This window comes from Chitinophaga sp. YR573 (assembly GCF_900110995.1).
In the GTDB taxonomy this organism is placed as follows: Bacteria; Bacteroidota; Bacteroidia; order Chitinophagales; family Chitinophagaceae; genus Chitinophaga.
Window position 1 is genome coordinate 1499457 of the sequence record NZ_FOJF01000002.1, and the last position, 115343, is coordinate 1614799.

The window sequence follows — 115343 nt, forward strand, 5'->3', positions numbered from 1 at the left end:
TTTGTATTGTTTTACTGATCATCTTTGAGAATACAAAAGTGGGTTAGTTTATGAGCCCAGGTAAGAGGAGAAATGTGTGTTTTTTAAAACGGGTATAAATACCTGGTTTTTAGAAAACGGGGATTTGTACCTGTTAACGGTAATTGGTTCTGGAGAATGTTCGGAGAGTGTTTGAGGAGAGTTAAAGTATATATCGCTCTTTGGGCACTCATTAACCAGGGTTTGACCAGGGTTTGTTCGGTTCCAGCCGATCAAACCCTTGTTAAACCCTGGTCTGCTACCGGCCTACCAGAGATCTACCTATAGAGACTTATACAACTTACTATAAACAGTCATTATTCAAGCTAAAAACTATGTTAAATCCCGGATCTGTATTGATAAATTACAGGCAATAATTTATCTTTGCAATACAAACTGAAGGAAGGGAAGGAACCTTACCAGTTGTTGAAAAACACCTCCACTTTGTCTCAATTAGCTACGGTTAACCTTGATTTAACGTATGTAGCCCATTTACCCGAAAAATTTAAAAAACAAAAAATATGGCGCGTTTAGATAACGGCATCTTAGGAGGCATGTATGGAGTTATCGGCAATCTGGAAATATATATGCTCAATGGCAAATATATTGCCCGTAGCCGTCGCTGTAAGAGTACAAAACCGCCCTCTGAAAAGCAACTGGCATGCTGGAAAAGAATGGCAGTAGTAATTAAATTTTTAAGTGGTTTTGTCCCATATGTGCAGGTTGGTTTTGCTTATACTGCTGAAAAAAAAGGCTGGAACGGACATAATGCGGCAACCTCATACCAGATTAAACACACACTTACAGGGCAGTATCCCGACTATACCATAGATTATTCAAAAGTACGGCTCACAGAGGGGGCTATGAGTACTGAGAATATTAATGCTGCTGTTATCCAACAGAATAACTCTCTGGTATTTACCTGGACAGCAGATCTGAGTTATAAACATAGCAGTGATCGCGTGATGCTACTCGCATATGCACCCGCATTAAATGAAGCAGTTTATACAGTAGGTGGTGCAAGAAGAATGGATGGTCGCGACGTATTATTATTACCTGATAGTAGCTGGCAGGAAAAAGTGATAGAAATCTACTTCTCATTTGTGAGCGAAAACCGTAAGCAATGTACTAACAGTATATATCTTGGTCAGATATTTACCAGCGTTTACTAAATTAAAAATATGCACTATTCTGATGGCTATGAAAGATCAAATTGTTCTTAGACGATGGTGAATTTTTTCATGTATACCGGATTGTGGTGTTAATGATGGGTCCCCTTGGGAATCCGGTTCCGCTAATGTCCCGAATAGACCTTAGGCGTATGCAAAAAAGCAGCCCGGTTCTGCCGCATATGCAGGATAGCCTTTATCATGGAAAACGCCAGTATAGGAACAGTAAAAAAGGCAAAAAAAGTAGATTTGTTATAGAAGGAGGAAGGAATGGCCAGTATCATTGTTGCTGTGTAAAGCCCCATTACACTCAGCCAGTAACCATATCCAGGGTAAATGAGATCACCATCCAGCCATGTATCTGCAATCATAAAAAGAGACAGGACAAGGAATATCATCATCAATAATAACCGGGGTAAGAGCAGGCATTGAAATACTTTATGCAGATACATGCGCTGCCCGGATAACCGGAGCATGTCTTTACGTAAGAAACTTTTTAGATGCATTACCTGGGTAGCTATCCAACGGGTACGCTGCTTCTCAAATACCTGGGAGCTTTGTACTTTCTCATCGTAAATGTAGGCGTCTTCTATGTATTCTACTACAATGTTTCTTTTTACCAGCTGTACATCTACTTCTTTATCTTCTCCCGGATTATTTTGAATAACAGGGAAGGCAAAGATCGTTTTGATAATATCGAATTCAAATGCCATACCGGAACCTATCAGTGCAGACGAAAGCCCTATCACCCTTTGTCCTTTTCTGAAAATAGTGTTATTCATTTCCTCACTTAGCGAATCGAGAATAGCCACAGGAATATTTTTATTCTTGGCTGTTCTATGGCATTGCACTGCTTTCCAGCCACTATGAAAAGCATGATTGATCTTTTCCAGGCAGTCTTCTGACATAAGATTATCTGCATCGAGGATCAATGCGATATCATGTGTTGGTAGTTCATTAAATGCGGCATTTAATGATTTTGCCTTCATACTTTTATCCAGTACTACTTCAATTATATTAACCGGTAAGGATTTTAGCCGGTTAATTGTTTCTGGTGATAATGAATCTGCAATGACGGTTACGCTGTATTTATCCAAAGGATAAGATTGTAATAGCGCATGTTGAGCCGTATGAACGATTATATTATCTTCTTTGTAAGAAGGAATTAAAACAGCAATGTGTAGCTTTTCAGGATAAGAGGTATACTTGTTTAAAGTACCCCATCTTCCGGCTGCAGCCAGTATGAAAAGATAGCTGATGCTAGTCAGCAGATAGATGAAAAGAGCGATGAATAAAATGTGAAGTGTCATCATGGTGATCTAGTTAACAAATGGGTGTAACAATAAAAGCATAAGGAAGCAAAAAGGATAATATTATCAGCCCCGCAGAGCGATTTTAGAGAATAGAGATTGAACTGTTCATGATAAGGATTTTACGTAATGTAAATGGGCCTTGTCTGATAGGGATGGTGAGAATTATTACGGAAAGCTTAAAACTTAAAACAGATTACTACGGGTTAAATTTCTAACTCTAAAATACAACAAAAACAACTCCCTGAAATTTTATTTATAGTCCGGTTTAGCTCTCCGGAGATTCAATTATCCCGGAAAATAATTATTTTCACGCCTGAGCCGGGGCAAATCCCCGTAACTTTAAAAGAATGACAAAGGAAGAATACAAGGCGGCTTTTGACGAGGAAGATGCAGTAGGGTGGCTTTCTATAGATAAGAAACTGGAGGAAATCTATGGAGATGCAGAGCCAAGGCATTATGCTCCCCCTCTCCATTATGCAGCAGGAGGGGAAGACCCTATTGACGGTTCCAGTATCTACGACAGCGAAAAACAGTCGTTTCACAGGCATATTATCAGTTATGGGATGTCCGAATTATATTATGATCTGGAGAAGATAGATGAGCCTTTCAGTAAATGGGGCTTTGAGTTTACTTTCAGGATCAAGCCTTTTGAAGGGGATAAAGAAGATCCTTTATGGGTGATACAGATGATGAATAACCTGGCTAAATATGTCTATAGCAGCGGTAAATGGTTTGAACCTTATCATTTTATCCCTGCCAATGGCCCTATAAGACTGGATACGGATACAGACATCGTAGGATTGGCATTCGTCCCTGATCCTGAGTTGGGTGTAATACAAACGCCAAATGGAGAGGTTTCTTTCCTGCAAATGGTAGGATTAACATCCAAAGAAACAGAAAGGTTGTTAGCGAGCCCTAAAATAGCCGATGTAGAGAAGCTGATTAATGAGATGAGAGAAACAAATCCACTACTGATTACAGATCTTACAAGAAAGAGTTAAAATACAGACAGTCTCAAAAGTAACTAATACATCTTCGATATGTTTGGGGCAAAACATAAAAGGCTCCGCTAGGAGCCCCGTGTTTGTAGCAAACAAATAAAACAACAAACACAGACTCCGTTAGGAGTCCCCTAAATTTGCTAGTATCAGGGGACTCCTAACGGAGTCAATTATGTAGAAGATAAATTGTTGCTACAAACACGGGGCTCCTAGCGGAGCCTTTTTAGTGTCTGCAAATACTTTTGAGACAGCCTGCAATTATTAGTAGTGCCCAAGTTTAATTACATAATCTTCGCGCCAGATGTTATTGATCGATAAATACACCTTATCTGACGTGAATATTAGGTGAAGTTAAATTGAAAAATAAATTCTGCGCCCATATTCCAAAGCTAAATCAGAGAACTAAACAGTCAGATGCAGTGTATTTATGATCAATAACATCTATTATATATTGCTCTCATTCTGAGGTAAAGGATACCTTGGCCACACATCATCATCAGGTCTGTCCTTTGGCAATGTTCCCAGCAAGCCATAACGTCTTGCATCTATCCACCAATGCCCTTCCATAAACAAAGAATAACGCCTGTTATAGAGTAGTTCTGTCAGCAATGCCGCAGTAGTAATAGCACCCGCATAAGAAGGCAGATTATGTGCCGTACGGATACGGTTTAAGGCTACAATAGCATCCGGAAATGCACCGGTTTGAATCTTAGCTTCCGCATAGATCAGGATCAATTCTTCATTACGGATAATACTGACAGAAGAGTTGAGGGAATTCCAGATAGTAAGGTCCCGGTTGCCGGTTAAACCACTCTGACTGGCAGAGGAAGTACGCAACGCAGTTTTATTGATACGGTCATCACCCGCTATAATATCATTGACAAAAGAAGGATTCGCTACCCTTACTTCACCATTCCCATTGGGGGCCAGGTACATCGTATTGGCAAGATCACCACCATTCGTAGAGAAAGCATGATATACACCCGTAGCAAACGCACCATTCAGGTCGAAGAAGGACTCGTTAAGAGCTGTTAAAGCAGCAGCCCAGTTCTTCCGGTAAGTATATACCCTGGCAGCTAATGCACGGTTAAATTTGATCAACCCGGCAGCATCTTTGAATCCCAAAAAACCATCAGACAAAGGGAACATCACCTCTGATCCGGTAAGGTCCGCTTTACCATCATCCAGGAATTTAAGCACAGAGTCCATCACTACACCAGGATCGGTAATTACCGGGCCTAATGTTGCTCCGGTAGCAACAGGGATACGGGCACCGTTGGAATCCGTCATATTGATGTTGAGTAACAACTGGTAGCCGATCAGCGTTTTTGCAAAGCCGGTAAAGGCTTTCTTTTGCGCATCAGAAGCAATAGCTGTCTGGGTATTCTTGATAGCATCCAGGAGAATGAAACACTGCCTGATTACCTGGTAACGGGACCCCCAGGGATTGGTAATATAGAAAGTGTTATTGTCCAGTCTTTTAGTACCACCGCCTAAAAGATCTGTAGTATAACGGGGTTCTGCACCGGAAAAACGGTAAATCTCTCTGCCGATAACACCGGTACCATCCAGGTAAACAGCCAGGTTATTACGCATCCCGGATTCCGCACCTGTTACCAGGTTAAACAAATCACTCCGGGTAGGATTAGCAGTGATCCCATCAACAACAGGAGTATTCAAACTGTTGATCTCTCCTTTCTGACAGGCACTGAATGATAGCAGTATAATAAAAGCTGCAAAATACTTATTCATATATAATGATTTTAAATTGATCATAAATCTATACCCACATGAAAACTGGCTCTTTTGGATGCAGGGAACGGCGTAACATCCACACCCGTTGATAACCCGTTACTACCACGACTCTGAGCCGTTGTAATCGTATTACTTCCGAAATTGGAAACTTCAGGGTCATAACCAACGTATTTTGTCCAGGTGAAGAAGTTATTGGCAGAAATACCCACCCGTATGCCCTTGATGACATTCGTGTTTTTCAATGGTACATTATAGTATAATCCTATCTCACGGATACGCAGATACGAGGCATCCTGTACATAAATAGAAGCATCTCCTGCACTTGGACGATAAGCACCTGCCTTAGTACCGTTGATAAGATCATCGTAGTCGAAAGAAGTAGCACCAGCATCCGTTAACAACTGTGTAAGGTTGATATTATCACCACCTTTTTTCCAGTGCATCAGGAAACGTAAAGAGAAGTTTTTGTAGATAGTTAATTCATTGAAGAAACTCATCTGGAACTTTGGTTCTGAATTGCCTATTAATTTCAATGCACTGCCAACAGTTCCCTTGATCTGTGTTGCTGGCTGTCCTTCTTCCAGGTAAAAAGTACCCAGTGAGTTACCAAATGCACCAATCGCATATGGAGGGATCAACAGCTTCGTTACTTTGGAACGGTTCTTCCACCAGTTGATAGTAGAACTCCATTTGAAATTGGCGGAGTTAACAGGGATCAGCGTAAGTCCCAGTTCAATACCCTGGTTTTTCAGGTTACCACTGTTCTTCCATTCAGATGCATAACCGGTAGAACCTGGCAATGAATGACGCAACAATACATCATAGATGTTCTTATTGTAATAACTCGCTTCCAGGCTTACCCTTCCACTCAGAATACTTACATCCAACCCCGTTTCAAACTCTGCCTGACGTTCTGGTTTGATGGCAGGATTACCCTGCAGGTTATCTACGAGTATACCGGGATAACCGCCGATATTACTACCCAGCATACCAGTGAATTTACTGCTGTAAGGCGGTACGTTCCCTGATTGTCCATAGGCAGCTCTTATCTTCAGATTTTCTATACCCGCCAGATTCCAGAACTTCATTTTAGCGATGTTCCAGGAGATGGATCCTTTAGGAAATACGTAGTATTTTTTATAATCCCCGTTGTTGGTCGATCTGTCGAAACGTACACCGCCACTTAATGTAATCGCATCTATCAGGGAGAGATCTTCCTGGATGAAGAGACCATTATCACGGTATTTCTGGCGGAACTGATGAGTGGTAGTATTTGCACTGGCATCCAGGTTACTCTGTCCGTAAACCAGGTTGGTGGCTACTGTCAGGATATTATCCATGAAACCTGTTTCCAGGGTAGCACCCGCAGTACTGGTTAAACTGATCTTATCATTAGGTGTAAATGTATTAGCCAGGAAACCACCGATATTGGTATTGAGGTTATTGGTATTACCCTGTATGGAATGTCCCTGCTGACCGTTCTCTTCGAATTGAAGGTCGCGGGGGAATAAAGCCGCTGTTTTGTAGTTGTAATAATCCACGCCACCCCGGCCAATAAACCGGGTAGTTGAACGATCATTCTGCTGTATACGGATATCGAGGTTAGCACCACCCACAAAGCGGTTGGTCTGTTCATTGTTGCGCATCTTATCACGTGTTTCCAGTGGATTGGAAGCAGCGAAAGGGTTACGAGGATATTCTCCCAATGCATTAGGATGCAGTTCCACAAAATCCGGAGTGGAAGATAAGGCCACCCCGTAAGTAACACCGTTGTTATCGTTATTGGTAAGACCCCTGTCGGAAGAGGAGTTGATATAATTGGTAGTAACGCCAAGGGAAATACGATCACTGATTTTATGATCTATATTCAGGCGGACAGAGTTGTTGAAATAACCGGTGTTTTTAACAATGCCTTCTTCCTGACGACGATTGCCGGAAAGATAGAAGGTTGTTTTATCACCACCACCGCTGATGGATAAGCCGGTGTTTAATACCTGCCCGGTTTCCCCGTACATTTCTTTTTCATAGTCGTAGATCTTGCCGGCGCTTTGGGCAGCATTAAACTGTGCTTTATAAGCATCACGTTTTGCCTGTACCGCCGGATCAGGATTGTCGGCAGCACCCGCCAGATCAGCCGCTGTCTCGGCTGTAAACTTGCGTACGCCCATCAGGTGTCTTACTTTTACAAAGCCCAGTTCCTGGTTTACACTCACTTTCGTTTTACCTGATTTTCCTTTTTTAGTGGTGATGATGATTACACCTGCAGCTGCTTTGGCACCATACATGGCCGCTGCTGAAGCACCTTTCAGGATCTCGATGTTTTCAATGTCTTCGGGATTGAGGTCTGCAATACGACTGGAAGGGTTATCCTGGTTATTGGGGTTACCGGCCGTAGCGGCGCCGGAGACATCATTTAAACCGGCAGGAATACTGCTGTTGTTGAAGAAGATCCCATCTACCACATACAAGGGCTGGGAGTTCCCGAATATGGAAGTGATACCCCTCATCTTTACAGAGAAACCACCACCCGGAGCACCGGAGTTCGCAGTAATGAGGGCACCCGGTACTTTACCGCTAAGTGCAGCGTCGAAAGTCTGTGCAGGGGCAACACCATTGAGTTCCCGTCCGGAGATGGTAGCCACGGCATTGGCGAGGTTACTTCGTTTTACATTCGTAGCAAGCCCCGTTACTACTACTTCGTCTAAACGGGCAAAATCTTCTTCTAAAGAAATATTCAGTACAGAAGTCGCTGGAGTCAGCTTTAAGATCACGGTTTTGTACCCGGTATAACTCACCTGAATGGAAGGTGTACCGGCGGGGACGGCCAGTGTATAAGCGCCTGAGGCATCAGAGATAGTACCCTTATTGGTGTTGGGTATCCTGATGGTCACTCCGGGGATAGGTCTGCCATTCACGGCATCCTTGATGTTACCGGAAAGGTTTTGCTGCGCAAATAATGCGAGTGTGCTGCACAGGCAAAGCAGCACCAGCAAGCTGGATTTGGGTAGAAACATAGCTTGTTCGATTTAGAAAAATGATGAATGATAATAAATGCTTACAGCAGCATGATCTTGGTTTTTTGTGGAATATTACTTTGTTGTGGTGTCCTGCAGGTACGGGCAACTTCTGGGTTTCAACAAAAACTCCTGCCAGGATTATTTTTCATTAAGCCGGTCTTGTCATAACGATTTAGCAGATTACGAAAATTTACAAGTATTTCCCTCTTTTTTGTTTGGTTTTAATAAGTTATATTTTCAACTCGATAACTTCTATATAGGCGCAGATTAAATCGGGAAAATAAATTATTTTCACCCCTTGATAATATGAAAGAAGAGGGGATAATAAGCGAAGATACATATGCAGTACGCCTGCAACAGGGCGATGAACTGGCCTTTCGCTATGTCATGGACCGCTACTTCGCCATTATCACCAGCTTTACCAAAAGAATCCTCTCAGACAGAGCAGCTGCCGAAGACATTGCCGAAGAGGCATTCATCAAGTTATGGCAGCATCACGTAAACGTCAGTACTTTCCAGTCGATCAAAGCATTCCTCTACATTACCGCAAAGAATGGCTGTTTAAATCAGCTACGCCAGGAAAAGAATCTGGAACGCCGTCACCAGGACTATACCACCCGTATGGACCAGGAGATGAACTTCATAGAAAATGAGATCATCCGGGCGGAAGTAAAGGCGGAAATCTACAAAGCAGTGTCGCTTTTACCTGAAAAGATGCAGCAGGTATTCCGTTTAGGCTTCATTGAAGGGCTTCCTAACCGCGAAATAGCCCGTTTACTGGGTATCTCTGTCAATACCATCAAAGCACAGAAATCACGTGCTATGGAGCTTGTTAAAGAGAAATTACAGGGAAGAGATATCTACCCCGTTGCTATTATCCTCCTGTCCCTCTTAAATAAATAAAAAAAAGTTGACCCCTGACTAACCCAAAAGGCGTTGGGCTGTGTTTGTATTATATCAGCCATTCGTTTTTATGAAAGAAACAGAGATCGACCAATTACTTTATGTTGCCGCATTGATCAGCAAACAGCGCGCTGGTACTACCCTCAAAGACAGGGATCAGCAGGTACTTAACAACTGGCTGGCAGAGAACCCTGCCAATGTAGAGCTGTTGCATGAAGTGATACAGGTGCTGGACACTCCTGTGGAAGATGAGGCGCTGAAAGCATCTGCCAACCGGGTATATGAAGCGATCGGGTTCATAACACCCCAGGCAAGACCCGTTCACAGGGTACATTTCCTGAGAAACAGGTGGTGGTGGGCTGCTGCCTTACTCATTGGTATTACAACCGTTACTTATCTGACCTATACTCCTGCACCAAAACAACCTATCGCTTTAAAAATCAAGCCGGGCAAAGACGTGGCTATACTCACCCTGGCCGATGGTACTACCATCACGCTGGACAGCGCTTCTAACGGCATTATCAGCCAGCAGGGCAATGTGAGGATCACAAAACTGCCTACAGGGGAACTGGTATACACTCCGGAAGGCAGTAACGTACAGGAAACACTGTACAACACCATGACCACCCCCAAGGGAGGACAGTATAAACTGACCTTGCCGGATGGCTCAAAAGTATGGCTCAATGCCGCCTCTTCCATTACTTACCCGGCAGCATTCGCGGGTAAAGAACGAACCGTAACTATTAAAGGAGAGGTCTATTTTGAAGTAGCAAAGAATGAAAACATGCCTTTTCATGTGAAGGCGAACAATATAACAGTAGACGTATTAGGGACAAGTTTTAATATAATGGCATATGAAGATGAACCAGCCATTAAAACAACACTGATTACCGGTGCCATCAAAGTAAACGGGCATCTGCTTAAACCAGGTCAGCAGGCAGTAAACGAACGGATAACAGATAACGCAGACATAGAAGAGGCCATAGCGTGGAAAAATGGTCTTTTCGAATTCAATCAGCAGTCTATTGTATCTATCATGCAGCAAATCAGCCGCTGGTACGACGTAGATATTCAATACCAGGGGACTATAAAGAGCAAAACATTTACCGGGCAGATTTCGAGATATGCGGACATCACAACGGTATTAAAGATGATGGAGCTAACAGGTGGCATCCATTTTAAAGTATCAGACAGAACAGTAACAGCTATGCCGTAATAATTTATTCTGCCAACAAACCAAAATCAGAACAAAACGATGAAGCCAACGTTTCTTAAGAGGGGGCGGGAAATCCGTATGCTCCTGCCAACCAAAATCAGACTGATCATGAAATTAACATTTCTGATCTTATTCGCAGCCTGTTTACAGGTAAGTGCCAACAGCTATGCGCAAAAGATCACTTTGTCAGAAAAGAATGCATCACTCGAGAAAATCTTCCGTGTCATTAAAGCACAGACAGGGTATTTATTCCTGTTTGACGACCAGCAATTACAATCTGCCAGGAAAGTGACCATTGATGTGAAAGAGGCTTCTATCCAGGCTGTACTGGACCAATGCTTCCAGGACCAGCCGCTTGGTTACCACATCGTAGACAAAACGATCATCGTACAACCTAAAATAGTAGTTAAGCATGGCCCGCGTTTCGTCATTCGTGGTGTCGTGACTGATGAAAGTGGTCTTCCGCTTGAACATGTTACCGTACAGGTGGAAGGGAAAGGCATTGGTATGACAACCACCGAAAAAGGAGAATATGACCTTACAGACCCTAATGTTGATGAAGAAACAATACTGATCTTTTCTTTCATAGGCTATGTTCCTCAAAAAATAAGAATTGGTAACCGCCATACTTTAAACGTAAGGTTGGTACGCGAGAGGAAAGTGCTGGATGAAACCGTGATCATCGGTTATGGTACTACTACCCAGCGTAAAAGCACCGGGGCTATCAGCAGCATTACTTCCAAAGATATCGCTACTCAAACGATAGATAACCCTCTTACCGCCTTACAGGGCCGCGTTTCCGGTGTACAGATCACACAGGATAATGGTTTGCCCGGCGCTGGTGTAAGAGTACAGATACGTGGTCAAAACACGGCTGCGGCAGGTTTCATTCCTTTATACGTGATAGACGGTGTGCCTTTTACCTTATTTAATGGCGGACAACCTACTACTGATGCGCTGAATGCTTATGGTACCAGTGGTGCCAATGGTAATATCAGTCCATTCAGTATGATCGCCCCTGAAGATATTGAGCGCATAGATATCCTCAAAGATGCTGATGCTACTGCTATCTATGGTTCCAGAGGAGCTAACGGTGTAATCCTGATTACTACCAAAAAAGGACGCAAAGGCAAAACATCTCTCAACATTAATGTATCCAATGGAATAGCTAATGTGAATCATTATATACCTATGATGAACACACCCGAATACCTTCAGATGCGTAAGGAAGCATTTGCTCATTCCAATGTTACACCTACTGTTACCAATGCAAAAGATCTGCTGGTATGGGACCAGAATGCTTATACCGACTGGCAGAAATGGGCTGTTGGTGGTACTGCACATTATACGAATGCAGCGGTATCTGTATCCGGTGGAGATGCACAGAACACTTTCCTGTTCAGCTCTGACTACCGTAAACAAGGTACTGTATTCCCTGGCGATTTTGATAACAGCTCTCTTTCCGGCAGACTGAATGCAGGACATAGAAGTCTGGATCAGAAATTCAACATGAACGTAGGCGTGAACTACTCTTTCGCCAAGAACAATCTGCCTCAGACGGATTTAAGTTCACTGTATGATCTGCCACCAAATTATCCTCTCTATAATGCGGATAATTCATTGAACTGGACACGTACCAATCCTTTGGCTCTTCTAAAGAGAAAGTATGATGGCCAAACCACTAACTTTATCAGCTCTGCAGATATCTCTTATAAAATATTATCAAATCTTACCGTCAAAGCAAACCTTGGCTTTACGCAGACTATATTAAAACAAACCGTAGCTGTTCCAGCCAGCTCTCAGAATATTGCGTCTACTGCAACACCTGCTACGATTGCAGCTGCCAATAACCTTACTTCTGCCAATAACGGTAATGATAATTATATCATAGAACCACAGGTAGAATATAGTACTGGTATTAAAGGTGGAAAATTACAGTTACTGGCCGGAACAACTTTCCAGCAAAGTAAAGCGACAGGTATCACCTTATATGGTTCAAATTTCAGCAGTGAATCATTGCTGAATTCCATATCAAGTGCAGGTACTGTTACGGTGAGGTATAATAACTACTCCATCTATAAATACAATGCAGTATTTGCCAGGGCTAATTATAACTGGCACGATAAATACATCGTGGATGGAACTTTCCGCAGAGACGGGTCTTCCCGTTTTGGTCCTAACCACCGCTTCGGGAACTTTGGTGCAGTAGGTGCTGCCTGGTTATTCTCCAAAGAAAAGTTCATGGAGAATATACCTGTCATCAGCTTTGGTAAATTACGCGGTAGCTATGGTTTAACCGGTAATGACCAGATCCCTAATTACCTGTATAGTCCTTTGTATACTTCGGCATGGACAGGATACAATTATCTTGGCACCAATACACTGGTACAAAACAATATTTCCAATCCTGATCTGCACTGGGAAACTACCAAAAAGCTGGACTTTGCACTGGAACTGGGATTATGGGATGATCGTATCCTGTTCAAAACCGACTTTTACCGCAACCGGTCTTCAGACCAGTTAGTGAGTATTGCTTTACCAACTCAGGGTGGGTTCGTTTCTTATACCGGTAACTTCCCTGCAGTGATTCAGAATAAGGGGTGGGAGTTTGAACTGACGACTACCAATATCCAGTCTAAAAATGTGAAATGGACTACTTACCTGAACTTAACCATTAACAGGAATAAGCTGGTATCGTATCCTGGTCTGGCTACCTCCAGTTATAGCACTACGTATGTTGTTGGTCAGCCTATTGATGTACAGTTGTTATATCATTATACTGGAGTAGATCCAACTACAGGTTCACCTACCTTTACTTCCAAAGGTGCCACTCCGCAGTATGCTACCGACAGGATTCCAATGAATGTAGGTCATCCATATTATGGTGGTATTACCAACAATATCTCTTATAAGAATTTTACGCTTGATTTTACATTCCAGTTCAATCATCGCAATGGATTCAGGAATAGTACCCTGACATCGAATTTCTATCCATACGGTTATACGTATACGAACCAGAGTACAGCCATTCTGGACAGATGGAAAACAACAGGGGATAAGGCTTTCTTCCCATCTGCCGGTGTGAATTATGATCAGGCTTATTCTAATCTGGCCAGTTCTGATTATAACTGGGGAGATGCTTCTTTCATCAAATTCAAAACGCTGAGTCTTACTTACAACCTGCCAAAAACATGGTTACAGCATGTACATATGTCTGGTGCTTCTTTGTATGCACAGGGACAGAATCTGTATACCTGGGCTAAACAAAAGTATGTGTATGATCCGGAAACCACCTTGCCTGGAACTGGTTCTGCTTTAGGTGCAGGAAGGTATTCTGCTTTCCCGCAATTACGTACGATGGTAGTAGGTTTGAATCTCTCATTCTAAAAATTAATGAACATGAAGAACTTTGTATATCTGATAATGGCGACGGTAGTATTCTCTTCCTGTGAGAGTTACGTGGATATTGATAAAGCGCCTAATCAGTTACTGATTGCGGATGCTTACAAACAGGATGCTACAGCTACCAGTGCTGTACTGAATATCTATTCTGATGATGTAACGACTTATAGCCTTGCCAACTTTACTTACCTGGGCGGAGTGGAGTCTGATGAAATGTTATACACGCAGGCTACCACTCCTGCAATTACAGAATTTGCACAGGCTGCGGTTTCTATTACCAATGCAAACCTGGTAAATTATCTCTGGTCCTATCCCTATTCCATCATTGCGAAAGCCAACGTGGCTATTAATGGCTTAACAGCTTCCACTACGTTAACGACTACTATTAAAAGTCAGCTGTTGGGTGAAAGTAAGTTCTTCAGAGCATTCACCTATTTCAACCTGGTGAATTATTTTGGAGCTGTACCGTTAGCACTTACAGGAGATCCGTTGAAGGATGGCTATTTGCCAAGAGCTTCAGCGGATTCTGTATGGGCGCAGATCATCAGCGATTTAAAAGATGCTGAAAACCTGTTACCTGCTGCTTATACCGGTACATTAAGGACAAGGGTAAATAAGTATGCAGCGTCTGCCTTACTGGCGCGTGCCTATTTGTATACAAAGGACTATGCGAATGCAGAAGCAGAAGCGTCTAAAGTGATTGGAGCTACTGATATCTCATATACATTGTCTGATGTAAGTACTGCGTTTTTAAATACCAGTAATGAGACGATTTTCCAGATAGCGCCAACCACTTCCTGGAGCAGTTTTCCTTTCATGGGTACTTATTACATTACTTATGGCCAGTTTGTATTGTCTCCTTCTTTAACAGCATCATTTGAAACCGGAGATAAACGTAAAACTTCCTGGACAAGAGACAGCGTAATCACTAAATATAAAATGGCGGGTGGTGAATACAATGTTGTTTTACGCCTGGCAGAACAATACCTTATCAGGGCAGAAGCAAGAGCACAGCTGAATACCAATCTTACCGGAGCACAGACGGACCTTGATTCGGTAAGGGCAAGGGCTGGATTACCAGCTACTACGGCTGCTACACAAACTACCTTACTAACAGCTGTTGCGCAGGAACGTAAAGTAGAATTATTCGGAGAGTATAGTCACCGCTGGTTTGATCTGAAACGTACGAACGAGGCAAATACGGTTATCGGCACATTAAAGCCAACTACCTGGAAGTCCACAGCGGTACTGGCACCTATTCCATCTGCAGAAAGAATAAAAAATGCAGCTTTGACTCAGAACGACGGTTATCCTAAATAAATAAACATATGTCAACGATTAAAATAACCAGCTTTCTATTTGTTAACCTGTCCTTAGCCTTAGCAGGTATGGCGCAGGGCACTTATCAGCTGTCAGGTAAAGTAGATGGTTTAGCCAACGAAAAGATTTACCTGAACAATGATGGAGATAAGATAGATTCCACTTTTGCTAAAAACGGTGTTTTCAGTTTTAAGGGAAAGATCAGTCAGGCTTCGTATTATTCACTGCGTCTGGAAGGAAAAGAATACAGGGCAGTCGGATTCTTTATGGCTCCCGGTAAAACCACTGTAACGGGCCGTGCAGACTCTTTAGGCAAAGCGGTGATCACTGGCAACCCTTACAATAAACAATGGCAGGAATGGCTTGTAACCTGGGGACAGATCACAGCACAGGCAAGACCTATGTACATGCGTCTGGATTCTGCTTCTAAAGGTGGTAAGGTGAAAGAATCTCCGGAAGAAAGGAAGATTTTTGAAGATGGGATGAAATCGCTGGAAGCGCAGACAGCGGTAGCCGTTACTGCTTTCGCTACAAAATATCCGCAGTCTCCGGTATCCCCGTTCATCATCATGGACCGTTTTGTCAGCTATCCTAATCCTGAGATGGAAGCTAAGACCTGGGCATTATTAGGTAAAGAAGCGAAGGGGTCTTTTTATGGGAAGAAGATTGCTGAACATCAGAAAATTGCTTTAAAAACAGCGATTGGTGCAACGCCTGATTTTGCAGTAGCAGATACGTCCGGAAAGACAGTGAAATTATCTTCTTTAAGAGGTAAATATGTACTGGTAGATTTCTGGGCCAGCTGGTGCGGACCTTGTCGTAAAGAGAATCCAAATGTGGTAAAAGCATATCAGCAATATCATGATAAAGGATTTGATATTATGAGTGTATCACTGGATACTAATAAAGATGCCTGGATGAAAGCAGTTGCAAAAGATAATCTTACATGGAATCATGTGAGTGATCTGAAAGGCTGGAAAAGCCCGATTGTAACAGAGTACGGGATACATGCAGTACCTACCAGTTTTTTATTGGATAAAGACGGGAAAGTGATTGCGAAAGATCTTCGTGGAGAGAAACTGGAAGAGAAGTTGAAGGAGTTAATGCAATAAAGTAGTGAATGTTCATAATTAATATTGAGGGTGTATCAAGAGTAACTGATACACCCTCAATATGTTCGCGACAAAACATAAAAGGCTCCGTCAGAAGCCCCGTGTTTGTAGCAAACATATTAAATAACAAAACACAGACTCCGTTAGGAGTCCCCTAAAGTTGCTAATATCAGGGGACTCCTAACGGAGTCTATTATGTAGAATATAGATTTTTACTACAAACACGGGGCTCCTGACGGAGCCTTTTATGTGTTTATTAATATTCTGAGACAGTGTGTTTTCACTTTTATGCCAAGTTTAATTCCCTGGAGCAGAATGATATAATGTGCCACTGAAATTACCTGTTACTATTTTACCACTGACTGTGATTGTATAATTAATTGTGTAGTTATCTCCTGAATGAGAAACATTTACAGTACCGGCAGTAACCCCCGTGATTTCCGTTCCAGCACCAGCTACGTTAGTAACATTGTATCTTACCACAGCACTGGAGAAATTCTTCTTCACATCATAGGCTCCGTTATTCCTTGAAAGGAAATCATACTTAGGATAATTCAGTGTATCAACAAAAATCTGAACAAAGTTTTCTATATAGTCCGGAGCCACACCGATATTGGTGATCTTTAGTCCATCAGTACTATTCCAGTAAGCATAATCCGCAGTATAGACTTTACCATCCAGGGTAAATGAACCACCGTTAACAGTTGATTTATTCTCGTCTTTTTTACAGGAAATAGCAAATAAGCTTACTGCCAGCATAAACAGGGTAATTCTCTTCATAGGTTATTTTTTATTTATTGAAAATCAAAAGGTTTTCCACCCGTAATCAGGTTTTATGTAGGTTTAAATGCAACAGTTCACTCACAGGATATTCCTGTAAGATATGAATAAATATTAATATATCTATAGGTGGTACATAATCTTCGTGTCAGATGTTATTGGTCAATAAATACACCTTATCTGACGTGAATATTAGGTGAAGTTAAATTGAAAAACAAATCCTGCACCCATATTCCAAAGCTAAATAAGAGAGCTAAACAGTCAGATGCAGTGTATTTATGATCAATAACATCTGACATCTTACAGGTTATTGTAGAAGGACTGCATATCGCCAGCCAGCTGATCGTAAATAGGTTTAGTGAATAACATAAAGAGGTCCTGAGGAGGAGGGGGGGGAATATCGGAGCCACCTATCTGGCGTTTGTCTTCTTCGCTGAGCGCTCTTTTATCACCTTTATAAGTACCGAATTCATTCAGCCAGGTATAACTACCCGGAAGACGGTTACTGCGGATGATTTTATTGCTGGCAACATCTACCAGCTGGTAATCCAGGGAGCCTTGTGAAACAACGCTGGTTCTTGTAACGTAGATCGTTGCTCTTACTGTTTCGTATCTGTCGATGAATTTACCGCTGGTATCTTTGTAACTGCCTGTAACGATCTCTTTGGATACATCACGCTTACTTCTGTCCACATAAGTTTGTCCGACTACGAAATCGTAGAAACGCAGTTGCAGGTATTCGTCGGGCTGCAGGTTATTGCTGCGGGCGATACGTTCATCTGTAAACTGAACAAAGCGATTGATGTTGCGTTGTTGCAGGTTGCGGATCAGGATATCTCTGAACTGGTCTGCACTGAACTGAAAGTAGCCAGAGTTGATTTCCAGTTCACTTACTACTACATTAACAACACCTCTGTTGAAAGATTCGTCTCTTAATTCAGCTGAGTTGCGGTAGTTGTTAATTAATTTAAGGGCAGCGACGAATTCATCATAAGCTCTTCTGGCGCTGGCTTTATCTTCCTTTTTTAATAAGGCAACACCTCTGTCGTAGCGTACTTCTGCTGCATTCTCCTGAGCGCCGGTAATGGCGTTACGGTAATCTTTAGGCTTCACCACAGCCAGTGCAGCAGGAGAGGTGTGAATAATATCATAGAGGCTTTGGAGCGAGCGGTATTCCTGTCGTACATATTCCCATTTCAGGGGATTATCTGAGGTCAGGTAACCAGTCACCTTATCTTCGTGCTGGCGTTGGGATTGTGCATATGCCTGGGGAAGCAGTTGCAGGGATGTGGCATGCTCGGGATGCTTTTGTAATTTCTTTACAAATGCCTGTACGGCCTGATCGTAACGGCCTTTATTGTACAGTTTTTCCCCTGACTTACATGACAGAATGAATAGGATAGGTGCTATCAGCAACCAGTAACGGTTTTGCATATATTTCTCGATGTGTGTATAATCGGGCTACTTTATGTATCGTCTCATCTCTCTGTCGTTTTCACGTTCTCTGATACTATCACGTTTATCATGCAGCTTCTTACCTTTACCCAGTCCTATTTCCATTTTCGCATATCCTTTTTCTGAGATAAATATGCGTAATGGGATGATGCTATAGCCTTTCTCTTTTATCTTCATTTCCAGTTTACGTAACTCCCGTTTTGTGAGCAGTAATTTACGTTCCCTGAGTGGATCATGATTATAGAAGGTACCGTGCGTATAAGCCGAGACGTGGAGGCTTTTTACGTACAGTTCTCCATGTGAGAAATAGCAGAAAGCATCATTGAAACTCACCCTGCTGGCGCGGATAGATTTTATCTCTGTACCGGACAATACAAGGCCTGCAATGAATTTATCTTCAATTGCGTATTCAAAGAATGCTGATCTATTTCTTAATTCTGCCATTTTTGGGGACTCCTAACGGAGTCAATTATATTTTATTGAAATTTTTCTACAAACACGGGGCTCCTAAGGGAGCCAAATAATGTTTGTTATAAGTACGGGCTCCCTTAGGAGCCAGTTACTATTAATCAGGTTTCGTTAAGAAACCAGATAATATTTCCTACAAATATGGGCTCCGTTAGGAGCCCCGTGTTTGTAGCAATAACATCATCTATCAAACTCAGACTCCGTTAGGAGTCCCCTGTTTGTAGTATTTTAATTTTTAAACAACACAAGCAGCTCTGCTAACTTGGGTTTCAGTTCTTTACGATCAATGATCAGATCCAGGAAACCGTGTTCCAGTACAAACTCTGCACTCTGGAAACCTTCCGGAAGATCTTTCTTGATGGTTTCCTTGATGATACGCGGACCGGCAAAGCCTATCAGCGCTTTAGGTTCTGATACGTTGAGGTCACCCAGCATCGCGAAAGACGCGGTAACACCACCCGTAGTAGGATCTGTCATCATGGAAATGTACGGTAATTTAGCGTCTGCCAGTTGCGTTAATTTAGCGGATGTTTTAGCCATCTGCATCAATGAGAACGCACTTTCCATCATACGTGCACCACCCGATTTTGAAATGATCATCAGCGGCATTTTGTGCGCGATACAATAATCAATAGAACGGGCGATTTTTTCACCTACCACAGAACCCATAGAACCACCAATGAAGGCAAAGTCCATACAGGCTACCACGAGGTCATTATCCATCACTTTTCCAACACCCACTCTCATGGCATCTTTCAATCCTGATTTCTTCTGGGCTTCAACTAACCTTGCACCATATGGTTTCAGGTCTTTAAAGCCGAGGAAGTCCTTCGGATAGATATTGTCAAAAAGTTCTTCGAATCCATTTTCATCAAAAATGATATCGAAATATTCTGCAGAATTAATACGGTTGTGATAATTACATTTATCACACACATAAAAGTGCTCTTTCAGGTCTCTTACCGTGACGGTTTTTTTGCAGTTAGGACATTTGTGCCACAACCCATCCGGCGCTTCCTTCTTCTCACTTGTAGACGTTTGAATGCCTTGTTTAATGCGCTTAAACCAGCTTGACATATTGTACTATTAGGTTACAAAATAGTTGTGCAAGATACAAATTAAATTAACTTCCAAAGTATCTCATTAGCAATATTATGCTTAAAGTACCTGGGAACCAGTATTTTGTCGGGGAAAGATATATATTTAATTCAAGTAATAGGAGATTTGGCTGATATGAAATAAAGTAAAGCCCTCCGTTTGGGGGAGGGCTTTACTTTAATATTGATTGATAACGAATTACGCGTTTCTGTTGATGCAGTTCAGATCAGCAAATGCTTCTTCCAAACGTTTTACAAAGGTTTCTTCACCTTTGCGCAGCCACACACGTGGATCGTAATATTTCTTGTTTGGTTTTTCAGGTCCTTCAGGATTACCCAGCTGACCCTGCAGGTATGCTTTCTTAGACTCGTAGAAGTCGTGAACGCCTTCCCAGTAAGCCCACTGCATATCTGTATCCAGGTTCATTTTGATTACGCCATAACCCAGTGCTTCAGCGATCTGGTGTTTTGGAGAACCTGAACCACCATGGAATACATAAAACACTGGTTTAGCAGCAGTCTTGAATTTTTCCTGGATGAATTCCTGGCTGTTCTGTAAAATTACAGGGCGTAATTCTACGTTACCCGGAGTATATACACCATGTACGTTACCGAAAGCAGCTGCTACGGTGAAACGGGTACCGATTTTAGACAGTTCTTCGTAAGCGTAAGCTACTTCTTCAGGCTGAGTATACAGCTTGGAGTTGTCGATACCGGAGTTGTCAACACCATCTTCCTCACCACCGGTTACACCCAGTTCGATTTCGATAGACATACCCAGCTTGTTCATGCGCTCGAAGTATTTCAGAGAAGTTTCAATGTTCTCATGGATAGGCTCTTCGGAGAGGTCCAGCATATGGGAACTGTACAGTGGCTGACCGGTTTGCTTTTTGAAAGCTTCACCTGCGTCCAGCAGACCGTCGATCCATGGCAACCATTTCTTGGCAGCATGGTCTGTATGTAATACTACAGGTACACCATAGTATTTAGCTACCTCATGTACGTGTTTTGCACCTGATACACCACCAGCAATATTGGCCTGCAGCTTATCGTTAGGCATTCCTTTACCGGCAAAGAACTGCGCACCGCCGTTAGAAAACTGTATAATTACAGGTGAGTTAACTTTTGCAGCGGTTTCCAGTACTGCGTTAACAGTGTTTGTTCCTACCACATTCACGGCAGGCATTGCGAACGCATTGTTCTTAGCATCATTGTACAGCGCATCCAGCTCTTCGCCGAATAACACGCCAGCTCTGTATTTTCCCATAGCTTACGAATTGTTTTACATTTAAGGACAGCAAATATAAGTACTTAATAGTACTTATTATAGCGTTTAAATAGACTTTTAGAGGAAGGATGATATTATTTCCCTGAAATACGCGGGGGCCTGTAATAATCTGCTTCCATACCAGGAATACATTTCACCATCTACCAGCAGGACCTTAGCCTCCGGTAATATAACCCGTAATTCTGCGATATGTTTATCTTTAAAGGGGTAGGGTTCTGAGGAGAGGAGGATTAAGCGGCAGCCTGTTCCCTGTAGCTGTTCTGGTGTTATAACAGGATACCTGGGCATATCTCCGAAGATATTCTCCAGGCCGCAGGCCCTCATCATTTCATTAATAAAGGTATCTCCACCCGCTACCATCCAGGGATCTTTCCAGATAAAGTAAGCCGCTTTCACAGCCGGTAAAACGGGTAAGGCCCTGAAACCGGCCATTATTTGTATGACTAAATCAACTGCTTTGGGGCTACGCCCTGTAATCACTCCCAGCCAGCGGATCATCTCCGTCGCGTCCCGCAGGTTATGGATATCACTCACCCATACCGGGAATTCTTCCATTAAGGCTTTCACCTGTTCCGGTTCGTTCTCTTCTTTATTAGCGATGATCAGATCCGGTTGCAGGGCACGTATCTTATCTATATGGAATTGTTTAGTGCCACCTATACGGGGTTTTGTCCGGAACCATTCGTCCGGGTGAACACAGAATTTAGTGATACCGGCAACGTCGGCACCAAGATGATATAGTAATTCCGTCTGAGAGGGTACAAGCGATATGATCCGGCGCGGCGGGAAAGGAATAGCTACCCGCCGGCCCAACTGATCAATGTGAATAGGATTAATTTCCAAGAGCCTGTATAATGTCGTATTTGGTAACAATATGATAGTTGCCGCTATCGTCTTTGGTTAAGACTGCACCATTTTCTTTATTAATATAGACAGATAATTTTTCTATTGGCGTATCCATGCGTACTTCCGGGAAGGCGGACTGCATCACCTGTTTCACCTGTGCATCTTTTAAATTGGCATCATCTATCAACCTGATAAACAAACCGTTTTCAGAGATAGCGCCTACTATTTCGTTGTTATGTAATACAGGGATCTGCTCAATATCATATTTCTTCATTTTCAGGATCACATCACTCACTTTGTCTTCCGGCCCAACTGTTACCAGTGGCTGGTTACGGCGGGCATTCACCACATCTTTCACCGTTTTAACATCCAGGAATCCACGTTCCATCATCCACTGGTCATTATATACCTTACCTACATAACGGCTGCCATGATCATGGAAAATCACCACTACCAGGTCGGTAGGTTTCAGTCTGCTTTTCAGCTGCTGTAAACCAGCAATAGCGGAACCAGCGGAGTAACCCACGAAAATGCCTTCTTCTTTGGAGATACGGCGGGCCATGACAGCGCCATCCTTATCCGTTACTTTTTCGAAGTGGTCGATAAGGGCCATGTCGTAGTTCTGGGGAACGAAATCTTCCCCTATACCTTCTGTAATATAAGGATATACCTCACTCATGTCCAGTTCACCGGTTTCATGGAACTTTTTCAGCAGGGAACCGTAACTGTCTATCGCCCAGAGTTGTATATCAGGATTTTTCTCCTTGAGATATTTACCGGTACCGGTAATAGTACCGCCTGTACCTGTTGCCACTACCAGGTGAGTGATCTTTCCATCTGTCTGTTTCCAGATTTCCGGGCCGGTTTGCTCATAATGAGCATCACGGTTAGCCAGGTTATCATACTGGTTCATATAGAAGGAGTTAGGTATTTCCTTTGCCAGCCTGGCTGCTACTGAATAGTAAGAGCGGGGATCTTCCGGTTCCACATTGGTAGGGCAAACGATCACTTCGGCGCCTACGGCTTTCAGTATATCTACCTTTTCTTTGGATTGTTTATCTGTAGTTGCGAAAATACATTTGTAACCTTTGATCACGGCAGCCAGTGCCAGTCCCATACCGGTGTTACCTGAAGTACCTTCTATAATGGTACCGCCTGGTTTTAACTGCCCTTTTTCTTCTGCCACTTCCACCATCTTCAGTGCCATACGGTCTTTAATTGAGTTACCGGGGTTAAAGAATTCTACTTTTGCCAGCACAGGGCAGGGTAATCCGGCAGTAACGCGGTGTAATTTCACTAACGGGGTATTTCCTATTGTTTCAAGGATACTATTGCAAAAATCCATATGATGAGATGTTGAATCCCAGCGAAAATAAGGAAATAAGTTAACTTGAAATAGCTTCGGAACAGTAACAGAACAGGAATAAAACAGGTATTGAAGAGGTTCATCCTCCGTTCATCCTACGTTAAGTAACGTAGGATGAACGGAGGATGAACCTCTTCAATACCTGATCAATAGCCGTATTCTCCTATTTCAATATATAGTCATAAGCCGTATTCTCCTATATTTGCAATATGAGTCAGCGGATTTTTATAACCGGCATAGGGACCGGAGTGGGGAAAACACTAACAGCAGCCTGTATAACAGAGGCGCTGCAGGCTGACTATTGGAAACCCGTGCAAACCGGCCTGAAAGAAGGGACAGATACCGATACCGTACGTGGATTATTATCCAACCCGATATCAGTATGCCACCGCGAAGCGTATTGCCTGGAAGAACCTGCCTCACCACATCTGGCTGCCCGTCTGGAAGAAGTGACCATCAATGTAAAACGTATTATTGAAGTGGCTGAAAGCCTGCAACCTGCTAACCGCCCGCTGGTGATAGAAGGAGCAGGTGGACTGATGGTTCCCCTGAATGAACAAACATTTACGATCGATTTTATACAACAATTACACGCAAAGGTGATCATCGTTGCCCAGAACTACCTGGGTAGTATCAATCACGCACTGTTAACTGCCCGCGTGCTGAAACATAGTGGTATCCCGGTAATGGGATGGGTTTTCAGCGGCGATTATCATAGTAATGAGGAAGAAGTGGTTTCATGGAGCGGGTTCCCGCACCTGGGCCGTATCCCCAGAACGACCCTGGTAGATAAGGCATTTGTGAAAGAACAGGGAGATAAGTTATCTTTGCGGACAATAACATACTTTTAACCTACTTGTTAACAAAAAAGGATATACGAAAACAATACCTGGAAAAACGGCTCAATCTTCCGGATGACCTCTCTACCACGCTAAACAGGCAACTGCTGGAACAATGCAGGCAGCTCGACTTCAGCTCTTTTACCCTGGTTCACATTTTTTTGCCTATTACGGAAAAAAAGGAAGTGGATACCTATGCCCTGGTTGACTGGGCCAGGATTACATGGCCTGATATACAATGGGTATTGTCCAAGTCGGACCTTAGCACCGGCCTGATGGTACACTACCTCTGGGAGCCCGACACCCTGCTGGTAAGCAATAAATATGGTATCCCTGAACCGGAAAACGGTACCCTGATCCCCCCTGCGATGCTTGACCTTATCTTTGTTCCCCTGCTGGCATTTGACCGGAAAGGACATCGTGTAGGATACGGAAAAGGGATGTACGACCGTTTTCTACAGGAATGCAGACCGGATGTCACCACCATCGGGTTGTCCCTGTTTGACCCGGTTGATTCAATTACTGATACAGATACCCTGGACGTGCCACTGGATATGGTGATCACCCCAGGTCTTATCTATCAATTCAAGAAAAAATGATACAATACCTGAAAGTTTTATTATACCCTTTTTCCCTGTTATATGGCCTGGTGATGTGGATCCGGAACCGCTTTTACGATACCAATGTGCTCACGGCGGTGGAGTTTGACCTGCCTGTGATTGCGGTAGGTAACCTTTCCGTAGGTGGTACCGGTAAAACCCCCCATGTGGAACACCTGATCCGGCTGTTGAAAGACAAATACCGTACTGCCACCCTTAGCCGGGGCTATAACCGTCGTACCAACGGTTACCTGCTGGCAGATGCACAAAGTACGGCCGCCCAGCTGGGAGATGAACCGATGCAGTTTCATCAGAAATTCCCTGATATCAGCGTTTGTGTAGGAGAGGAGCGTATGCTGGCCATACCCCAGTTATTGGGAGAACGCCCGGAAACACAGGTGATACTGCTGGATGATGCTTTCCAGCACCGCTCTATCAAACCGGGCATGAATATCCTGATAACGGATTACAGCCGCCGTTTTACAAAAGACCATGTAGTACCCTTTGGCTATCTGCGGGAAGGCCGCAAAGGATATGAAAGGGCTGATTGTATTATTGTTTCGAAATGTCCGCCGGCTTTATCGGAAGCAGAAAAAGCCGCTATCCGCAAGGAGATAAAACCGATGTCCGGTCAGCATCTGTACTTTACCTCTTTGCAGTATGGCACATTATATGACATGTTCAGCGGAGAACCGGTAGATGTGCCGGCAGATACCACCCTGATGCTGGTATGTGGTATTGCCCGCCCTGAACCACTGTTACAGCAGTTAAAAAGTACACACGAACAGGTGTACCTGCTGTCTTTCCCCGATCATTATTACTACGCCGGTCATGATCTGGAAAAGATTAAAAAAGAACTGGGAGACTTACCAGGAGACAAAAAAATGGTGATTACCACCGAAAAAGATGCCGTACGCCTTCATCTGCTCGAAGAACGCCTGAAGGAGTTAGACATACGCATTGCCGTTATGCCGGTAGAAATATCTTTCCTGTTCGGGGAAGCATATTCATTTAATAATTATATTTTTGATTACGTGGAGCAGTTTGGAAGTAACCATGATTAAATGTTACGAGAATGACAAAAAGTAAAAAACCTCAAAAAAGCAGTAGCCCCCAGCATACATTTAAGGGCACTGTACAAATAACCCGTTCGGGTATGTCCTTTGTAATTATAGAAGGACAGGATAAAGATGTAATGGTAAGACAGCAAAACCTGAATACTGCGCTGGATGGAGACGAAGTGACCGTCTCTGTTATTAAACAGGGTAAGAACCAGGGCCGCATGGAAGGTGTGGTAACGGAGATCATTACACGTAAGAAAACAGAATTTACAGGTACACTACAGGTGAATAAAGGCTTTGCCTTCCTGATACTGGATAAATCCCTGTTCATGCCGGACATATATATCCCGGCCAATGTACTGAAGGATGGTAAAACCGGTGATAAAGCACTGGTACATATCGTAAGCTGGGGAGATAAAACCCGCAAACCTGTGGGAGAGATCATTGAATTACTGGATGCCACTAATACCAATGACCTGGCCATGAAGGAGATCCTGATAGAAACAGGGTTCCCGCTCAGCTTTCCGGAAGAAGTGATCAAAGAACTGGCGCTGGTAAAAGAAGATATCAATACAGATGAAATAAAGAAGCGTAAAGACTTCCGTAAAACATTAACATTTACGATAGATCCTGTTGATGCAAAAGATTTTGATGATGCGATATCTATCAAGAAAATGCGCGGTGGATGGTATGAAATCGGTGTACATATTGCAGATGTAAGTCATTATGTATTGCCTGAAACATCCCTGGATAAAGAGGCGTACAAACGTGCCACTTCTGTATATCTGCCGGATCGTGTATCTCCCATGTTACCGGAGAAAATCTCTAATGAACTGTGTTCTCTTCGTCCGCATGAAGATAAACTCACCTTCTCTGCTGTTTTTAAAATGAATGAGAAAGGAGAGATCAAAGAACACTGGATAGGCAGGACCATCATTCACTCTGATCATCGTTTTACTTATGAAGATGTACAGGAAGTGATTGAGAATAAAGCCGGGCAGTATGAAGAAGAAGTGCTGTTGTTAAATACGATTGCACAAACTCTCCGTGCAGAAAGGTTTAAAAATGGTGCTATCAATTTCTCTTCACAGGAAGTGCGCTTTCAACTGGATGAAAATGCGAAGCCAATAGGCATCGTGATCAAAGAAAGTAAAGAAGCACATCAACTGATTGAAGAGTTCATGCTGCTGGCTAACCGCACAGTGGCCGAGTACGTGTTTAACATCAAGATAGGTACTAATCAGCATGTACCTTTCCCATACAGGATCCATGATGCACCTGATGAAGAAAAGCTGAAGGTGTTTGCAGTGTTTGCAAAGAAATTTGGGCATTCGCTGGATGTGAGCGACCTTGATAAATTAGCGTCTTCTTTTAATGAAATGCTGAACTTAGCCAAGGGGAAACCAGAGCAGCATGTACTGGAAACCTTAGGGATCCGTACGATGGCCAAGGCGGTGTATACCACCGATGATATTGGTCACTATGGCCTGGGATTTGAACATTACTGTCACTTCACCTCACCTATACGCCGTTATCCTGATGTGCTGGTACATCGTGTACTGGCAGAATGCCTGGCTCATGATGTACATCCGGACAAGAACATGGAGAGCAAGTGCAAGCATTCTTCTGAAATGGAACGTAAGGCCATGGAAGCAGAAAGAGCGGCTAACAAATACAAGCAGGTGGAATACATGCAGCAGTTCCTCGGTGAGGAATTTGATGGTGTGGTAAGTGGTGTGGCTCACTTTGGTTTCTGGGTAGAGACCGTGGATACCAAATGTGAAGGTTTGGTGAGCATACACAATATGACAGCCAAAGATGAGTTTGTATATGATGAAACGGAGTATGCACTGATTGGACAATATACCGGTAAGAAAATCCGTATCGGGGATAGAGTGAAGATCCGTGTGGTGGCTGCCAACTTAGTGAAGCGCCAGCTGGATTATGATCTGATTGAAGACTGGGGAGATGGGCCTGATGTATCGTCAAGGCCACAGTACCGCCGTAAACCTGCAGATGATACCAGGAGAGGTACCAGCAGGAAACAGTCCGGTGCTAAGAAAGCTTCCGGCGACAGAAGATCTTCAACAGGGGATAGAAAACCATCCGGCGATAGAAGATCATCATCAGGAGAGAGAAAATCATCTTCCGGAGAAAAGAAATCTTCCGGTGGAAGATCAAAACCATCTTCAGGAAAACCTAAAAGAAAAAATGATTAGAAGCTTATGCATTCATTTCAGGAATTAACCGTACAGTTTGGAGAACATTTTGACAAGGAACATTTCCCTGAGCAGCCTAAAAAGCTGTATGAATCTGTAAACCATATTCTTAAAATAGGAGGAAAGCGTATTCGCCCGGTCCTGAGTATCATGGGGAATGAACTCTTTGATAATATACATCCGGATGTATTCCAGGTGGGTATTGCCGTAGAAATGTTCCATAATTTCACCCTGGTACATGACGATATTATGGATAAAGCGCCCCTGCGCCGCAACCATCCTACCGTTCATACCCTGTATGGGGAGTCCACTGCTATACTGGCCGGAGATGTGATGATCATCAATGTTTATGAATACCTGAACAGGGTCCAGCCTCATTATAAACAGAAACTCCTGTCGGCCTTTAACAAGGCTGCCAAGGAAGTTTGCGAAGGCCAGCAGATTGATATGGACTTTGAAGACATGGCGCCTGAGCAGGTGCATTACAATGACTATGTAAATATGATTGCCCTTAAAACGTCTGTACTGCTGGCTGCCAGCTTACAGATGGGCGCCATCATAGGCGGGGGAAGTGAATATAACCAGCAACATATCTATGAGTTCGGGAAGAACATAGGTATTGCCTTCCAGATCCAGGACGATTACCTGGATGCTTTTGGAGATCCTGAAAAGTTCGGTAAACAACAGGGGGGAGATATCCTGGTGAATAAAAAGACTTTCCTGCTGCTGAAAGCCCTGGAAATGTGTAATCCTGCCCAGAAGACCAGACTGAAGGAGTTATTATCTTCTAATCCGGAAGATAAGGTAGCGCAGGTATTACAGCTTTTCCACGACTGTAAAGTAGATGAGTGGGCTGAAAAGGAAAAGGAACGTTTCCAGCAGATTGCTTTTGAGCACCTGGAAGGGATTGCTGTATTATCGGCCCGTAAGAAACCATTAATGGAACTGGCTGGTTATTTACTGAAGAGAGAGCATTAATTTTAATATATTCGCGCATCGCTAAACCTGGAAACGTCATTCACAACTAATTGATATCACCCAATGTCTAAATCGCTTTTTAGAAAAAAATCTATTGCTGTAATATTACAAGATGCACATGATGGTTTAACGGAAGGCCATGGTGGTGGTAGCAAATTACAAAAAGTATTGGGGGTGAAAGATCTCACTGCAATGGGTATTGCAGCGGTGATTGGCGCCGGTATCTTTTCTACGATCGGTGAGGCGTCTTTCCATGGTGGGCCCGGTGTTTCCTTACTCTTCATTATCACCGCAGTTACCTGTGGTTTCTCTGCACTCTGTTATGCCGAATTCGCGTCCCGCGTCCCGGTGTCCGGCAGTGCTTATACTTATTCTTATGTAACATTCGGCGAATTGGCCGCCTGGGTCATTGGCTGGGCGCTGATCCTGGAATATGCCATCGGGAATATTGCCGTGGCGATCTCCTGGAGTGGCTATTTCAATAACCTGCTGGCAGGGATAGGGCTGTCATTGCCTAGCTGGCTGGCCAGCAACTATGATAGCGCCACTGCCGAAATTGTAGCAGCTGCCCCGCATATAGCGGGTGTTCCGGTGATCCTTAATCTGCCTGCTTTTATCATTGTGGTGCTGGTTACTTACCTGGCCTATGTGGGGATACAGGAGAGTAAGCGCAGTGCTAACTTCATGGTAGGGTTGAAGATCCTGGTGATCCTGTTCGTGATTGCGGTAGGTAGTTTTTATGTGAATACCAATAACTGGCACCCTTTTATGCCCAACGGATTCTCCGGGGTGATGAAGGGTGTTTCTGCTGTATTCTTTGCCTATATCGGTTTTGATGCTATCAGTACAACGGCGGAAGAATGTTCTAATCCTCAGCGGGATCTGCCTAAGGGGATGATCTATTCTCTCATTATCTGTACGGTATTATATATTCTCATTGCGCTGGTACTGACAGGGATGGTGTCTTACTCCCAGTTAAAAGTGAATGATCCGCTGGCATTTGTGTTCCAGGCGGTACACCAGAACTGGATAGGGTACATTATCTCTGTAAGTGCAGTGGTAGCAACCACCAGCGTATTGCTGGTATTCCAGATCGGGCAGCCGAGAATCTGGATGAGTATGAGCCGGGATGGTTTATTACCTAAGCGTTTCAGCAAGATCCATCCGCGTTTTAGAACGCCTTCTTTTGCCACTATTATTACCGGTTTCCTGGTAGGTGTTCCGGCTTTGTTCCTGAACCTGACGGTAGTAACAGACCTTACCAGTATCGGTACTTTATTTGCCTTTATACTGGTATGTGGTGGTGTATTGCTGCTGCCTCCCCAGGAGAAAGCAGATCCTAACAACAAGCGTTTTCGTCTCCCTTATATTAATGGCCGGTGGATTGTCCCCGTGATCATTATTGTATTTGCTTACCTGTTCCGTGAACAGCTGCCTCAGAAGTTTTCTTTTGACGGGGGCTGGGAAGTATGGAAGCATAATATTCCCTTCTTTTTCTTTGCCGTTGCGGCAGTTGTATTTTCTGTATTGTCTTTTACACGTAAGCTGTCAATGATCCCGGTGCTGGGGCTGTTAAGCTGTTTTTACCTCATGACTGAGATTGGTTTCAGGAACTGGGTAGTATTCTCTATCTGGCTGATAATGGGTCTGGTCATTTATTTCGGCTATAGTTACCGGAACAGCAAACTGAACCATGTGAAGCGTATCACCATTTGATTTCGGGTGCAGGGCGAAGCCCTGCAAAACCCCTTCATTTTAAAGACTGATTTTGTGTTATGCATTTTTTAATGTATATTCATATTAGCTCTTTAAAATCAAATTTTATGAACCTGCTACAACGAATTGACCGTTGGGGCGAATCACATCATCCTAAGTGGGTCGATGGCATTCGTGTCCTGTTAGGAATTTTTCTGTTCTGGAAAGGGGTAGTTTTCATACAAAATATTGATGTTCTTAAAGCGGTGATCATCCAGAGTCCCGTAATCACGGTACTATCTTTCTGGCTGGCTCATTACATTGTCTTTGCTCATCTGGCAGGTGGTGTTCTCATCACATTCGGTTTATTAACACGAGTTGCCATCATAGCTCAGATCCCCATTCTAATAGGCGCACTTATTTTTGTACATACCCCAACGGGGTTATTTAACGTACATGGAGAAGCCGGCCTTTCTATCCTTGTTCTGCTGTTACTGGTCTTCTTCTTAGTAGAGGGCAGCGGCCCCATTTCTTATGATGGATATATGCGCCGCCACGCGGCATGATGATCTTTACTGGTGGTCAGGATGGCTGGTCTGATGGTCGTCCGGCCACTGGTATTTGTGTATCGTCGCTCATTTTTCATAGATTTGCCAATTCACATTGGGAAATGTTAGTATGAAATACGAGATCGGCGATAAAATTCTATTATTACATTCTAAGGAAGAAGGCACTGTAGTGGATATTATCAATACGGAAATGGTAATGGTAGAAGTTGGTAAGGTGACCTTCCCCGTGTATCTCGACCAGATAGATTTCCCCTATTTTCATCGCTTTACGGCTCCCAAAGCGATAGAACCCACCCGCATCGTCCCGGGATGGGATATTAAACCAGAGAAAAAACAAGAAGTTTTCAAAGAAAGTAAAGGCGTATTCCTGTCTGTTTTACCTGTATTCCAGGTAGAAGGGTATGAGGAGAATGTGCAGGTATTGAAGTTTCACCTGCTGAATGAAACGAATATGGCCTATCGTTTCCTGTTCCAGGTATGGCTGCGCAATAAACTGGAGCTGGAGATCCGTAATGATATTGACCCTTTTAAACACTTTTACCTCTCCGACCTTTTATTTGAATCCCTGAATGATAGTCCGCGACTGGAGTTTACTTTTTATCCGAAGGAAAAGGACGCTACACTGGCACCTGCTTATCAGAAGACCTGGAAGATCAAGCCGAAGCAAATGTTTCAGCAACTGAGTGAATTACAGGCCCGCAGGGACGCTACCCTCAGTTATCCTTTATTTGAGAAATATCCGTTGAAGGAGAAGTCGGCCATCAGTGAATTTGAAACGGGTAATATCGGTTCCCTGGCGGCTACAGGTGTTACTCCCCCTGTACCTGTTGAAGCTCCTTTACAACCAAAATACGAACTGGACCTGCATATAGAAAACCTGTTGACTGAATGGAGAGGATTGAAGAACATTGCGATCCTGGCTATACAGTTGAATGAGTTTCAGCGTTATCTGGACCTTGCCATTTCACATCATCAGCATAGTATGATTGTGATCCACGGATTGGGAAGGGGGAAGCTGAAGGAAGAAATCCATGAAGTACTGAAACAGACGGCGGAAGTAGAACGTTTCGTCAATGAATATCACCCTCGCTACGGCTATGGAGCCACTGAGATATTTTTCAGACATTAGCATCTTAATTCTCTTACTTTTGCACAAACTACAGACCGTGCTATCGCTTTGGGAGTAATCCCGACGAGGAAAGTCCGGACAGCATAGGGCAACGCACCACCTAACGGGTGGGGCCTGGCAACAGGTACAGAAAGTGCCACAGAAAATAACCGCTCTGCAAAGAGTAAGGGTGAAAATGTGGGGTAAGAGCCCACGTTCCGTAATGGTAACATTATAGAAGGGTAAACCTTGCGTGCTGAAACGCCATGTATACGGTCGATTGAGGGCGGCTCGCCCGATGACCGAGGGTAGGCAGATACAGAGGGCGTGTGAACGTCATCGCAGATAAATGATAGCATCACGGGCTTGCCCGTGAACAGAATCCGGCTTACAGGTTTGTAGTTTTATTTTTGTATTATCAGAAAATCAGGTAGTTACTACAGGGTAAATTGGCAGAAGTTGTTGCTTATAAATACACTGCATCTGACTGTTTAGTTCTCTGATTTAGCTTTGGAATATGGGTTCATGATTTGTTTTTCAATTTAACTTCACCTAATATTCACGTCAGATAAGGTGTATTTATAAGCAACAACTTCTGGCGCGAAGATTATGTAATCAAACAGAATCACTACTGGAAATCAGGTTAGTAAACCTGTTCCGGAATCAAGTAATATCTTCGTTAACTAGCTATTAAGCAGCAAATAAAAATGAGGTTAACAGAATTATCATATAAAACAACTGATTGGGAGATTAAGAATCTCGAATTTGATAACGTTAGTTTAATCGTTGGTAAAAATTCGACGGGTAAATCGAAAACATTAAGTGTTGTTGATCTATTGGGCAAAATTATTACCCAAAAGGTAAGTCTGCTGGGTAGGGGTGCCTGGAATGTAACTTTCCTCTCTGAAAAATTCGGAGTTATTAATTACAAGTTTGAAACAGGTTCAACTATCGGAGATCCGCAGGTTGAATATGAAAAAATAACAATAGGTGGTAAGATCTGTCTGGAAAGAAATTCAGAACGAGCAACACTTTTTAGTGAATTAGATAAAACTTTGCAGGAAATCTATCCCCCTGAAGGTAAATTGACAATTCATACTACCCGTGATATAAAGAAATATCCTTACCTGGAAGAAATCGTCAATTGGGCAGAACATTCATACGGGTTTAAATTTGGAATTATAGGGCCTGAATTTCCTCATAATTTAAACTATAACCTGCTGAATGTAATTGATGATATACCTTCTTTATATAAAACATTAAGTGAGGAAAGTCAAGAACGGGTCAGGTGTAACTTAGACAAAATCGGATATAAGATTGATGAGATTGTTTTCGCAGAAGGCAGCCCTATAAACTTCCTGTTTATTAAGGAATCTGATTTAGCAAAAACGCTTGGACACTATCAGCTATCCCAAGGGATGTTTCGTAGCCTCTATATATTGATTTTTATAGAATACCTGCTTTCCCAAAAACAACCTGCCACTATCATTATTGATGATTTGTGTGAAGGACTGGATTATGACAGAGCTACTAAATTAGGCAAACTACTGTTTGATAATTGTATGCAAAATAATATCCAGCTAATTGCAACTTCCAATGATATGTTCCTGATGGATGTAGTCGATTTGAAATATTGGAATCTGTTACAAAGGGAAGGAGGAATTGTTACTGCATTAAATCCTAAAAATCAACCAGATCTGTTTGAAAATTTTCAATTCACGGGTCTGTCTAATTTCGATTTTCTGGCTTCTGATTATATAGCCCAAAAAATTAAGAAATGACGAAAACGGCTATATTTGTTGAAGGACAAACAGAATTGATCTTCGTTAGGGAGCTATTATTGAAAGTATTTGAATATCAGAATATATCACTGGAATGTTTTACACTCTTTACAGATGTAAATTTTCATGCTACAGAATACGCTTTTCCTAATGAACATGCAGATCATTATTTTCAGATAATCAATGTAGGAAGTGATCAAAGTGTTCTTACCAGAATTCTGAAGAGAGAGCCGCAAATGAAAAATGCCGGTTTTGAACGGATCATAGGATTGAGAGATATGTATTCGGGAGAATATAGGAATTTGGTTAAAAATCAGAAGATAGATGACAAGATTAATCAAAAATTCATTGAAGGGCATAGATCACAAATAAAATCAGACAATATCTTCTTTTCTTTTGCCATTATGGAAATAGAAACCTGGCTGTTGGGGTTAAGGAAATCTTTCGAACGGATGGACAACCGGTTAACACCAGCATTTATTCATCAACATTTAGGATTTGATTTAAATGTTGATGATCCGGAGAATATCTTTTTTCATCCGGCGGACAATGTAGAAGAGATATTTAAACTTGTGGGACAAAAATACAGTAAAAGTAAAGGTGATATTAACGCGTTGGTTAGCCACATTGAAAAAGATGATTATTTGGAATTGTTAGGGAGCGATAAGTGTCAGTCTTTTAAGGAGTTTTACGAATATCTGCAAATACCAACCACGTAATAATTTATTTTTCTAACCTATAATAAATCCCTTATGCAACAAAAAGAAGAAAGAACCTGGGGAACACTTGTACATCTTGGTGGGATTATTGGTTCGCTTATTTGGCCCTCAGTTGGTAATATTTTAGGCGCTTTGATTATCTGGCTGGTTAAACGTAATGAGTATACATTCGTTGATGATCAGGGTAAAGAAGCGTTGAACTTCCAGATTACACTTGGTATAGCGAATGCAGTATTAGGTATTATCAGCGCTATCAGTTTAGGCTTCTGGTCGTTTAGTACGATGTTCTTCCACAGAGGAGATTTCGACTTTGCTGATATCACTATTTTCTCTGGTGGGCATGGTTTGCTATTTCTGCTCAATCTTATCTTTTCTATTATTGGCGCAGTGACTGCGAATAAGGGAGAAGCATACAGATATCCGTTGAGCTGGAGAATTGTAAAGTAAGTTTCTTATATAAAAAAAGCTCCTGCAGGTATTCGCTTGCAGGAGCTTTTTTTTGGGTGCAGGGCGAAGCCCTGCAAAACCCCTTTAATCTTTTAGTGGTTATCCTTTTTTAATAGGACTTACCTTAGCTTTTCCTTTTTTAGGAGCCAGGTCGCCTTTAACAGTAGCTGCCAGTTTTAATGCTTCATAAGCATTTACCACGCCACCGGTGATGGACAAATCAGAGAAAGCTACTTTCTCATCTGTATTTGGTTTGATCACTTCTTTGGTACCGTCCGGTAAAGGTGTAGCAGATTTCTCAAGCACATACTTTAACTGTCTGGCACTCAGATCAGGATAATAGGAGAGGACCAGTGCAGCAACACCTGCTACTACAGGAGAGGCCATACTTGTACCACTGGCGCTGCCATATTTATTACCACCAGGAACGGTAGAATAGATCTGTACACCAGGGGCGAACAGGTCTACGCTTTTCTTTCCATAGTTGGAGAAACCGGCAATCTTAGGACCTACTTTACCATTGCTGCTGGCACCTACAGTGATGAAGTTAGCAGGGTGGGTATGGTCTGCGAAATCAGGATTCGGGAAGTTATCCGTAGAGTCGTTGTTGTTACCGTCGTTACCGGCAGCATGCACGAGCAATACTCCTTTTTCATCTGCATATTTAATAGCGGCATCTACCCAGTCTTTATGCGGGGAGAAACCTTTACCAAAACTCATATTGATTACACGGGCGCCGTTGTCTACTGCGTAGCGGATAGCCAGGGCGATGTCTTTATCACGTTCATCTCCGTCCGGTACTGCTTTTACCAGCATAATCTTCACATTATCAGCAATGCCGTCCATGCCAACGCCATTATTCCTTACGGCAGCGATGATACCGGAAACGTGTGTGCCGTGGAAGCCAAACTGGCCCATTACATCGTTATTACCATAGTAACGGTCGTTGATATCATTGATATTATCTCCGATAATCTCAGCGCGTTTATCGGCGGGTTCGCCATCTACCTGGTCTGCTTTACGTTTCAGATCATCTACGTATTCTCCGAGTTCTGACTTGAAATCGGCGTAGGTAATGTCCTGTTCTCCAGTGCTTTTCATCAACCGGGACATAAAGTTCTTCGCCATCATTACACCCTCGTCGGTACTCTGGATACTATCCAGTTTAGCTGTGGTGAAATCTGTTGTATGTAAGTAGCCGGTGAGAAGGTCTTCACATTTCCTCATGTTCTCCTGCAGGGTCAGCATCTTCCTGTAGTTGATCTTGTTTTCCCCTGTAGGTTTTACGTATTTGCCTTTCAGTTTCTGCCAGTAGGCGTATTCTTTGGATTGTTTATCTAAAACGGAATCCGGATTGATATACAGTCTTTTATAACGGTAGTATTCACGGGTCCCTTCATCTGTATCTTCTTTTACACTTTTACCGTCTTTGCCACCCAGGAAGTTCCATCCGTGGATATCATCCACATAACCGTTATTATCGTCATCAATTCCATTACCTGGAATTTCTCCGGGGTTTGTCCATAAAATGGATTTGAGGTCTTCATGGGTAGTATCTATACCTGAGTCTATTACTGCCACTATGACCGGGGTGCTTTTTTTGCCTTTCAGCAGGTCTTTGTAGGCTTTTTCAACACCGGTACCGAAAACACTGTCTGTAGCATAGTTCAGTAACTGCCAGTTTTTGGGAAGAGCTGTTGTACCCTGTCCATAGGATTTGCTAGTTGTAAGTACAGTCACCATCGCAACACCACCTGCCATGACTGCCAGCGCTCTGCTAAATTTCATTAGATTATTTTTTTCTCAATAAGCTGTTTGCAATACGAATACCATATTTGGTTAAAGATATGTAAAATGTAATGTTTGGAGAGGGGCTTTAGTGATAAGCGAGTTAAAACATGGATAATTGAACAAAGTGGGGAGGGTACAGGTTATTAAAGTAGCACAAAAGTTGAATATGAAATTCCAGAAAAAAGTATAATATTTAGTTTTTTGAAGAATACCCGGTAGTCTAGGCTATCAGGCTATTTTTCTCATAAGCATGGTTTCCGTTTAACGAAAAAGCGAGGTTCTCTAGCCTCGCTATTTTTTTGCAAGTATATAACGGAGTAATGTTTAGGTTATTGTGTGAAGAGAAAATTAAAGGGGACTCCTAACGGAGTCAATTAGTGAAGATTGTATGTATTTCTACAAACACGGGACTCCTAACGGAGTCAATTGTGGAGGATAAGGAGACAATGTTTCTACAGACACAAAGCTCCTGATAAAGCTTATCGAATTTTAGCTCCGTTAGGAGCTTCGTGTTTGTAGAAAAACATAATAATCAAACCAGACTCCGTTAGGAGTCCCCTGAAGAAATATTTCTATAGATCAAACTTAATCCCCTGAGCAAGAGGGAGATGTGTTGAGTAATTGATAGTATTGGTTTGCCTGCGCATATAAGCCCTCCAGGCATCAGAACCGCTTTCCCGTCCGCCGCCGGTTTCTTTTTCACCACCAAAAGCACCACCGATTTCTGCACCGGAAGTACCGATGTTTACATTGGCAATACCGCAATCTGAACCTGATTGTGAGAGGAAGAGTTCTGCTTCCCTGAGATTCAGTGTCATAATGGCGGAGGACAAGCCTTGTGGAACATTGTTCTGCATGGCGATCGCCTCTTCCAGTGTTTTGTATTTCATTACGTAGAGGATGGGAGCGAAGGTCTCATGCTGTACGATTTTGAAGTTGTTTTCAACTGCTGCGATACAAGGCTTTACATAACAGCCGGATGTGTAGTTGCTGCCTTCCAGTACACCACCTTCCACCAGGAAGCTGCCGCCCTCGGCCTTTACTTCGGTGATTGCCTGCTGGTACATCTGTACTGCCGCTTTATCAATCAATGGGCCTACGTGGTTGTTTTCATCCAGCGGGTTGCCGATACGCAGCTGCTGGTAAGCTTTTACCAGTTTCTGGGTGAAGGCCTCGTACACACTTTCGTGGATGATTAAACGGCGGGTGCTGGTACAACGCTGACCGGCAGTACCTACGGCGCCAAATACACAACCAATGAGGGACATGTCCAGATCGGCGTTCTCGGAAATGATGATAGCGTTGTTGCCACCCAATTCCAGCAGGGAACGTCCCAGACGGGTACCTACTGCAGCACCAACCGCTTTACCCATGCGGGTAGAACCAGTAGCGGATACTAAAGGAACACGGGTATCGGCCGCCATCCATTCGCCTAATTCACGGCCACCGGTCACGAGGTTACAAACCCCTTCCGGAACGTTGTTATCGCGGAGTACGTCCTGTATAATCAGCTGACATGCAATTGCAGACAGCGGTGTTTTCTCTGATGGTTTCCATACACATACGTTACCGCATACCATAGCCAGCATCGAGTTCCAGCTCCAGACAGCTACGGGGAAGTTAAAGGCAGAGATGATGCCTGTAATGCCCAATGGATGCCATTGCTCGTACATACGATGACCTGGTCTTTCGGAATGCATGGTTAAACCGTATAACTGACGGGATAGTCCTACGGCAAAGTCGCAGATGTCTATCATCTCCTGCACTTCACCATACCCTTCCTGCAGGCTTTTTCCCATTTCATAGGAAACCAGGCGTCCCAGGGCTTCTTTGTTCTTTCTCAGCGCTTCACCTGCCTGTCTTACTACTTCACCACGACGGGGAGCGGGCCATAAGCGCCATTCCTTAAAAGCAGCAGTGGCTTTTTCTATTACGGCATCATAGTCTTTACGACTGGCTGTCTTCACTTTGGAAATCACCTGACCATCTACCGGAGAATCTGCCTGCAGGTAGTCGCCTGTTGCTTCCAACCATACTCTTCCGGTGCTTACGCCGCTGTTTTCCGGCTTTATATTGAGTTGCTGTAAAATATCGTTAATCATTGTAAATCAGAATTAAAGAGCAAATTTAAGAAAGGTTTTGGTGTTATATTGAATATGCTGTTGCTGGTAGTGACTCAATTTGATTACATAATCTTCGCACAAGATGTTGTTTATCGATAAATACACCTTATCTGACGTGAATTTTAGGTGAAGTTAAATTGAAAAACAGATCCTGATCCCATATTCTAAAGCTAAATCAGAGAACTAAGCAGTCAGATGTAGTGTATTTATGATAAACAACATCTGTCAATCAAAGTTGTCATAACTACTATCCCTTCTGAGTAGTCTGTGAGCTGTAAGTGCTTTCGAAGATCTTATCAGCATTGCCTGCTTCAAAGCCTTCACGGCGTTGCTCCCGGGTAATGGAAGATGCAGGCAGGTGTGCGAACTGAGGCAACACCTTACGTTCTGCAAACTCTACATAAGAGCCAGCTATCTGAATTGTTTCATTATTGGCAAAGGTGGCCGGGATCATTCTCGCAACGGTACTGCTTTGTAATAACAGGCCATCAGGGCTGGTTTTTATTTTACCACCTGCATTGTTCAGCACAAAACCCTTCTTTTCCAGAAAGGCATTAAAATCCGCTACGGTATTATATCCTTCGGGGAGATTTTGCAGGCTGATGGTAAAATGGTTCAGGTAATACCGGTTATAGATTACCCAGGCAGCATATTCACTTTCTGCAGCAAGGGTCTGATAATCCTGAATAGTAGGTGTACGCCATAAAGCACTGTGCAGGAAGTTGTCTACTATTACACCGCTGTTCAGGTCCAGCTGATTGGCCGGGTCTGTGATTACTTCGCTGGTGTAACTCGTGATGATAGCCTGTGCCTGTTTACTGAGATCTTTCACCCTTAACTCACTCAGGAAAATACGTGGGTAATGAGGTTCAGGGGGCGCATACCAGAAGGCATCCAGTTTCTTTTCCTTAAAATGGTAGGCGTCTCTTTTAGTGTAACCGTAATGCAGGAAGATCTTCTCGAACGATTGAATACCCAGCTGCGGAACGCCTATTGTCCTAAAGGCAATATGGTCGTTTTCAATGTCTTCTGCGCGCTGAATAATGTTTTCGTGGATCATTGCCTTGATGATGGCAGCTACATCAGGTACACGTTCCTGATAGCGGTGCATCAGGCCGTTCAGAACAAAATCTAACATACAATAATTTTAATATTGTTCATTATCATTGGGGAAATCCTTCGCTTTTACATCGTGGATATATGCCTGAGAGGCTTTTTTGATCTCCTCATATAAATTGAGATATCTGCGAAGAAAACGAGGTTTAAAATCTTTATTGATCCCTAACATATCGTGCATCACCAGTACCTGTCCGTCTACATGTTTACCTGCACCAATACCGATAATCGGGATACGGACGCTTTCTGCTACCTGTTTGGCCAGTGCAGCCGGTATTTTTTCCAGTACGATGGCAAAGCAGCCGGCATCCTGTAATAAGCGGGCATCGTTCAGTAACTTCTGAGCTTCAGCATCTTCTGTGGCACGTACTGCATAGGTTCCGAATTTATTGATGGACTGTGGCGTTAATCCCAGGTGTCCCATAACAGGTACCCCTGCTGAAATGATCCGTTTTACTGATTCCAGGATTTCTTCCCCACCTTCTATTTTCACGCTGTGAGCGCTGGTTTCCTTCATGATACGGATGGCAGAGGCAAGGGCTTCCTTGGAATTACCCTGGTAAGTACCGAAGGGAAGGTCTACCGTTACAAATGCTCTCTTGATAGCTCTTACCACAGAGGCGGCATGATAAATCATGTTATCAAGTGTGATAGGGAGCGTGGTTTCGAATCCTGCCATTACGTTGGCAGCAGAATCTCCTACCAGTAATATATCCATCCCGGCATCGTCAAAAATACGGGCCATGGAGTAATCGTAAGCTGTTATCATGGAGATTTTCTCTCCATCGTCCTTCATTTTCTGCAGAATATGCGTGGTGATCCTCTTAACTTCCTTGTGCGTAGACATCGTATATAATGATTAAAAGCGCGTTAAGGTAGGCATAATCATTAAATCGGGCAAATCAGTCTATTTATTATGGCTAACCTCAGCATAGAGGGACTGGATGAGGCCATCAGCCAGACCTATCTTAGGTACATAGATTTCTGCAGCATCTGCCCAGCGCATTACGTTCACATAGATCTGTAAGGCAGGGACGATCACATCTGCACGGTCTTCCCGCAGGTTGTACAGGTGGATCCTTTCTTCTACGGTAAAACTGCTGAATTCTTTGTAGTAGTCCTTTAATGTTTCCAGCGTAAGTGGCTTACCTTCTTTGCGTTTGGAGAGAGAAAAGACTTTATTGATATTACCGCCGGAACCGATGACAGTAACAGCGTTTAATCCTTTGATCTGTTGTTTGATGGTATCTTTCATGTATTGCCACTGCTCATCGGTGACCTGTTTCTGTAACAGGCGGATGGTGCCGATATTGAAAGATTCTTTGTGTACGAGTGCGTTATTGTTGAACAGGGTTACTTCTGTGCTACCACCGCCTACATCCACATACATGTAGGAACGGCTTTTATCCAGATTTTCTGCCACATGACTTTCGAACAGGAAAGAAGCCTCTTCCTGTCCGGAAATCACTTGAATATCAATGCCTGTCTGTGCTTTTACCTGTTGAAGGATAGCAGCGGAATTGGAAGCATCACGCATGGCTGAGGTAGCACATGCCTTGAGGTGTTTTACCTCATATACTTCCAGTAACAGTTTGTATGCCTGTATAGTTTTAAGCAGGTGATCTGCTCTTTTTTGGGTGATTGTGCCATTGGAGAATACGTCAACTCCCAATCGTAACGGTACTCTCAGAAAGTTGACTTTGGTAAAATCCATTCGTCCCTGACTGTTCGGTGATGCTTCTGAAATAAGCAGTCGGGCAGCGTTGGAACCTATATCAATGGCGGCTAGCTTCATATTTGGTGTTTATTCGGAGTGCAAAAGTAACTAAAAATTACTTGTACTGCTTTTCATGAAGATAGCGGAATATCTCAATCTGAGAGCGTACTTTCTTACTGCCTTCCCGTTTGTATTCGTTGTTCTGATCGTTATCGAGGATACGTGCTTTCACGTTACCGCTCAGCTGGATATCCAGGATATCTTTCAGTTCCTGACGGATATTAGGGTCCAGGATGGGTACGGCTACTTCCACACGGTGATCGAGGTTACGCAGCATCCAGTCGCAGGAAGAAATGTAAATCTTTTCCTGTCCGCCCTGGTGGAAGACGAACACACGTGCATGTTCCAGGTATTCATCTACGATACTGATGGCATGCATATCTTTCTTCCACTTTTTGCTTTCCGTGTAGGCACAACAGATGCCCCTTATTATCAGTTTGATATTCACGCCACTACGGGCGCCTTCATATAAACGGTTAATGAGGTCGGGATCGGAGAGGGAATTCATTTTGAGGATCATGCTGCCACCGTTCTTTTTGTGTTGGGCATTCTTGATCTCTTTATCTACCATGCGGGTAAAGAAGGAGCGCATGCTGTAAGGGCTTACGGGAAGGGTTTTGCAGGCTTCCAGTATTTTTACGTCATGTTTGGGATTTTCCAGGTAACTGAATACCCGGTTAATGTCCGCCATGATGTTACGGTTGGCTGTGAGCAGGCAATGATCGCCGTAAACGCGGGCGGTTTTCTCATTGAGATTACCGGTGCTGACGAATCCGCATTGCACCGTTTTGATACCGATGCGTTTTTTGATAACGCATAGTTTGGCGTGCATTTTCAATCCGGGTATACCGATCAGTACTTTTACGCCTTCATCTTCCAGTCGGGTTTTCCATTCCAGGTTCTCTGCTTCGTTAAAGCGGGCCCTTAATTCCAATGCCACAGTTACCTGTTTTCCATTACGTACGGCATTGGTGAGGGCGTTTACGATGCGGGAGTTTTTGGCCAGTCGGTACGCCGTTATTTTGATACTGATTACGTTTGGATCTATGGCGGCTTCCCTTAAAAGGTCGATGATGGTATCGAAGGAGTGATAGGGCAGGTGCAGCATAACATCCTGTCCCTGAATCACGTGCATTACGCTGGTAGCTTCTGCAAACAGCGGATGGATGAAGCTCTTCCGGGCAGGGTTGATCCTGTCTGTAAATACGGATGAGGGGAAGTCCATGAAATCCTTGAAGTTATGGATCCTGGCACCGGGAATAAGGTTGTCTTTCCTTGACAGGCCCAGGCGGCGCATGAGGTATTCCAGTAACAGGGGATCGATGTCTTTATCGTATACGAAGCGTACGGGTTTTCCCTTGCGCCTCTCTTTAATGCCTTTTTCCAGCTGGTGGATAAGGCTGGTGGAGATATCGTTGTCTATATCCAGTTCTGCATCCCTGGTCACTTTGATGATATGTGAGAGGAATTTATCATAACCGAAGAAGGAGAAGATATGCGGGAGACAGAAGCGCACGAGGTCTTCCATCAGAATGATATCCTGTTCACCTTCTTTAGCCGGTGGTAATATGATAAAACGGGGCAGTACGGAGGTGGGTATTTCTATCAGAGCGAATTTCTGTCTTACGGAATTGTCCTGCCGGGCCAGTACTACGGCCAGGTAGATGGATTTATCGCGTAAGAAGGGGAAGTGCTGGATACTTTCTATCATCAGGGGGATGATATTGGTACGTACTTCCTCGTTGAAGTAGTTCAGTACGAACTTCTGTTGTTCTTTATTGAGATGTTTTTCTGTACGGATGAAGATCCTGTGTTCTTTCAGTTCATCTTCTATACCTTCCCAGATGCGGTCGAATTCACGTTGCTGGTCTATTACCATGCTCTGGATTTCTTCCAGGATCTGTTCCGGGTTTTCTTCCAGGTGCATGCGGGCTGATTTGCCTACGGTCTGCATCCTTTTGAGGGTAGCTACGCGTACGCGGAAGAATTCGTCCAGATTATTGGAGAATATACCGAGGAAGCGGATACGTTCATGCAGGGGTACGCTGGCGTCTGCAGCTTCCTGTAATACTCTTGCGTTGAATGCCAGCCAGCTGATATCCCTTGGGATCATTTTCCTTTTAGCCGGAAGGTGTTTTTTATCTTTCTTTTCCATTGCCTGTTCTTGAGTTATAGCATCAAACGGCTCACTATTTGACAATCGCATGTTATTGGCAATTAACGGTTGTGGTTATACTCTAACTACAACAATACAGATTTTGGATAACATCCAATGTTAAATTTATGATATGTACTAAAGATAAGATAATCTGTTGATAGAGAAGATATAATAGCAGTCTCTTTAAGCAGATATTAAGAATATTGTTATTAAGAAGGTGTATGCTATATTAGGAGATACTAAAAAGGCTCCGTTAGCCCCGTGTTTAGGGGATACTAAAAAGGCTCCGTCAGGAGCCCCGTGTTTGTAGAAATCTAATAAACAACAAAACACAGACTCCGTAGGAGTCCCCTGATATTCGCGACTTAGGGGACTCCTACGGAGTCTATTAAAGGGAAGATTAATGTTTGCTACAAACACGGGGCTCCGTCAGGAGCCTTTTATGTTTTGTCGCAAACATATTGAGAGGGTATCAAAAGTAACTGATACCCCCTCAATATTATGTCCTGTTACAGCATCAAAGTTTAACAACCCTGAATGTGCTTATTTTACTGCCTCCTTCCAGTTTTAGTATGTAAATGCCACCGGGCAGGAAACTGAGATCTTTACTGATCCTTGTTTCATTCTGCCTGATATTCCACTGCCTGAGTACATTACCCTGCAGGTCTAATAGGGTAAGCTGTTTGTAAGACTGGTTATGCAGGTCTATTGTAACAGGGCCGGTAGTGGGATTCGGATATACTGTATTCACGGTAGGTTTACTATCAATTTTCGCTGCAACACCTGTTGTAAGCAGGGTAGTTGTATCGTGCGCACAATTATCTATACTGAACCAGTTGATTTTATAGGTACCGGATATTACATGCAGGCCGGTATAAGTTAATGCCGGTAAAGTAATGGTATCACTGATCGTTTTCCAAACCCCGCCTGTGGACGGCAGACTGATAGTACCGAAGGTCATACCGCTATGCCCCACACTTAAGACTGCCGGTGCCGTTGTTAATACCCGGAAACTGATGGTATAACGACCTGCAACAGGTACATTGAGATTGCTGTATGCAAACCAGTTACCGGCATAGAGATTCGTGAAGTTCTGTCCACCGCCAACATCTGTGCAGGTCTGTAAGTAAGGGCCGGAGGCATAGGAAGAGGCGGTTTCGGCTTCAGTTTTATTATTGACCGTACAGGTATAGGCGGTTACAGCAACAGCCGTTCCGGATACAGTACCTGCGGTAGCGGTAATGGTATAAGTGCCTGGTGCACTACCGGCAGTGAAGATGCCTGTATTGCTGATCACATTACCCGTGCCGGTGACAGTCCAGGTGGGGGTAATGGTGATCACACTATCATACTGGTCGTATCCCTTTGCGGTAAACTGCTGAGCAGCGCCTAGAGGTACGGTAACGGTATCCGCCGGTGTGATGCGGATAGTGGTTAATACAGGCGCCTGTTTCACCTGAACAACGGAACTATCGCTTATACCATCAGCAGTAGCTTTTACTACATAAGTACCGGCAGTCGTACTGCTGAACAGGCCATTTGTACTGATATTAGCTCCAGAGACACTCCATACGGGGGAGATGACCATCTGATTATTGTTGGCATCATACCCTGTAGCGCTGAACTGTTTTGTTTGTCCTGTGTTCAGCATCGCCGTATCCGGTGTAACATTGATGCGGGATAAAGTCACTGAATCTGCATATACAATATTAAGCCAGTTAAAGTTCCAGCCGGACGCATTGGAATATATGCGGATGGTTTTATGCCCGGGTGTAAAGGTGATGGGCAAGCTAGTAACCGTTATCCAGTTCTGCCATCCGCCGCTGGGGGGCAGGGCTACTGTTTGCAGCGTAGTAGTATCATTCATGATTCTGATACTGGTAGCAGTACTAACAGCTACTCTGAATTGTATGCGGTAGCTGGCGGAATCTGGTACGGTAAGGTCATAATCAAACCAGGTACCAGTCCCTATATAACTAACATCTACACCACCGCCTGTATCAGCCGTTGGTTCTGTGCAACATGAGTTGGAGTTATCAAAGTTTTCTGCCTCTATCTTAACGGGTATGGGTTTATAGTTGGTAGCCCGCACAGTTACATTCGCGCTGCCAGAAACGGTTACACCATTTACCGTGGCAGTAGCTGTAACTGTACCAGTTGTATCCAGTGTAGCCAGCCCATTGCTTGTAATCGTATTGCCGTTACCGGTAATGTTCCATATGGGAGTGATGGCCATAACACGACCGTTCTGATCCAGTGCTTTTGCCGTATACTGCTGCGTTTTCCCGGGTACAAAGGAGAGGGTGGCAGGAGAGACGATGATGGTATCAAGCACGGGTGTGCCCAATCCTTTCTGGTAGATGCGCACATAGTCTACTGTCATACTATCCGGCCAGTTAGATTCTGTAATAGCACCACCCATACCGCCGCCGATGGCAACGTTCAGGATTACATGGAACTGCTGATCAAAGGGCCAGTCTTTCCAGTCTGTTTGTGGATTAGCATAAGTATAACATTTAGTGCTGTCGTACGTGAACCGCAAAGAATCGGGTGTCCATTCCAGAGAGTATACATGGAATACGGTATCAACATCAGGAAGGAGAAGGGAAGCTGAAAGATGACCGCCATTCGTCCAGTTATTGTTCTGGGTATGTACAGTGGAGAGTACAGTACCGAAATTATTACCTACATGTTCCATGATATCCAGTTCTCCGCTTTTAGGCCAGGCACCATAAGCACTGGTAGTCGGCATCAGCCAGATAGCGGGCCAGGAGCCACGGGCACGTGGTAACTTTGCTTTTACTTCCACCTTGCCATACAGAAAGTCCATTTTACCCTGTGAAATCAATCGCCCGGACGACCATGGTTCATTGGCATTACCTGTAGGGAAATCCTTTTTGCCTTTAATAATAAGGTTACCATTCTTCACGCGTATGTTATCATGTGTTGTGTCAGTGTATACCTGTTGTTCACCATTGATCCAGCCTTTTGGGCGTGGATCAACCGTCCATTTTGTAGCATCGGGTAAACCATCCGTATTAAATTCATCGTTATAGATCATGGTCCAGTTGGGATTGCCTTCAAATATTACATTGCCCTTTGCGGGGTAAGTGCTGGCATTGGAGTTGACGAGTTCTTGTCCGGATACGGATAATTTAAGTGTAGTACGTGAATAGTTGATGGGTGAGTTACCATGTAATTTAATGTTGGCCATGGTATCGTTTACACGTTGTACATCACAGATAGTAACGCCGGGAGGAAGGTTAGTGCTTGTCCAGTTGGCTTTTGTAAGTGTGGGTTTGAAGACATCGCCATGCACTTTTGCAGGGATGATGGTACCATTTTCCTGCCCCATCAGAATGCGGGTATTGGTTAACGTAATGCCGGTAGGATTAGGTGCCTGTACGAGATCGAAATATAAGATACCAGCCGCCTTTTTCCCATCAATATAATGTACTTCCACCCGGTTGAAATCCGTTCTTTGCTGTACACTCTGGAAATTGAAGGTGGCTTCTTCCCAGTGGTTGATCTGGCTTACCTTATAAGTAAAGTAAACAGCTTTACCGTAATCATTACCCGGTTGCAGCTTAAACATGATCTCATCTTTTGTGCTACAGTACACCAGCATTTTAAATACGCTGCCATTGGAGAGATCAAACGAATCTGTCATGTTACAGCCAGCGCTCATGTACTCAAAACAGCTGGTGTCTTTTGTAAATTTTGCTACATGTGCGCTGGTGTTAAGACCGGTAGGGTCCGGGTTAGGTACGGCAAACTCCACCTTACCGGTAGTGGTTGTTCCGGCGTAGTAGGTCCACCTGCCGGAGCAGGGACCGTTGCCTTCCATATCATCCAGTAAAAGAAATTGTGCGTTGAGTTGATTGCATAGCAATACACCCAGCAACACGAGAAGTGTTGAGATCTTTTTCATAACGGTTTATTTTACAGTGATAGATCAAGGGGAAGTGCCCCTTGTTTTTCATACGTGGTTTAAAAGATTATCGTGGAATAAAAAGTATTGCATCTGCTACCACAACTCCATCCGCACCATCAGTTGAAATCTGCACATAGGAACTCTCCCCGGCAGGTAATGTATAACTGCCCAACTTCACCCATTCTCCGGAGGTTTGCCCTACTACCTGTATGGCAGCGCTTGAGATGGTGACCGGCGTATGCTGTTTACCATCAAACACATCGATGATTGTCTGACTGGTTAAATGCGCCGGTTTGGGAAAGTAAGCATACACATCGTATTGACCCCCTTTGGTAATGGACGGCGTAAATTGTACCGCAGCATTTTTTTCCGCTGTGAGATAGGAGGGGCCGTAACCACCCCAGGTAACGGATTGCCATTTACCAGTGATCTTCACATGCGCTGTATCATCGTTGTCCACCAGTATCTCAGGAGTGCTGCCATCGGCCAGCGGATTGGTACGCAGGGTAGTTTGTAATGCTTTTACATTTATCTGCTGTACACTGCAACCAGCATCAATAGCCATACCTGCTGCAACTGCAGCAGATTGTGCCAGTACCATGAATACGGGTTCCATACGGATAGAACCATAAGCGATATGTGTAGCTGAGAGGCAAACCGGAACAAACAGATTAGCTGCTTCATTTTCTTTAGGAATAATAGCACGGTAAGAAACAGGGTAGGGACCAAAACCGCCCTCTTCTACATTTCCTTCATTCTTTACCATCCCGTTTACTACCTGCCGGTCGCAGTTATGCGAATCCATGGTGTATGCTGCCATTCCTATTCCATCGGCTACTTTTTCCTTTCCCTGGCAATGATGTTGTGTCATTACCAATGCTCCTGTCATCCTGCGTGCTTCACGGATATACAGCTGGTGTGTCCAGTTTCCGTTATCAGTATATTCATCTTTCGGATAACCCCATGCCAGCATCTCTCTGCGGATATTTTCCGGTACGCGGGGATCATGACCAACAAAATACAACAGCCCTTTTGTGTAGTCCGTATGTGCCTGCCAGATAGCCGCGCGTTTTTTATAATCTGCATCCGGATAATCCCAGCTGGCGCCAATCATATCTGTGGAAAAACCGTGTTTATTATTGATGTCGGTTTTGTTATTCGGCATCCTGCTCCAGGCAAAACCATCGTTCAATGATTTCCAGGGTTGTTGCTGCATCAGTCTTATGAGCAGTTCATACTTTGCAGGATCATAGCGGAGAGGTTTTGTAATGGGCACCCTGTTAGCCGGGTTATTGGTAAGGCAGATCCGGAAATTATATGCCTGCACTTTTTTATCGCCACTACCGGCAGGCTGTAAACTACTATGGCTGATTCCCCATAACAGGCCGCTGCTGCTGTCACCCGGTATTTTATAAGGATCAATACCATCCGGGAACTGATGTCCGTCTTTCAGTTGTACGCCATTGAATGTTTCCCCATATTCACTGTTGTCTTCCCGTCCAACCCTGTAAGAAACACCCGCTTTGGCCATCAGGTCTCCTTCATAGGAACAGTCGATGAACATCTTTGCCTGGATGGTACCATTTTCCAATACAATGCTTTTGATCCGGTTACCTGTTTTTAGTACATTAAGCAGGCGATGGCCATACATCACCGTAACGTGTGCCCGTTTGAGGTAGTCCTGAAAAAGAGCTTCCGCTACTTTCGGCTCAAAGGTCCATTGTTCAAATTTGCCGTAGTGACGGCCTATCCTGCGGTAAAAGTCGAGTGCCAGTCCGGAGATAGCATATTTATTCCCAATGTCGGTATATCCCAGTCCACCGCTGCTCATGCCACCAACATGCCGACCCGGTTCTATCAGCAATACTGTTTTTCCCTGTTTACTGGCTGTATAGGCAGCTATTACACCGGCAGAAGTGCCGCCGTAAATGCAGATATCATATTCCGCTGGCAAGGGCGTTTGCGCCTTGCCAGTGAGGAATGTGATCAACAACAACAACAGAATTTTATACCTCATAAATTCGGATTAACTAAAGCGTCGGCACCAGGTATTGGCATCCAGTAATTAGCTTTGGTGATCGGTTGGGCAGGTTGTAAATCTGCAGGATCTTTATCAGCATTGGCAGCCTCCACTTTTTCCAGCCTTACGAGATCAAACCAGCGATTCCATTCTCCTGCAAATTCCCAGGCTCTTTCATTCACGATTGCATCGGCAAAATCAGTACCGGATAAACCAGCTGGAAGGTCTGCCAGTACGGCCCTTGCACGAACCGCATTCACGGCCGCATACGCTTCACCGGAAGGTGTGCCGGTGGCCCTTGCCTGTGCTTCGGCATAGATCAGTAATACATGTGCATAACGGACCATGATAACGGGATTGTTAGACATGTAGGTGGCTTTTGTACCGGATTGTATCGTGAATTTTTTATAATACGGATGTTTTGTAGTGGTTTCCTGCCAGGGGATCGTTACTCCGTTAACAACAAATTCGGTAGAGAAAGTGGCATCTTTCCTGGTACCGGCGGGGAAGTTATTAAAGAAGCGCAGCTCTGAGAAGAAATCACTCCAGCCTCCCTCATTCTCCGGCATGGTTGACAATCCGTAGAATGAGTTGTAGGTAGACCACTGTCCTCTTGTAAAGAGGGTGAACACATCTTCTGTTGTACCTCCTGCAAAGATTTTCAGATAGCCGCCCTGGTAGAGGTCAAAACCATAGGTTGTTTTATTATCGATCACCTCTTTAGCCTTTGCTGCCGCCAGTGCATATTTCGACTGGTCCTTCAGCGGCCATCCGGCTTCTGTAAGGTATACATCTGCCAGTAAAGCTTTCACGGAACCTTTGTTGGGTCTTCCCGGATCACGTTTGGTATTGGGTACCATTTCCTCTGCTTTTGCCAGATCAGCTTCTATCAGTTTGTATACATCAGCAGGTGGACTCTTCGATAATGTAAGATAATCCGGTGAGTAAATCTCAGATGGAATAATAGGAACTTCTCCCCATAACCTGGTGAGCCAGTAATAACAAAGTGCCCGCAGAAAATAGGCTTCACCTGCAATCGTATTGATGGTAGTCTGATTACCATCCAGCACTCCAGTATAGTTATTGATGATGTTAGTGGTCGACTGGATGGTTTTATAACAACCTAACCAGATGGGATTCATTCTGCTATTCAGGGAGGATACATTGAAGCGGTCAAATTCCCTGAATTCTTCTTTGTTAGAACCCGGATGCGTGGTGAGATCATCGCCTCCCATGGTCATAGCAATCTGCGACACCGTGGTAAAACCACTTGTCCAGGGTACCATTAAACTACCGTACGCCCCTGTCAGCGCTGATTCCAGACCAGCCATACTGCTGAGAGCAGCAGCGCCGCCCACCAGACCTTTAGGTTCTTCTGTTAGTTCTTTGCTGCAACCGGCAACTAAGAACAGGCAAACAACTAAGTATATTCTCTTCATGTTCATAGTAATTATCATTAAAAACTAAGTGTTAATCCTCCTGTGATGGTTTTTGCATTAGGATAAGAACCATAATCAATACCCTGACGAATATCACCTGCGGAAGAATTGGCTTCGGGATCTATCCCACTGTAACCGGTGATGGTGAAGAGATTGGTCGCACTGACAAACAATTTTATACCTGCGGTATTCTTCAGCAGAGACTTGGGTATATCATAAGAAAGACTCAGGTTTTTCAGACGAAGGAAATCTGCTTTTTCCAGGAAGCGGGTGCTTTGCGTAAAGTTCCTGTTGGTGGAACTGAATGCAGGAATATTGGATGTTTCATTCACACCAGGAATATACCGGTCCTTTATATCTACCAGTGTAGCTTCCCTGGCATCACCACCATAATACATGGCCGCGGCTTTGTTATAGTTTAATTTATCGAACCCGAAAAGCCCCTGTAAAAGGATGTTCAGAGAGAATGCTTTATAACTGAATGTATTGTTCCAGCCAATGGATGTTTTTGGAATCCCGGTACCGATCACTGCATAATCATCTGCATCTATCACACCATCGTTATCCACATCCTTGTACCTGGAATCACCTGCTTTTGCGCCATATGTAGTAGCCTTATCCTCTCCCGGTTTCCAGGTACCGAGGTAAGTTAAACCCCAGATGGCTCCCAGTGGCTGACCTGGCATGATCACAAACTCTGATTGCGGAGACATACCTCCACCTATTTTACGGTCGTTCGGATCGAAGATCAGTTTTTTACCAGCACCTATAGAAGTGACATTGTTTTTAATAAACGAAACATTGAACCAGCTATTCCAGCGGAAATTACGCTGATCGATCACTGTACCTTCAAGAGAAAATTCCCATCCTTTATTTTGTACAGAGCCAACATTTCTGGTAATGGTATTGCCACCCAGGTATAAAGGCAGCGTTTCATTCAGCAGCAGATCGCGTGTATCCTTAATAAAATAATCAGCTGTAAGTGCAATCCTGCCGTTAAACAATCCCAGATCCAATCCCACATTTTTTTGTTCTGTGGTCTCCCATTTGAGATCGGGATTACCGATATTACCCAGTACGATCCCGGTAAGAAAAGTAGAGTTGGTAAACGATGCGATCCTGTTGGAGTAAGAAGAAAAAGTACTGTAAGGATTGGCACCCTGGCTGCCTGTAAGTCCCCAGCTACCACGCAGTTTCAAATTACTGAGTACGGATATATCCTGCAGGAACGATTCTTTAGACAAGATCCATCCCGCAGAAACAGAAGGGAAATAACTGTATTTATTATTGCCCAGGAATTTGGAAGCACCATCACGTCTTAATGCAGCAGATACCAGGTATTTATCTTTAAATCCATAGTTGACACGGCCTACTAAAGAAAATAAAGCCCATTTGGTATACCCGGAAGAAGGACTGCCAGGGGTACCAAGTGCGAGGTTATTCCATTGAAAAGATTCATAGGTAAGATTGGATGCACCGGCACTGAAGTAGTTGTAGACAGATTGCTGGTATTCTGCTACAGCAGTAATATCCAGCCGGTGTGTATTATTAAACAATCTGCTATAGTTCAGCGTGTTGGTATTCTGTAACCTGATCTCTTTATTGGAACGCAGGCTAGTGGTAGCCGTACCGGAATTGGTCACCTTGCCGGCAAAACTTTTATTCTGATATTCCAGGTAGTTCGCGCCATACTGCAGGTTAAAAGTAAGCCCTGGCAGAATGTCAAACTTAAAGCCACCTATCATGTTAGCAAGCATTCTGTCAGTCACAGCCAGCCTGTCTATTGTGAGTGCAACAGGATTAAAGAAAACGGAGCCGACAGGATCGGAAACAGTATACGTACCATCAGCTTTCCTTACCGGAACGGTTGGAGACCAGGTGATAGCCTGTGCTAAAGGACTACTGGGACCATCAGCGGGGATATCAACATTCTGCGCTGTACTGTAAGAACCGGTAATATTCAGGAAAGCGGATACTCTATTTGAAAGAGCAGCATTAATGTTGGAACGAAGGGTGTAACGTTTGTAACCGGAATTAATGATCACACCATCCTGGTTCAGGTAGTTACCGGAAATAAAATAACCGGACTTGTCATTTCCTCCTGCCAGGCTGAGAAGATATTCCTGACTGGGAGCACGTTTGAAGATCTCATTCTGCCAGTTGGTACCGCCTTTAGCGTAGTAGTCGGCTATCTGCTGATCTGTAAAGGGTTTGGTCGTACCCACCGCTGTTGCATGTGCATTGGCTGTGGTGGCGAAATCACCGGCATTCAGCAGGTCCAGCTTTTTTATCACAGTGGAAGATGATAACCGGGTAGTGAAGTTCACCTTTAATCCACTCTTGCCACCTTTCTTGGTAGTAATGATGATAACGCCGTTAGAACCACGACTCCCGTAAATAGCAGTAGCAGCAGCATCTTTCAGTACCTGTATAGATTCTATATCATCCGGATTAATAGCGAAGAATTCCGCTCCTACAAAACCGTCTACTACATACAATGGGCCATTATCACCATTGATAGAGTTGGCGCCACGGATCCGGATCCTTACACTGCCACCCGGAGAGCCGGCTGCATTGGTAACCTGTACACCTGATGCCCGTCCCTGTAGTACCTGGTCCAGTCTGTTTACCGGTTGGTCCTCAAACTCCCTGGAAGAGATAGATGTGAGGGAACTGGTAATGCTACCTTTCTTTTGTTCGCCATAACCTACTACTACCAGTTCATTGATATTAGAAGTGGATAACTGTAATGTTGCAGCTATTTCAGTTTTACCCTTTACCGGAATCTCTTCTTTATTATAACCCAGGGATGAAATAATCAGTACTGCATTTTCGTCCGGTACACTGATCGTGTATTCCCCTTTGTCATTGGTCACTACTCCTTTAACAGTACCTTTTATCTGTATAGTAACACCGGGAAGTGGTTCTCCTTTGGCATTTGTAATTTTCCCTTTAATCTCTCTTTCGGTTTCAGCTATCAGGGGTGCTGCATCATCCGCTTGTTTACGTTTAACAATGATGATCTTTTCTGTGATGGTATAGGTGAGTGGCTGATTTCGAAAACATGCATCCAGTGCATGTTTCAGGGGAACTTCTTTTAATTGCAATGTTACTTCATGGCCGTGGAATAATTGTTCATCGGTATACAGGAATGAATAACCTGTTTGTTCCCTTATCTCTTTAAAAATTTTATCCAGAGAAGTATTACGTTGAGAAAGGGTAACTGTTTGTGAAAACCCTGCTGCATGTACCTGCATCAAAGCGATAGTCATCAAAAGCACCGTTAGTTTCATAATCAGTAACGTTTTTGCTGATAAGCGTGGAATATTCCCGGCATAACGAATTCGCCTGCTTTGGGAAAAAAGCATCAATTGCATACATTTGTATGGTTTGGGTAAATAATGAAATAATTGCGCTAAACGATTGTAATTTATTAACCTGAATTTTCCGGGAGCGGTACGAACGCTTCCGGTTTTTTTTGCTGAAAACTCAACGTGGAATACAGGGTATAAGGATATTAAGGACTCATTTAAGTATTTTATGGTGATACGATGATTTGTTTTCCGCGTATTTCAAAATGAACTTCACCGGTAAGTTCCAGCGTATGCAGGAGTTGTGATACCTCTGCGTTCCTTGGTATTATACCCCGGAAGTGAGCAGGAACAGGCGCTTTGTATACAACATCCACATCATACCAGCGGGCTATTTGTCTCATGGCAGACTGGATATCATTTCCTTCAAACTGGAATGAACCGTTCTTCCAGGCAACCGCTTCTTCCATATTTACATGATCCAGTATTTCCATTGTACCGTTGCGCTTGTTTAAACTGGCACCCTGACCGGGTTGCAGACGCTTATCATTTACTTTTACGGCACCTTCCAGCAAAGTTGTTTTCACCAGTTCTTCTTCTTCATAAGCCATAATATTGAACCTGGTACCCAACACATCTACTTTCATCAGGCCAGTATTTATGTTCACGCGAAAGGGTAGGGAGGAAGAGTGTGCTACTTCAAAATAGGCTTCCCCGCTAAGTTCTACGTTCCTTTCTTTACCCGTAAAGGCTGTCGGATATTTTAATGAGCTGGCAGCATTCAGCCATACTTTGGTGCCATCCGGCAATTGAAGCTGAAACTGGCCGCCGCGTGGCGTACGCAGCGTATTGTACTGTACCTCAGCATTTGGTGTTCCACCATTATGCGTATACGTGAGGAGGCCGCTGTCTGGTTTAATGATCTGTGTATTGCCCTGTTGTGCGAGTGTGCCGTTTACAGCACTATCCAGCGGAATTTGTGTACCGTCTGCCAGTACGAGTACGGCCCGGTTCCCACCGGGAGTAATAACAGGTTGTGCAGCAGCTATGGGAAGTGGTTGTTTGTGTGGTTGCAACAGCAGATATGCTCCGGCGGAAATGATTAATAAGGCGATGGCGGCCGCAACAGCCATCCATTTGTAAAGTTTCACAGGTCTGCGGGCTGTGACATGATCAGCAGCCAGTATTTTATCAGCAACCTTGTCCCAGTAGGTGGTATCATAAGCGGTATCATCCGGTGGCATTCCCTCCAGTAGTTTTGTTTCTATCTGTTGGGAAATGTTGCCCGCCTGGTCTGCTTTGATCAGGTCTGACAATTCCTGCAATTCATCAGCGGTAGCCGTATGAGCGGCCACCTGCTGAATCAGGTACGCTAAGCGATCTTGGACTTGCAATTGTTATCTTTTTAAACGTGGAACGTATTTTTATCCCCCCCAAATAGTATATCCCTTATTATAACAGACGCGCAAGAATACATTTAGGACCTATCAACCGGAAAATATTTTTTTATAGCTTCAGCAGCCATATTAAAAAGGCCGGTATCAGGTGCCCGGATGCTTCCAGGTATTTGCGGATGGATTGAAGGGACCTCACCAGGGAGTTTTTTACTGTACTGGGAGAAATGAATAGTTTGGCAGCAATCTCCGGAATTTTCAATCCCTGTTCCCGGCTGAGCAGGTAGATCCGTTTAGCCTGTGGAGGTAATTGCTGCACTGCATTACCTATCAGTTGCACCATAGCAGTGTATGCCAGGGTTTCTTCTGTGCTGTTGTCGCTTTCACTATCTGTAGCCATGGTATCCATTGCTTTGTGATGGATTGCCTGGCGGCGCAGATAGGAGAACGACTGGTGAAAAACAATGCGTAAGATCCAGGAGCGCGGGTTCTCTATATCAATCAGCTTGTCGCGGCTGATCCACAATCGTAAAAATGTTTCCTGTATAATATCTTCTGTGATGGAGGCAGTTTTGGTGACATGCATTACAAGCGGGCGCAGTTGGGGAACATATGCATGAAAGAGTTTCCGGAAAGCCGTTTCGTCTCCTTCCGATATCAATTGGAATAGTTCTTTGTCAGTATATATAGGCGCATGCATTCACGGCTAAAATAACAAAAATGAAAGAAGCCGTTCCAAAAATATTGGAAACGGCTTCTTTCATTATATTTTGTAAAACGATCTTACAGACCAAATGCAGCTTTTACTTTATCAACGTAGTCCAGTTTCTCCCATGTAAAGAGTTCCACTTCTACGCTCTTTTCGAGCTTTTTACCTTTGTTAAAAGTTTTGGTAACGATCTTGCTTTCACGACCCATATGACCGTAAGCAGCAGTTTCGCTGTAGATAGGATTGCGGAGTTTCAGGCGTTGTTCGATAGCGTAAGGACGCAGGTCGAAGATCTCTTCAACTTTCTTAGCGATTTCACCGTCTGTCATTTTCACTTTGGCGGTACCGTGAGTATCGATGAACAGGCCGCAAGGCTTGGCAACACCGATAGCGTAGGATACCTGTACCAGTACTTCGTCTGCTAAACCGGCAGCTACCAGGTTTTTAGCGATGTGACGGGTAGCGTATGCAGCGGAGCGGTCTACTTTGGAAGGATCTTTACCGGAGAAAGCACCACCACCGTGAGCGCCTTTACCACCGTAGGTATCTACGATGATCTTACGGCCGGTTAAGCCGGTATCACCGTGAGGACCACCAATTACGAATTTACCGGTAGGGTTGATATGATAGATGATCTTATCACTGAAGAGTTTCTGTAACTCTGGTTTCAGCTGTGCTTTCACACGTGGGATCAGGATCTTGATCATATCGTCCTTGATTTTTGCCAGCATCTTTCCTTCCTCATCGAAATCATCGTGTTGAGTAGAGATAACGATAGCATCAATTCTTATAGGCTGATTATCATCAGAATATTCGATAGTTACCTGTGATTTAGCATCCGGGCGGAGATAGGTGATCTCTTTATTTTCGCGACGGATAGCAGCTAATTCGATCAGCAGTTTGTGTGCGAGATCGAGAGCCAGCGGCATGTAGTTATCCGTTTCACGGGTAGCATAACCAAACATCATACCCTGGTCGCCGGCGCCTTGTTCTTCCGGATTTTTACGTTCAACACCCTGGTTGATATCCGGAGACTGCTCATGAATAGCAGAGAAGATACCGCAGGAGTTGGCTTCAAACATATATTCGCTCTTTGTGTAACCTATCTTACGGATTACCTCACGCGCAATCTCCTGCACATCCAGGTAAGCTTCAGATTTTACTTCTCCGGCTAATACTACCTGACCGGTAGTTACCAGTGTTTCACAAGCAACCTTAGAGGTGGCATCGTAAGCAAGAAAATTATCTATCAGTGCATCGGAGATCTGATCGGCCAACTTATCCGGATGTCCTTCGGATACTGATTCTGAGGTAAATAAATAAGGCATAAAATGATTTACGGCTTTAAGAGTTAGTATGATTTTGCAGTATAATTTACCATTATTTTGCATTTTGGTGGTATGCTTACTGGTAAACCGGCACAAAAATAAGTAATCTAACTATATTCCATCGCTTCTCTAGGGAAAATATTCAGTTTTAACAATTTAAGCATAAAAAAGCGTCCCGGGAAAGTTCCAGGGACGCTGTTATAAAGAAGTTGTGAATTATTACGGATCGTTGATGAGCGTTACTTTCCGAGTAACTGTGCATATAATTGCAGGTAATCTGCGAGATCTTCATTGTTCTCTTTGAAGGGAACGACGATCTTGCCTTTCTCTGCATTTAACTCTTCTGTTAGTTTTGGATCTACTTTGTCGCTGGCAAATACCACGGCATCAGCATATTTAGCGGCGCCTTTATTGAGGGCACTGTTAGTACCTTCTTTATAAGGTTCCAGGTCTTTCTCCTTGATCTGTGTGCTGATGATGGCTTTTTTAATGAAGCCTGCGCCAAGATTTTCTGTAAACGAGTTCTCTTCCATGGAGTACACCACTTTGGAGTGAGCGAATACAGGTTCCTTTTTGTAGGCTGTTTTCAGATATACAGGAATGAGGGAGGTCATCCAGCCGCTGCAATGGATAATGTCTGGCGGCCAGCCAAACTTTTTCACTGTTTCTAAAGCTCCTTTACAGAAGAATACCGCACGTGCTGCATTATCATCGTAGAACTGTCCGCTCTCGTCAGTGAATAAAGCTTTGCGTTTGAAGTAATCTTCATTGTCCAGGAAATAAACCTGCAAGCGGGCGTTTGGCAATGAAGCCACCTTGATAATCAAGGGGTAATCATCTCCTTCAATCACAATGTTAATGCCAGACAGTCTTACCACTTCGTGAAGCCTATGCCTTCTTTCGTTGATAATACCAAACCGCGGCATGATCACCCGCACTTCCAGACCAGACTCATTGGATTTAATTGCCATCTTATTGATCATATTCGCATAATCTGTTAATTCCAGATAAGGCGACATCTCCTGAGCAATAAAAAGAATTCGTTTCTTTGTGGACATCTAATGCTGATATTAATGCAGAAAATTTTAATTTGGTTTGCAAAATTACGGATTTTTAACCGAATAAAGGACAATTTGGCACTTTTAACATCCTTTTAAGCAATTAATTATGTATTTGTTTAAGCAGAAAGATACACTGGACAGGCATTTATCAACAGCACGTAAGAATGGCAAACGCATTGGTTTTGTGCCAACTATGGGAGCTTTACACCAGGGACACCTGTCATTAATTGCAAAGGCAAAAGAAAACTGCGATGTGGTGGTATGTAGTATTTTTGTAAATCCTACACAATTTAATGATCCCGCCGATTTTGAGAAATACCCCATAACAATAGATAATGATATACTACAGTTGACAGACGCCGGTACCGATGTACTATTTCTGCCATCTGTGCAGGAAATGTACCCCGATGGGCTGACTGTGAAAACGCATTATGACTTTGGCCAGCTGGAAACGGTCCTTGAAGGCGCTCACCGTCCCGGACATTTCCAGGGTGTAGGTCAGATCGTACATAAACTCCTTGACCTTGTGAAGCCGGACCAGCTGTTTATGGGACAAAAGGATTTTCAGCAGTGCCTGATCGTGAACCGCTTATTAAAGCTGATTCATTCAAAGGCTGAGTTAGTGATTTGTCCTACTCTCCGTGAACCTGATGGCCTTGCAATGAGTAGCAGGAACATGCGATTGAATCCTGCAGAAAGGCAAAATGCGCTTAACATTTACAAGGCACTTATCTATGTTAAAGATAAGATTCATATTGCATCTTTCTCTGAAATTTTAGGTAATGCGGTTAATCAATTGACAATGAACAAGTTCGATGTTGATTATGTGTCCCTGGTTAGTGTGGAAGAGGACGGTACGGTTACTTTCCCCGGGGAAATGAGTACCAGGCCTTTATACCTGGTTGTTGCAGCTAAGGAAATAAGCAGTGGCGTGAGGTTGATTGACAACATGCAGATGTAATTAATTATTCCGTACCTTTGCGAACGCTTAAAATCCAGCAGGATTACGTTATGCAGATCGAAATATTAAAGTCTAAAATACACCGGGCAGTCATTACAGAAGCTAACCTCCAATATGTAGGAAGCATTACAATCGATGAGGATCTGATGGATGCTGCGAACATGATTGAGTACGAAAAGGTACAGGTAGTAAATGTAAATAATGGCGAACGCCTGGAAACCTATATTATTAAAGGTAAACGTGGTTCAGGAGTTGTTTGTATGAACGGTCCGGCTGCGCGTTTATGTGCTGTAGGTGATATTGTTATCATCATCTCTTACGCTACCATAGACTTTGAAGAAGGCAAAAAGCATACTCCCATTGCCGTTTTTCCAAAAGAAAACAATAAATTGTAAGAACATTAACCCCGTTTAAATCAGACGACTATGCCCAAATTGCTTAAGACAGTTATTAAGTTCATATGCTTTTTGGCCATTGGGCTGGGGTTAATATGGCTGGTGACCAGAAACCAGACTGAAAAGGATAAACTGGACATCATTAACTCCCTGCACAGGGCTAACTACTGGCTGATCATCCCTGTGATGGTGGTTGGTGTTGCCAGTCACTGGTACCGTGCTGTAAGATGGAAGCTCCTGATGGTACCTATCGGTTATAAACCCACTACTCTTAATACATTCTTTGCTGTAATGGTTGGTTACCTCGTGAACCTGGCGATTCCCCGCCTGGGAGAAGTAACCCGTTGCGGTATCGTAGCCCGTTATGAAAAGGTACCTGCGGATAAACTGGTAGGAACCATGATCGCGGAACGTGCGGTAGACCTTCTGTTACTGATTCTCATTATGATAGGTACTGTACTTGTACAGATAGACCTGGTAGGTGCGTTTTTTACGGAACATGTGATGATTCCTATCCAGGAAAAAATTGGTAAGGTGAGCGGTGCCAAGGGCTGGTTGTTGTTACTGGCTGTGGTTGTGGTGATTGGATTGGGCTTGCTGGGCCTCCGTTTGTTATCCCGTTCTAAATTTGGTATTACTATCCGTAATATGGCAAGAGGTGTATGGACTGGCTTTGTGTCTATTGGTAGAATGGAAAAGAAAGGCTGGTTCATCTTTTACTCTGTGCTGATATGGGCGCTGTACTTCTTTATGATGTACCTGGGCTTTATGTGTATGGAAGAAACCCATTACCTGGGTTTAAAGGCTGCACTGGCGGTACTGGCATTTGGCAGTGTGGGCATGATTGTTACTCCGGGTGGAATGGGCGCTTATCAGCTGATCGTACAGAAGACGCTGATGTTGTACGGGGTACTGGAGACTTCTGCGTATGCTTTTGGCTGGATCGTATGGAGTGCTCAGACGGTGTTAGTGATGGTGCTGGGATTTGCCAGTTTAATTGCTTTGCCTATTTATAATAAACCCAAGGTAGTTGTGGCTGATCGGTAGTTTGAATGTTATGAAAGCGTAGATTGCCAGATGTTGTGATCATAAATACACTACATCTGACTGTTTAGTTCTCTGATTTAGCTTTAAAATATGGGTTTAGGATTTGTTTTTCAATTTAACTTCACCTAATATTCACGTCAGATAAGGTGTATTTATTGATCACAACATCTGGCACGAAGATTATGTAATCAAACTGAGGCTCTACCGACAGATCATTAATTGCAATTAACATTGAATTATTTCTATTTTTAGTGTGGGATAATTCAATTCATGTGAACAAAGTATCTTTATTCTTACTGCTTTTTATAGCAAACGGTCTGTTTGCACAGGTTTCTTATGTAAATCCGTTTATTGGTACCGCTAAAAGTAATGTAATTACCAGATGGGGAAGTGAAGGCGGTGTTTACCCTGGTGCGGTAGCACCTAACGGGTTTGTACAGCTTACTCCGCAGACAAGGGCCGCCGGATATGATTATGGTGATCAAAGTATTCTCTTTTTTAGTTGTATTGCGCACTTTAGTGGGTTTCCTTCCGGTTCTTCAGGGGATTTACTGGTGATGCCGGTAAATGGCACATTTAGCCCGCGGCCGTTTTCTCATGGGGATGAAAAAGCTACGCCCGGGTATTATAGCGTGCTTTTCAGGGATAATGGTACGTTGGTGGAAGCCACGGCTACTGAACGTGCGGGGATGTTCCGCTTTACTTTTATGCCTCATGTGCTGCCTCAGATCTTTGTGAGTGATAGTGGATGGTTTAAGGCGGCTGTGACTTTTAATGAGCCTTATCTGAGCAGGGAGAAGGTGGAGAAAGGGTATGTGGTGACTTTTGCTCCTGGTTTTTCAGAGAAGGTGATTTTGCTGAATGTGAGTGCTTCTACGGTGAGTAAGGAGAGTGCGGCACGGAATATAGCGGTTGAATTAAAACCTGGTTTTGATAAGATAAGGGAAGAGACGAGGGCTAAATGGGAGAAGGCTTTATCTGTGGTTACTGTGACGGATACTTCTGTTACGAATAAGACTATCTTTTATACCGCGCTGTATCATTCTTTGTTGATGCCCTGGATTATTTCTGATGTGGATGGGGCTTATCGCGGAGCAGACAGGCAGGTGCATGTTATTAAAGACCGGGTCCAATACGGTGGTTTTTCTCCCTGGGATACTTTCCGTTCTTTACATCCTTTGTTGTGTTTATTGTTTCCTGATAAGCAATCTGAGATGGTGTTATCTATGTTGGATATTTATCAGCAAACCAGGTTCCTTCCTATAGAAACGATGACGGGTAATCACGCTGTACCTATCATTGTAGATTCTTATCTGAAAGGTGTTCCGGGGATAGATAGTTTGCTTGCGTATACTGCTATGAAAAAGAGTATTGGGGATACTCCTCATTTACAACAGGATATGGATGTTTATCAGCAACAGGGGTACATTCCTTTTTCTTATTCGGAGTCTGTTACGCGTACAGTTGAATATGCGTATGATGACTGGGCGCTGGCTCAGTTTGCAGGGAAGGTGATGCATAATGCAGATGATTACAGGGTGTTTAATACCCGTAGTTATAATTATAGGAATCTGTTTCACCCTGCGGATATGTTTATGTTACCGCGTAATGGAAAAGATGTTAAGCTGGAGCCGGGGAATTCCGGTTATAAGGAAGGGGATAAGTGGGTGTATACTTATTTTGTACCGCAGCATCCGCAGGATCTGATTAATCTGCTGGGAGGGGAAGCCTCTTTTATACATCGGCTGGATACTGCGCTGATGCGCAATCAGATCGTTTTTGATAATGAAACAGTTTTCCATCTTCCTTATTTATTTAATGCCGCCCAAGCGGCAGGTAAAACGCAGGAATGGATCGGCAATATTATGCATACCCGCTTTAGTGCAACTCCGGGTGGGTTGCCAGGGAATGATGATCTCGGGTCTACTTCCAGTTGGTATGTATTGAGTGCGATGGGTTTTTATCCGGTAGCTCCGGGACAGCCAGAGTATAGTGTAGGAGTGCCGTTGTTTCAGTCTATGAAATTACACTTACAGAATGGGAAAGAATTTGAGATTAAGCGTAAGGGGAAAGGGAATTATGTTCATTCTCTTGTTGTAGATAATGAACCTTATAATAGTGTGATGTTATCACATGCTACTATTGTAAAAGGAGGGGAATTGGCTTTTGAAATGAGTGATACTGCTGCCTGGAAAATATCAAAGTCAGATGTATCTGGCCGGCCGGATTTCCATATACAGGATTTTAAGGTTTCGAAAAAGATAGTAACACCTGATGAACCTTTTAAAGTGTCATTTACTATTAAGAATAATGGAAGTTTAGGTACTATGCCGGTGAGGATACTGGATAAGGATGGATTGGTGATAGCAGAGAAGAATTGCCTGGTGGATAGTGCGGCTATTGTTAAAGATTCTATCATTTGCAGGTTTTATAAATTAGGGCCTACCCCTGTTTTTGTTGAGGGGAAACAAATCCTGATGACTGTGAAGGCATCGCTGCATGCTATTCCTGCTGATGCGAAGATTACAGAACTTACTTTACAGCCATTGATTCCGAGAGATTCTATACAGCGGATAGCTTTTACAGTACAGAATATTGATGGTAAAAAGAGGAGTTTTGATATTCCTGTGAAAGTGGATAACGAGGTAGTGCATGTAGAGAAAGGGCTTGTATTGCAGCCGGGAGAACACAGAAGGATTACTTTTCCTTTTGTAGTGAAACAAGATGGATGGCATACGGTGAGTGTGAATAAGGCCGGTGGAAAGTTCAGTGTGTATAGTAATCCATTGAATACTGTTTTACTTGATTTATCCTTGAGTAAAGATACTGTTTTGGATAAGTCGGGATTTGGGAATAATGGAGTGATTATAGGGGCTTCTGCCGGTGAGCACTTTTTACTGGGCAAGGATTGCTTTGTAGAAGTACCTAATGCACCCAGTCTTGATGTAATGGGGAATACGCTTACAATGATGGCCTGGGTATATCCTACGGGAGATGACAGAGGTCTGATTGATATGATCACCAAAGGAGATAGCCACGTGTTGCAGACAATGAGCAATAACATGCTGACGTTTTTTGCCGGCGGATGGGGCAGAGGAGATGTAACGGTGCCTGTACCGGATAACTGGAAAGATCACTGGCATCATATCGCAGGAGTTTGTTATGGAGATAGTCTTAAATTGTATATAGACGGGGAACTAAAAGGGACAACTATTGTCTCTGATAATGTAAACCTTTCCGGGATCAATAAGTGGACGTTAGGTAGAAATGAAGAATTCCCTTCTGCAAGGATCTTTAACGGCTATATGGATAAAGTGAAGGTTTTTGCGGCTCCTTTATCTGAAAAAGAGATTAATGAGGTGATGGGGAAAAAGTAAGGTGCCCGATTAAGATTCCCTCACTGCAATTCACAAGCTATTTTATACATAATAAATAAAATATTAGGATATTGTTGTCGCGGATACTATATTTGCGACAACAAAAGAATATGCCTGATGAGAAAATTAGAATTTGCATCCCTTCAAGTTAGGGATCTTGAAATCTCGAAAGAATTTTATACGACAAAACTAGGGTTTGAGGATGCAGGAATACCCAATCCGGCGGCCTGTGTTTTCAGATATAACAAGGGTGAGGCAAGTTTTGCCATTAGAACGCCCATCGCTAACCTGGAAGGAAAAGAACTGGGCATTGGTACCTCGCTCTGGTTCGCAATCGATGGGGAAATAGAGGACCTGCAGGACCAGTTATCAGCAAAGAATGTGACGCTATTGGGTCCAATCCAGGTTACACCTTTCGGGAAAATCCTTATTGCCAAAGATCCCGACGGATATAACATCACCTTTCTTAAGTCCAACTAATCATATCGATATGAACAGGGATACAAAATACTGGATCATCGTGGCATCGAAAGACCATGTCAAAACCGGGATTGCAGAGGGGATTGCCCAGACCTGCCATGGAAAGGTATCGCCTTTGAAAAGGATGCGTAAGGATGATTTCATTATTTATTATTCGGGTAAGCAGACACTGGGAAGACCCGAGGTGTGCCAGGAATTTACCGCTATAGGAAAGGTTACGGATGACGAAATCTATCAGTTCCAGGTATCCGCGGACTTTTGCCCATCAAGACGTAATATTGAATTTTTGCCAGGTAGGGATGTTTCCATTTTACCGTTAATTCCCGGACTGAGTTTTATCCAGAACAAGAAAAGCTGGGGCTATCCATTCCGTTTTGGTTTCTTTGAGATCAACCGGCATGACTTTGAACTGATTTCTTCACAGATGCTACAAAAAGAATATGCCCAGGAAAATTGAATTTCATTTTAAAAAGCCCGAAGACAGTCCGGGTTATCTTCTGGGACAGCTGACCATGTTATGGCAGAGGAAACAAAAGCGTGTCTTAGATCCTTTGGACCTGACGCATACCCAGTTCGCACTGCTCTGTGCACTAGCCTGGTTATCCAGGGAAAGTGATAAGGTTACGCAGGTTGATATAGCCAATCAGGGCAATGCGGACAGGATGATGGTATCAAAGGTATTGAGGACACTGGAAGAGAAGAAATTCATCACCCGCCAAGAGCACCCGACAGATACCAGGGCAAAGACTATCAAACTGACCCCGGATGGAGAAAGGGTACTGCAAAAAGCCATTATCTGTGTAGAAACTGTCGATCTTGATTTTTTTAACAAGTTCGGAACAGATCTAAAGACCTTTAATTCAATGATGGCGGCCCTGATCGAACAGAACAATAAAGAAATATAAACTAGAATTAATAGGATGACCACAATCGGTAGTTAGTGAAAGGACAGCCAGGGTAAGAAGCCGCAACTATTACATCAGATCCTTGTATATTAGCTGTGGTTAATAAAATGAATAGGAACCGGGTTGAATTATCCCACACCATAAATTAAAAGAGCCGTGCAATCATGTGATTATAAAGCTTTTTATAATTATTTAATTATTTCTATATAGATTGCACTATTCTCTTGAAATAGTTTTTACCTTGAGAGTTTAATAAAGGGGACTTACAATATTATAACTTCCTATACCTATACCTAAGATGAATATTTTATATGCATTAGGTGCATTATGCCTTTTTCCAATTACCATCACTGCACAATCTCAAATATTTACACCTGCGGCTGAAAATCAAGTGGGTCTTAAAAGCCTTGCTGATAAATACGAACTACAGTATAATGAGGAAGTTAACAGCCTCCCTTCCAAATACAAAGCTGATTATAAAGAGATTTATAAGTCAAGGTGGGAAAACATCAAGTCTGTATTTGATAGAAAGGAAGTCTATACCTCACAGCCTGCGCAGCAGTACCTGGACGCAGTGGTGCGTGAGATTGTGAAGAGCAATCCTGTATTAAAAGATTATAAGTTAAACTGTTATTTCTCAAGAAGTGGTGTACCCAATGCCAGTTATATTGGGGAAGGCATCATTCTCTTTAATATGGGATTGTTCCATAGACTTGACAATGAGAGTGAGGTGGCATTTATTCTATGCCATGAAATTTCACACTACATTTTAAAGCATAGTGAAAATAGTATAACCAGGTATATTACTACCATGAATTCTTCCGAGGTACAGGAGGAATTGCGCAAGATTAAAAAGACTGATTACGGAAAGCGGGAAGCTATTGAAAAGTTGACAAAAGGAATAACGTTTAATAGTCGCCGGCATAGCAGGGATCATGAAGCACAGGCAGATTCCATGGGGTTGGCGCTACTGCTCAATACCCGCTTTAATCCATCCGGTGCCACTAAAACACTTGCTATACTGGATGATATTGATAAAGATACATTGGACGTAGAGACATGTCTCAGGAAGGAATTAAACGTACCTGGTTATCCGTTTCAGAATAAGTGGATCACTAAAAGTACAGGGCTTTTAGGCGGACAGGCAAAATTGAAAAAGGATGTTAAACTGGAAGACTCGCTCAAAACGCATCCCGATTGTAAAGCACGTATTGCTTTACTGGAACCTATGATAGTGAATGGCTCAGGGAAGCAGGACTACGTAGTTAACAGAGAGAAGTTTGATTCGCTGAGGCAAACATTCAAATATGAGATTGTTGAATACGCGTTTATATCTGATAACTATACTTACAGCTTATATTATACCCTTATGCTGTTGCAGCAATACCGGGAGGATCCTTACCTCGTAACGCAGATAGGTAGGGTGATGAACGGGTGTTTTGCTGCACAGAAATCCCATACGTTGGGGAAATATATAGAACTACCCGCCCCTTATCAGTCGGCTAACTATAATGTTCTGCTACAGTTTATTCAAAACCTGTACGTGGAAGACTTTGCAGCCATCAGTTTTAATTATCTGAAGGAACATGCCACACAACTGAACAGCTATGCTGGTTTTCAGAAAGAATTTAATTTAAGTTCTAAATATATACTCCAGTAATTTTTTAATTTATAACTAAAGATGATCAGACAATTATTCACTGCTGCTTTGTTTGTAAGCATGTTTGCAACAAACATACACGCCCAATCTAAATTGACAGTCGACAAAGTTTACTCTGCCTACCTGCGTAACAGCGGTGCAATTATTGAACAGGGACAAATCAAGGGTTATTTCTACCTGTATCAGAGTGATAAAATTGACAGGCATACAAATGAGTATACCTTACAGATTATAGACGAAAACCTGAACAAAGTACAGGAAATCAAGTTTGAGGACACAAAGAAATTAAGCCTGCTGGAATCAGCATACAACGGAGGCAGCTTATCATTCCTCTTCAAAAATGAAGAAGAAAAGATGCTGCAGATGAAAGTATATGATCTGGATGGGAAATTAAAATATACTTATTCCCGGCCCTATACGAAAAAGACAGATGCCCTGATGACGCAGTATGAAACATTACATACTGACGAAGGCATGAACCAGACAGTATTTAACCTGGGTGATAAAGGATACATTTCCGTACTGCCTTTAAGAGATGGCAGGGAACAGACTTACGAAGTGGATATGTATTCATCAGAAAAAAAGAAACAATGGACATATATACCTGATGGCGACGATCAGAAATATGCTTTTGCAGAATATCTTGGAAGCACTGATAGTCTTGTTATACTGGAAGTAATCAGGAAAAATAAGAGAATGAGTGGTAGTGGTACAGCACACCTGGTAGGTATTAATCCAATGACTAAAAAGAAGCAATTTGACATTGATGATGAGAACGACAAATTTACATTTGTTCCTTCCAGTGTACTACCTGTAAAAGGAGCTGGTAAGTTCATTGCAATGGGTAATTACTTTGATAAAGATGCCAACATTGCAAAGGATGCAAGCAAGGGCCTTGCTATATACGAGATAGACAACAGCGGTACTATACTGAGTAAAACTTATAACAGCTGGGCTGTTGATATAGCTAAACATCTGCCAACGAATACCAAAGGTAAAATCGATAATATCGGCTACCTGTATATTCAAAAAATGATTCCTACATCTAACGGAAAGTTCTTTATTGTAGGAGAGGGGTATAAAAAACAAGCCAGCGCCGGCGGTATTGCCTTAACAGCATTAGGCGCAATGTCCGGTTCTTATGGAAACGCAGGTGTTACTAAAGTTGTAGTAACAGATCTTATAGTAATGGAGTTTGACGGAGGTTATAAGATTAAGGATGCAACCATTTATGACAAAACTAATAATACAGCAGTTGCTGGCCCTATGAGTGACTATGCAAGTCAGCACGCATTGGCAATGTATATCAAAATGACAGGTGGATTTGATTATGAGTTCACTACCGGTAACCCTGAAGATAATAATTTTATAATCTGTTACAGTGATTGGGTAAAGACATCTGACTATAAAGGTGCAACTTTTAACGCTATCCGCTATAACGGTACTAAATTTTCACAAGATAAAATTGAACTGAAATCAAAGGCCAGCAGGATGAAAGTATTACCGGCTAAATCCGGATCTATCATGATTATGGAGTACTTCAAGAAAGATAAAAAGCTTGAATTCAGACTGGAAAAGTTGGGATAATTACATCTTATGATAGTGAAAAAAGGGTGAGGTCATTGGAATTCAGTGTCACTTTAGTCAGGCAAAGGTCGGAGTATTATTCTCCGACCTTTGCCGTTTGAACCATGTTGACGCCTTCACCTGATGGCGGCATCAAATGAGAGGCATCGATGGATTGCAGGGAAATGGAGTTCCCGGGGATTCTTCGGTAAGTCGTATAGGTTAAGCAGGGATTCAACAGGTGGTTAACAGGGGTTAGTTGGGTATAAACCTGTCTAACTCCTGCCTGAATGCTCTTTAAGGGCTGCCTGGCAGCTATTTAGGACATAAGAATCCCCGAACACATATTAGACTATTTGCTAAATTTGTAGTGTTATTAACCCAATTTATGAATAAGTTATGGCACGCTTAAAAAACGGCATTTTAGGAGGCATGACGGGCGTATTAGGCCCCGTCGACAGTTATATACTCAGAGGACAATATGTTGTCCGTTCCCGCCGTCAGAAGAGTAATAAACCACTATCACAAAAGCAGCAGGCATTCCTTGGCAGAATGAAGACGGTCACTAATTTTTTGCATCCCCAGCTTACGGAGGTCATAAACATTGGCTTTGCATATGCTGCTACAGGCAAAATACAAACCGCCAATAATCTGGCTACCTCTTATCTGTATAAAAACGCTATCAGTGGAGAATACCCTGATTACCAGATAGATTATCCAAATGTAAGATTTACAGAAGGTCCCATCAGCACACAGGGTATTAACGCTGCAGTGGTGATAGAAGAGAATCAATTAAGATTCTCCTGGACACCGGACCTGACCTATGCCCGTAACAACGATCACGTGATATTAGTCGCCTACGCTCCATCATTGAATGAAGCAGTCTATACTTTATGTGGTGCTAAAAGGAAAGAAGGTACAGATATATTAAAACTGCCGGACGCCACCTGGAAAGGGATAGCAATAGAAACATATATCGCCTTCAAAGCGGAGAACAGTATGTTATGTAGCAACAGTATTTATCTAGGGCAGATTATCTGAGATAACCGTCCACCAATTACATCATTATGTACTTAACGGCTATACTGGTGAGCCTATACCCGATACAGAATAAATATTTGCCTGAGCCTGGCCAAAGACCTTGACAACTGGCATGCATGAGCCCTTATTACAGGGACTGTAATTAAAAGAAACAGCCTGGGGCATGTTGTTCCAGGCTGTTTCTTTTATCCCTATCTTTAAAGCCAAAATCCCGGCTATGACTTTCGCCGAATTTTTTCACATACTCATCCTATTAGGCTTCTTTCAGGGGTCTATTATGAGCATACTTTTCTTTTTCTCAAAAAAACGATCCCGTCCCAACCGCTTCCTGGGTACTCTTATATTGCTCATGGCCATGGCCTGTCTTAACCTATACCTCTTTGAGTCGCCCTGGTTTACTAATAATCCCATTCTGAACCTGCTGGGTAATATTATTCCCCTGGTTATTATTATGCCTATTGGTCCACTGTTATATTTTTATATCAAAAGCACTATAGATCCAACCTTTAGGATCACCCGAAAGCAGGGCTTACATTTTTTACCAGTGATAATAGATTGTGGTCCGAAACTTACCACTGTAATATATATTACAGGTTTGTTGTCAGGCTTTTTAAAACCTGCCCCCGATTCCTGGGGCCGTTTTATAGATAACTATAACGTCTATGCCGACATTCCCCGCTGGGGTTCCATTACAGTATATCTTTGGTTGTCCGCCAGATATCTCGCAAAGTTAGAACCGGGGAAGAGCCCCCACATCCGGTGGATGCGTCAGTTTATCCGTTTTTTCCTCGTTTTTCAGACTATATGGTTCGTCTTCCTGGTGCCCTACGTGATACCATCGCTGACTGACAGAGTGGTAAATGCCATAGACTGGTACCCGGTATATATTCCTCTGGTAGTTCTGATCTATTGTCTGGGAATAAAAGGTTACCTGATGGTGCCGGAGGAGTTACCGGTTGCGAGGAAAGGTATTACTCCTCCATCCCTTAAGCTGGTAGAGGAAGCTGAACCATTACTGAAGAAAGCTATGGAACAAGATCTCCTTTACCTGAACCCGGAACTTAATCTGGCTCTCTTATCCAGGCATACCGGCCTGCCCCAGAAAACCATTTCATTGGTATTGAACCAGCACTTGCAGAAAAGCTTTAATGAATTTGTGAACGAATACCGGATAAAGGCATTTAAGGAAAATATCCGGCAACTTCAGCAGGACAATCTGACTATTCTGGCCATGGCTTTTGATGCCGGCTTTAATTCGCAAGCTACCTTCCAACGTGCCTTCCGAAGTAATACCGGTATGTCGCCCCGGGAATATATAACCCGGCACCTGGAAAAGCAACCAAAACCGGAAAATGAGTAGTAAAATGTTATTCAAGTCCGGATTTGAGTAGACGTAACAGCCTTAAATAATTTGCTTTGCCGGAAAAAGAAGATGAAACATCACTTGCGCTTTTGTTTGTTATTGCTGTTCCTTGCCGGTAACCAGGTTATTGCCCAGGAAAAATTCTTAACTCTTTCCGGCAGGATAACCGATGCCAGTAGTCATCAACCTATTATTTATGCCAATATCCAGTTGAAAAATGGAAGTATAGGTATCGTCACTAATGCAGAGGGAGCATTTATTTTTAACATAGCGGAAAAATTCTGGCAAGACACGCTCCTGATTTCCAGCATCGGTTATAAGACCATTATGATGTCCCTACCCTCAGGTAGCTTACAGGATATGGATATCTACATGGAACCGTCTATTTACCAGCTCCCGGAAGTATCTGTAAATGTGCGCAACGGTTTTAGTATCCTAAGGCAGATGATCAGCAGTATACCGGAGAATTATGATACGGCTGATATAAGGCTGACTGCCTTTTACAGGGAAAATATCCGCCTGACAGGAGATACGATCAATTTCAATGAATCGGTGCTGGATATTTACAAAACATACCATACCAGCCGGGATCATAAAGACCAGATCCGCATTATCAAAGGCCGGAAAAAGAAGGTGGACTGGAGCAAAGACCCTCAATTGTATTCCTGGATCGGTAACATTACGAATACTGCATATTCCTCCTTAAACGAAGACCTCCAGAAATACCTTGACGCAAAGCATAATATACTGAATGAGCGCAATTTCCGCTACTATACCTGTGACTTCAAAGAAACAATCCGCGAAGGCAACCGCAATCTGCTGGTGTTGTACCTGCAGCCAAAGGAAGATAGCCGCAAAGCGCTGGTACGGGCAAAGCTATATATTGATGAAGCTACCAGGGCCCTGGTAAGAGGTGAACTGGAGACAACTCCAGCCGGGATTGATTATTTGAACCGCCATGAGAAGGGTGGTATCAACTATATGATCATGTCTAAGATCATAAAGGCTAGTCTTGACTTTACAAGACTCTCACTGGTGATCACCTATAAGAAATACCATAACAAAACTTACCTGAGTAGTGTACAGCGTCACTGGGAATGCGTGGTGAACAGTGAAAAAAGAGGAATGAAGGATGTACAATGGACTGGCGATTTTCATCTGCTGGTCACCGATGTGAACAAGGATAGTACGCAACGTTTTGCCTCGGGTATTAGTAAAGACAAGTCATCGATGAACCATGAGATAGGGGATGACAATGATCCGACTTTTTGGGAAAATTATAACATCCTGTTACCTGTTCTGCAGGATTCCCTGAAACAAAAGAAAGAAGCCACTCAGACTTCCTCAACAGCCAGGCCTGTTTCTAATCGCCAAAACGGCTTTACCCGGGCAGATACACTGCGTGGCATGCTTTCGCCCCTTCGTTCCTGTTACGATGTCAGTTTTTACCATCTGGATGTGGATGTAAACCTGGATAGCCATTCTATCCAGGGCAGTAATAAGATCCGTTTTAAGGTAATTGACCCATTCAATCTGATGCAGTTGGACCTGTACGCCAATATGCACATCCAAAAGATCCTTTATGGGGACCAGCAGCTATCATTTACCCGGCAGGATGATGCCGTATTCGTCAGGTTCCCGGCCACATTACCTGCAGGTAGTGAACAAACAATAGCCGTCTATTATGATGGCGTACCACAGGTACCCGACTTTAATATCCCCATGTATGGCGGTGTATTATGGGACAAGGATGAGGAAGGCAACCCCTGGATACAGGTCGTATGCCAGGGATCTGGCGCCAGTTTATGGTGGCCCAACAAGGATCACTTGTCGGATGAACCAGACAGCATGCGTATCTGGATCACAGTGCCTAATGGCTTTACAGAGATATCCAATGGCCGTTTGCAACAGAAAACACCAATAAGCGTTAATAAAACCCGCTATGAATGGCTGGTGAGCTATCCGATCAATAACTATAACGCTACCTTTTGTATAGGTAAATATGCCCATTTTAAGGATGCCTATATCAGTGACCTCGATACACTGTCAATAGACTATTATGTGATGCCTTATAATCTTGAGCGCGGCAAAACAATGTTTGCTCATGTAAAACCAATGTTGGCGTGTTTTGAACAACACTTTGGGAGATACCCCTTTCCCCGTGATGGTTTTACATTGCTCGAAAGTCCTTATCCTATGGAACATCAGAGCGGTGTATGTATAGGAAAGATCAAAGAGGGCATGCGCCTGGACTATTCTCCTTTGGTCTGGCATGAATCTGCACACGAATGGTGGGGCAACTCACTCAGCTGTAAAGACATTGCTGACATGTGGATACATGAGGCATTTGCCACTTATGCGGAAGCACTTATGATGGAATGTGACCAGGGCAAAGCGGCAGGTGTAGCGTACTTAGATACGCAGAAAGACCAGGTAAATAATCGTGAGCCGGTAACCGGCGTATACAATGTAAATCACATACACTATGATATCGGGGATATGTACACCAAAGGCAGCCTGATGTTGAATACATTCCGCTTTGTGTTGGATAACGATACTTTATGGTTTAATCTGCTAAAGGATATACAACAGCATTTCCGTTATCAAACACTTTCATCTGATGAACTGGTAAGTTATATCTGCCTGCGTACGGGAACTGATTATACGTGGTTCTTTGACCAATACCTGAAATATACCAGCCTGCCCAAGCTGGAAATATCACTGAAAGAACGGGGTGATAACCTACAGGTAATGTACCGCTGGCAAACAGATGTACCCGGATTTAAAATGCCTGTAAAGATAACGGTTACCCCGGAACGGTTCAATTTCATCTATCCAACAACTACCTGGCAGATGATCACCCTTAAGCAAATGAAAGAAGAGGATTTTGCAGTGGATGAAGATCATTTTTATATACAGGTAGTATAGAAGACATCATAATAGTTAAATTGGCAAGAGGGCAGTAGATTAAAAGAAATCGGTTATTTTTGATCGAACTATTATAACTCTTCGATTCTAACTAATCACTATGACCTTAAGCAAAATTATTTCCCCTATTATCATTTTTTCCGGTATTGCTGGTTTCTCGGCGTGTAAAACTTATACAATACCAGTTGATAGTTTTAAGCAGCAATTTCAGGGAATGGACAGCGGACATTTGAGACCTGTGACAACACAAAGTCCGTTCGGAGGTCGCAGCAACTATCTGGCTAACCCGATCGATTCTATTGTCTGTGTTGATAAGAATGGTCATCCGGCTGTATTGTTGAATGGACCTGCTATCGAAATAAGGTTCACCTATGAAGACCATAAACATACGGTGTTTTATTTTGACCGTATGACAGTGGATTCTGTTTCAGTTACAGGTGTTACATCACGGATTCTCGGCACTCGTAAAACGATTCCACTCAATTCCATTAAAAAGATTGAAGTTCAGAATGGGCAGAAGAAGTATAGTTATATTCAATAGAGTGAAAGATCCCGGGAAAAACCACATCAGCCAAATTTGAAAGAGTAAGTATGAAAAAATCGGTTAAAATATTATGGACCATAGTGTTTGGGGGAATGGGGCTTTTCATTCTAATGTTATTGCTGATTAATTTCAGGATCATTGGTAACATGCCATCAATTGAAAATTTGGAGAACCGAGGAACTGAGCTGGCATCTGAGGTAAGCGCAGAAGACGGTACTATAGTGGGGAAATATTATCAGAAAGTGCAGGAATGCCTGCTCACCGTGAAATTGGAACGTCATTTTACAAAACAGGAAATTATCGCACTTTATCTCAATACAGCTCTTTTCGGTGACAACGTATATGGTATTGAGAATGCCGCCTGCACCTTCTTTAGTAAAGATGCAGGTCATCTGTCTTTAGAAGAAGCAGCTACACTTATCGGAATGCTGAGAGGTAAGAACTTTTTCGATCCTCGCCATAATCTGAGACGCGCTCTTGATCGCCGTAACGCCGTGATTGAAATGATGGAGAGATATGACTTTATCACCCAGGCGGAAGCCAATGCTTTAGCTTAACGCTTCCCACTATCAAGGCGCGTTCGGGACTTGCATCCTAAAGTTTACGCCCATGCCGGACACACTCCCATTTAAACAACAAGCCGCTCTAAAAGCAGCTTGTTGTTTAAATGGGAGTATTAAAATAACGATGGAAACTGTATACCCTGATCATAGTTGTAAGTTACATTGTTCTTGACCCCAAGAGATTTATAAACTAATAATTCCATTCCAATCCCGCTACCTGGAAGGTAAATATACTAGCCAATTCACTACCCTCGGAACCAATTTCTACTAACATTTTATTTGATTTTTTTAACATTGTTATGATCTCTTTGGGTGAATTAATGTAAAATCCATTCGCTTGACTTTTGTCAGTTGTATTAGGCGTGACATTGAACCGCACGGGCTCATTATTGTCGAAACGTATCCTGACCGTCTTAAAATTTACGTCTAAAGAGCCAGTAGAGGATAGGATTTCAACGGTGGTATTTTTCTTGACATTGTATTTAAGATGTAAGAACAGATAGCCGGTATTGGATACCCATTCGGGGCTTGAGTTATTTGTGGTAGTTGTAGTTGTGGTAGCGTCGAACTTTTTACGATTAATTGTTCTTTTGGTTTGGAACCATGGTTTTTTTTCTTTGATTGTTGTTTTGGTGGTGGTAGTTGATGTTGCCCGATCCCGCCAATAGCCACCGGTAGTTATTCTTTCATCAGAGTAAAGATCGGCGGCATAATAGGTAATTGCCGATGTCATCCGATCTTCATGATTATAATACTTCCAGCTGGAAGTATCGACCGCCTGGGTAATTGCAACCGACGGACTATCGTGCTGATCATTGCTGGATGTCTTAGGTTGCGTTCGGGTTGTTTTGTCTTTGCTGAAGTGTTTATTGCAGTTGCCAATGGCGCCAAGTACAAATAAAATGGCCACAATGGAAATCCAGATTTTCGTTTTTGTCGACATAAATATAGGGATATCTGTTTAACAGAAGGCTAATGTAGTATTTATATATTAAAAATTCATTACGGGATTTAATGCTTTTGGAAAAATGTCGGCGTATCGCAGGAGAGGGAGATATTATCATGCGTCTCTGATATTCAGCAATTAAGATAGTTATGTAACCTGCGTTTTCATGATAGGGCATTCCGGATATGATGGACCGGTCATAGATTTTAAACCGACAAAGAAAACTATGAATGTTCCCGTAAAGAAGTTGTGGTTAATTTAATGAAAAAGCCTCCCGATATTCGAGAGGCTTCTTTTTTTGGTGCCCACTACTGGTAAATTTTCAAACCAAATAATATTGATTATCAATTAGTTATATTCAATTCTGACTGGTGGCTTTTTAGGCTAAGTAATATAGTCAAACTGAAAAATCACTTCCATTTGTCTATATCTAATAGTTTACGACCTGATGGAGATAATTCAGCAATAGGGTAGTACAGAACGATATTTGCAGTCACACTGAAACTAATTTTTACCATATGGTAAATGAACTGCCCACAATTAATTCGAAATTTAACATATGAAAGTGTTCATGGATTACATATTACAGTTTGGGAATCTGAACCAGCAGCAGATAGACCTCATTATGAACAAATCGCAAGAAATTGATTTTCACAAGGATGAGTATTTTTCTGAGGCCGGAAAGATTCCCAGGCAGGTTGGATTTATTCTTGAAGGCGTGTTTCGTTACTGCTATTACAACAACAAAGGTCAAGAGATCACTCATCACTTCGTTGACGAAAACAATTTTCTTTCGGACCAGCAAAAGTTTGAGGCACAAGTAGCGGCTTCCGACTATATACAGGCAGTTACCGACTGCAAGTTGCTTGTTTTTTCAAAGAAAGATTGGGACGAGATAGGAAATATAATTGTTGGCTGGGACAATATTGTAGCTCAGATATTAAAAAAATGCTTATTACAAACGATTGAAAGAAGAAGCCCGTTGGTTTCAGAAGATGCGACCACGCGTTATTTATCGTTCATTGAAAATTTCCCTTCTCTTGTCAATCGTATTCCTCTTTCTCATATCGCTTCTTACCTGGGAATCACACAACAATCATTGAGCAGAATAAGAAAAAATATCCGTTGAAATTACTTTTTACCAAATGGTAAATGGTTTCTGTTTTTAGATACCAACATTTGCATCATATTTAAATGATAAGAAAATGAACAAAAAAGTTGTATTAATTACAGGAACAAATAGCGGGTTTGGATGGCTTACTGCCAATGCCGTTGCTACTTTGGGGCATAAAGTTTATGCTGCTATGAGAGATACCGACGGAAAGAATGCTGATAAAGCAAAGGCCTTAGCACAGGTAGAAAATATAACAGTTCTGAATGTGACACTAACTGACGATGCAAGTGTGAAAGATGCTATTGACACTATTATCGCTGCGGAAGGAACGATTGATGTGTTGGTAAACAATGCAGGTGTTACAATGTTCGGTGTGGCTGAAAGCTCTACACCTGCTGATGTACAGCGTGTCTTTGATGTGAATTTTATTGCGCCATGGAGATTGATGAAATTGGCATTACCATTTATGCGTAAACAATCGGAAGGTTTAATTATTAATGTTTCAAGTGGGTGGGGAAGATTCGCCGCTCCTTTTTCAGCAGTGTATGGTGCTTCAAAATTCGCTTTGGAAGGCTTAAGCGAAGGTTTGCATTATGAATTACGACCATTAGGAGTTGATGTAGCCATTATTCAACCAGGAGCATTTCCTACGGAAATGTCCCAAAAGGTCCAATTGGGCTCTGATACATCAGTTCTTGACGGTTATAAAGTGATAGCTGAATTTCCTGATAAAATGTTTAGTGCGATTGGTCAAATGTTTGAAACAGCAAAACCTGATCCGCAGGATGTTGCAGATGCTGTGGTAAACCTGATCAATTTACCAAAAGGACAAAGGCCATTAAGAACTGTTGTTGACCCCTCCACAGGAGAATTTATTAAAACGGCTAACGACGCTGTTAGAGTTGAATATGCAAAGGTTTTAACAGCATTTGGTATGAAAGATCTCTTAGCGTAAACTATTGCTGTTGTCGTTTAGATTTGTTTTGCATCAAAAGGTTAGTAATCCTTCAAGCATGCGTTAGAAAGGTATAGCGCGTGAGTTGTTGTTATATAGCTTGATCGAAGCGTTTCCAGGTTCCTTCTGAGATCACCTCGATGTTTTCGCCGGTGACTATGATAGCGGTCTGTTCGTCAATGGCGTAGACGGGGCAGGGGAGCATGGAAGCCCAGGTGGGGGCATTGGCTATAGAGGCATTGCGGTGGTTTTCGTTGTTGTAGTGGGGTATGATGGCAAAATCGATGTACCCGGCGCCCCGGGCGGTGATGAATGTTTGGGTGAATGTATCGAACCCGATGGTCTGGCTGGTCAGAGGCTGGGCGATGGTGGCAGGCGGGTTGCTGTAGGTTTCGCCGAAGAGGTTACTGGTGGCGATGGCACCAGCGCTGGTTCCCACATAGACCAGATTATCGAGGGTTGGCAAAAATTCGGATAGGCCTGATTGTTTTAACCAATAGCTGATAAACAGCGGGTCGCCGCCCCACACGAGCAGGGCATCTGCTTCGCGGAGCGCTTGTTGCCAAACTGCTGCACTGATGCTGGGGAGCATGGTCAGCTCCAGTAGTCCTAAGGACTTCCAGCCTAACTGGCACATGGCTGAGCCGAGCTGTCCGTTCATGGCTTTCCAAGCGAATTGCGGGCCGCCGGGAAAGGGGTACATTCCGGTCGGTATGAAGAGCGCGTTGGATTCTTCAATGGGTTTACCTAATAGGTTTATTAGTGCATTCTGGATGCTTTGATTGGCAATGCCGCTGGAGGTTAGTAAGAGCTTCATATGTATCGCAAAGATAAAGAAACGCTAAATTTATGAAGGGGGGCAAGCACGCCAAAAGGAAGGGTGGTTTAAGCCAAAAAAATAAAATAATGGTTTTGCTCTACAACGATTTGAGCTTTGACATTCAAAAAGAAAAAATTGATTCAAAGTAAAAGGGCCTCAAATTCAATGATTTGAGGCCCTTTTACTTCTTGTGCCCCGTACTATTCCCAAAACGACCGAACTCGGATAAACTTCGTGGCTTTCCCTCTTACTTCAAAAGTGCAAATGTACTCTAATACGCACTTAAAGCAGACGGCCCCACCATCATTTTTATCACAGTCTTTTACTGTAGTTACCTTTATTAAGTAAGGTTTTAAGTTACTCATTCTTTATCTGTAATTAGTCCTTTTACGCCAAACTTTCAGTATAAACTTCCACATAGGATTTACTCTTCTACCAATTAACTGTATATGTTTTGCAAAAAATCTTTTAAACTGACCGGACTCCTGCCTAGTAGTTGTTTCACATCACTTTTATTGGTATCGAATTCTCCGTTAGCAATCGCGCCACAGAACCTTGCAATGTACGCTGCATCATCTTCAGAAGCACCGGTCTGTATAAGCCATGCAATATATGAACTTACCTCCGGTTGGTGATAAGTTATGGTTTTTCCGGTAATGCCTGATAGTAGGTCAGCAATCTCCGCGAAGGAGAAAGCGGTTTCTGCAGTGATGAAATATTCTTTGTTTTCATGACCCGGAGTAGTCAGTACAACAGCTATCGCTTCAGCCATTTCTGATATTGGCAAAAAGGGAGTTTTGCCGTCTCCGGCAGGAATGGAAATACCATGATTTAATATATCCCTTCCAGATAGTAAGGGAATCATGTCAGCATACATGGTATTATCCATTAAAGTATAAGGAATGGCTGTTTGTTTTAGATAATCAGCTGTGTATGCATGATATCGAACCTCTTCACCCATTATACTTTGTTGTAAATTTTTCATGTCAAAGCTCGTATAGATAATATGGCCAACACCTGTTTCCTTGGCTGCATTGATCGCATTTTTGTGCTGCTCAAACCTCTTGCCTATATCTGATGAAGAAGATACAAGCACCAGCTTGTCCACGCCCTGGAACGCACTTTTTAAAGACTCAAAATCCTGATAGTCGCCAAGTTTTATTTGAAGTCCTTTTGATTGTAATTCTGCCGATTTGGTTTCATCTCTTACCAATGCAGTAATATCGTTTGGGGCTATACCTCTGTTTAATAATGAATTAATGGTGGCTTTACCTAAATTCCCTGTTGCACCGGTTACTAAAATCATATTTTTTGTTTTAAGATTAATTACTTTCGTTATGTAAAGAAACAAATATTGATTTGGAAAAGTTACCCTTGCTTTTGGTAACAAGACAAAAAGTGGTAACCTAAAAGTGACTAATGGAAAATAAGTTAGACCATGCTGACTGTCCTGTTACAGCAACGATAGCCCTGTTTGGAGGGCGGTGGAAGTTGATAATTTTATATGTGCTTTCCAAAAATACCAGACGTTTTGGCGAAATCCAGGTTAGGGTACCGTCTATCTCAAAAAAGGTGTTAACCGAACAATTGAGAGAGCTTGAAGCTGATGGCTTAATCAGCAGGAAACAGTACAAAGAGCTTCCTCCCCGGGTTGAGTATGCGCTCACTGATTTTGGAAAAAGCCTGTGCCCTTTGTTAATTGATATAGCAGCTTGGCAAAGAAAAAATATTGATAATCTAACTAAGGTAAGATAAAGCTTTCCGATTGAAGGCGTAACCAAAACTCCTAATCAACGTGATTGTGAAGTAGTATTTGAGATAGATAAGGATAATGCTCCCTATGTAAACTTGTTACTCAAGTACATCAACTTGACAGCTCTTTACCTGAGCTACAGGCAGAGATCGATCTGAGGTGTATGCAACTTACCTCAGCTGACCATATTGAATATATCGGAATAAGACAGTCAGGTTTTCTTAAGTGTTCCTCCCTTGAAGATAAACTCAAAGCCCTGTTTCTTCATAAGCTGTAGTAGATATTTAGCAGGTTAACATCCTCGATTTTTAAACTTACACACTTACTGAAATAGTCCCTTGATTATTAATAAATTGCAAATAGTCCTTAAGAAAGATTTGTTATACTGATTCGATCTAGGTATTCATAAGCTTCTCTCTATTTAAGACTCCAAATATTTAAGAAATTATCAAACTGCCCCCGTGTAAGTTTACTTGTATCAATATTATTTTTCTTTGTGAATTCAATAAAATCCCTATTTAGAAAACTATTATTCTTTTGTTTAATTGCTTCTCTCTTTGCTTCTTCATATCCTGCTGATGAATATATTTCGATTATCCCAGTCAAATCTTTATATTCAATCTTGAAAAAAGATGTTCCTAAAATATCAGTCCATATTAATTCAATTACATTGCTATGTCTTAACCATAATAATTCAAGGGAGGAATCTCTTTCTAACGAAAAACAATTTACCCATTTGGTAAATGCCTGAGAGGATCTATCGAATTTCATTCGAACCAAAATATTTATGGCTGGAGCTTCGTAAGCATTTTTTATTATCCAAGATTCATCATCTTGTATTTTGCTTAATGGCAGAATTGAGTTGATTAAAAATAATTGTGGTTGTAACTGAATTTGAGTGTATGATAGTGTTACATTATTGGCCCTGGAGGAAAGATCATGCTCTAGCCTATTGAAAGATTCCGTTATTTCATTTGCACGTATTGTTATAAATCCTATCAAAAGTATGCTGATAAATGTTAAGACAGGATTCAAATAATCTCCAAAGGTGCCAAAATCCCCTTGTAATCCAGACAATCCTCCATGGAATTGGTAAATATATACGCCAATAGCTGCTAAAAAAAGAATTGTGCAGATTGTTAAAATATGAGAAAGTCGAATATTCATTTTGGGGCTTGTTTTAAACTGCGTGATATTATTTATAATGCTTTTTTTGCATAATGTGTTTTCAGAAATGTCCCGAAGGATTTCAATGCTAGATCAACTTTACGTGGCTGTTTAAATTGTTTACAGGCATCTTTGAAAAATGGATGGTATTCATTATGATAATATTCAAGTATTGCAACCTTCTTTTTTGGAATTTCCGAGATTTGTCTACTCTTTAAAAATTGACATGCTCTGTAAACGTGCTGGTCAAAAATTGGGTATATATGAGGAGCAATTATATGGAGCAAAAAAATCTGCCAAATAGCTCCTATTTCCCCAAAATGTGTGGTGAAATATTCGAGTTCAAAGCCTTCTTTCAAATGGTTTATATGGAGGATTTTCTTTTGCATATTTATAACGGAGGCCCTCTTTGTATAATGACCGTTAATCTCCATACCGTTTTTCCAGGCGAACAATTTTCCAATATCACCAGTTGTAAACTGATCTTTATCAATTCTGTCCGTGTAATAATGATCTTTATTTGAAGGAATATTCAAAGAAAACCAGAAAGCGACGAACTCTTTGAAGGTTATTTTTTTTTGTTGTAGCGCGAGTAAAGGTAAAAACATAGGGATAATAAAATTTAGTAATCTAATTGGCCTCTTAAATTGTTAATCTGATATACCAATTATTGGTTTAAGACATGACTTAAAACAACTGGCCCGTATCATTTGCTCTGGCAATGTTATTCCCTAACTGGAAAATCACTTTTCCTTCACCTGGAGTAGTTACATTTGATAATATGGTTTCGCGGTAAGGATAGGTTATTCTGCTATGTTGTGGTGAAATATTTCCATTGGCAATAACATTTTCAATTATAATATCCCAATTTGGAACCTCATTTTCAGCCATTAAATCTGATATTTCTGTTGTTTTATACAATTCTAAATTAGTTCCGCCACCATCTACTAACCCAGGGTTTTTGCCTTCTACAAATGGGAATCTTATACTTCCGCAATCGATTTCTCCGAGCTCTGGATGTAAAACAGTAGAAGTATACCAGATACCGCTTTCGTCACTCCCGCTGCTTTTAATTTCGACCGTGTAAATGCCAGGAATAAAAGGAAAAGGCATTCTTACCCCTATAAAACCGCCCTCATGCTCTGCATTCTCCTCAAAACCACCTTCTGAAATACGAAGATTAGTATTATCTCTTGTTTGCCAGCGGCTAAAAAGTAAACCAAATGAATTTGTTGGAGTATGTCCACCATAAGCATTCGGCCTCATAAGATTAGTTTGAAGTCCTAAGTAGCAGCCTGTGTCATTTAACCATTGGTCATATAGAATCAAATATACTCCAGATAGTGTTGGAGATCCATTACTATCAATAGGAGCAGAAGGTATGTTAAGAGTGAATCTCAGTGAATTAATTCTTTGTCCGAAAGTCCAATTAACTGCTGCTTGGTTTTGGGGTAAAGGAATCATATTAAATGTTTTTTGAAAAATTAATCTCTTAAGACTGTTTAGCGTTTGGTTATAATGGTTCAAATCCCTAACTAACCACTGTAAAATTCCAACAGTTGGATTTAGTGATTATATTGGTGAAATTATAATAAATCAAAAGGTTTAAAAATACCAACTAGTTTGTATTTTCTGATCGTATAAATCTACTTTGTTTACACAGTGACATTTTCTGTATACTAAAAATAGTTTCAGAGTGGCAATACGTGGCATGAATATGATTAGAATGCCTTTTCAGAATTCGAACCAATTTGAACTTGAATAAGAGAGAGTTACGTAAAAGTGAAGTCTATATTAAGAAGTAAAACCCACTCTACGAGTGGGTTTTACTTCTTTCAGTGCCCAGAACAAGAATCGAACCCTCACGCCTTTAGTAAACACAATGAAGATGCGATTCCCTTTCCTTCTATTTATACGTCTGATGAACTATCGCTTTATACTTCGCATACAGCTCTTTTGATAAAACAATTGCATCTCCCTGGGTTGTTACAGGATATAACTCCTTCGCATTTACCCATTTCCATTCCCAATTCTTTATCTGATCATCAAAATAAGTATCATCTACCGGTTTTTTCTGACGCATACAACTGTCTACATAGGCAAAATACTGCTGCCAGCGTGCCCTGTAGAAGTTTTTGAGTAACCCGGCCCATTGCCTGCTGGAATACTCATGTAAAGGACTGTTTTTATCTCCCCAAAGAGTGATCAGATCACGGGCGTTACGCTCGTATAAGGTCTTTTCAGCCGGGTTGGTGCCCCAGCTTTTAGCGTCACTCAGCCATCTGCCTAAAAGAAAGTCCTTACGGGTAGCCAGTAATCTGTCCATATCATCCAGTAAGGTCAGGAACTGCTGACTGTATTTCTTGAAGCTCACGCTGTCATTGCTTTTGTATGCCTTTGCCACCTGCTGCTGCAGGGAGTCTGCATAGTTTGCCAGTACCTGACGTGTAACATCTACTATATCATAGCGGAAGCCATCACTGTTTTTCAGCACATCAGCAGCTTTCTGCAGGTGGTCCCAGGCAGCGAGCATTTCACCGGGTGCATAATCCAGCTGTGTTTTTGTACGGGTAGTGGACGTATTAAAGGTAGGACGGCCGGTAAGGATACTTTCCGGGCCACCTTCCGTAAGGCCACCATTGTACACTGTTTTTCTCAGCACATCCCAGGCCAGGTCAGCGTCGGGGTTCTGCTTACCGTAACGGCGTAATGTGTAGTCTTTGAGCCAGGTATCCAGGTTGATGGGCTGATCCCTCCATACATTCTCCAGCATCAGGGCATACATTACAGGGTTCTGCTCAATGCCTTCCGGTGTGAGGCCGATACCTATCATATTGCGGGCCGCAGGGTTGTGTAATGCATTAGCAGGATCATTTGCCACGTTATTCATTCTGCCATACATACTGATATTACCGCCAAAGTTCAGCAGCATACACCAGATCCATTGTTTACCGTAATAACCATCTGTTTTAATCCATTGAGGAGAGTTTTCACTGTAGAGGTCCAGTACAATCATCTTATCATCCGGAGCCGCAGTGAACAATGCCTTGATTTGTGCAGGATGCCAGAATTCACTCTGGTAATGGAACATCCAGCCCTGCATTACCCATACGGCTGCAGTATCTGCCGCTGCCATAGACTGGTAGATCTTTTTACTGATATTATGTAAGTAAAGAGAATCGTTGGTAGGTGGCAGGTTCTCATTGAAAGTATCTGAAGAATAAAGATGGTCCGTACCGAAGGTGCGAATCTCCTCTTCCATAAATCTTTTACCTATCAATGTAAACATAGAATCTCCGGGATCGAGGATATATACATCATCAAAACCAGCATCCCAGTTGGTCTTCTTTACTTTAGCGTTCGGGAATTTATCCTTGAAAGCGGAAGGCACATGTCCTGTAAAAGCAGGCAGTACGGGTGTCATGCCAAGGGATCTTTCTCTTTCCAGGATCTTCTTCTGCAATTCTTCATGACCTTTCATGAAAGACTGTGGCAGGGGACCACCCCATCCATCGATATTACCCATCCAGAACCAGTTGAAATAACAGGGGCCGCTGAAGAAGTTGCTCAGGTCTTTATCTGTTAAACCTAATCCTTTGTATACCCTGTCCCAAACGGAGTTTTGTCCGGTGATAGCCAGTGGCATATTCACGCCATTGAGTGCCATCCAGTCGATCTCCCATTGCCAGCGGTCCCAGTTCCACCAGCTCATGGTGTAGTTGAACGTGCAATAGTTGAGGTAATAGCGATATTGATAAGGAGTGGTTTTGTGTACTTTTTCCTTTACGACAGGCAGCGGAGAGGGAAGGTTTAAGTTAGTCCCGTTCCAGCTGATATCGCAATGAGCATAGTTTTGCAGGTAGTAATTGAGGGCACTGGCGATGCTGAGTCCATTACTACCTTTCAGCAGGATCATTCCGTTTTTACTTTCCAGTTCAAATACATCTTTCCCTTTTTCCTGTGGAATAAAGCTGGTTTCAAAATGGACAGCATGTTCCTTCAGCACTCTCTTTACAAGGTCTGTGATTGCTTTTTTATCGGGTACTGCCGCAGAGGCAGTGCCGGTAACAAATGCAAGGGCCAGGCTTCCGGCACAAAGGATTTTACGAAATGATAGTTGCATAATTCTAGGCTTCAGTATTAATCTTAAATGTTGCGATGTATTTCAGGCCACTTTTCTCCTGTATATCTTTTGGTACTTTGATGATCAGCTGACCATTGTTCAATGTCCATTTCAGTTTTGCCTTTGTACCTAACAGGGATACTGTTTTGATCTTCTTTACATCCTGTACCGGGAAAGTCACTTCTGCGGGCAGATTCACGGTATCACTGTCGGACAGGAAATAGGCGTATACAGATGGTTGGTTCTTAGCTTTGGTAAAATAGATATTTTTATCAGAATATGGAGCTACTGGTACTGAACCATGTATTCCTTCTCCGTTTATCTTCATCCAGTCGCCGATATCCGCTAAACGTTTATAAGCTTCCGGTGCCCAGTCGCCTTTATCACTTGGTCCGATATTTAACAGCAGGTTACCACCTCTTGAAACGATTTTCACGAGTATCGTTAAGAGTTTCAGAGAAGGTTTGTACTGATCGCGGGAGCTATAACTCCAGGAATCACCCATGGTCATACAGGTTTCCCATGGATAGGGCAGTGGCTTATCGGGGATGGATTGTTCCGGGGTGGTATAGTTTTCAAATTCACCTGGAACTGTCCTGTCTACGACGATGAGTCCTGGTTGGTGTGTGCGGGCCATGCCTACGATTTTCTTCATGTCCAGGCTTTGTTTGCCGTTGGGTCTTACCCAGCCGCCATCCAGCCAGAGGATATCGATGGAACCGTAGTCGGACATCAGTTCTTCTACCTGGTTATAGGTATAGTCGTTGAATTTCTGCCAGCGTTCAGGGAATTTCTTCAGATCGTAGTTGATGTTTTCATCTTTTGGCGGGTAGTAGGACCACCAGAAGTATTCACTGTGCCAGTCGGGTTTAGAAAAATACGCCCCAATCATAAAGCTGTCTTTACGGAAAGCGCTGAAGATCTCTTTTGCCACGTTGCTGCGTGGGTTGGAAGAGAAGGGTGTATTAGGACTGGTGATCTTGTAATCTGTTTGTTTGGTATCGAACATACAGAAGCCGTCGTGATGTTTGGTAGTGAATACTACATAGTTCATACCGGCTGCTTTTGCAGCTTTAGCCCATTTCTCCGGGTTAAAATCTACCGGGTTGAAGGAGTGCTGCAGTTCTTCGTATGCCTTTTTATATCCGAAGTAATCAGCACTGTAAGGGCCTTTACGCACTACCCAGTCAACCGGACAGATGCTCCAGCTTTCTACTTCGTTCCAGATGGTGTAAGTGCCCCAGTGCATGAAAAGACCGAATTTCTGGTCCTGCCATTTATCTAATTTTCTGATTACAAGCGGATCTTTAGGAGCCTGGTAATCGTTTGACATTTCATGCACGCCTTCATTGGCCTGCGCAACCGCAAATTTTACCGGTAATTGCAATGATAAAAGTACCGAACAAACGGCTAATGTTTTTCTCATATATGTACGACCTGTTTAAGTTCTGTAAGATCATTGAATTATTGGGTTTAAGATATGCATATTTTACCTGATACGCATGTCCGTTTAACAGGGAGAATGGATTTTTCTATAAACAGGCGGCTCTCTCAGGAGCCTTTTTCTGCAATAAGGCTGATGATAAATGTATTTACAACCGATATAAGTCCCCTCTAAATAAGGGGGACTGGTATAGGGCTTATAGGGGACTATGAGGGGGCTTATATGGGGCTTATACTACCTGATGAGTAGCTAAAAAGGCGGATAATTTATGGTACACGTACGTACATCTCTATAATCTCCTGATTAACCTGCAAGCCTTCTATTTTCTCAATTCCTTTCTGGATTAAAGTATCCTCTTTTACCTGTAAGTTGAAGGTAAAGTCTTTATCCTCCCATTCCCTGTAATTGCAGTATGTCAGGTGTTCTGTGTAGGTTTCGCCGGATAATGTATATGTACCACTTCCGGTATCGTATACAGCTTTGGTAGAATCTTTACCATGTTGCAGATCGTGTTTGAAAAAGGCAAAGTGGGTATTGTTTAAGATTTTGATCATTTCCTGCCCTTCGACGGGGAAGGTGATAGTGGTATCTTTACCTTTGATCATTTTGGCGGCGAACATACGCCAGGTACCATTTATGGGTGATGATTGTGTAACGGTAACGGTTGTTCTGGTACATGATGTGCAGGCTGCGACAGCAAGAAAGATTAAAGCGTGTATTTTCATAGAGGAAGTTTCACTAAAAATAGTGAATCTCTTTTTAGTATTAAATATAAGGTCCATGTTGGATATGAAATTCTTTAAAATACATCATTAAGTTTTTTCCCATGGCTGATTATTTTGCCATCCGCCAGTTCAATCGTCCGGTCACTGTTCCGGGAAAAATCATTATCATGTGTAACCGCAATAATGGTTTGCCCAAACTCATGGGCTATTTGTTTAAAAATGTCAAATACAATCTGGCTATTCTTACTGTCCAGGTTCCCGGTCGGTTCATCGCACATAATAATTGCAGGATCATTGATCAGTGCCCTGGCTATAGCTACCCGTTGCTGCTGGCCACCACTTAGTTTTGCGGCCGGTTTTAATGCCTGATCCTTAATACCTAAAATCTCCAGCTTGTTGTATGCTCTTTCCTCCACTTCCTTATAGGAATATTTCCCAAGCTTTAATGCCGGGATCATCACGTTTTTCAGGCAGGTAAACTCAGGTAGCAGGTAATGAAACTGGAATATAAATCCAATACTCCTGTTCCTCAATGCAGCTAATTCATTAATTTTCCTCCCGGTTATTATTTCATTATTAATAAATAATTCTCCTTCATAAGAGGTATCCATCGTACTGAGGCAGTAAAGTAATGTTGATTTTCCTGAACCGCTTTTTCCTACTAATGTTAAAAATTCGCCTTTGTATGCTTCGAAACTGATACCGTCTAACACCTTAAACTTAATAGGGGCGTAAAAATATTTTCCTAAAGACCTGGTGCTTAGAATAACTTCTCTATTTTTCATACTCAGATTATTTTCTAAAAATTTCGACCGGATCTACTTTTGCTGCTTTTCTTGCAGGGAAGTACCCGGCGCATAATGTAATAAATAAGCCCAGCACAGTACTTTTTGCAAAAAGAGCAGGTTCAAAATGTATCGGGAAATAACCTACAGGTCCACCCATGTATATAGTGGACATGATCGCAATAAGGACACTCCCAACCATCAGGCCCATTAGTGTACCAATGAATCCCATTATAAGGGCTTCCATCAGGAATATCCTGATTACATCTTTTCCTGCAAACCCGGTTGCTTTTAGAATAGCAATGTCATTTATTTTTTGTGCTATTGTTGAACTAAGGATATTGTATATGCCAAATGCTGCTACAACTAATATGGATAGAGATATAGCACCCATTAATGTGCCTCTTGTCTTTTCTGTAGCTAATACATCTGCATTCGTGGTTTTCCAGTCTTCTACTTTATAGGCCGTTAATTGCTGCAGCATCGCTGCATACTTTTCACTATTGTCAGGATCAGGCACGTTTACGAAAATATCGCTTACGTAAGAAGGCCCTTCTTTTATAAATTGCTGTGCAGCACTGAGATTCATGTAGGATTTTGCATTATCGGTTAAGCTGTTGCCACTGGAATAAATGCCTACGATCTTCATTACTTTTACTACATTGTAAGAGGAGGTTACAGTAATGTTGTCATTAATGCCGAGGTTCAATTTTTCTGCAATACCACTTCCGATGATGATGCCATTGAGGTTGCCTGTCAGTCTGTTCAAATTACCTGCCACTATATATTTCCCTGTTTTGAACATAGCGTCATATTCAAGGATATCTACACCATACCCATTTCCCCGTAGCTGTGCTTTACCCCGGTTATAAAATGCGTCAAAACTCACCTGTGCAATCGCATTCACAACATATGGCTGTTGTTTAATTCTTGACAGCAGTTGTTCCGGATTAATTATTTTTTTTGAGTTTGTTGTAATCTGAGGGTTTATGATAACGGTCGTATGCCCTGAATCCCGGGATGAGATCAGGGGCTGGCTCAACTCGTCGTTTTTATAGATTTTGATATGAGGACTGTTTTTAAACATTTCACCTTTTGAAAAGGTACCAAAGCCTGATGAAAGGGAATTCATAAACAAATATACCCCAACACCAATCGTAACACCTAACGCGGCTACAAATGTTTGCCTTTTCCTGGTAATGATATGGGTAAACGCGATGTCCGTGTTTATGCTTTTTCTCATAAATTATCGTTGTAATTGTGCTCCCGCCTCAGATATATTTGTTTTATTGGCATCCAGGTTGTCAGTAATTAATACCGTATTATCATCTATGCCACTTAATATTTCCACCCATTCATTACTTACAAACTTTGTAACAACTTTTACTTTTTCTTTTTTACCTTCCACCTGTACATATCCTCCGAAGTCAAGGTATCTTCTGGGAATAAGCAGTGCTTTTGCTGTAACAGTCACTACAATATTGCTTTGTAATTGGGTATTGACAATAGTAAAATCTAAACTGTCGGAAAAGATTAATTTACAGATGAAGGATTGGCTGCTCTCATCAAAGGCAGGATAAATTTCCTTTACGCTGCCTTTGTAGATCTTGTCCTTATTGGTGTTCAATTGTATGAATGCTTCCTGTCCAACCTTCACTTTTCCAATATTACCTTCATCAATATTTACTTTGGCATATATATTCCGGGGATTGCCAATTAATGCAATGGTTTCTCCTCTTTTTACATAATCTCCAGGTTTCTTATATACCTTCAAGATTTTCCCCGCTACTACTGCATTTACTTTGTTTTTCCCGGTTACTATTTCGTTTATTTTTTTTGTTGCTTCAGTGCTGATAACCTGTTGATCGGCCTGTTGTTTTAAAATCTTGAAGTTCTCCAAAGCACTTTCATAATTTGACCTTGAAGTTTTATATTGAAGCTCTGCATTATCCAGGTCTATTTTGGCAACACTGTTCTTTTCCCATAATTTTTGATACCGTTGCATATTAATTAAGTCCAGGTCCATTTTCTGTTTGTCGATGATAATGGTATTCTGAGCTTGCTGCAAAGCAGGGGCATTGCTCATTGTGTTTTGATGTGCTATATTATACAATTCAATAGCACTTTCTTCATTAAAGAAGGCTTCTTTATTATTTACAACGGCTAATTCCTGATCGGCATCAACAAGATCTCCTTCTTTAAAAAATACCTGTGTCAGGTAACCATCTGCCTGGGCAGTAAGATCATAGGTAGCATCTGCTTCAAGAATACCGGAGGCAAATACTGTCTCGGTAACGTCTTTCCTGATCGGTTTAGTTTTCTCTGTTTTTTTGCCGCAGGAATAAAAAAGAAAAACAGAAAGTAAGAACGGCATAATCCGAATAAGTTGTGGCTTCATTTTATTCTGTTATTTATATCAATTTTTGTTTTGGCAGCAAGCACAGATACCTGCGATGAAACAAGGGTATAATTGCTGTTTACCATGGCATTATAACTATCGAGAGTTCGCTCGAAACTTACCAGATCTTCCTTATACAGGTCCAGGTATTTCTCATAATTCTCCTTCTTTAGTAAAAATATTTCTTTGTTGGCCGTAGCCTGGCTTACTGCTTTGTTATAGTCTGTATAGAGCTGCTGTATTGTTAATTCTGCCTTTATCTTTTGTTGCTCTGTATTTTTCCTGGCCAGTAAATAGTCATATTTGGCTTTTGTAGTCTCGCTGATGGTAGAAGATGAAGGCATTGGGAGCTTTATTTTAAAACCAAAATAACTGCTGGACATCCATTTCACATCGTTGTCAAAGAGTTTTCCACGCGTATTATTCTGCTGACTGGTATTACTCTGGTAAAAGGAAATTGTTGGATATTTTGTATACTTTTCCTGTTTCCAGGTGGTTAAAGCTATTTTTTCTTTTAGCATGCTGTTGGCTAAAGCGATATTATTGGTTTCAATAGTTGGGTTGAGATCGAATTCAGTTAGCGAAGTTTTATTTACAATCTCTATATCTTCCTGCTCCGGAATATCGCAAAGGATTTTTAGTGCTAAATATTGTTGTTTTATAAGATACCCGATCTGATTTTTGTTTTCTTTGGTAGTTATAAGGTTTATGTTTGCATCATTTACATCCTGCTGCTTTATAAGACCTTCATTCAATTTGTTTTGGGTAATTTTCAATAAGCTATCGGAAATGCTTATGTTTTGAATGGTACTGGCAAGTTCTTCCTGGAGTGATACGATGTTACAGTAAGTGGTAGCAATATTTTCCCAAAGCTCTTTTATTGTGATCTTATTTTCTGAAGTGCTGCTTTCTATATTAAGCTTAGCCAGCTTCAGATTTACCCAACCATTCACGTTAAGCAATTTTAGTTCTATATCCTGGTTAAAACTGGTTACATAAGGAATGCCTGACTTCACTTCTTTATAGGTACCAGCTTCCCCACCAAATGTTTCTGCGGGGAAAAGGGTGACAGGCAATTTGGTATTATGCGTATAGCTAAGTGAGGTATTCCCGGTTGGGTCCGGAATACTAAGGATGGCAGCCAGTTTGGCTTTTTTAGCCTGGTCTATCCGGATATAGCCGGATTGAATAGAAATGCTTTTGGATGTAGAATAACTCAAAAGTGAATCTACAGATGTAAAGATCTTTTGCGATTGAACAGTACCAGTGCAAAAAAGGGATATAATTATCAGCCAAATAATAATCTTCATTTGTTATTTTTTATTCTTGTCAGGTACACAGTCCTGGTTATAAATAGTTTCCTGACGATCATCTTTAACCGATCGTTATCTATTATTGAAATAGTTGCATCTGCTTCCATATCTGCATCAGGAGGCCGCATGGTGCCGGTAAATTTTTGAGAGGCTTTATCGTATTTAAGTTTCTTCAGGACAAGAGTCCCGTTTTTTGAAGGACTATTTTTGTCATTTATTATTTTGCCGTAATAGGCACTATCTGCTGACTGGTATATTTCCATTTCAAGGGGCTTATCCCTGATCTCACTTTTCCAGTTGCCGGTAATATTTCCGGGTGTTTGGCCCAAAGTTGATAATCCATAAAAGAGAAAGGCAGCCACAATGCCAGAATGTTTAACTAATGATTTCATATGCATTTATTGTGGCCCAAAGATTTGGATATATTCTGTATGCTACAATTGATTGTAGCCTGAGATGGACAAAATGGAAACTGAAAGGCATAGCGGAATACTGCGTGGTAAGGCTGCGCAATAATCAAGTGACAGGCAGGGGTTATCTGCCTGTATTAGATAAAAGAGAATCTGAAAAGAGGTTAGTTTAGTGTTGGGAAAGCCATTCTATAAATGAGGAGATCTTTAATTTTCCTACCAGTATCTGATCTTTAAAAGGTACAGAAAGGTTCACTATTATTTTACGGTTGAAATATTGTGTGGCATCCTTTACCGCTTTACGATTTATAAGGAATTGGCGGTTGGCCCTGAAAAATGAGGGAGCAAAAGCTTTTTCAAGATCTTCAAGATTTTCGCTTACAATAAACTTTTCATGGTTAAATGTATAAGCATAGGTATATCTGTTGTCAATAAAAAAAAGCACTATTGCACTGGCTCCCAGCGGGATAATTTTATTGGCTTGCCTGATGATCACTGCATTTTTTTGCGGGGTGACTTTTAATTCAAGAGCATTGAGCTGTTCTTTATATTTTTCATTATTTCTTGAAAATGTTTTTTCAAGTGTAATATATTTTGATAATGCTTTTTCTATAGTGTCCTTGTTAAAGGGTTTTAGAAGGTAATCGATGCCGGTTGTTTCAAAAGCTTCGGAAAAATAACTATTGTAAGCAGTACAAAAAATGATGGGGACCTGGTTCTCCATTTTCTTAAATATCTCAAAACTCAGGCCATCGCCCAATTGGATGTCTGAGAAAATGAGGTCTGTATCTTTGTGGTTTGCAAAGTATTCAATAGCGTCTTCTACTGAATGTAATAATGCGTCAATTTCTATATCTGGTTCTACTTCAAGAATGGTCCTTTTCAAATCCTTGGCAGTAACTTTCTCATCTTCAATAATTACTACTTTCATATAGTATGATTGTTTAACAAGTATACTTTAACACTAAATTCATCTTTGGAGTCAGTGATCTCTATCGCTTTATGTGCAATAATTTTATATCGCTGATTCAGATTTTTCAGCCCTGTGCCTGTAGTATCCACAGCCCTTGCAGGCAATTTATTGTTAGATACCAGAATAGTATCATCCCCCATGTAATTTATCCTGATCCTCAATGGCCTTCTTTCTGTAAATGAGTTATGTTTAATAGCATTCTCTACCAATGTTTGAAGAGCATACGCGGGTATCTGCATGTTGTATATCTCATGCGGAATACTTACATTAAAGATAACAGAACTTTCAAAACGTGTTTTTTGTAAATCAATGTAATCGTTAGTGAATATTAATTCCTGTTCTACGGATACCAGGTCGCAATTATGTACTTCCAGGGAATAGCGCAGAAAATTTGACAGCTTTATTGAATAATTCTCTGCTTCTTCCGGTTCTTCTTTTATCAAGGATTTTAGTACACTAAGTGTATTAAACAGGAAATGAGGTTGGAGCTGTTGTAGTAGTACTTGCTTCTGGGCTTCAAGATTCCTTACTTTAAGCTCCTGGATTTCATTTTCAGCATCCTTGTTTTTTTGAGTGGCTAATATGGAGTTGCAGATGATTAAAATGATGGTGTTGATAGCCAGCAACGAAAAAAATGGATATACCATTAAAATATTCTTTCCAAAAGTCGATTCTCCTTCTGCGATAAAGTCCGGGGCCATCACTATTTTTCTCAAAGTGACAATCATAGTATGGAAAGTAACCACAAAGGCATAACTATAAAGATACCATTTCCAGTTTTTTATTACTCTTGCATACCGGATGATAGAAATATTAATGGTCCAGAATATAAACACATTAATAGTAATGATCAGACCTGCAAATAAGATATATGAGGGTTGGACTTTACTGAATATGTAAAAGGGAGTTACCCCGTATAAAGCAATTATCGGAGATGAAATAATAGCAGTCCTGATGAACCTTTTTAATAAATTTCTATCCATGTTCCTCCAAAATTAAATAATAATGACATTAACATTATGCAACAAAAACACTGTTTAATCAGGTAATTGTCCCACGTTTTACAATGATTGACCCTTTAAGGTAGCATTTTGTCCATTACAGTGATGTTTACATATGTCGTTTTCTGTGTAGGCTATACTTTTGATATATGAATTGAGATGCCTGTAAAAGATGCACAAACAGAAAAACTAATCAAAGATACAGCTATGCGGATTTTCTTCGTGGAGGGGAATATCCATGCCAGGACACAGGCAATAGCAGACGCGGCAGGAGTGAACAGGGGACTTATCTATTACTATTTTAAAAACAGGGAACAACTGTTTGAGGTGGTATTTAGGGAAGCTATATTGCTGGTTGAGAATCGTATAAAAGAGTTGTTTTTTTCAAATAAACTGGAATTCAGAGCGAAAGTGGGACAGTTCATTGAATTTTTCATAGAGAATAATTTAAAGTTTCCTTACCTGGAAATCTTTTTGATTACAGAGGTGAATGGTGGGCATCGTGTGCCTCCCCAGGAGAAAGCACAGTTGACCAGATTAGTTGCAAATATCGAAGATGATCTTGAGCAGGAGATTAGAAAAGGATCAGTGCCTCAGATGTCTGCTAAGCATTTTATGCTTAACCTGATTTCTCTTTGTGCCTATCCTATATTATCAAAGCCACTATTGAAGCAATTTATGCAACTGGATGAAAAGGGATACCTGGCATTGCTGAAGGAAAGAAAGCAACTTATACTCAGGGTACTGTTTCGAGACTAGGGCCGGATATATTTATTGGAGTTAAAGGTACCTGCCGGTACCATTTTTTTTACCTTTTAATTAGCAATAATGCTAAAATAAAACGGCCTATGGGCAAAGGATAGGTCGTTTTTTAGATTATTAAATTAGCAAAAATGATAAATAAAAAATGGAAAGGTATTCGATTTTCACTGCTGTTGGCAACTACATTTTTGCTGGTAAATAAGTTATCAGCGCAAAACGTGTATACACTACAGCAATGTATCGATACATCTTTAAAGAATAGTCTTCAGTTAAAGTCTGATAACTATGATCTGGACAAAACAAAAGCATCTATTGGGGAAGCCTATAGTAGCCTGCTTCCTTCAGTAAACGCCAGTGGCTCTTATCAATATCAGTTCAAAGTACCTGTGCAGGTAGTACCCGCAGATTTATTCGGGGGAATTGCCGGGACTTACCAGGTGGCCCAGTTTAGTGTACCGCAGACTAAATCTGCTTCTGTGGACCTCAGTCAGACAATTTTTAATGCATCCTCACTCATCGCACTTAAAGCAGCGAAGGTGGCTATTAACCTGAACCAGTTGCAGATACAGAGCTCTAAAGAAGATCTCGTTTACAATGTTTCAGCTACTTATTATAATATTCAAACCATATTGAAACAAATTGAACTGATCAGTAAAAACCTGCAGAATACAGAGGAACTATTACTGTCAACAAGTGATCAGTACAAAGCAGGGCTGGCTACTGAAACAGATGTAGACCGGTTAAATGTATCAAGGGATAATAGTAAAGCAGACCTGGAATCCTCCCGTAATAGTCTTGAAAAAGAATACAACCTGCTTAAGTTATTAATGAATATTCCGCTGGAGAATAATATAGCCGTACTTGATTATGACCTGTCAGATAAAGCAATGCCGCTGGAATCACCTGCTTTTGATATCATGAAAAAGACAGATTATCTGCAGGTGCTGGAAAATAAACGTGTAGCAGATCTGGAAAGGAAAAATATTAAAGCCGGTTACCTTCCATCGTTGACACTTAGTGCAAACTATGGTCTGTCAGGATATTATTCTAATGCAGATCCTTTTAAAAATATAAACGATAAGTGGTATTCTTCCTCATATGTCAAACTTGCATTGAGCATTCCCATTTTTGATGGATTCAGCAAGAAGTACAAGATTCAAAGCAAGTCAATTGAAATTAAAAAATATGATGTTCAGGCGGAACAACTGAAGCAACAAAGCTTAAAAAATGTTGCCAATGCCAATGCGGATCTGAAAAGCAATTTCCTGACCCTGCAGAGTAAGCGCAGGAGCCTCGATCTTGCCCAGAAAGTACTTGATGATCTTAAGCTTCAATACCAAAACGGGATTGCGAAGATTACGGATGTCATCAACTCACAAAGTGAGCTGCACACTGCGCAAAGTAATTATATAAATGCTTTGATAAACATTAAACAGGCAGAATTAGATCTTAAAAAGGCACAGGGAACTTTATTGAATTAATAACAAAAATAAAATTTATGCAGATTAATATACGATATGTAATAACCGGTGTAATTATACTTGGGGTGTTAGGTCTTATAGTGGTCAAATTAAGGGGGAATAAGGAAGAGGTGGAGGGAAAAGTATACAGGAAGGACCCCGACCGGAAAGTAACCATTCAGGCAGATACTGTTCATGCTGCACCAATGAATCAAAGTACTTCATTCCTGGGTGCTTTTGCACCTCTCCGGGAGGTAACCATTTCTTCTGAGACTACGGGGAAGGTGGTGTCAGTAAAAATTGAAGAAGGGTCAATGGTAAGCGCAGGGGCTGTAATCGCACAGTTGGATACTGATCTTTTAAGGGCCCAGCTGGCTTCTGCAAAGGCTAATTATGAAAATGCCATTTCAACCCTGAAGCGATATGAAGGAGCCGCGAGTGGCGTTACAAAATTGCAGATGGATAATGCCGGTACACAGGTTTTAGTAAATAAGGCAGAGGTGGAACAATATGAAAAGCAGATAAGGATGTGTACGATTAAAGCTCCGTTCAGTGGTATAATAACATCCAAAAACTTTGAACTGGGAGCAGTAGTAGCAACCGGGTCCCAGATGGCTCAGCTGACTAACATAGACCAGTTAAAACTGGAGGTGAATGTTCCGGAAGGTAATATTTCCAGCTTTGAGAACAGACAGTCTATAACAGTTGTAACGGATGTATATGCTGATAAAACCTTTAATGGTATTGTAGATATGGTAGGGACTAAAGCTGATGCGTCCCATAATTATGTATTGAAGATCCTTGTAAATAATGGCGGGAAGTTATTGAAGGCCGGAATGTATGGCCGTATTCAGCTTACTGAAGCTCTTCAAAGCAATGTTATTTCAGTTCCCCGGTCTGCATTGATAGGATCATCAAAAGAACCTAAAGTTTTTGTTATTGAAAATGGTGTAGCACATGTAAGAGCAATTGAAAGTGGAGAGGGTAACGAGTATAAAGTTGAGGTTAAAGATGGATTAAAACAGGGAGAGATCATTGCTACGGGCGGACTAGTCAATCTCTTTGAAGGGGCTAACGTGTCTATTGCGAAATAATCATCAAAAACAGAATTATGTCAATAACAAAAATAGCTATTAACAGGCCGTCTCTGATCATTGTAATTTTTACGATCCTGATAGGCGGAGGGATGTTTTGTTACACCAAATTGAACTATGAGCTGATGCCGGATATTACCCAACCTACGTTGGTAATATCTACTTCTTATCCTGGTGCGACACCTACCAATGTGGAACAAACCGTGACCAAGAAAATTGAAGATGTGGTGAGTGGTGTGGACAGGTTAAAATCCATGACTTCCCAATCGATGGAAGGAAACTCGGTTATCCAGGCGGAATTTACCATGGGTACTGATATTGATGACAAACAACAGGAACTGCAGCGTAAGATCAATAACATTTTGTCTGATTTGCCGGATGATGTTAAAACACCAGGTATTTCAAAAGTATCACCCAGTGATCAGCCTATTATGCAGTTAACGGCTACTTCATCGATGGACAATGCAAAATTTTATGATATTGTCAAGGACGAGATCAAGCCACAGTTTCAACAGATTGCAGGTGTTGGTGAGATAACCCTGATAGGTGGACAGGAACGTGAGATTCAAATTAATGTTAACAGAGAAAAGCTGGAATATTACGGGATATCTATTGCCCAGGTCATTGACGCAATCAACCGGGGGAACACGGAATTTCCAACAGGAAAAGTAAAGACCAGACAGGAGCAGATGACGGTACGTGTGACGGGGAAATTCACCTCCGTTCCGGAAATTTCAGAACTTGTGGTGGCACAGCCGGCTAGAGGAAGTGTGGTAAAATTGAAGGAAGTAGCCAGTGTCAGTGATATTGTGAAAGATGCCAGTGCTGTAAGCCGTTATAATGATGTAAATGGTATAGGGATACTTATAAAAAAGCAAAACGGAGCAAATGCGGTGGAGATAAGTAAAGAGGTGAAACGGCGGTTAGCACAGTTGCAACAGAAATATTCCGCACAAAATGTGAAATTCACGATTGCTGATGATACAGCAGATTTTACCATGGAGTCGGCGGAGTCTGTAGAGCATGACCTGATCATTGCTATCGTACTTGTAGCTGCGATCATGTTACTTTTCTTACATAGTCTGCGGGATTCATTGATTGTACTTGTGGCTATTCCTGCTTCTCTTTTATCTACTTTTTCTGTGATGTATCTGTTGGGGTATTCTCTTAACCTTATGACATTACTGGCATTATCACTAGTGATAGGGATATTGGTGGATGACTCGATAGTGGTACTGGAAAATATTCACAGGCATTTGCATATGGGTAAGCCGAAACGACAGGCAGCTTTGGATGGAAGAATGGAGATCGGATTTTCAGCGTTGGCTATTACAATGGTAGATGTCGTTGTATTCGGTCCTATAGCATTGGTCAATACCACCATTGCTCCTATGCTCAGGCAATATTCACTTACTATTGTAACGGCAACGCTATTTAGCTTGCTGGTGTGTTATACGCTTACGCCCTGGCTTGCATCAAGGTTTGGCAAAATTACTGTGCTCAATCAGAAGAACTGGATCCATAAGATTTTGATTGGTTTTGAAACGCTTATTGAGAGATTAACAGACTGGTACGCAAATGCACTAAAATGGGTACTTAAACATAAATTGATCCTGACGGCTATTGTAATCAGTCTCTTCATTGGCATTGGCCTGGTAATGAATATGGGAATATTAGGTAGCGAATTAGTAGCCGCGGGGGATCAGGGGAAAATTCAGCTGAAGCTGGAATATGATAAGAATACAACTGTGATACAGAATAATCTCTATACAAAAAGAATAGAAGATTATTTATTGTCCCAACCGGATGTAGTTTCAGTGTTTTCCAATGTAGCCGGACCTTCTACTACAGGGCTTCAATCATCTGCAGCGGTAGGGAGCGAATATAAATCAGAGTTAACTGTTAAGTTAGTTGATAAGAAGTTACGTTCCCTTTCAACGGAACAATATATGATCCGTAAAAGTCATGAACTGGAAGTGAAGTTCCCGGGTGTAAAGGTCCGTTCCAGTGTTGTAGGTATGGTAAGTATGGGGGACCCCATTCAAATTGTGTTAAGTTCTGAGAATTATGACCTGCTGATGAAGACGGCAAATGATCTGAAGCGCCGCATTGATTCCATGCCTGGCACAAACGATATTTCTTTAAGTGTGGAGGATGGCAACCCGCAGGTGGAAGTAAATATTGACAGGGATAAAATGTCACAGCTGGGGCTTGACATTAATACTGTTGGCGCTACTTTGAAAAATGCATATGCTGGAAATACGGATGCGAAGTTCAGGGTAGGTAATAAGGAATATGATATCAATATAAAGTTTGACGACTTTGACAGGCAAAATGTATCTGATGTAGAGAACCTGACTTTTATGAATTCATCAAATCAGCAGGTGAAGCTGTCTCAGTTTGCGACTATTGTACAAGGTAGCGGACCTAGTGTACTGGAAAGAAAGAACAGGAGAACAGCGGTAACTGTTAAGAGCAATGTACTTGGAATAACATCTGGTATAGTGAGTGATATGATTAAAGAATCATTGATAAAAAATCCTATTCCGGCTGCAGTAGATCTTAAATGGAGTGGGGATGCGGAGAAGCAGGATGAATCGATGGGGGCATTAATGATTGCCATGCTTGCAGCGCTTGTGCTGATGTACCTGGTAATGGTAGCGCTTTATGACAGTTTTGTATATCCATTCGTGGTATTGTTTTCTATCCCGGTTTCATTTATTGGTGCCTTCCTGGCATTAAATCTTGCCAAGTCTTCTATGAGTATGTTCACAATGTTGGGCATCATCATGTTATTTGGCCTGGTAGCTAAGAATGCCATCCTGATCGTTGACTTTGCGAATCACCGGAAAGAAGAGGGGGAATCTACCTTTGATGCATTAATTGATGCTGGTAAGACGAGACTTAGGCCGATCCTGATGACGACTGTGGCGATGGTGGCGGGAATGTTTCCCATTGCAATAGCAAAAGGTGCAGGATCTGAATGGAAAAATGGCCTGGGATGGGTGTTGATAGGCGGATTGAGCTCCAGTTTGATATTGACAATATTTGTAGTGCCTATGGTATATTATGTGGTGGATATGGTAAAACTCTGGTGGAAAAATAAGTTTGGACGTACTCATGATGAGACTAACCTCCAGGTAGCCCATCATTAATAAATATTTGAGACCTGTCTTTAGCAGGACATCCGTGGTCTTAGTTGTAGGCTTAAGTATACACCCATGTATTCCTGCATGGGTGTTTTTTTAATACACGATGTAGTAATCTATCCTGCTGTAATCCCTGTTTTTTTTCATGAAGTGCAGCACTTCTTCGCAACGCTCCAATATAATATCATTATAAACAAAAAAAGTAAGTGTAATACTGTTGTCCGTTGTATCAATAGAACTCACATTCTGTATCATTTTAAATGATAGCTGCGCCCGTAAATCTTTGTATATTTTTCTCATATCCCCATTTTCAGATGTTGCTTCAATATAAACAACAGCAGATCCATAATTATAAGCATTTAGATTAATTATGCAGCTGGCCAGTACGATACCTGTTATCGCCTTAATCAAAAGCCTTTGTAACATATAATGGTGAATTATGACAAGATGGATAATCTTACGAAAAGAATTTGTGTTTTAAATGGCAGCTGTAGATACAGCCGCCTTATTTATATTTACACAATATTATATTCGGATGTTGGATTTATTAATGGTTAGTGGCCGGCACAAAGGTTTATATATATCGTGTATGCCGCAATTGAATGTTGGTCAGAATGGACAAATTGGGGGGTGAAAGGGGTGAGGGCATAATCGATACTGCTTAACCGGGCATTTGCCCTTTGAGATTTCATTTTGTCCATTTCAGCTAGGCTTACACATTTTGTTTTCTGTATATACTGCACATTTGATGCATTATCAGAAAATGTCCTTAAATGAAAATTAGAAAAAGGCTTAGCCTTCCTACACTATTACTACTGACGGGTCTTTTTTACAGCGCAAAAATTAATGCCCAGCAACGTTTTACTTTAAGCGGCACAGTAAAAAGTAAAAAAAACGGGGAAACAATTATTGGGGCTACTATAAGACTGCTCAATAAACCGGTTGGTGTTACAACCAATGAATATGGTTTTTATTCGATAACGTTTTCTGCGGGTACTTATAATGTAGAAATAAGCTCCATTGGTATGAAAAACGATACGTTGACCATATCAATGACTAAAGATATTGTACAGAACATTTATTTACTGGAGGAGTCCAAAGGGCTTAAAGAAGTAGTAGTGAGAGGGCAAGCCCGTGGGGGAAGAAGTATAAGCGGCACACAAACCGGTGTTGAAAAATTAAGTACAAAGGAAATAAAAAATATACCGGTGCTACTTGGTGAAAAAGATGTTTTAAAAACCATCCAGTTATTGCCGGGTATTAAGTCTGCCGGTGAGGGCAATTCCGGTTTCTTTGTCCGGGGGGGCTCATCAGATCAAAACCAGATTTTATTAGATGAAGCAAATGTTTACAACGCATCTCATCTGTTAGGTTTTTTCTCCACTTTTAATTCTGATGCAATAAAAGATGTAACTGTATATAAAGGCGGAATGCCGGCACAATATGGCGGTAGGTTATCATCTGTATTAGATATAAAAATGAATGATGGCAATAACCAGGACTACAGCGTCAGTGGTGGTATTGGTCTTATATCAGCAAAGCTTAATGTAGAAGGGCCCATACAAAAGGATAAATCATCATTCCTTATTACGGGACGGCGTACGTATGCAGATGTTTTTTTAAAGGCTTCGCCAGATTCTTCTGTAAACAAAAGCAAATTATATTTCTACGATCTGAACGCCAAAATGAGTTATGAGCTGGGTGATCATGACAGGTTGTATATCAGTGGTTATTTTGGCAAGGATAGATTAGGTTTTGGGGACCAGTTTGGAATTAACTGGGGCAACACTACCGGCACAGTAAGATGGAATCATATTTTTAGTAAGAAACTTTTTTCCAATACCTCTTTGATATACAGCAACTATGATTATGAGTTGAATATAAAATCAGGCTCCAATGATTTTAATGTTTTTTCCCAAATTAAAGACTGGAACCTGAAACAGGATTATCAACTATATGCCGGTACCAAAAACAATGTACGGTTTGGCTGGAGCAGTATTTATCACAGGGTAAGGCCGGGAGAAATAACCTCATCTGATTCATCAAGCGTAAACAGCACACTTCAGCAAAAAAGATATTCATTTGAAAATGCGGTGTATGTCACTAACACCTGGAACGCATCCTCTAAGCTAAATTTTACTTATGGCCTGCGTTTAACGAATTTTCTTGTATTGGGTAAGGGAGATTTCTATAATGTTGATGACAAAGGAGAAATTATTGATACACTTAGCTACAAAAATGGAGAAGTAGTAAAGTCATACTGGAACCTTGAGCCAAGGCTGGCAATCGGTTACCAGTTTAACCACAGTTCATCCGTGAAAGCATCTTATGTACGCAATACACAAAATATGCATCTCATCAGTAATAGTACCAGCAGCACACCTACTGATAAATGGGTAAGCAGCACCAATATTATTAAGCCTGAAATATCTGACCAGGTATCAGTTGGCTATTACAAAAATCTGGCAGAAAACAGATATGAACTGACACTTGAGACATACTATAAAAGCATGCAAAACCAAATTGATTACCGGGATGGGGCAGAGGTATTTACCAATGATGCTATTGAGACACAGTTATTATATGGCAAAGGAAGAGCTTATGGTTTAGAATGCCTGATAAGAAAAAAAACAGGGAAGCTCACAGGCTGGGTAAGTTATACCTTATCAAAAACGGAAAGAAAAATTAATGGCATAAATAACAATCAATGGTATAATGCAAAACAGGACAGGACACATGATATCGCGGTTGTTGGCATTTATGAACTGAACAAAAAATGGACTTTATCAGCTAACTGGATCTACTATACCGGCAATGCCGTTACATTTCCTAATGGTAAATATACAGTTGGTGGTCAAACAGTTTATTATTATACAAACAGGAATGGTTACCGTATGCCTGCTTATCACCGGCTGGATTTTGGCGCAACGAAACAGCTGAAACAACGAAAGAAGTTGAGCACCGAACTTGCTTTCAGCCTCTACAATGTTTATGGAAGAGAAAACGCTTATACCATCACATTCAGGGATAATGAAAATAATCCAAATAAAACTGAGGCTGTGCAGACTTCTCTTTTCCGGTGGGTACCATCTGTTTCTTACAACTTTAAATTTTAATTGCTTCAAATGAAAAGAGTCCTGACTGCCCTGGCGGTAATAGTATCGTGTAGCTCATGCGAAAAAGTAATAGACATTGACTACAATGAAGCAGCAACAAAATATGTGATTGAAGGAGAAGTGTCAAATGATCCTGCTGCAGCAAACACAGTGAAAATTTCACAAACAAAGAAATTTGAAGATGATAATACCTTTGTGGGAATAAGCGGAGCCACAGTTACGATACAGGTGGATAATGGAATAATTTATTCATTACCCGAAACATTAACCGGTATATATAAAACAACTGCTTTTACTGGTACTCCTGGCTCAGTATATAAACTTACGGTAAAGTTAAACGAAACTGTTTTTACTGCTACATCTCAAATGCCCTCTCAGATAGTGCTGATGGATACACTTACTGTTGAGGATCTTTCCATTCGCGGAAGCAACCCTAAAACTATTCAGCCTGATTATCAGGACCCGCCAGGATTGGGAAACAGTTACCGCTTTATTGAATATGCCAACGGAATACAAGTGAAACATGTTTTTGTACAAAATGATGATATCAGCGATGGGCAACACATTACCCGGGCCCTTATTAACGAGGATGGAGACCTGGATACAGGTGATACTGTAAAGGTAGAGATGCTCTGCATAGATGCTAATGTTTATAAATACTGGTATAGTTTAGATCAGGCATCCACCGGTAATAGCATGGTTACACCAGCTAACCCTGTCAGCAATATCAGCGGAGGTGCATTGGGATATTTCAGCGCTCATAGTATAAGTAGTAAAACAATAGTTATTCAGTAATCAAATTAATCGTAGGTGGGGCAGAAGTGAGGAGTGTGCCGGCAGTATGGTATTTTTCCGGGCCGGCCCTCCCACTTTGATTTAAACAATGTAAAATGGCATTTGGAATTAAACAGGTTACTATTGGCGCCTTTTATTGCATGATAACCTTGTGTGTAACCAGATTACATTCGCAAGACAAGGTTAATACAGATAAGGAATGGGAACTTCCTAAATTTGAACGATATGAGAAGACGGTGAAATTCAGCATGGATTCCCTGAAGGTAATTTACAGGCATAGATGGTCTGTTGGTATTTCATTCTGTGGACTATATATGCCGGGGTATACTTCAGCAGAAAAAGATTATAAGACGGGTGTAAATATGCGTAGCAAACATTCGTTCTATATGTTTTCATTTGAATATTACCTTACTAACGTAACAAGAGTTGGAATAGAAGCGGGATGGCAGAAGCTTCCTCAGAAAATTGAATTTGACGAAAGAAGTGCGTATATCAAAGGAGGCGGTGGTATGAATATTCCTGTTTTAGCATATCTGAAGAGAGATCTTTTTGACGGCGCCCTGAACAGAACAGCTGAACATAACCCGCCCTCTCTTTTTATAGTGGCTGCCGTAGGGTTCACCTTTACCAACCTGGTAAAGGTCCGGGGTAACCGGGACGGTATGTCTATTTCATTGTATAAACAAACTCCCTTTACTTCTAAATTGGGAATCGGAGTATTTCAACGGATTGGAAGAGTGATAGGCTCCGAATTTATTTGGAGTTATCAAATTTCAAGTAATTATTCACCATATATTGGTAGTGTGAGTTCTTATAGCGGGTTTAGCTTAGCTGCGAGATTGAGTTTTATGGGTAATGGGAAATTTAATAAAGTAAAGAGGCATATTGATAGTATGTATTAGTCATATTGTCTCGGTTAAAATGTCCATCCCCATTAATTGGCAGTCCTTGATATGATCTTGATATCACTCCATCCGCCGGCTTGTTTGCTGAGCTGTATCTGTGTGACTATTCTTTCTTTCAAGGCTTCTACGTGAGAAATAACACCGATCGTTTTTCCGTTTGCCTGTAGGTTTTCCAGCGCGGAAATTGCGATGTCCAGTGTATCTGCATCCAACGTACCGAAGCCTTCATCTATAAAGAGAGAGTTGATCTGTACTTTATGACTGGCAAGGTCGGAGAGCCCGAGGGCCAGTGCCAGACTGACGAGGAAACTTTCTCCTCCGGAGAGGGTAGTCATGGGGCGGATAACATCTGCCTGGTAACCGTCAACGATCAGTAGTTCAAGATCGTTTTCGTTGCTTTTGAGGATGGTATAGCGATCGCTGAATTTGTTTAAGTGCCTGTTGGCAAGGTCTGTAAGACGGGCTAAGGTGAGGCCCTGGGCGAAACGCCTGAATTTCTTGCCATCTGCAGAGCCGATGAGGTTTGATAACTGTAACCAGCGGTTGAATTCCTTTTTCTGGATATCCAGTTGTGCTGTTATCTCTGCTGATTTCTTCCTTAGTTCATCATCCTTGTCTAAGATCTGTTTTAACTTTCCTATCTGCTGGTTTAATTCATTGATAGCGATGTTGGTTGTTTCCAGCTGAGGCGTTAAAGCGGTTTCGTCTTCAGTGGTTAAAGCTTTCGCCAGTTCTTTTTCACGTGCAGCTTCTGTATTGGTCAGTAATTGTTGTAATAAGGCGATTCTTGACGTTATTTCCTTCTCCAGCTTAGTTATCCCGGCATGTTCGTTTTCATCCAGGAATAGTGCTTTTAATGCAGGAATAGAATCAAACCCCTGTTTACTGAGATTAGCTGATAGTTTGTTTGTTAGCTCTTGTTGGGTTGATTGATAGCTTTCCAGGTCTTTGCTTAGCTGGGCTATTTTTTCTGCTGTTATGTTCAGTTTTTCCCTTTCGGTTTGTAGTGTTTGCTGTGCTTTATCTTTTTTATCCCTGTTGTTTTGCAGGGTAGTGTTTAATATTGTTCTTTCTTTACCCGGGTCTTTATCTGCAAAGAGCGCAAACCTTTCGTCTTTTAGTTTTTTTAATTTTTCCGCTTCCTGTTTCCATTCATTTTCACGGGCGGCTTGTTCTGTTATTTTTTCAGCTAATGAGTGGGTAATGTTTGACAGCATGTTTTCTGCCTGGATCAAATCAAGTTTAAGTTGTTGTTGTTCTTTAGCTGACTGATTGTACTTTTCCCATCTTTGGGAGAGAGCCGTTTCAATGGTATTTATCTGGCTAAACTCAAAGTTAATCTGATAAGGGCTTAGCAGGGTAGTGATATTCTCTGTGAGTGTTGTTTGTTTTGATGATTGCTGGTGCAGCTGGAAGGTGCTTCTCTCTATAGATTCGGAGAGAGCATCTATTCTTTCCTGGTAGCGGGCTTTTGTTCCCTGTTCTGTAGCGAATGACTGCATCAGTGTTGCCAGGTTATCCTGCTCATCGCGGATGAGTTGTTTGGTCTCTCGGATTTTCAGAATATCTGCCTGCAAGGTAGTCTGATATTGCTTACGGGCCTGGATGATCTGAATGAGATCTGTAGTGAGTGTAGGGTTTGTTATATTCAGTTGATCCGGATTGTTATGATTGAACTCATTGATTGTTTCCTGTGATGCAGTAACAAGTTTTACAAGTTCCTCTTTATTTGTCTGGATTTTTACCTGTAGTGTATTTAGTTCTATGTTGTTTTTGTTGTACTGTTCTGTAAGACTCAGTACATGCTGTTGTTGTTTGTTTCTTCTTTCCTCTGCCTCACTCAGTTTGTTTGTATAATTGCCTTCTGCATAAGGGTGGTGAATGGCACCACAGAGCGGGCAGGGTTGTTCTGGCTTCAATTGTAGCCTGTCTGCTTCGTATTTCTGGATACGCTGTTCCAGTTCTACTAACTGCCGTAAGTCTGAGAGTTGCGTTTCTGCGTCACTCTTTTGTGTGCTGAGGAGGGCAAAGGCTGTTTGTTTCTCTGTATAATTATTTTCAAGACCGGTGATGCTTTCTTCCAGTGTCTTTCTTTGTGTTTTGTTGTTGTTGAAAGCTATTGATAGTCTGTATTTGTTTTCAAAGTTGTTTATTTCAGCAGGTAACTGACTCGCTGTTTGTTCCAGTTCTTCAAGCGTCTTGCCGGAAAAGCCACTGATCAATCCTTTGTTTAACTGGTTGATCTGTATTTCCTTTTTATCAATCTCTCCCTGAAATTTAATAATGTTTTTCTCTACTTCTGCGAGCAGTGACTGACCTTTGGTCTTATTCTTCTGAAATTCAGCTAACTCAGTATTCGTACTTGTTATTGCCTGTAAAGTATCACTGAGTTCTTTGTGGTATTGTTTTAAAGCAATTAATTGTTTCTCCAGTGTTATATCCTGCTGATGCGCAACCAGCCATGCATCTAATGTCTGTGTGCGGGACTGCATCTGTTGGAGCTTATCATCATTTTGTTCTTTATCAGTATGCAGGTCATTTACAATAGTTACCAATCGCTGATATTGTATATTGTATTTTTCTTCCTGCTGAGTGGTATGTCTGATATTGGCATCCAGTGTTAATACTTTCTCCAATACGGGTTCAAGGACGGATAAGTCTGACTGGGTATTGGTGACGGACAATTCAGCTGCAGAAAGGTTTTCAGTAGCTGTCTGCACGGCTGTTTTATAAGCGGGTAGTAAACCCTGTTGCGTAGTGAGGGCAAGGGTTGTTTTATCTACCTGACTGGTAATACCCTCTATTTCTACAAGCGCAGGTTTGAAGCTTACAGCTTTTTCATGTTGCCTTAGTCTTTCAAAATCTGGTTGATGGGCTGTTTGTAAAGTAGTTTTCTCTGCGAGTTCTGTATTGTATTGTACCTTTTCTGTTTCCAGTTTTGCAATGCTGCGTAACCAGTTGATTTTCTCCGTCAGAGAAGCCTGTTCTGTTTTAAAAGTCGTTTCACTTTTGCGTTGCTCCTCCAGATGCTCAAGATGTATATTTCTTTCATCCTCTGTTAATAAATCAACACCTTCCAGTTGTAAACGAAGGTTATTCAATTTATTATTCTCTTCCTTTTGTTTTTCGAAAACGAATATGGAAATCTTTGTGTAGATACCTGTATCTGTTACCTTTTCCAGTAACTCACTACGTTCGTTATCACTTGCTTTCAGGAACATGGTGAAATCTCCCTGGCATAATATTACGGAGCGGATAAACTGATTATAATCAAGACCACACAATTCTTTGATCTCCTGTTTCACAGAACCGACAGTATGACCACCCAGGAATGTACCTGTAGCAACTTCAGACAGCTCCATCTTCTCCGGCTGTATTTTACCATTCACATTACCACGACTACGTTTGAGCGACCATTTAGCCCGGTATGCTTTCTCATTTACTTCGAACTCTACTTCGGAATAAGATTCAGCAGTATGACGGGACATAATTTCTTCCACATCACTTTCGTGACGATGTACCTTTCCATACAATGCTACAGTGATAGCATCCAGGATAGTGGTTTTACCTGCACCGGTAGGACCGGTAATAGCAAATAATCCTATTTCTGTAAAAGGAGGCGTATCAAAACGTATTTCATGTACACCTTTCAGTGAATTGAGATTCTGGAACTTTACACTTAATATCTTCATCAGTCTTCCTTTTGTATCATATACTCCAATACTTCTTCGTATGTACTTAACAGCTCGCTGTAGTCTTCTTCTCCAAATTCAGCCTGACATCGTTTCAGGAATACTTCTTTGGGATTGAGATCAGTTAGTTGCAGTGCTTCATCTGTATGTTGTTCCAGTGTTTCTGCGGAATGTTTCTTTATCTGACGAATGAAGAGACGTTCTATAAAATCGTGACTATGTTCTTTGAGTTGTTCTTCAAGATCAGGAATGTAAGCATCTGTTTCCAGCTGTATTTCTACCCATGCCGGATAACTGAATCCTGGATCCGTGACTTTCCTGAGTTTGGTAATGACAGTATCGAGGTCGCCTTTAATGCGGATCAGTTTGCGGGTGCCAGGGACCTCGTATTCTTCTATCTTCAGTAATTTCCCTTTTACAAATTCCAGGATGATGACCTGTTTTGTGTTATCGGATTCTGAAAAGCTGAGAGGGATAGGAGAACCGGAATAGCGGATATGCGCCAGTTTATTCACCATCTGTGGGCGGTGAATATGTCCGAGAGCGATATAATCAAATTCCCGGGGGAAGAGATCGCCGGCTACCTGTCCGAGGTTACCCACGTGAATTTCCTTTTCGCTGTCAGAAGTGCTGGACCCTGCGGCAAAAAGATGGCCTGTCGCGATGACGGGAATACCGGCAGCTTTATAGGCAGTTATATGTTCTGTGAAACGGTTGTAGTGGTTGTAGATGCCCTGTTTGATACGTAATTCCCGCTCTTCAGCTGTTTCGCCCGGGATAGATAAACGAATGTCTTTATCCCGCAGGAAAGGTACTGCACAGATGACAAGCGCAGTTTCCCCGTTTGGATCCTGGATGGGAATGATTTGTTCCGTAAATTCCTCAGGCACACCCCCAATGATGTGTACGTTAAAATATTTCAGCAGGATCCTGGGGGCATTGAGGGTACTGATGGAATCGTGATTTCCCCCGATGATAATAACTTCGCGGCAGCAGGTATCCTTTACTTTCCGGAGGAAGCTGTAGTATTGTTCCAGTGCTGTATTGGAAGGACTGCCACTATCAAATATATCTCCGGCAATAATCAGTACATCGATATGTTGTTCATCGAGTGTGAGTATCAGCCAGTCGAGGTAATCCTGGTGTTCTTCAGTACGCTCGTATTGTTCCAGTCTTTTTCCCAGGTGCCAGTCCGCAGTATGTAATATTTTCATCTTGTCCGAATTCAAAAGGATAACGAATTTCTTATAAAAAACCCATATCCCTTAAAAAATGTTCTCAGTGATGTATGAAAAGGGGGAATAAGCCGGGTATTTTTTCTTAATTTCCGGCTGATGAAAACTCCACGTTTAATGATTATGCTGCTGTGCAGCACCTATATTGCCCATGCACAGATTCCTGTTATGAAAGAAGTAGGGGCCTCTGTAATGCCCGGGGATATAGTACCCGTTAAAGCACCGTTCAAGATGCCTGTGTTTAAAAGACCGGTATTTCCTGCACTGACGGTGAATGTTACAAAGGATATTCAATCTGCTATTGATGATGTTTCCCGTCGCGGTGGTGGTACGGTAAATGTTCCTGCCGGGAAATGGAAAACAGGGCGGATTATTTTAAAGTCCAATGTGAACCTGCATTTACTGGCGGGTGCAGAACTGTGGTTCAGCGGAGAGGTGGAAGATTATTTACCGGTGGTTTTTACGCGTAATGAAGGTATTGAAATGATGTCTTTAGGCGCCTGTATTTATGCGAACGGACAGGAGAATATTGCGGTAACAGGGGAAGGGAAACTGGTAGGGCCGCCACAGGATTGCCCGATACGGAAAAGGGTGATGAGGGATGATGTGATTGAAAAGATAATACCTTATAACATGCCTGTTGCAGAAAGGGTATATGATGGCGCTAACGGAACGGGCATCTTTCTGCCTATGTTCATTGCTCCCATCAATTGTAAAAAGGTGTTTATAGAGGGCATTAGCCTGGAAAATACCCCTTACTGGAACATTGTGCCGGAGTATTGCGATAACGTCATTATTCGCGGTGTAACCGTCAATTCTGTAGGGATACCAAGAGGGGACGGAATGGATATTGAATCTTCCCGGAATGTGCTGATAGAGTATTGTACATTAAGTTGCGGGGATGATTGTTTTACGATGAAGGCAGGAAGGGGTGAAGACGGGCTGCGGGTGAATAAACCTACGGAGAATGTGGTGGTGCGTTATTGCCTGGCCAGGGAAGGTCATGGCGGGATTACAGTGGGTAGTGAAACGGCTGGTATGATCCGCAATTTATATGTGCATGATGTGGTGTTTGAAGATACCGGTGTAGGGATACGTTTTAAAACAAGAAGGCCAAGGGGAGGAGGAGGAGAAAATCTTTATTATGAGCGGATCAGGATGAATCTGAAAGAAGATGCTTTCCGGTGGGATATGCTGGGCAGCAGGGAATATGTGGGAGAGCTGGCCGACCGTTTACCGGTAAGGGAAATTAACAGGCTTACACCGCTTTACAGGAATATTTCAGCGAAGGATATTATCATTGAAAAAGCAAGGACTTTTATTCGTGTGGATGGTATTCCGGAATCTCCTATGACCCATTTCAGTGTAGAGAACGCAGATGTTACCTGTAAGAACATTCTTATCTGCAGGGATGCTACAGGTATCAGTGTTAAAAATACGGTACTGCATTGTGAAGATAGTTTGATTACGATACTTGATACGCGACATCTTCTTTTTGACAATGTCCGATTTATAGTACCTGGAAATAAATTGGTTACATCAATCTCAGGTGCTTTGACGGATCAGCTGGAGTTTAGAAATACTGTTCCGGCAAAGCCGGATAACTGGGAACATAACAAATGGGTAAAGCCCTGAACTATTCTAGTAATGTCAATTGTCTACTAAAATTATAGACTTTTAAATAAATATTGTATTATTGTACTACAACCAATTCAACCCGGGTAGCTTTTACATCCGACTGTTCGTAGCCCTCTAACTTAAAATTTATAATTCGTGAAATGTTAATGCTGTAATCAATCAATAAAAAAGCCGGAACTGTTGGCGCAGTTCCGGCGGGTACTATAAGGCTGTTGGAACATTTTCGATGCCAGTATGTGAATACTGACACAGGCCTCATTTTTTTCATACCAAAGTAAAGATAATGAAAATTGTTATTGCATGGAGTGTGATGCTCCTGCTACCTGCAGTTGTATGGGCACAGGGACCATCTGATACTTCTAAACCTGTTGTACAAAACAACATCTCACTTTCCGGAAGAATTATTGATGCCAGTACGCAGAAACCTATAGAAGGTGCACTGGTACATATTAAAGGGACAACACACGAGGTTACGACCAACCAGGCCGGAGATTTCTTTTTCCTTACAGGACAGAAGGTACCTGTTATCTATTACATTTCTGCATTGGGATATAAGCTGAAAGAATATTATGCTGATCATTCCAATACAGGTAATATTCCGTTGCAGGAACTCAGCACACAATTAAATGATGTTGTAGTGGTGGGTTATGGTACGCAGAAAAGGAAAGACCTTACCAGCGCCATTTCTTCTGTAAAAGCAGCTGAGATATCAGGCATACCCGTAGCTGGCTTTGATGCGCAGTTACAGGGAAAAGCTTCCGGTGTACAGATCAATTCGAACACAGGCGTTCCCGGTGATGGGGTATTTGTAAGGGTACGTGGTACCACTTCTATTAATGCAGGTAACGATCCTCTTTATATTATAGATGGCGTATTCCTGAATAACAGCAGTTTACAGACCGTGAATACCGGTGGCCGTGCTACCTCTCCATTAGCTGATATCAATCCTTCTGATATTGAAAATATCGAAGTGCTGAAAGATGCCAGTGCTACTGCCATCTATGGCTCCCGTGGCGCCAATGGAGTGGTAATCGTTAC

87 protein-coding genes and 1 other RNA gene (1 of these 88 only partly in view) are annotated in these 115343 nt (G+C 42.1%); 45 read left to right on the forward strand and 43 right to left on the reverse strand.

Translation table 11 applies throughout. The annotated features are described in order from the left end of the window. Window positions 1-539: 539 nt before the first annotated feature. Window positions 540-1190 (forward strand): DUF6266 family protein, encoded by a 651-nt coding sequence (locus tag BMW86_RS25740; RefSeq protein ID WP_089785434.1) that lies wholly within the window; start codon window positions 540-542, stop codon window positions 1188-1190. A gap of 122 nt (window positions 1191-1312) precedes the next feature. Here the strand turns inward: BMW86_RS25740 and BMW86_RS25745 are convergent, their stop codons facing one another. Beyond that, the gene (locus BMW86_RS25745; RefSeq protein ID WP_089785436.1) at window positions 1313-2500 is read right to left on the reverse strand and encodes a glycosyltransferase family 2 protein; all 1188 of its coding nucleotides are present in this window, start codon (window positions 2498-2500) and stop codon (window positions 1313-1315) included. A 347-nt stretch (window positions 2501-2847) separates the two neighbouring features. On the opposite strand from BMW86_RS25745, the gene BMW86_RS25750 reads away from it, so the two are divergent. After that, window positions 2848-3501, forward strand: a complete 654-nt coding sequence (locus tag BMW86_RS25750; RefSeq protein WP_089785438.1) for a suppressor of fused domain protein — start codon at window positions 2848-2850, stop codon at window positions 3499-3501. Between the two features lie 444 nt (window positions 3502-3945). On the opposite strand, the gene BMW86_RS25755 is transcribed toward BMW86_RS25750, so the two are convergent. Both BMW86_RS25755 and BMW86_RS25760 read right to left on the reverse strand, forming a co-directional pair. After that, window positions 3946-5253 (reverse strand): RagB/SusD family nutrient uptake outer membrane protein, encoded by a 1308-nt coding sequence (locus BMW86_RS25755; protein WP_089785834.1) that lies wholly within the window; start codon window positions 5251-5253, stop codon window positions 3946-3948. A 20-nt stretch (window positions 5254-5273) separates the two neighbouring features. Beyond that, entirely contained in the window at window positions 5274-8270 is a 2997-nt protein-coding gene (locus tag BMW86_RS25760) for a SusC/RagA family TonB-linked outer membrane protein (RefSeq protein WP_089785440.1), read from the reverse strand. Window positions 8271-8579: 309 nt separating this feature from the next. On the opposite strand from BMW86_RS25760, the gene BMW86_RS25765 reads away from it, so the two are divergent. From BMW86_RS25765 to BMW86_RS25785, 5 genes are all read left to right on the forward strand, one after another. After that, window positions 8580-9176, forward strand: a complete 597-nt coding sequence (locus tag BMW86_RS25765) for an RNA polymerase sigma factor (protein WP_089785443.1) — start codon at window positions 8580-8582, stop codon at window positions 9174-9176. 70 nt (window positions 9177-9246) lie between these two features. Next, a complete protein-coding gene (locus BMW86_RS25770; protein WP_089785445.1) occupies window positions 9247-10392 on the forward strand; it encodes a FecR family protein in 1146 nt (381 codons plus the stop codon). A gap of 108 nt (window positions 10393-10500) precedes the next feature. Further along, entirely contained in the window at window positions 10501-13779 is a 3279-nt protein-coding gene (locus BMW86_RS25775) for a SusC/RagA family TonB-linked outer membrane protein (protein ID WP_177189392.1), read from the forward strand. Between the two features lie 12 nt (window positions 13780-13791). Then, a complete protein-coding gene (locus tag BMW86_RS25780; protein ID WP_177189393.1) occupies window positions 13792-15114 on the forward strand; it encodes a RagB/SusD family nutrient uptake outer membrane protein in 1323 nt (440 codons plus the stop codon). 8 nt (window positions 15115-15122) lie between these two features. Beyond that, entirely contained in the window at window positions 15123-16226 is a 1104-nt protein-coding gene (locus BMW86_RS25785) for a TlpA disulfide reductase family protein (RefSeq protein ID WP_089785451.1), read from the forward strand. Window positions 16227-16523: 297 nt separating this feature from the next. On the opposite strand, the gene BMW86_RS25790 is transcribed toward BMW86_RS25785, so the two are convergent. The 7 genes from BMW86_RS25790 to BMW86_RS25820 form a co-directional block, all read right to left on the reverse strand. Beyond that, a complete protein-coding gene (locus BMW86_RS25790; protein ID WP_089785453.1) occupies window positions 16524-17006 on the reverse strand; it encodes a hypothetical protein in 483 nt (160 codons plus the stop codon). A 300-nt stretch (window positions 17007-17306) separates the two neighbouring features. Continuing rightward, window positions 17307-18440 carry a tetratricopeptide repeat protein gene (locus BMW86_RS25795; protein ID WP_089785456.1) on the reverse strand — a complete coding sequence of 378 codons (1134 nt, stop codon included), beginning with the start codon at window positions 18438-18440 and terminating at the stop codon, window positions 17307-17309. A 27-nt stretch (window positions 18441-18467) separates the two neighbouring features. Next, window positions 18468-18905, reverse strand: coding sequence for an SsrA-binding protein (gene smpB / locus BMW86_RS25800; RefSeq protein ID WP_089785458.1), 438 nt, complete (start codon window positions 18903-18905; stop codon window positions 18468-18470). 252 nt (window positions 18906-19157) lie between these two features. Beyond that, on the reverse strand, window positions 19158-20006 hold the full coding sequence (gene accD / locus BMW86_RS25805) for an acetyl-CoA carboxylase, carboxyltransferase subunit beta (RefSeq protein WP_089785460.1): 849 nt from the start codon (window positions 20004-20006) through the stop codon (window positions 19158-19160). Window positions 20007-20225: 219 nt separating this feature from the next. Beyond that, a complete protein-coding gene (gene fbaA, locus BMW86_RS25810; RefSeq protein WP_089785463.1) occupies window positions 20226-21293 on the reverse strand; it encodes a class II fructose-bisphosphate aldolase in 1068 nt (355 codons plus the stop codon). 78 nt (window positions 21294-21371) lie between these two features. Next, window positions 21372-22157, reverse strand: coding sequence for a helical backbone metal receptor (locus BMW86_RS25815; RefSeq protein WP_255373007.1), 786 nt, complete (start codon window positions 22155-22157; stop codon window positions 21372-21374). After that, a complete protein-coding gene (locus BMW86_RS25820; protein WP_089785465.1) occupies window positions 22147-23505 on the reverse strand; it encodes a pyridoxal-phosphate dependent enzyme in 1359 nt (452 codons plus the stop codon). Before BMW86_RS25820 ends, BMW86_RS25815 begins: the two co-directional genes overlap by 11 nt. 230 nt (window positions 23506-23735) lie before the next feature. Between BMW86_RS25820 and bioD the strand changes: the two genes are divergently transcribed. From bioD to BMW86_RS25880, 12 genes are all read left to right on the forward strand, one after another. Next, a complete protein-coding gene (bioD, locus tag BMW86_RS25825) occupies window positions 23736-24377 on the forward strand; it encodes a dethiobiotin synthase (protein WP_089785467.1) in 642 nt (213 codons plus the stop codon). Between the two features lie 5 nt (window positions 24378-24382). Beyond that, window positions 24383-24964, forward strand: a complete 582-nt coding sequence (locus tag BMW86_RS25830; protein WP_177189394.1) for a 5-formyltetrahydrofolate cyclo-ligase — start codon at window positions 24383-24385, stop codon at window positions 24962-24964. Further along, entirely contained in the window at window positions 24961-26028 is a 1068-nt protein-coding gene (gene lpxK / locus BMW86_RS25835) for a tetraacyldisaccharide 4'-kinase (RefSeq protein WP_089785471.1), read from the forward strand. Before BMW86_RS25830 ends, lpxK begins: the two co-directional genes overlap by 4 nt. Window positions 26029-26120: 92 nt before the next feature. Continuing rightward, on the forward strand, window positions 26121-28244 hold the full coding sequence (rnr, locus tag BMW86_RS25840; RefSeq protein ID WP_410492569.1) for a ribonuclease R: 2124 nt from the start codon (window positions 26121-26123) through the stop codon (window positions 28242-28244). 6 nt (window positions 28245-28250) lie between these two features. Next, window positions 28251-29222 (forward strand): polyprenyl synthetase family protein, encoded by a 972-nt coding sequence (locus tag BMW86_RS25845; protein WP_089785476.1) that lies wholly within the window; start codon window positions 28251-28253, stop codon window positions 29220-29222. A 63-nt stretch (window positions 29223-29285) separates the two neighbouring features. Then, the gene (locus BMW86_RS25850; protein ID WP_089785479.1) at window positions 29286-30938 is read left to right on the forward strand and encodes an amino acid permease; all 1653 of its coding nucleotides are present in this window, start codon (window positions 29286-29288) and stop codon (window positions 30936-30938) included. Window positions 30939-31045: 107 nt separating this feature from the next. Then, window positions 31046-31483 (forward strand): DoxX family protein, encoded by a 438-nt coding sequence (locus BMW86_RS25855; protein WP_089785837.1) that lies wholly within the window; start codon window positions 31046-31048, stop codon window positions 31481-31483. 112 nt (window positions 31484-31595) lie between these two features. Beyond that, window positions 31596-32615, forward strand: a complete 1020-nt coding sequence (locus tag BMW86_RS25860; RefSeq protein WP_089785482.1) for a Smr/MutS family protein — start codon at window positions 31596-31598, stop codon at window positions 32613-32615. A 27-nt stretch (window positions 32616-32642) separates the two neighbouring features. Then, an RNA gene (rnpB, locus tag BMW86_RS25865) (RNase P RNA component class A) lies at window positions 32643-33001 on the forward strand. A 300-nt stretch (window positions 33002-33301) separates the two neighbouring features. Next, window positions 33302-34375 (forward strand): ATP-binding protein, encoded by a 1074-nt coding sequence (locus BMW86_RS25870; protein ID WP_089785484.1) that lies wholly within the window; start codon window positions 33302-33304, stop codon window positions 34373-34375. After that, the gene (locus tag BMW86_RS25875; RefSeq protein WP_089785487.1) at window positions 34372-35094 is read left to right on the forward strand and encodes a DUF4276 family protein; all 723 of its coding nucleotides are present in this window, start codon (window positions 34372-34374) and stop codon (window positions 35092-35094) included. Before BMW86_RS25870 ends, BMW86_RS25875 begins: the two co-directional genes overlap by 4 nt. Window positions 35095-35127: 33 nt before the next feature. Continuing rightward, on the forward strand, window positions 35128-35541 hold the full coding sequence (locus BMW86_RS25880) for a DUF4870 domain-containing protein (RefSeq protein WP_089785489.1): 414 nt from the start codon (window positions 35128-35130) through the stop codon (window positions 35539-35541). Between the two features lie 99 nt (window positions 35542-35640). Here BMW86_RS25880 and BMW86_RS25885 read toward each other — a convergent pair whose 3' ends face one another. The 14 genes from BMW86_RS25885 to BMW86_RS25950 form a co-directional block, all read right to left on the reverse strand. Further along, window positions 35641-37329, reverse strand: a complete 1689-nt coding sequence (locus BMW86_RS25885) for a S8 family peptidase (protein ID WP_218149218.1) — start codon at window positions 37327-37329, stop codon at window positions 35641-35643. A gap of 575 nt (window positions 37330-37904) precedes the next feature. Continuing rightward, window positions 37905-39434 (reverse strand): L-piperidine-6-carboxylate dehydrogenase, encoded by a 1530-nt coding sequence (locus BMW86_RS25890; RefSeq protein ID WP_089785491.1) that lies wholly within the window; start codon window positions 39432-39434, stop codon window positions 37905-37907. Between the two features lie 268 nt (window positions 39435-39702). Beyond that, window positions 39703-40593: a DUF1338 domain-containing protein gene (locus BMW86_RS25895; protein ID WP_089785494.1), complete on the reverse strand. Its 891-nt coding sequence runs from the start codon at window positions 40591-40593 to the stop codon at window positions 39703-39705. A 9-nt stretch (window positions 40594-40602) separates the two neighbouring features. After that, complete coding sequence (gene panB / locus BMW86_RS25900) at window positions 40603-41418, reverse strand: 3-methyl-2-oxobutanoate hydroxymethyltransferase (RefSeq protein WP_089785496.1); 816 nt, start codon at window positions 41416-41418, stop codon at window positions 40603-40605. Window positions 41419-41478: 60 nt separating this feature from the next. Further along, complete coding sequence (locus tag BMW86_RS25905) at window positions 41479-42366, reverse strand: Ppx/GppA phosphatase family protein (protein WP_089785499.1); 888 nt, start codon at window positions 42364-42366, stop codon at window positions 41479-41481. A 37-nt stretch (window positions 42367-42403) separates the two neighbouring features. Further along, on the reverse strand, window positions 42404-44554 hold the full coding sequence (gene ppk1 / locus BMW86_RS25910) for a polyphosphate kinase 1 (protein WP_089785502.1): 2151 nt from the start codon (window positions 44552-44554) through the stop codon (window positions 42404-42406). A 469-nt stretch (window positions 44555-45023) separates the two neighbouring features. Continuing rightward, on the reverse strand, window positions 45024-48437 hold the full coding sequence (locus tag BMW86_RS25915) for a carbohydrate-binding protein (protein WP_089785504.1): 3414 nt from the start codon (window positions 48435-48437) through the stop codon (window positions 45024-45026). 67 nt (window positions 48438-48504) lie between these two features. Continuing rightward, window positions 48505-50457 (reverse strand): FAD-dependent oxidoreductase, encoded by a 1953-nt coding sequence (locus BMW86_RS25920; RefSeq protein WP_089785506.1) that lies wholly within the window; start codon window positions 50455-50457, stop codon window positions 48505-48507. Next, entirely contained in the window at window positions 50454-51899 is a 1446-nt protein-coding gene (locus BMW86_RS25925; protein WP_089785841.1) for a RagB/SusD family nutrient uptake outer membrane protein, read from the reverse strand. The genes BMW86_RS25920 and BMW86_RS25925 overlap by 4 nt, the downstream gene beginning before the upstream one ends. A 17-nt stretch (window positions 51900-51916) precedes the next feature. After that, a complete protein-coding gene (locus BMW86_RS25930) occupies window positions 51917-55192 on the reverse strand; it encodes a TonB-dependent receptor (protein ID WP_177189395.1) in 3276 nt (1091 codons plus the stop codon). Window positions 55193-55437: 245 nt separating this feature from the next. Next, on the reverse strand, window positions 55438-56604 hold the full coding sequence (locus BMW86_RS25935) for a FecR family protein (protein WP_089785511.1): 1167 nt from the start codon (window positions 56602-56604) through the stop codon (window positions 55438-55440). A 112-nt stretch (window positions 56605-56716) separates the two neighbouring features. After that, window positions 56717-57304 carry an RNA polymerase sigma factor gene (locus tag BMW86_RS25940; protein ID WP_089785514.1) on the reverse strand — a complete coding sequence of 196 codons (588 nt, stop codon included), beginning with the start codon at window positions 57302-57304 and terminating at the stop codon, window positions 56717-56719. Between the two features lie 83 nt (window positions 57305-57387). Beyond that, window positions 57388-58641: a methionine adenosyltransferase gene (gene metK, locus BMW86_RS25945; RefSeq protein ID WP_089785842.1), complete on the reverse strand. Its 1254-nt coding sequence runs from the start codon at window positions 58639-58641 to the stop codon at window positions 57388-57390. 239 nt (window positions 58642-58880) lie between these two features. Beyond that, entirely contained in the window at window positions 58881-59699 is an 819-nt protein-coding gene (locus BMW86_RS25950; protein WP_089785516.1) for a glycogen/starch synthase, read from the reverse strand. 109 nt (window positions 59700-59808) lie between these two features. Here BMW86_RS25950 and panC point away from each other — a divergent pair, with 109 nt between their 5' ends. The 14 genes from panC to BMW86_RS26020 all read left to right on the forward strand — a co-directional run bounded on the left by panC (window position 59809) and on the right by BMW86_RS26020 (window position 76526). Further along, window positions 59809-60663 (forward strand): pantoate--beta-alanine ligase, encoded by an 855-nt coding sequence (panC, locus tag BMW86_RS25955; RefSeq protein ID WP_089785518.1) that lies wholly within the window; start codon window positions 59809-59811, stop codon window positions 60661-60663. 50 nt (window positions 60664-60713) lie between these two features. After that, complete coding sequence (panD, locus tag BMW86_RS25960) at window positions 60714-61058, forward strand: aspartate 1-decarboxylase (RefSeq protein WP_089785520.1); 345 nt, start codon at window positions 60714-60716, stop codon at window positions 61056-61058. A gap of 30 nt (window positions 61059-61088) precedes the next feature. Beyond that, the gene (locus BMW86_RS25965; protein ID WP_089785522.1) at window positions 61089-62105 is read left to right on the forward strand and encodes a lysylphosphatidylglycerol synthase transmembrane domain-containing protein; all 1017 of its coding nucleotides are present in this window, start codon (window positions 61089-61091) and stop codon (window positions 62103-62105) included. A gap of 272 nt (window positions 62106-62377) precedes the next feature. Continuing rightward, window positions 62378-65482: a GH92 family glycosyl hydrolase gene (locus BMW86_RS25970; protein WP_143056697.1), complete on the forward strand. Its 3105-nt coding sequence runs from the start codon at window positions 62378-62380 to the stop codon at window positions 65480-65482. A 117-nt stretch (window positions 65483-65599) separates the two neighbouring features. Next, a complete protein-coding gene (locus tag BMW86_RS25975; protein WP_089785526.1) occupies window positions 65600-65962 on the forward strand; it encodes a VOC family protein in 363 nt (120 codons plus the stop codon). A gap of 10 nt (window positions 65963-65972) precedes the next feature. Further along, window positions 65973-66419, forward strand: a complete 447-nt coding sequence (locus BMW86_RS25980; RefSeq protein WP_089785528.1) for an EVE domain-containing protein — start codon at window positions 65973-65975, stop codon at window positions 66417-66419. Then, window positions 66403-66867 (forward strand): MarR family winged helix-turn-helix transcriptional regulator, encoded by a 465-nt coding sequence (locus BMW86_RS25985; RefSeq protein ID WP_089785531.1) that lies wholly within the window; start codon window positions 66403-66405, stop codon window positions 66865-66867. Before BMW86_RS25980 ends, BMW86_RS25985 begins: the two co-directional genes overlap by 17 nt. A 298-nt stretch (window positions 66868-67165) precedes the next feature. Next, complete coding sequence (locus BMW86_RS25990; protein WP_089785533.1) at window positions 67166-68527, forward strand: M48 family metallopeptidase; 1362 nt, start codon at window positions 67166-67168, stop codon at window positions 68525-68527. Between the two features lie 21 nt (window positions 68528-68548). Beyond that, window positions 68549-70114, forward strand: a complete 1566-nt coding sequence (locus BMW86_RS25995) for a DUF6770 family protein (RefSeq protein WP_089785535.1) — start codon at window positions 68549-68551, stop codon at window positions 70112-70114. A gap of 378 nt (window positions 70115-70492) precedes the next feature. Next, on the forward strand, window positions 70493-71134 hold the full coding sequence (locus tag BMW86_RS26000; protein ID WP_089785537.1) for a DUF6266 family protein: 642 nt from the start codon (window positions 70493-70495) through the stop codon (window positions 71132-71134). A gap of 217 nt (window positions 71135-71351) precedes the next feature. Next, complete coding sequence (locus BMW86_RS26005; protein WP_177189396.1) at window positions 71352-72494, forward strand: helix-turn-helix domain-containing protein; 1143 nt, start codon at window positions 71352-71354, stop codon at window positions 72492-72494. A gap of 72 nt (window positions 72495-72566) precedes the next feature. Beyond that, window positions 72567-75425 (forward strand): M1 family metallopeptidase, encoded by a 2859-nt coding sequence (locus tag BMW86_RS26010; RefSeq protein WP_089785541.1) that lies wholly within the window; start codon window positions 72567-72569, stop codon window positions 75423-75425. 100 nt (window positions 75426-75525) lie between these two features. Beyond that, on the forward strand, window positions 75526-75966 hold the full coding sequence (locus BMW86_RS26015; RefSeq protein ID WP_089785543.1) for a hypothetical protein: 441 nt from the start codon (window positions 75526-75528) through the stop codon (window positions 75964-75966). A gap of 50 nt (window positions 75967-76016) precedes the next feature. Continuing rightward, the gene (locus tag BMW86_RS26020) at window positions 76017-76526 is read left to right on the forward strand and encodes a transglycosylase domain-containing protein (RefSeq protein ID WP_089785546.1); all 510 of its coding nucleotides are present in this window, start codon (window positions 76017-76019) and stop codon (window positions 76524-76526) included. A 196-nt stretch (window positions 76527-76722) separates the two neighbouring features. Here the strand turns inward: BMW86_RS26020 and BMW86_RS26025 are convergent, their stop codons facing one another. After that, window positions 76723-77475, reverse strand: coding sequence for a hypothetical protein (locus tag BMW86_RS26025; RefSeq protein WP_089785548.1), 753 nt, complete (start codon window positions 77473-77475; stop codon window positions 76723-76725). Window positions 77476-78049: 574 nt separating this feature from the next. Between BMW86_RS26025 and BMW86_RS26030 the strand changes: the two genes are divergently transcribed. Together BMW86_RS26030 and BMW86_RS26035 are read left to right on the forward strand one after the other, a co-directional pair. After that, the gene (locus BMW86_RS26030; protein WP_255373008.1) at window positions 78050-78607 is read left to right on the forward strand and encodes a Crp/Fnr family transcriptional regulator; all 558 of its coding nucleotides are present in this window, start codon (window positions 78050-78052) and stop codon (window positions 78605-78607) included. A 76-nt stretch (window positions 78608-78683) separates the two neighbouring features. After that, the gene (locus tag BMW86_RS26035) at window positions 78684-79547 is read left to right on the forward strand and encodes an SDR family oxidoreductase (protein WP_089785553.1); all 864 of its coding nucleotides are present in this window, start codon (window positions 78684-78686) and stop codon (window positions 79545-79547) included. A gap of 91 nt (window positions 79548-79638) precedes the next feature. Here BMW86_RS26035 and BMW86_RS26040 read toward each other — a convergent pair whose 3' ends face one another. Beyond that, the gene (locus tag BMW86_RS26040) at window positions 79639-80364 is read right to left on the reverse strand and encodes a Type 1 glutamine amidotransferase-like domain-containing protein (protein ID WP_089785555.1); all 726 of its coding nucleotides are present in this window, start codon (window positions 80362-80364) and stop codon (window positions 79639-79641) included. Window positions 80365-80806: 442 nt separating this feature from the next. Continuing rightward, window positions 80807-81673: an SDR family oxidoreductase gene (locus tag BMW86_RS26045; protein WP_089785557.1), complete on the reverse strand. Its 867-nt coding sequence runs from the start codon at window positions 81671-81673 to the stop codon at window positions 80807-80809. 113 nt (window positions 81674-81786) lie between these two features. On the opposite strand from BMW86_RS26045, the gene BMW86_RS26050 reads away from it, so the two are divergent. After that, window positions 81787-82122, forward strand: a complete 336-nt coding sequence (locus tag BMW86_RS26050; protein WP_089785559.1) for a winged helix-turn-helix transcriptional regulator — start codon at window positions 81787-81789, stop codon at window positions 82120-82122. Window positions 82123-82537: 415 nt separating this feature from the next. Here the strand turns inward: BMW86_RS26050 and BMW86_RS26055 are convergent, their stop codons facing one another. From BMW86_RS26055 to BMW86_RS26120, 13 genes are all read right to left on the reverse strand, one after another. Beyond that, complete coding sequence (locus tag BMW86_RS26055) at window positions 82538-83287, reverse strand: hypothetical protein (protein WP_089785561.1); 750 nt, start codon at window positions 83285-83287, stop codon at window positions 82538-82540. 32 nt (window positions 83288-83319) lie between these two features. Beyond that, entirely contained in the window at window positions 83320-83895 is a 576-nt protein-coding gene (locus BMW86_RS26060; protein ID WP_089785563.1) for a hypothetical protein, read from the reverse strand. Window positions 83896-83974: 79 nt separating this feature from the next. After that, on the reverse strand, window positions 83975-84751 hold the full coding sequence (locus tag BMW86_RS26065; protein WP_143056698.1) for a hypothetical protein: 777 nt from the start codon (window positions 84749-84751) through the stop codon (window positions 83975-83977). A 442-nt stretch (window positions 84752-85193) separates the two neighbouring features. After that, window positions 85194-87410: an alpha-N-acetylglucosaminidase gene (locus BMW86_RS26070; RefSeq protein WP_089785567.1), complete on the reverse strand. Its 2217-nt coding sequence runs from the start codon at window positions 87408-87410 to the stop codon at window positions 85194-85196. Window positions 87411-87414: 4 nt separating this feature from the next. Continuing rightward, window positions 87415-88836: an alpha-L-fucosidase gene (locus tag BMW86_RS26075; RefSeq protein WP_089785569.1), complete on the reverse strand. Its 1422-nt coding sequence runs from the start codon at window positions 88834-88836 to the stop codon at window positions 87415-87417. Window positions 88837-89120: 284 nt separating this feature from the next. Further along, on the reverse strand, window positions 89121-89579 hold the full coding sequence (locus BMW86_RS26080) for a hypothetical protein (protein WP_089785844.1): 459 nt from the start codon (window positions 89577-89579) through the stop codon (window positions 89121-89123). Window positions 89580-89653: 74 nt separating this feature from the next. Next, window positions 89654-90364 carry an ABC transporter ATP-binding protein gene (locus tag BMW86_RS26085; RefSeq protein ID WP_089785571.1) on the reverse strand — a complete coding sequence of 237 codons (711 nt, stop codon included), beginning with the start codon at window positions 90362-90364 and terminating at the stop codon, window positions 89654-89656. 7 nt (window positions 90365-90371) lie between these two features. After that, window positions 90372-91607 (reverse strand): ABC transporter permease, encoded by a 1236-nt coding sequence (locus BMW86_RS26090; RefSeq protein WP_089785573.1) that lies wholly within the window; start codon window positions 91605-91607, stop codon window positions 90372-90374. A 3-nt stretch (window positions 91608-91610) separates the two neighbouring features. Further along, complete coding sequence (locus BMW86_RS26095; RefSeq protein ID WP_177189397.1) at window positions 91611-92738, reverse strand: efflux RND transporter periplasmic adaptor subunit; 1128 nt, start codon at window positions 92736-92738, stop codon at window positions 91611-91613. A gap of 20 nt (window positions 92739-92758) precedes the next feature. Continuing rightward, window positions 92759-94072 carry a TolC family protein gene (locus BMW86_RS26100; protein WP_089785578.1) on the reverse strand — a complete coding sequence of 438 codons (1314 nt, stop codon included), beginning with the start codon at window positions 94070-94072 and terminating at the stop codon, window positions 92759-92761. Continuing rightward, window positions 94069-94467, reverse strand: a complete 399-nt coding sequence (locus BMW86_RS26105) for a DUF2147 domain-containing protein (protein ID WP_143056699.1) — start codon at window positions 94465-94467, stop codon at window positions 94069-94071. The genes BMW86_RS26100 and BMW86_RS26105 overlap by 4 nt, the downstream gene beginning before the upstream one ends. Before the next feature lie 187 nt (window positions 94468-94654). Next, window positions 94655-95416 (reverse strand): LytR/AlgR family response regulator transcription factor, encoded by a 762-nt coding sequence (locus BMW86_RS26115; protein ID WP_089785583.1) that lies wholly within the window; start codon window positions 95414-95416, stop codon window positions 94655-94657. Then, on the reverse strand, window positions 95413-96441 hold the full coding sequence (locus tag BMW86_RS26120) for a sensor histidine kinase (RefSeq protein WP_089785585.1): 1029 nt from the start codon (window positions 96439-96441) through the stop codon (window positions 95413-95415). The genes BMW86_RS26115 and BMW86_RS26120 overlap by 4 nt, the downstream gene beginning before the upstream one ends. Before the next feature lie 177 nt (window positions 96442-96618). On the opposite strand from BMW86_RS26120, the gene BMW86_RS26125 reads away from it, so the two are divergent. The 4 genes from BMW86_RS26125 (at window position 96619) to BMW86_RS26140 (ending at window position 102930) form a co-directional block, all read left to right on the forward strand. Continuing rightward, window positions 96619-97218: a TetR/AcrR family transcriptional regulator gene (locus BMW86_RS26125; RefSeq protein WP_089785586.1), complete on the forward strand. Its 600-nt coding sequence runs from the start codon at window positions 96619-96621 to the stop codon at window positions 97216-97218. A 134-nt stretch (window positions 97219-97352) separates the two neighbouring features. After that, a complete protein-coding gene (locus BMW86_RS26130) occupies window positions 97353-98702 on the forward strand; it encodes a TolC family protein (RefSeq protein WP_089785588.1) in 1350 nt (449 codons plus the stop codon). Between the two features lie 17 nt (window positions 98703-98719). Next, window positions 98720-99775, forward strand: a complete 1056-nt coding sequence (locus tag BMW86_RS26135; protein ID WP_089785590.1) for an efflux RND transporter periplasmic adaptor subunit — start codon at window positions 98720-98722, stop codon at window positions 99773-99775. A 17-nt stretch (window positions 99776-99792) separates the two neighbouring features. Then, window positions 99793-102930, forward strand: a complete 3138-nt coding sequence (locus tag BMW86_RS26140; protein ID WP_089785593.1) for an efflux RND transporter permease subunit — start codon at window positions 99793-99795, stop codon at window positions 102928-102930. 90 nt (window positions 102931-103020) lie between these two features. Here BMW86_RS26140 and BMW86_RS26145 read toward each other — a convergent pair whose 3' ends face one another. Continuing rightward, window positions 103021-103350, reverse strand: coding sequence for a hypothetical protein (locus tag BMW86_RS26145; protein ID WP_089785596.1), 330 nt, complete (start codon window positions 103348-103350; stop codon window positions 103021-103023). A gap of 347 nt (window positions 103351-103697) precedes the next feature. Here BMW86_RS26145 and BMW86_RS26150 point away from each other — a divergent pair, with 347 nt between their 5' ends. From BMW86_RS26150 to BMW86_RS26160, 3 genes are all read left to right on the forward strand, one after another. Then, window positions 103698-106040 carry a TonB-dependent receptor gene (locus BMW86_RS26150; RefSeq protein WP_089785598.1) on the forward strand — a complete coding sequence of 781 codons (2343 nt, stop codon included), beginning with the start codon at window positions 103698-103700 and terminating at the stop codon, window positions 106038-106040. Between the two features lie 9 nt (window positions 106041-106049). Then, window positions 106050-106835: a DUF4249 domain-containing protein gene (locus BMW86_RS26155; protein WP_089785600.1), complete on the forward strand. Its 786-nt coding sequence runs from the start codon at window positions 106050-106052 to the stop codon at window positions 106833-106835. 95 nt (window positions 106836-106930) lie between these two features. Continuing rightward, the gene (locus BMW86_RS26160; protein ID WP_089785602.1) at window positions 106931-107737 is read left to right on the forward strand and encodes a hypothetical protein; all 807 of its coding nucleotides are present in this window, start codon (window positions 106931-106933) and stop codon (window positions 107735-107737) included. A gap of 32 nt (window positions 107738-107769) precedes the next feature. On the opposite strand, the gene BMW86_RS26165 is transcribed toward BMW86_RS26160, so the two are convergent. Together BMW86_RS26165 and BMW86_RS26170 are read right to left on the reverse strand one after the other, a co-directional pair. After that, window positions 107770-111432, reverse strand: coding sequence for an AAA family ATPase (locus tag BMW86_RS26165; protein ID WP_089785605.1), 3663 nt, complete (start codon window positions 111430-111432; stop codon window positions 107770-107772). After that, window positions 111432-112646: an exonuclease SbcCD subunit D C-terminal domain-containing protein gene (locus tag BMW86_RS26170; RefSeq protein WP_089785607.1), complete on the reverse strand. Its 1215-nt coding sequence runs from the start codon at window positions 112644-112646 to the stop codon at window positions 111432-111434. The genes BMW86_RS26165 and BMW86_RS26170 overlap by 1 nt, the downstream gene beginning before the upstream one ends. Before the next feature lie 120 nt (window positions 112647-112766). Between BMW86_RS26170 and BMW86_RS26175 the strand changes: the two genes are divergently transcribed. Both BMW86_RS26175 and BMW86_RS26180 read left to right on the forward strand, forming a co-directional pair. Continuing rightward, a complete protein-coding gene (locus BMW86_RS26175; protein WP_089785609.1) occupies window positions 112767-114302 on the forward strand; it encodes a glycoside hydrolase family 28 protein in 1536 nt (511 codons plus the stop codon). A gap of 286 nt (window positions 114303-114588) precedes the next feature. Further along, a protein-coding gene (locus BMW86_RS26180) for a SusC/RagA family TonB-linked outer membrane protein (protein ID WP_089785611.1) crosses the window boundary here: on the forward strand, window positions 114589-115343 show its start. The gene runs 2353 nt beyond the window's last position; only the first 755 of its 3108 coding nucleotides appear in the window; the start codon lies at window positions 114589-114591; the stop codon falls past the right edge of the window.

Excerpts from the sequence above, each read along its gene's own strand:
- BMW86_RS25740 (WP_089785434.1), top strand. The coding sequence starts at position 540 with ATGGCGCGTTTAGATAACGGCATCTTAGGAGGCATGTATGGAGTTATC.
- BMW86_RS25745 (WP_089785436.1), bottom strand. The coding sequence starts at position 2,500 with ATGATGACACTTCACATTTTATTCATCGCTCTTTTCATCTATCTGCTG.
- BMW86_RS25750 (WP_089785438.1), top strand. The coding sequence starts at position 2,848 with ATGACAAAGGAAGAATACAAGGCGGCTTTTGACGAGGAAGATGCAGTA.
- BMW86_RS25755 (WP_089785834.1), bottom strand. The coding sequence starts at position 5,253 with ATGAATAAGTATTTTGCAGCTTTTATTATACTGCTATCATTCAGTGCC.
- BMW86_RS25760 (WP_089785440.1), bottom strand. The coding sequence starts at position 8,270 with ATGTTTCTACCCAAATCCAGCTTGCTGGTGCTGCTTTGCCTGTGCAGC.
- BMW86_RS25765 (WP_089785443.1), top strand. The coding sequence starts at position 8,580 with ATGAAAGAAGAGGGGATAATAAGCGAAGATACATATGCAGTACGCCTG.
- BMW86_RS25770 (WP_089785445.1), top strand. The coding sequence starts at position 9,247 with ATGAAAGAAACAGAGATCGACCAATTACTTTATGTTGCCGCATTGATC.
- BMW86_RS25775 (WP_177189392.1), top strand. The coding sequence starts at position 10,501 with ATGAAATTAACATTTCTGATCTTATTCGCAGCCTGTTTACAGGTAAGT.
- BMW86_RS25780 (WP_177189393.1), top strand. The coding sequence starts at position 13,792 with ATGAAGAACTTTGTATATCTGATAATGGCGACGGTAGTATTCTCTTCC.
- BMW86_RS25785 (WP_089785451.1), top strand. The coding sequence starts at position 15,123 with ATGTCAACGATTAAAATAACCAGCTTTCTATTTGTTAACCTGTCCTTA.
- BMW86_RS25790 (WP_089785453.1), bottom strand. The coding sequence starts at position 17,006 with ATGAAGAGAATTACCCTGTTTATGCTGGCAGTAAGCTTATTTGCTATT.
- BMW86_RS25795 (WP_089785456.1), bottom strand. The coding sequence starts at position 18,440 with ATGCAAAACCGTTACTGGTTGCTGATAGCACCTATCCTATTCATTCTG.
- smpB (WP_089785458.1), bottom strand. The coding sequence starts at position 18,905 with ATGGCAGAATTAAGAAATAGATCAGCATTCTTTGAATACGCAATTGAA.
- accD (WP_089785460.1), bottom strand. The coding sequence starts at position 20,006 with ATGTCAAGCTGGTTTAAGCGCATTAAACAAGGCATTCAAACGTCTACA.
- fbaA (WP_089785463.1), bottom strand. The coding sequence starts at position 21,293 with ATGGGAAAATACAGAGCTGGCGTGTTATTCGGCGAAGAGCTGGATGCG.
- BMW86_RS25820 (WP_089785465.1), bottom strand. The coding sequence starts at position 23,505 with ATGGATTTTTGCAATAGTATCCTTGAAACAATAGGAAATACCCCGTTA.
- bioD (WP_089785467.1), top strand. The coding sequence starts at position 23,736 with ATGAGTCAGCGGATTTTTATAACCGGCATAGGGACCGGAGTGGGGAAA.
- lpxK (WP_089785471.1), top strand. The coding sequence starts at position 24,961 with ATGATACAATACCTGAAAGTTTTATTATACCCTTTTTCCCTGTTATAT.
- rnr (WP_410492569.1), top strand. The coding sequence starts at position 26,121 with ATGTCCTTTGTAATTATAGAAGGACAGGATAAAGATGTAATGGTAAGA.
- BMW86_RS25845 (WP_089785476.1), top strand. The coding sequence starts at position 28,251 with ATGCATTCATTTCAGGAATTAACCGTACAGTTTGGAGAACATTTTGAC.
- BMW86_RS25850 (WP_089785479.1), top strand. The coding sequence starts at position 29,286 with ATGTCTAAATCGCTTTTTAGAAAAAAATCTATTGCTGTAATATTACAA.
- BMW86_RS25855 (WP_089785837.1), top strand. The coding sequence starts at position 31,046 with ATGAACCTGCTACAACGAATTGACCGTTGGGGCGAATCACATCATCCT.
- BMW86_RS25860 (WP_089785482.1), top strand. The coding sequence starts at position 31,596 with ATGAAATACGAGATCGGCGATAAAATTCTATTATTACATTCTAAGGAA.
- BMW86_RS25870 (WP_089785484.1), top strand. The coding sequence starts at position 33,302 with ATGAGGTTAACAGAATTATCATATAAAACAACTGATTGGGAGATTAAG.
- BMW86_RS25875 (WP_089785487.1), top strand. The coding sequence starts at position 34,372 with ATGACGAAAACGGCTATATTTGTTGAAGGACAAACAGAATTGATCTTC.
- BMW86_RS25880 (WP_089785489.1), top strand. The coding sequence starts at position 35,128 with ATGCAACAAAAAGAAGAAAGAACCTGGGGAACACTTGTACATCTTGGT.
- BMW86_RS25885 (WP_218149218.1), bottom strand. The coding sequence starts at position 37,329 with ATGAAATTTAGCAGAGCGCTGGCAGTCATGGCAGGTGGTGTTGCGATG.
- BMW86_RS25890 (WP_089785491.1), bottom strand. The coding sequence starts at position 39,434 with ATGATTAACGATATTTTACAGCAACTCAATATAAAGCCGGAAAACAGC.
- BMW86_RS25895 (WP_089785494.1), bottom strand. The coding sequence starts at position 40,593 with ATGTTAGATTTTGTTCTGAACGGCCTGATGCACCGCTATCAGGAACGT.
- panB (WP_089785496.1), bottom strand. The coding sequence starts at position 41,418 with ATGTCTACGCACAAGGAAGTTAAGAGGATCACCACGCATATTCTGCAG.
- BMW86_RS25905 (WP_089785499.1), bottom strand. The coding sequence starts at position 42,366 with ATGAAGCTAGCCGCCATTGATATAGGTTCCAACGCTGCCCGACTGCTT.
- ppk1 (WP_089785502.1), bottom strand. The coding sequence starts at position 44,554 with ATGCGATTGTCAAATAGTGAGCCGTTTGATGCTATAACTCAAGAACAG.
- BMW86_RS25915 (WP_089785504.1), bottom strand. The coding sequence starts at position 48,437 with ATGAAAAAGATCTCAACACTTCTCGTGTTGCTGGGTGTATTGCTATGC.
- BMW86_RS25920 (WP_089785506.1), bottom strand. The coding sequence starts at position 50,457 with ATGAGGTATAAAATTCTGTTGTTGTTGTTGATCACATTCCTCACTGGC.
- BMW86_RS25925 (WP_089785841.1), bottom strand. The coding sequence starts at position 51,899 with ATGAAGAGAATATACTTAGTTGTTTGCCTGTTCTTAGTTGCCGGTTGC.
- BMW86_RS25930 (WP_177189395.1), bottom strand. The coding sequence starts at position 55,192 with ATGAAACTAACGGTGCTTTTGATGACTATCGCTTTGATGCAGGTACAT.
- BMW86_RS25940 (WP_089785514.1), bottom strand. The coding sequence starts at position 57,304 with ATGCATGCGCCTATATATACTGACAAAGAACTATTCCAATTGATATCG.
- metK (WP_089785842.1), bottom strand. The coding sequence starts at position 58,641 with ATGCCTTATTTATTTACCTCAGAATCAGTATCCGAAGGACATCCGGAT.
- BMW86_RS25950 (WP_089785516.1), bottom strand. The coding sequence starts at position 59,699 with ATGTCCACAAAGAAACGAATTCTTTTTATTGCTCAGGAGATGTCGCCT.
- panC (WP_089785518.1), top strand. The coding sequence starts at position 59,809 with ATGTATTTGTTTAAGCAGAAAGATACACTGGACAGGCATTTATCAACA.
- panD (WP_089785520.1), top strand. The coding sequence starts at position 60,714 with ATGCAGATCGAAATATTAAAGTCTAAAATACACCGGGCAGTCATTACA.
- BMW86_RS25965 (WP_089785522.1), top strand. The coding sequence starts at position 61,089 with ATGCCCAAATTGCTTAAGACAGTTATTAAGTTCATATGCTTTTTGGCC.
- BMW86_RS25975 (WP_089785526.1), top strand. The coding sequence starts at position 65,600 with ATGAGAAAATTAGAATTTGCATCCCTTCAAGTTAGGGATCTTGAAATC.
- BMW86_RS25980 (WP_089785528.1), top strand. The coding sequence starts at position 65,973 with ATGAACAGGGATACAAAATACTGGATCATCGTGGCATCGAAAGACCAT.
- BMW86_RS25985 (WP_089785531.1), top strand. The coding sequence starts at position 66,403 with ATGCCCAGGAAAATTGAATTTCATTTTAAAAAGCCCGAAGACAGTCCG.
- BMW86_RS25990 (WP_089785533.1), top strand. The coding sequence starts at position 67,166 with ATGAATATTTTATATGCATTAGGTGCATTATGCCTTTTTCCAATTACC.
- BMW86_RS25995 (WP_089785535.1), top strand. The coding sequence starts at position 68,549 with ATGATCAGACAATTATTCACTGCTGCTTTGTTTGTAAGCATGTTTGCA.
- BMW86_RS26000 (WP_089785537.1), top strand. The coding sequence starts at position 70,493 with ATGGCACGCTTAAAAAACGGCATTTTAGGAGGCATGACGGGCGTATTA.
- BMW86_RS26005 (WP_177189396.1), top strand. The coding sequence starts at position 71,352 with ATGACTTTCGCCGAATTTTTTCACATACTCATCCTATTAGGCTTCTTT.
- BMW86_RS26010 (WP_089785541.1), top strand. The coding sequence starts at position 72,567 with ATGAAACATCACTTGCGCTTTTGTTTGTTATTGCTGTTCCTTGCCGGT.
- BMW86_RS26015 (WP_089785543.1), top strand. The coding sequence starts at position 75,526 with ATGACCTTAAGCAAAATTATTTCCCCTATTATCATTTTTTCCGGTATT.
- BMW86_RS26020 (WP_089785546.1), top strand. The coding sequence starts at position 76,017 with ATGAAAAAATCGGTTAAAATATTATGGACCATAGTGTTTGGGGGAATG.
- BMW86_RS26025 (WP_089785548.1), bottom strand. The coding sequence starts at position 77,475 with ATGTCGACAAAAACGAAAATCTGGATTTCCATTGTGGCCATTTTATTT.
- BMW86_RS26030 (WP_255373008.1), top strand. The coding sequence starts at position 78,050 with ATGGATTACATATTACAGTTTGGGAATCTGAACCAGCAGCAGATAGAC.
- BMW86_RS26035 (WP_089785553.1), top strand. The coding sequence starts at position 78,684 with ATGAACAAAAAAGTTGTATTAATTACAGGAACAAATAGCGGGTTTGGA.
- BMW86_RS26040 (WP_089785555.1), bottom strand. The coding sequence starts at position 80,364 with ATGAAGCTCTTACTAACCTCCAGCGGCATTGCCAATCAAAGCATCCAG.
- BMW86_RS26045 (WP_089785557.1), bottom strand. The coding sequence starts at position 81,673 with ATGATTTTAGTAACCGGTGCAACAGGGAATTTAGGTAAAGCCACCATT.
- BMW86_RS26050 (WP_089785559.1), top strand. The coding sequence starts at position 81,787 with ATGGAAAATAAGTTAGACCATGCTGACTGTCCTGTTACAGCAACGATA.
- BMW86_RS26055 (WP_089785561.1), bottom strand. The coding sequence starts at position 83,287 with ATGAATATTCGACTTTCTCATATTTTAACAATCTGCACAATTCTTTTT.
- BMW86_RS26060 (WP_089785563.1), bottom strand. The coding sequence starts at position 83,895 with ATGTTTTTACCTTTACTCGCGCTACAACAAAAAAAAATAACCTTCAAA.
- BMW86_RS26065 (WP_143056698.1), bottom strand. The coding sequence starts at position 84,751 with ATGATTCCTTTACCCCAAAACCAAGCAGCAGTTAATTGGACTTTCGGA.
- BMW86_RS26070 (WP_089785567.1), bottom strand. The coding sequence starts at position 87,410 with ATGCAACTATCATTTCGTAAAATCCTTTGTGCCGGAAGCCTGGCCCTT.
- BMW86_RS26075 (WP_089785569.1), bottom strand. The coding sequence starts at position 88,836 with ATGAGAAAAACATTAGCCGTTTGTTCGGTACTTTTATCATTGCAATTA.
- BMW86_RS26080 (WP_089785844.1), bottom strand. The coding sequence starts at position 89,579 with ATGAAAATACACGCTTTAATCTTTCTTGCTGTCGCAGCCTGCACATCA.
- BMW86_RS26085 (WP_089785571.1), bottom strand. The coding sequence starts at position 90,364 with ATGAAAAATAGAGAAGTTATTCTAAGCACCAGGTCTTTAGGAAAATAT.
- BMW86_RS26090 (WP_089785573.1), bottom strand. The coding sequence starts at position 91,607 with ATGAGAAAAAGCATAAACACGGACATCGCGTTTACCCATATCATTACC.
- BMW86_RS26095 (WP_177189397.1), bottom strand. The coding sequence starts at position 92,738 with ATGCCGTTCTTACTTTCTGTTTTTCTTTTTTATTCCTGCGGCAAAAAA.
- BMW86_RS26100 (WP_089785578.1), bottom strand. The coding sequence starts at position 94,072 with ATGAAGATTATTATTTGGCTGATAATTATATCCCTTTTTTGCACTGGT.
- BMW86_RS26105 (WP_143056699.1), bottom strand. The coding sequence starts at position 94,467 with ATGAAATCATTAGTTAAACATTCTGGCATTGTGGCTGCCTTTCTCTTT.
- BMW86_RS26115 (WP_089785583.1), bottom strand. The coding sequence starts at position 95,416 with ATGAAAGTAGTAATTATTGAAGATGAGAAAGTTACTGCCAAGGATTTG.
- BMW86_RS26120 (WP_089785585.1), bottom strand. The coding sequence starts at position 96,441 with ATGGATAGAAATTTATTAAAAAGGTTCATCAGGACTGCTATTATTTCA.
- BMW86_RS26125 (WP_089785586.1), top strand. The coding sequence starts at position 96,619 with ATGCCTGTAAAAGATGCACAAACAGAAAAACTAATCAAAGATACAGCT.
- BMW86_RS26130 (WP_089785588.1), top strand. The coding sequence starts at position 97,353 with ATGATAAATAAAAAATGGAAAGGTATTCGATTTTCACTGCTGTTGGCA.
- BMW86_RS26135 (WP_089785590.1), top strand. The coding sequence starts at position 98,720 with ATGCAGATTAATATACGATATGTAATAACCGGTGTAATTATACTTGGG.
- BMW86_RS26140 (WP_089785593.1), top strand. The coding sequence starts at position 99,793 with ATGTCAATAACAAAAATAGCTATTAACAGGCCGTCTCTGATCATTGTA.
- BMW86_RS26145 (WP_089785596.1), bottom strand. The coding sequence starts at position 103,350 with ATGTTACAAAGGCTTTTGATTAAGGCGATAACAGGTATCGTACTGGCC.
- BMW86_RS26150 (WP_089785598.1), top strand. The coding sequence starts at position 103,698 with ATGAAAATTAGAAAAAGGCTTAGCCTTCCTACACTATTACTACTGACG.
- BMW86_RS26155 (WP_089785600.1), top strand. The coding sequence starts at position 106,050 with ATGAAAAGAGTCCTGACTGCCCTGGCGGTAATAGTATCGTGTAGCTCA.
- BMW86_RS26160 (WP_089785602.1), top strand. The coding sequence starts at position 106,931 with ATGGCATTTGGAATTAAACAGGTTACTATTGGCGCCTTTTATTGCATG.
- BMW86_RS26165 (WP_089785605.1), bottom strand. The coding sequence starts at position 111,432 with ATGAAGATATTAAGTGTAAAGTTCCAGAATCTCAATTCACTGAAAGGT.
- BMW86_RS26170 (WP_089785607.1), bottom strand. The coding sequence starts at position 112,646 with ATGAAAATATTACATACTGCGGACTGGCACCTGGGAAAAAGACTGGAA.
- BMW86_RS26175 (WP_089785609.1), top strand. The coding sequence starts at position 112,767 with ATGAAAACTCCACGTTTAATGATTATGCTGCTGTGCAGCACCTATATT.